At 46.6% G+C, this 115,343-nt stretch carries 107 protein-coding genes, 2 tRNA genes, 2 pseudogenes and 2 other annotated features (2 of these 113 cut by a window edge); of the genes and pseudogenes, 91 read left to right on the top strand and 20 right to left on the bottom strand.

What is annotated here, in order from left to right:
* A protein-coding gene (locus ACGTIC_RS10780) for an ESPR-type extended signal peptide-containing protein (protein ID WP_113855660.1) crosses the window boundary here: on the top strand, positions 1 to 1,086 show its 3' portion. It extends 885 nt beyond the left edge of the window; 1,086 of the gene's 1,971 nt are visible here — the last part of the coding sequence; its start codon lies off the left edge, out of view; it ends in the stop codon at positions 1,084 to 1,086.
* On the top strand, positions 1,037 to 9,580 hold the full coding sequence (locus ACGTIC_RS10775; RefSeq protein WP_257536487.1) for an S-layer homology domain-containing protein: 8,544 nt from the start codon (positions 1,037 to 1,039) through the stop codon (positions 9,578 to 9,580). Before ACGTIC_RS10780 ends, ACGTIC_RS10775 begins: the two co-directional genes overlap by 50 nt.
* 82 nt (positions 9,581 to 9,662) lie before the next feature.
* Here ACGTIC_RS10775 and ACGTIC_RS10770 read toward each other — a convergent pair whose 3' ends face one another.
* Positions 9,663 to 10,976 carry a metallophosphoesterase family protein gene (locus ACGTIC_RS10770; RefSeq protein WP_113855661.1) on the bottom strand — a complete coding sequence of 438 codons (1,314 nt, stop codon included), beginning with the start codon at positions 10,974 to 10,976 and terminating at the stop codon, positions 9,663 to 9,665.
* A 119-nt stretch (positions 10,977 to 11,095) separates the two neighbouring features.
* Positions 11,096 to 11,334 (top strand) — a binding site (T-box leader).
* A gap of 44 nt (positions 11,335 to 11,378) precedes the next feature.
* On the opposite strand from ACGTIC_RS10770, the gene trpS reads away from it, so the two are divergent.
* The 8 genes from trpS to ACGTIC_RS10730 all read left to right on the top strand — a co-directional run bounded on the left by trpS (position 11,379) and on the right by ACGTIC_RS10730 (position 17,974).
* Complete coding sequence (trpS, locus tag ACGTIC_RS10765) at positions 11,379 to 12,365, top strand: tryptophan--tRNA ligase (protein WP_075581265.1); 987 nt, start codon at positions 11,379 to 11,381, stop codon at positions 12,363 to 12,365.
* A 9-nt stretch (positions 12,366 to 12,374) separates the two neighbouring features.
* Positions 12,375 to 12,965 carry a 5'-deoxynucleotidase gene (yfbR, locus tag ACGTIC_RS10760; protein ID WP_059075322.1) on the top strand — a complete coding sequence of 197 codons (591 nt, stop codon included), beginning with the start codon at positions 12,375 to 12,377 and terminating at the stop codon, positions 12,963 to 12,965.
* 17 nt (positions 12,966 to 12,982) lie between these two features.
* Complete coding sequence (locus ACGTIC_RS10755; RefSeq protein WP_113855662.1) at positions 12,983 to 13,756, top strand: TatD family hydrolase; 774 nt, start codon at positions 12,983 to 12,985, stop codon at positions 13,754 to 13,756.
* 173 nt (positions 13,757 to 13,929) lie between these two features.
* Positions 13,930 to 14,331, top strand: a complete 402-nt coding sequence (locus tag ACGTIC_RS10750) for a hypothetical protein (protein WP_113855663.1) — start codon at positions 13,930 to 13,932, stop codon at positions 14,329 to 14,331.
* An 18-nt stretch (positions 14,332 to 14,349) separates the two neighbouring features.
* Positions 14,350 to 15,663: a nodulation protein NfeD gene (locus tag ACGTIC_RS10745; protein ID WP_113855664.1), complete on the top strand. Its 1,314-nt coding sequence runs from the start codon at positions 14,350 to 14,352 to the stop codon at positions 15,661 to 15,663.
* Positions 15,664 to 15,674: 11 nt separating this feature from the next.
* Positions 15,675 to 16,724: a flotillin-like protein FloA gene (gene floA, locus ACGTIC_RS10740; RefSeq protein WP_075582425.1), complete on the top strand. Its 1,050-nt coding sequence runs from the start codon at positions 15,675 to 15,677 to the stop codon at positions 16,722 to 16,724.
* Between the two features lie 8 nt (positions 16,725 to 16,732).
* Entirely contained in the window at positions 16,733 to 17,188 is a 456-nt protein-coding gene (locus ACGTIC_RS10735; protein WP_113855665.1) for a hypothetical protein, read from the top strand.
* A gap of 54 nt (positions 17,189 to 17,242) precedes the next feature.
* Positions 17,243 to 17,974 (top strand): alpha/beta fold hydrolase, encoded by a 732-nt coding sequence (locus ACGTIC_RS10730; RefSeq protein WP_113855666.1) that lies wholly within the window; start codon positions 17,243 to 17,245, stop codon positions 17,972 to 17,974.
* A 104-nt stretch (positions 17,975 to 18,078) separates the two neighbouring features.
* On the opposite strand, the gene ACGTIC_RS10725 is transcribed toward ACGTIC_RS10730, so the two are convergent.
* Together ACGTIC_RS10725 and ACGTIC_RS10720 are read right to left on the bottom strand one after the other, a co-directional pair.
* On the bottom strand, positions 18,079 to 19,047 hold the full coding sequence (locus ACGTIC_RS10725) for an exonuclease domain-containing protein (protein ID WP_236699606.1): 969 nt from the start codon (positions 19,045 to 19,047) through the stop codon (positions 18,079 to 18,081).
* 5 nt (positions 19,048 to 19,052) lie between these two features.
* On the bottom strand, positions 19,053 to 19,535 hold the full coding sequence (locus ACGTIC_RS10720; protein ID WP_059075315.1) for a hypothetical protein: 483 nt from the start codon (positions 19,533 to 19,535) through the stop codon (positions 19,053 to 19,055).
* Positions 19,536 to 19,689: 154 nt separating this feature from the next.
* Here ACGTIC_RS10720 and ACGTIC_RS10715 point away from each other — a divergent pair, with 154 nt between their 5' ends.
* Positions 19,690 to 20,298 carry a hypothetical protein gene (locus ACGTIC_RS10715; protein WP_113855667.1) on the top strand — a complete coding sequence of 203 codons (609 nt, stop codon included), beginning with the start codon at positions 19,690 to 19,692 and terminating at the stop codon, positions 20,296 to 20,298.
* A gap of 48 nt (positions 20,299 to 20,346) precedes the next feature.
* Positions 20,347 to 20,838, top strand: a complete 492-nt coding sequence (locus ACGTIC_RS10710; RefSeq protein WP_206084978.1) for a molybdenum cofactor biosynthesis protein B — start codon at positions 20,347 to 20,349, stop codon at positions 20,836 to 20,838.
* A gap of 133 nt (positions 20,839 to 20,971) precedes the next feature.
* On the opposite strand, the gene ACGTIC_RS10705 is transcribed toward ACGTIC_RS10710, so the two are convergent.
* The 3 genes from ACGTIC_RS10705 to rarD form a co-directional block, all read right to left on the bottom strand.
* Positions 20,972 to 21,046 (bottom strand) — tRNA-Ile (locus ACGTIC_RS10705).
* Positions 21,047 to 21,180: 134 nt separating this feature from the next.
* Positions 21,181 to 22,347 carry an iron-containing alcohol dehydrogenase gene (locus ACGTIC_RS10700; protein WP_257536488.1) on the bottom strand — a complete coding sequence of 389 codons (1,167 nt, stop codon included), beginning with the start codon at positions 22,345 to 22,347 and terminating at the stop codon, positions 21,181 to 21,183.
* A gap of 125 nt (positions 22,348 to 22,472) precedes the next feature.
* On the bottom strand, positions 22,473 to 23,405 hold the full coding sequence (gene rarD, locus ACGTIC_RS10695; protein WP_234995454.1) for an EamA family transporter RarD: 933 nt from the start codon (positions 23,403 to 23,405) through the stop codon (positions 22,473 to 22,475).
* 257 nt (positions 23,406 to 23,662) lie between these two features.
* Between rarD and ACGTIC_RS10690 the strand changes: the two genes are divergently transcribed.
* From ACGTIC_RS10690 to dprA, 3 genes are read left to right on the top strand one after another with little or no spacing between them, the layout of a single operon-like run.
* Complete coding sequence (locus tag ACGTIC_RS10690) at positions 23,663 to 24,037, top strand: YraN family protein (protein WP_059075312.1); 375 nt, start codon at positions 23,663 to 23,665, stop codon at positions 24,035 to 24,037.
* A gap of 10 nt (positions 24,038 to 24,047) precedes the next feature.
* Complete coding sequence (locus tag ACGTIC_RS10685; RefSeq protein ID WP_075581258.1) at positions 24,048 to 25,565, top strand: YifB family Mg chelatase-like AAA ATPase; 1,518 nt, start codon at positions 24,048 to 24,050, stop codon at positions 25,563 to 25,565.
* 5 nt (positions 25,566 to 25,570) lie between these two features.
* A complete protein-coding gene (gene dprA / locus ACGTIC_RS10680) occupies positions 25,571 to 26,677 on the top strand; it encodes a DNA-processing protein DprA (RefSeq protein ID WP_257536489.1) in 1,107 nt (368 codons plus the stop codon).
* A gap of 200 nt (positions 26,678 to 26,877) precedes the next feature.
* Here the strand turns inward: dprA and ACGTIC_RS10675 are convergent, their stop codons facing one another.
* Positions 26,878 to 27,960 (bottom strand): site-specific integrase, encoded by a 1,083-nt coding sequence (locus ACGTIC_RS10675; protein WP_113855668.1) that lies wholly within the window; start codon positions 27,958 to 27,960, stop codon positions 26,878 to 26,880.
* A gap of 703 nt (positions 27,961 to 28,663) precedes the next feature.
* On the opposite strand from ACGTIC_RS10675, the gene ACGTIC_RS10670 reads away from it, so the two are divergent.
* Positions 28,664 to 28,960 (top strand): hypothetical protein, encoded by a 297-nt coding sequence (locus ACGTIC_RS10670; RefSeq protein WP_113855669.1) that lies wholly within the window; start codon positions 28,664 to 28,666, stop codon positions 28,958 to 28,960.
* Positions 28,961 to 29,016: 56 nt separating this feature from the next.
* Here ACGTIC_RS10670 and ACGTIC_RS10665 read toward each other — a convergent pair whose 3' ends face one another.
* On the bottom strand, positions 29,017 to 29,166 hold the full coding sequence (locus ACGTIC_RS10665) for a hypothetical protein (protein ID WP_162816231.1): 150 nt from the start codon (positions 29,164 to 29,166) through the stop codon (positions 29,017 to 29,019).
* 278 nt (positions 29,167 to 29,444) lie between these two features.
* Here ACGTIC_RS10665 and ACGTIC_RS10660 point away from each other — a divergent pair, with 278 nt between their 5' ends.
* The 15 genes from ACGTIC_RS10660 (at position 29,445) to ACGTIC_RS10590 (ending at position 42,909) form a co-directional block, all read left to right on the top strand.
* On the top strand, positions 29,445 to 29,714 hold the full coding sequence (locus ACGTIC_RS10660; RefSeq protein ID WP_113855670.1) for a hypothetical protein: 270 nt from the start codon (positions 29,445 to 29,447) through the stop codon (positions 29,712 to 29,714).
* Positions 29,715 to 29,994: 280 nt separating this feature from the next.
* Positions 29,995 to 32,625: a DNA-directed RNA polymerase gene (locus tag ACGTIC_RS10655; protein WP_113855671.1), complete on the top strand. Its 2,631-nt coding sequence runs from the start codon at positions 29,995 to 29,997 to the stop codon at positions 32,623 to 32,625.
* A 278-nt stretch (positions 32,626 to 32,903) separates the two neighbouring features.
* Entirely contained in the window at positions 32,904 to 33,362 is a 459-nt protein-coding gene (dut, locus tag ACGTIC_RS10650; protein ID WP_113855672.1) for a dUTP diphosphatase, read from the top strand.
* Positions 33,340 to 34,002 (top strand): DUF3310 domain-containing protein, encoded by a 663-nt coding sequence (locus ACGTIC_RS10645; RefSeq protein WP_162816232.1) that lies wholly within the window; start codon positions 33,340 to 33,342, stop codon positions 34,000 to 34,002. Before dut ends, ACGTIC_RS10645 begins: the two co-directional genes overlap by 23 nt.
* Positions 34,003 to 34,048: 46 nt before the next feature.
* Positions 34,049 to 34,342: a hypothetical protein gene (locus ACGTIC_RS10640; RefSeq protein WP_162816233.1), complete on the top strand. Its 294-nt coding sequence runs from the start codon at positions 34,049 to 34,051 to the stop codon at positions 34,340 to 34,342.
* 17 nt (positions 34,343 to 34,359) lie between these two features.
* A complete protein-coding gene (locus tag ACGTIC_RS10635; protein WP_113855675.1) occupies positions 34,360 to 34,989 on the top strand; it encodes a DUF2815 family protein in 630 nt (209 codons plus the stop codon).
* A 43-nt stretch (positions 34,990 to 35,032) separates the two neighbouring features.
* Entirely contained in the window at positions 35,033 to 35,455 is a 423-nt protein-coding gene (locus tag ACGTIC_RS10630) for an endonuclease I (protein WP_113855676.1), read from the top strand.
* A 6-nt stretch (positions 35,456 to 35,461) separates the two neighbouring features.
* A complete protein-coding gene (locus tag ACGTIC_RS10625; protein WP_162816234.1) occupies positions 35,462 to 35,803 on the top strand; it encodes a hypothetical protein in 342 nt (113 codons plus the stop codon).
* Between the two features lie 133 nt (positions 35,804 to 35,936).
* Complete coding sequence (locus ACGTIC_RS10620; RefSeq protein WP_162816235.1) at positions 35,937 to 37,391, top strand: DnaB-like helicase C-terminal domain-containing protein; 1,455 nt, start codon at positions 35,937 to 35,939, stop codon at positions 37,389 to 37,391.
* On the top strand, positions 37,379 to 37,906 hold the full coding sequence (locus tag ACGTIC_RS10615; RefSeq protein ID WP_113855678.1) for a hypothetical protein: 528 nt from the start codon (positions 37,379 to 37,381) through the stop codon (positions 37,904 to 37,906). The genes ACGTIC_RS10620 and ACGTIC_RS10615 overlap by 13 nt, the downstream gene beginning before the upstream one ends.
* A gap of 9 nt (positions 37,907 to 37,915) precedes the next feature.
* Positions 37,916 to 39,706 (top strand): anaerobic ribonucleoside-triphosphate reductase, encoded by a 1,791-nt coding sequence (gene nrdD, locus ACGTIC_RS10610; protein WP_257536490.1) that lies wholly within the window; start codon positions 37,916 to 37,918, stop codon positions 39,704 to 39,706.
* 4 nt (positions 39,707 to 39,710) lie between these two features.
* Positions 39,711 to 39,911, top strand: coding sequence for a hypothetical protein (locus ACGTIC_RS10605; RefSeq protein WP_113855680.1), 201 nt, complete (start codon positions 39,711 to 39,713; stop codon positions 39,909 to 39,911).
* A gap of 16 nt (positions 39,912 to 39,927) precedes the next feature.
* Positions 39,928 to 41,844 (top strand): DNA polymerase, encoded by a 1,917-nt coding sequence (locus tag ACGTIC_RS10600; protein WP_113855681.1) that lies wholly within the window; start codon positions 39,928 to 39,930, stop codon positions 41,842 to 41,844.
* A 19-nt stretch (positions 41,845 to 41,863) separates the two neighbouring features.
* Positions 41,864 to 42,556, top strand: coding sequence for a hypothetical protein (locus tag ACGTIC_RS10595; protein WP_113855682.1), 693 nt, complete (start codon positions 41,864 to 41,866; stop codon positions 42,554 to 42,556).
* Positions 42,557 to 42,720: 164 nt separating this feature from the next.
* A complete protein-coding gene (locus ACGTIC_RS10590) occupies positions 42,721 to 42,909 on the top strand; it encodes a hypothetical protein (protein WP_113855683.1) in 189 nt (62 codons plus the stop codon).
* Between the two features lie 32 nt (positions 42,910 to 42,941).
* Here the strand turns inward: ACGTIC_RS10590 and ACGTIC_RS10585 are convergent, their stop codons facing one another.
* Positions 42,942 to 43,844, bottom strand: a complete 903-nt coding sequence (locus tag ACGTIC_RS10585; protein ID WP_394542149.1) for an IS3 family transposase — start codon at positions 43,842 to 43,844, stop codon at positions 42,942 to 42,944.
* An 8-nt stretch (positions 43,845 to 43,852) separates the two neighbouring features.
* Complete coding sequence (locus tag ACGTIC_RS10580; protein WP_113855176.1) at positions 43,853 to 44,134, bottom strand: transposase; 282 nt, start codon at positions 44,132 to 44,134, stop codon at positions 43,853 to 43,855.
* 500 nt (positions 44,135 to 44,634) lie between these two features.
* Between ACGTIC_RS10580 and ACGTIC_RS10575 the strand changes: the two genes are divergently transcribed.
* The 10 genes from ACGTIC_RS10575 to ACGTIC_RS10530 all read left to right on the top strand — a co-directional run bounded on the left by ACGTIC_RS10575 (position 44,635) and on the right by ACGTIC_RS10530 (position 52,783).
* Positions 44,635 to 44,874: a ferredoxin-thioredoxin reductase catalytic domain-containing protein gene (locus ACGTIC_RS10575; protein WP_113855684.1), complete on the top strand. Its 240-nt coding sequence runs from the start codon at positions 44,635 to 44,637 to the stop codon at positions 44,872 to 44,874.
* Positions 44,874 to 45,653 carry a hypothetical protein gene (locus ACGTIC_RS10570; protein WP_257536491.1) on the top strand — a complete coding sequence of 260 codons (780 nt, stop codon included), beginning with the start codon at positions 44,874 to 44,876 and terminating at the stop codon, positions 45,651 to 45,653. The genes ACGTIC_RS10575 and ACGTIC_RS10570 overlap by 1 nt, the downstream gene beginning before the upstream one ends.
* On the top strand, positions 45,626 to 46,096 hold the full coding sequence (locus tag ACGTIC_RS10565; protein ID WP_113855685.1) for a GNAT family N-acetyltransferase: 471 nt from the start codon (positions 45,626 to 45,628) through the stop codon (positions 46,094 to 46,096). Before ACGTIC_RS10570 ends, ACGTIC_RS10565 begins: the two co-directional genes overlap by 28 nt.
* Positions 46,097 to 46,099: 3 nt before the next feature.
* Positions 46,100 to 46,279, top strand: coding sequence for a hypothetical protein (locus tag ACGTIC_RS10560; RefSeq protein WP_113855686.1), 180 nt, complete (start codon positions 46,100 to 46,102; stop codon positions 46,277 to 46,279).
* 276 nt (positions 46,280 to 46,555) lie between these two features.
* The gene (locus ACGTIC_RS10555) at positions 46,556 to 46,846 is read left to right on the top strand and encodes a hypothetical protein (protein ID WP_113855688.1); all 291 of its coding nucleotides are present in this window, start codon (positions 46,556 to 46,558) and stop codon (positions 46,844 to 46,846) included.
* The gene (locus tag ACGTIC_RS10550) at positions 46,843 to 48,393 is read left to right on the top strand and encodes a portal protein (protein WP_113855689.1); all 1,551 of its coding nucleotides are present in this window, start codon (positions 46,843 to 46,845) and stop codon (positions 48,391 to 48,393) included. The genes ACGTIC_RS10555 and ACGTIC_RS10550 overlap by 4 nt, the downstream gene beginning before the upstream one ends.
* A gap of 6 nt (positions 48,394 to 48,399) precedes the next feature.
* A complete protein-coding gene (locus ACGTIC_RS10545; protein ID WP_113855690.1) occupies positions 48,400 to 49,179 on the top strand; it encodes a hypothetical protein in 780 nt (259 codons plus the stop codon).
* Positions 49,180 to 49,288: 109 nt separating this feature from the next.
* Entirely contained in the window at positions 49,289 to 50,290 is a 1,002-nt protein-coding gene (locus tag ACGTIC_RS10540) for a phage capsid protein (protein WP_113855691.1), read from the top strand.
* A 75-nt stretch (positions 50,291 to 50,365) separates the two neighbouring features.
* A complete protein-coding gene (locus ACGTIC_RS10535; RefSeq protein WP_113855692.1) occupies positions 50,366 to 50,932 on the top strand; it encodes a phage tail protein in 567 nt (188 codons plus the stop codon).
* A 6-nt stretch (positions 50,933 to 50,938) separates the two neighbouring features.
* Complete coding sequence (locus tag ACGTIC_RS10530; protein WP_113855693.1) at positions 50,939 to 52,783, top strand: hypothetical protein; 1,845 nt, start codon at positions 50,939 to 50,941, stop codon at positions 52,781 to 52,783.
* Positions 52,784 to 52,799: 16 nt separating this feature from the next.
* On the opposite strand, the gene ACGTIC_RS10525 is transcribed toward ACGTIC_RS10530, so the two are convergent.
* Together ACGTIC_RS10525 and ACGTIC_RS10520 are read right to left on the bottom strand one after the other, a co-directional pair.
* Complete coding sequence (locus ACGTIC_RS10525) at positions 52,800 to 53,702, bottom strand: IS3 family transposase (protein ID WP_394542149.1); 903 nt, start codon at positions 53,700 to 53,702, stop codon at positions 52,800 to 52,802.
* Positions 53,703 to 53,710: 8 nt separating this feature from the next.
* Positions 53,711 to 53,992: a transposase gene (locus tag ACGTIC_RS10520; protein ID WP_113855176.1), complete on the bottom strand. Its 282-nt coding sequence runs from the start codon at positions 53,990 to 53,992 to the stop codon at positions 53,711 to 53,713.
* Positions 53,993 to 54,045: 53 nt separating this feature from the next.
* On the opposite strand from ACGTIC_RS10520, the gene ACGTIC_RS10515 reads away from it, so the two are divergent.
* The 27 genes and pseudogenes from ACGTIC_RS10515 (at position 54,046) to coaBC (ending at position 84,127) form a co-directional block, all read left to right on the top strand.
* The gene (locus tag ACGTIC_RS10515) at positions 54,046 to 54,612 is read left to right on the top strand and encodes a hypothetical protein (protein WP_162816236.1); all 567 of its coding nucleotides are present in this window, start codon (positions 54,046 to 54,048) and stop codon (positions 54,610 to 54,612) included.
* A 7-nt stretch (positions 54,613 to 54,619) separates the two neighbouring features.
* The gene (locus ACGTIC_RS10510; RefSeq protein ID WP_113855695.1) at positions 54,620 to 55,426 is read left to right on the top strand and encodes a hypothetical protein; all 807 of its coding nucleotides are present in this window, start codon (positions 54,620 to 54,622) and stop codon (positions 55,424 to 55,426) included.
* Entirely contained in the window at positions 55,399 to 57,708 is a 2,310-nt protein-coding gene (locus tag ACGTIC_RS10505) for a hypothetical protein (RefSeq protein WP_113855696.1), read from the top strand. Before ACGTIC_RS10510 ends, ACGTIC_RS10505 begins: the two co-directional genes overlap by 28 nt.
* Before the next feature lie 14 nt (positions 57,709 to 57,722).
* Positions 57,723 to 62,819: a phage tail tip lysozyme gene (locus ACGTIC_RS10500; protein WP_113855697.1), complete on the top strand. Its 5,097-nt coding sequence runs from the start codon at positions 57,723 to 57,725 to the stop codon at positions 62,817 to 62,819.
* A gap of 20 nt (positions 62,820 to 62,839) precedes the next feature.
* The gene (locus tag ACGTIC_RS10495; RefSeq protein ID WP_162816237.1) at positions 62,840 to 64,540 is read left to right on the top strand and encodes a phage tail fiber protein; all 1,701 of its coding nucleotides are present in this window, start codon (positions 62,840 to 62,842) and stop codon (positions 64,538 to 64,540) included.
* An 18-nt stretch (positions 64,541 to 64,558) separates the two neighbouring features.
* On the top strand, positions 64,559 to 64,903 hold the full coding sequence (locus ACGTIC_RS10490) for a hypothetical protein (RefSeq protein ID WP_113855699.1): 345 nt from the start codon (positions 64,559 to 64,561) through the stop codon (positions 64,901 to 64,903).
* Entirely contained in the window at positions 64,896 to 65,057 is a 162-nt protein-coding gene (locus ACGTIC_RS10485; protein WP_162816238.1) for a hypothetical protein, read from the top strand. The genes ACGTIC_RS10490 and ACGTIC_RS10485 overlap by 8 nt, the downstream gene beginning before the upstream one ends.
* Positions 65,058 to 65,071: 14 nt before the next feature.
* Positions 65,072 to 65,539, top strand: a complete 468-nt coding sequence (locus ACGTIC_RS10480; RefSeq protein WP_113855700.1) for a holin family protein — start codon at positions 65,072 to 65,074, stop codon at positions 65,537 to 65,539.
* A gap of 169 nt (positions 65,540 to 65,708) precedes the next feature.
* Complete coding sequence (locus ACGTIC_RS10475) at positions 65,709 to 66,299, top strand: GH25 family lysozyme (protein WP_113855701.1); 591 nt, start codon at positions 65,709 to 65,711, stop codon at positions 66,297 to 66,299.
* Positions 66,299 to 66,727: a DNA adenine methylase gene (locus ACGTIC_RS10470; protein ID WP_113855702.1), complete on the top strand. Its 429-nt coding sequence runs from the start codon at positions 66,299 to 66,301 to the stop codon at positions 66,725 to 66,727. Before ACGTIC_RS10475 ends, ACGTIC_RS10470 begins: the two co-directional genes overlap by 1 nt.
* 276 nt (positions 66,728 to 67,003) lie before the next feature.
* A complete protein-coding gene (locus ACGTIC_RS10465; protein ID WP_162816239.1) occupies positions 67,004 to 67,432 on the top strand; it encodes a hypothetical protein in 429 nt (142 codons plus the stop codon).
* 338 nt (positions 67,433 to 67,770) lie between these two features.
* Positions 67,771 to 68,019 carry a hypothetical protein gene (locus tag ACGTIC_RS10460; protein ID WP_113855704.1) on the top strand — a complete coding sequence of 83 codons (249 nt, stop codon included), beginning with the start codon at positions 67,771 to 67,773 and terminating at the stop codon, positions 68,017 to 68,019.
* Positions 68,016 to 69,713: a phage terminase large subunit gene (gene terL / locus ACGTIC_RS10455; RefSeq protein ID WP_113855705.1), complete on the top strand. Its 1,698-nt coding sequence runs from the start codon at positions 68,016 to 68,018 to the stop codon at positions 69,711 to 69,713. The genes ACGTIC_RS10460 and terL overlap by 4 nt, the downstream gene beginning before the upstream one ends.
* A gap of 279 nt (positions 69,714 to 69,992) precedes the next feature.
* Positions 69,993 to 70,244 carry a helix-turn-helix domain-containing protein gene (locus ACGTIC_RS10450; RefSeq protein WP_113855706.1) on the top strand — a complete coding sequence of 84 codons (252 nt, stop codon included), beginning with the start codon at positions 69,993 to 69,995 and terminating at the stop codon, positions 70,242 to 70,244.
* Positions 70,245 to 70,363: 119 nt separating this feature from the next.
* Complete coding sequence (gene miaB / locus ACGTIC_RS10445; protein ID WP_113855707.1) at positions 70,364 to 71,701, top strand: tRNA (N6-isopentenyl adenosine(37)-C2)-methylthiotransferase MiaB; 1,338 nt, start codon at positions 70,364 to 70,366, stop codon at positions 71,699 to 71,701.
* 38 nt (positions 71,702 to 71,739) lie between these two features.
* Positions 71,740 to 74,316 (top strand): annotated as a pseudogene (gene mutS, locus ACGTIC_RS10440) (DNA mismatch repair protein MutS).
* Positions 74,313 to 76,337, top strand: coding sequence for a DNA mismatch repair endonuclease MutL (gene mutL, locus ACGTIC_RS10435; protein WP_113855709.1), 2,025 nt, complete (start codon positions 74,313 to 74,315; stop codon positions 76,335 to 76,337). Before mutS ends, mutL begins: the two are co-directional and overlap by 4 nt.
* Positions 76,334 to 77,125, top strand: a complete 792-nt coding sequence (locus ACGTIC_RS10430; RefSeq protein WP_113855710.1) for a class I SAM-dependent methyltransferase — start codon at positions 76,334 to 76,336, stop codon at positions 77,123 to 77,125. Before mutL ends, ACGTIC_RS10430 begins: the two co-directional genes overlap by 4 nt.
* Complete coding sequence (miaA, locus tag ACGTIC_RS10425; RefSeq protein ID WP_113855711.1) at positions 77,118 to 78,068, top strand: tRNA (adenosine(37)-N6)-dimethylallyltransferase MiaA; 951 nt, start codon at positions 77,118 to 77,120, stop codon at positions 78,066 to 78,068. The genes ACGTIC_RS10430 and miaA overlap by 8 nt, the downstream gene beginning before the upstream one ends.
* A gap of 75 nt (positions 78,069 to 78,143) precedes the next feature.
* Entirely contained in the window at positions 78,144 to 79,346 is a 1,203-nt protein-coding gene (locus tag ACGTIC_RS10420; protein ID WP_075582421.1) for a methionine gamma-lyase family protein, read from the top strand.
* Between the two features lie 11 nt (positions 79,347 to 79,357).
* The gene (gene rnmV, locus ACGTIC_RS10415; protein ID WP_113855712.1) at positions 79,358 to 79,918 is read left to right on the top strand and encodes a ribonuclease M5; all 561 of its coding nucleotides are present in this window, start codon (positions 79,358 to 79,360) and stop codon (positions 79,916 to 79,918) included.
* Positions 79,905 to 80,792, top strand: coding sequence for a 16S rRNA (adenine(1518)-N(6)/adenine(1519)-N(6))-dimethyltransferase RsmA (gene rsmA, locus ACGTIC_RS10410; RefSeq protein ID WP_113855713.1), 888 nt, complete (start codon positions 79,905 to 79,907; stop codon positions 80,790 to 80,792). The genes rnmV and rsmA overlap by 14 nt, the downstream gene beginning before the upstream one ends.
* Positions 80,793 to 80,870: 78 nt before the next feature.
* Positions 80,871 to 81,746 (top strand): YicC/YloC family endoribonuclease, encoded by an 876-nt coding sequence (locus ACGTIC_RS10405; RefSeq protein WP_257536670.1) that lies wholly within the window; start codon positions 80,871 to 80,873, stop codon positions 81,744 to 81,746.
* A 10-nt stretch (positions 81,747 to 81,756) separates the two neighbouring features.
* Entirely contained in the window at positions 81,757 to 82,035 is a 279-nt protein-coding gene (gene remA, locus ACGTIC_RS10400; RefSeq protein WP_059075302.1) for an extracellular matrix/biofilm regulator RemA, read from the top strand.
* A gap of 17 nt (positions 82,036 to 82,052) precedes the next feature.
* Positions 82,053 to 82,670, top strand: a complete 618-nt coding sequence (gene gmk, locus ACGTIC_RS10395; RefSeq protein WP_113855715.1) for a guanylate kinase — start codon at positions 82,053 to 82,055, stop codon at positions 82,668 to 82,670.
* Between the two features lie 12 nt (positions 82,671 to 82,682).
* Positions 82,683 to 82,892: a DNA-directed RNA polymerase subunit omega gene (rpoZ, locus tag ACGTIC_RS10390; RefSeq protein ID WP_059075300.1), complete on the top strand. Its 210-nt coding sequence runs from the start codon at positions 82,683 to 82,685 to the stop codon at positions 82,890 to 82,892.
* An 11-nt stretch (positions 82,893 to 82,903) separates the two neighbouring features.
* A complete protein-coding gene (gene coaBC, locus ACGTIC_RS10385) occupies positions 82,904 to 84,127 on the top strand; it encodes a bifunctional phosphopantothenoylcysteine decarboxylase/phosphopantothenate--cysteine ligase CoaBC (RefSeq protein ID WP_113855716.1) in 1,224 nt (407 codons plus the stop codon).
* A gap of 114 nt (positions 84,128 to 84,241) precedes the next feature.
* On the opposite strand, the gene ACGTIC_RS10380 is transcribed toward coaBC, so the two are convergent.
* From ACGTIC_RS10380 to ACGTIC_RS10365, 4 genes are all read right to left on the bottom strand, one after another.
* A complete protein-coding gene (locus ACGTIC_RS10380) occupies positions 84,242 to 85,180 on the bottom strand; it encodes a D-isomer specific 2-hydroxyacid dehydrogenase family protein (protein ID WP_113855717.1) in 939 nt (312 codons plus the stop codon).
* 226 nt (positions 85,181 to 85,406) lie between these two features.
* Positions 85,407 to 86,984, bottom strand: coding sequence for a BCCT family transporter (locus ACGTIC_RS10375; RefSeq protein ID WP_075581250.1), 1,578 nt, complete (start codon positions 86,982 to 86,984; stop codon positions 85,407 to 85,409).
* Positions 86,985 to 86,997: 13 nt separating this feature from the next.
* Complete coding sequence (locus tag ACGTIC_RS10370) at positions 86,998 to 88,188, bottom strand: PLP-dependent aspartate aminotransferase family protein (RefSeq protein WP_075581249.1); 1,191 nt, start codon at positions 88,186 to 88,188, stop codon at positions 86,998 to 87,000.
* 239 nt (positions 88,189 to 88,427) lie between these two features.
* The gene (locus ACGTIC_RS10365; protein ID WP_113855718.1) at positions 88,428 to 89,246 is read right to left on the bottom strand and encodes a MerR family transcriptional regulator; all 819 of its coding nucleotides are present in this window, start codon (positions 89,244 to 89,246) and stop codon (positions 88,428 to 88,430) included.
* Between the two features lie 363 nt (positions 89,247 to 89,609).
* Here ACGTIC_RS10365 and ACGTIC_RS10360 point away from each other — a divergent pair, with 363 nt between their 5' ends.
* A complete protein-coding gene (locus ACGTIC_RS10360) occupies positions 89,610 to 90,044 on the top strand; it encodes a MarR family winged helix-turn-helix transcriptional regulator (RefSeq protein WP_113855719.1) in 435 nt (144 codons plus the stop codon).
* Positions 90,045 to 90,101: 57 nt separating this feature from the next.
* Positions 90,102 to 91,016: an epoxyqueuosine reductase gene (locus ACGTIC_RS10355; RefSeq protein WP_113855720.1), complete on the top strand. Its 915-nt coding sequence runs from the start codon at positions 90,102 to 90,104 to the stop codon at positions 91,014 to 91,016.
* Between the two features lie 69 nt (positions 91,017 to 91,085).
* Here ACGTIC_RS10355 and ACGTIC_RS10350 read toward each other — a convergent pair whose 3' ends face one another.
* Both ACGTIC_RS10350 and ACGTIC_RS10345 read right to left on the bottom strand, forming a co-directional pair.
* Entirely contained in the window at positions 91,086 to 92,003 is a 918-nt protein-coding gene (locus ACGTIC_RS10350; RefSeq protein ID WP_113855721.1) for an alpha/beta hydrolase, read from the bottom strand.
* Between the two features lie 206 nt (positions 92,004 to 92,209).
* Positions 92,210 to 92,298 (bottom strand) — tRNA-Ser (locus tag ACGTIC_RS10345).
* 284 nt (positions 92,299 to 92,582) lie between these two features.
* Between ACGTIC_RS10345 and ACGTIC_RS10340 the strand changes: the two genes are divergently transcribed.
* A complete protein-coding gene (locus ACGTIC_RS10340; RefSeq protein ID WP_141700276.1) occupies positions 92,583 to 93,257 on the top strand; it encodes a hypothetical protein in 675 nt (224 codons plus the stop codon).
* 158 nt (positions 93,258 to 93,415) lie between these two features.
* Positions 93,416 to 94,288: a DMT family transporter gene (locus ACGTIC_RS10335; protein WP_234995386.1), complete on the top strand. Its 873-nt coding sequence runs from the start codon at positions 93,416 to 93,418 to the stop codon at positions 94,286 to 94,288.
* 99 nt (positions 94,289 to 94,387) lie between these two features.
* On the opposite strand, the gene ACGTIC_RS10330 is transcribed toward ACGTIC_RS10335, so the two are convergent.
* Positions 94,388 to 95,626, bottom strand: coding sequence for a hypothetical protein (locus ACGTIC_RS10330; RefSeq protein WP_113855723.1), 1,239 nt, complete (start codon positions 95,624 to 95,626; stop codon positions 94,388 to 94,390).
* Between the two features lie 73 nt (positions 95,627 to 95,699).
* Positions 95,700 to 95,950 (bottom strand) — a binding site (T-box leader).
* A gap of 379 nt (positions 95,951 to 96,329) precedes the next feature.
* Here ACGTIC_RS10330 and ACGTIC_RS10325 point away from each other — a divergent pair.
* From ACGTIC_RS10325 to ACGTIC_RS10310, 4 genes are all read left to right on the top strand, one after another.
* A complete protein-coding gene (locus ACGTIC_RS10325; protein ID WP_059075288.1) occupies positions 96,330 to 97,493 on the top strand; it encodes an alanine dehydrogenase in 1,164 nt (387 codons plus the stop codon).
* Between the two features lie 36 nt (positions 97,494 to 97,529).
* On the top strand, positions 97,530 to 98,933 hold the full coding sequence (locus ACGTIC_RS10320) for a sodium/glutamate symporter (protein WP_113855724.1): 1,404 nt from the start codon (positions 97,530 to 97,532) through the stop codon (positions 98,931 to 98,933).
* Positions 98,934 to 99,306: 373 nt separating this feature from the next.
* Positions 99,307 to 99,462 carry a hypothetical protein gene (locus ACGTIC_RS10315; RefSeq protein WP_154662683.1) on the top strand — a complete coding sequence of 52 codons (156 nt, stop codon included), beginning with the start codon at positions 99,307 to 99,309 and terminating at the stop codon, positions 99,460 to 99,462.
* A 135-nt stretch (positions 99,463 to 99,597) separates the two neighbouring features.
* Entirely contained in the window at positions 99,598 to 100,974 is a 1,377-nt protein-coding gene (locus tag ACGTIC_RS10310) for an MATE family efflux transporter (RefSeq protein ID WP_257536493.1), read from the top strand.
* Positions 100,975 to 101,097: 123 nt separating this feature from the next.
* On the opposite strand, the gene ACGTIC_RS10305 is transcribed toward ACGTIC_RS10310, so the two are convergent.
* A complete protein-coding gene (locus ACGTIC_RS10305) occupies positions 101,098 to 102,006 on the bottom strand; it encodes a hypothetical protein (protein WP_113855725.1) in 909 nt (302 codons plus the stop codon).
* Positions 102,007 to 102,205: 199 nt separating this feature from the next.
* Between ACGTIC_RS10305 and ACGTIC_RS10300 the strand changes: the two genes are divergently transcribed.
* The 15 genes and pseudogenes from ACGTIC_RS10300 to ACGTIC_RS10230 form a co-directional block, all read left to right on the top strand.
* Positions 102,206 to 102,907 (top strand): class I SAM-dependent methyltransferase, encoded by a 702-nt coding sequence (locus ACGTIC_RS10300; RefSeq protein WP_257536494.1) that lies wholly within the window; start codon positions 102,206 to 102,208, stop codon positions 102,905 to 102,907.
* The gene (locus ACGTIC_RS10295; RefSeq protein WP_113855726.1) at positions 102,883 to 104,001 is read left to right on the top strand and encodes a Nif3-like dinuclear metal center hexameric protein; all 1,119 of its coding nucleotides are present in this window, start codon (positions 102,883 to 102,885) and stop codon (positions 103,999 to 104,001) included. Before ACGTIC_RS10300 ends, ACGTIC_RS10295 begins: the two co-directional genes overlap by 25 nt.
* Before the next feature lie 18 nt (positions 104,002 to 104,019).
* Positions 104,020 to 104,682: a thiamine phosphate synthase gene (gene thiE, locus ACGTIC_RS10290; RefSeq protein WP_075581240.1), complete on the top strand. Its 663-nt coding sequence runs from the start codon at positions 104,020 to 104,022 to the stop codon at positions 104,680 to 104,682.
* A 211-nt stretch (positions 104,683 to 104,893) separates the two neighbouring features.
* On the top strand, positions 104,894 to 105,559 hold the full coding sequence (locus ACGTIC_RS10285) for an amino acid ABC transporter permease (RefSeq protein ID WP_059075283.1): 666 nt from the start codon (positions 104,894 to 104,896) through the stop codon (positions 105,557 to 105,559).
* Positions 105,546 to 106,264 (top strand): annotated as a pseudogene (locus ACGTIC_RS10280) (amino acid ABC transporter ATP-binding protein). The gene ACGTIC_RS10285 and the pseudogene ACGTIC_RS10280 overlap by 14 nt, the downstream one beginning before the upstream one ends.
* Positions 106,265 to 106,515: 251 nt before the next feature.
* Entirely contained in the window at positions 106,516 to 107,070 is a 555-nt protein-coding gene (gene purE / locus ACGTIC_RS10275; RefSeq protein ID WP_072235705.1) for a 5-(carboxyamino)imidazole ribonucleotide mutase, read from the top strand.
* A 51-nt stretch (positions 107,071 to 107,121) separates the two neighbouring features.
* Positions 107,122 to 108,543 carry an amidophosphoribosyltransferase gene (purF, locus tag ACGTIC_RS10270; RefSeq protein ID WP_075581238.1) on the top strand — a complete coding sequence of 474 codons (1,422 nt, stop codon included), beginning with the start codon at positions 107,122 to 107,124 and terminating at the stop codon, positions 108,541 to 108,543.
* Positions 108,530 to 109,591, top strand: coding sequence for a phosphoribosylformylglycinamidine cyclo-ligase (gene purM, locus ACGTIC_RS10265; protein WP_113855727.1), 1,062 nt, complete (start codon positions 108,530 to 108,532; stop codon positions 109,589 to 109,591). Before purF ends, purM begins: the two co-directional genes overlap by 14 nt.
* Positions 109,584 to 110,198, top strand: a complete 615-nt coding sequence (purN, locus tag ACGTIC_RS10260) for a phosphoribosylglycinamide formyltransferase (protein WP_059075279.1) — start codon at positions 109,584 to 109,586, stop codon at positions 110,196 to 110,198. Before purM ends, purN begins: the two co-directional genes overlap by 8 nt.
* A gap of 9 nt (positions 110,199 to 110,207) precedes the next feature.
* The gene (locus ACGTIC_RS10255) at positions 110,208 to 110,816 is read left to right on the top strand and encodes an IMP cyclohydrolase (protein ID WP_257536495.1); all 609 of its coding nucleotides are present in this window, start codon (positions 110,208 to 110,210) and stop codon (positions 110,814 to 110,816) included.
* A complete protein-coding gene (gene purD / locus ACGTIC_RS10250; protein ID WP_059075277.1) occupies positions 110,816 to 112,090 on the top strand; it encodes a phosphoribosylamine--glycine ligase in 1,275 nt (424 codons plus the stop codon). Before ACGTIC_RS10255 ends, purD begins: the two co-directional genes overlap by 1 nt.
* Before the next feature lie 76 nt (positions 112,091 to 112,166).
* Positions 112,167 to 113,552 (top strand): class II fumarate hydratase, encoded by a 1,386-nt coding sequence (gene fumC / locus ACGTIC_RS10245; protein WP_113855729.1) that lies wholly within the window; start codon positions 112,167 to 112,169, stop codon positions 113,550 to 113,552.
* Positions 113,553 to 113,661: 109 nt separating this feature from the next.
* Entirely contained in the window at positions 113,662 to 114,531 is an 870-nt protein-coding gene (locus ACGTIC_RS10240; RefSeq protein WP_059075275.1) for a phosphoribosylaminoimidazolesuccinocarboxamide synthase, read from the top strand.
* A 125-nt stretch (positions 114,532 to 114,656) separates the two neighbouring features.
* Positions 114,657 to 114,923, top strand: a complete 267-nt coding sequence (rpsO, locus tag ACGTIC_RS10235) for a 30S ribosomal protein S15 (RefSeq protein WP_059075274.1) — start codon at positions 114,657 to 114,659, stop codon at positions 114,921 to 114,923.
* A 165-nt stretch (positions 114,924 to 115,088) separates the two neighbouring features.
* Positions 115,089 to 115,343, top strand: the 5' end (the start) of a protein-coding gene (locus ACGTIC_RS10230) for a polyribonucleotide nucleotidyltransferase (protein WP_113855730.1). 1,902 nt of this gene lie beyond the right edge of the window; 255 of the gene's 2,157 nt are visible here — the first part of the coding sequence; its start codon is at positions 115,089 to 115,091; its stop codon lies off the right edge, out of view.

Below are 115,343 nucleotides of genomic sequence, written 5' to 3'. Positions count from 1 at the left end.
CAGGCTATGGCCGGCTACGATATTGCCATCGGGGCCAAGGCTAGTACAGCCAGCTCTAAGACAAGCAATAGTGGTGGTAGTGCTGTTGCTATCGGCTATAATGCTGTCGTTAATGATGGTGCACGGCGTAGTATAGCTATGGGGGCCAACGCTTCGGTTTTTTCGAATGTCCAGGATGCCGTGGCTCTGGGCAGCCAGTCTTATGTGGAACAGAATCAGGGTGCTAATCATCAAGGTGGCTATGACCCATCAGCAAAAGGAACTGCTCACGGGGATGCCAACAGTTCCACGAAAGATCCAGTCTGGAATTCGACTCTTGGTCCTATTTCCGTAGGTTCTTCTGACCATTATGTCTGGGATGGTTCGAAAAGTGTCCACTATGCTCAGCAGACCCGCCAAATCACCAATGTAGCCGCCGGGAAAGAAGACACGGATGCGGTCAATGTGGCCCAGTTAAAGAAAGTTGTCGACCTGATTGGAAATGGAGGCAGCAGTAGTACAGGTAGTAGTATTCATGATTACAGTGTAAAATCGGTCAAACCAGATACGGATACCAACTACGAAAATAAGGGTGCTACCGGCGATAATGCTTTGGCTGCGGGCGTCAGCGCCTCGGCAACGGGTGTCCGTTCGGTAGCTGTCGGTAACGGCGCCCAAGCACTCAAACCGGACTCCATTGCTCTCGGTACCAATGCCAAGGCCGATGGAATTGGGGCTACCGCTATTGGGCAGTACAATACGGCGTCGGGCCAAAATTCACTGGCCTTTGGCGGCGGATATAATAAAGACCAAAAAGGGAATACTGCCAGCGGCGTCGCTTCGGTAGCCTTTGGGGAAGGAACTCAGGCTATTGCCGAAGGGACCCTGGCCTTTGGGCAGAATACCCAGGCCGGTGTTATTACAACAGATGATAAAGGCAATATCCAGATAGGCGGACAAGATGCCGTAGCCTTCGGTCGTGGCACCAAGGCACTTGGTGGCCGCTCTCTGGCATTTGGCGAAGATACTGTAGCCGATTTCAATGATTCCGTAGCTTTTGGCGCCGGCACGAAAGCGCTTTCGACAGGTTCCCACGGCTTTTGGTAGCCGGACGCGTGCGCTGGCACAATATTCCACCGCTTTGGGCAACAGTACCGTTGCAGCTGGCACGTATTCCGTAGCTTTCGGTACCGATACTGTCGCAGGCGCCGTACTTGATGAACATGGTGCATTCCAGCTGAAGAACGGAACCAAAATGGATCAGCATGGCAATACGGCTTATACAGATAGCCAAGGAAAGACCTATAGCGTTACATATACTGTACCTGATGGTGAAAAACATTCCTACGTTGTCTTAAAAGGCCAGGGTGGCAAAACGTATATCCGTGATTATCGCGGAAATATTCGCACGGCTACGATTGGTAACGATGGGTCCGTAACGGTGGGTGGTATTGTCAAAGGAGCTACTGAAGACAAGACACTTATCAAAGCAAAACCTGGAAGCAATGGATACGATTTAATTAGCAACTCGAATGCTACGGCCTGGGGCGAAAGTAGCAGTGCTTCCGGCGAAGCCTCTACGGCCTTTGGTATTGGTTCCAAGGCAGAAGGCAAAAATTCCTTGGCAGCACTGGGCGGCTTAGCGGCTAATGATAATTCGATTGCCATTGGTGAAGGAACGAAAGCCAATAATGCGGACAAAGCCGTTTCTCTGGCTATCGGCCAGAATGCGGAAGCTTCTGGTGAACGTTCTCTGGCTATCGGCTTTGGCGTCAGTGAAAAAGTTAACGATAAAGATGATAAAACGCTGACCAGTACGAAGGCCTCTGGAGAAAGTGCGATTGCTATTGGTACTGATGTTGTAGCACAAGGACAGCATTCTGTCGCTATGGGTTCGCATACAGATGCGGCCAAAGATTCATCGGTAGCCATTGGCTTCGATACTCATACCGTTAGCGATTCCGCTGTTGCCATCGGTAGCGGTACGAGAGCGGAAGGCCGCTATTCTGTAGCTTTAGGTCTGAGTTCAGTTGCCGGGAAAGAAACCAATGACGCTAAGAATCCGCTCAATGGTGGCGGCAGCGTCGCTATCGGCTATGGCACATCAGCAGAAGCGTCCCGCAGTATTGCTATCGGTACCGGTGCAACAGCAGCAGATTCACAGTTCACGACTGCCGTCGGTGACTCCACGATAGCTCAGGCGGAAGGCAGTGTGGCCATCGGTGCCGGATCCATTGCAACAAGAGGCGCAGGTAATAAAGAAAGTACCGCCTCTACCGATGTTAATACGGGCAAGACGACCATAACCTATGGTGATGAAAAGAAAGCTTATCTGAAACCAGATGAGCTCTCCACGGACAAGACAAGTACCTGGGTATCGACAACAGGAGCTGTGTCTGTTGGCGGTCAGGCTACCTATAAAGAATACAACGACAATGGAAACCTTGTTGAGAAAACGAAGCTGCTTACCCGCCAGATCACCAACGTAGCAGCCGGTTCCGATGATACCGACGCCGTCAATGTCGCCCAGCTCAAAGCCGCTCAGCCGACCGTCACGTCGAATGACCACTCTGTAACCATCGATACGACTACCGATAAAACAGACTACCACAAGAATTACGACTTGAAGATTGCTACGGCCACCTTGTCGCAGGATAAGACTACAGGAGACAACCCTGTGGAAACCGGTAAGGTTACTGTTAGCAACCCGAAAATTTCTGTTACAGAAAATGGAGAAACGAAGCAGGTTGATAACCCTAATGCCTATGTAACAGGCAATAGCGTGGCAGATGCCATCAACAACTCCGGCTTCAAGCTGACCGCATCAGCGTCCGAAGGTGACGTGACCGGCAATGCAGAGACCTTGATTCATCCGGGCGATACCATGACAATCGATGCCGGCAAGAATATTTCCTTGACCCAGACCAATGGCAAGATTTCGATTGCCACGAAGGATAAACTTGTTTTGGGCAAGGATACCTCTGATGGCAAAGACGGCCAGGAAGGCACCATTGGCCTGACCGGCAAAGATGGTATTCCGGGCACTGATGGCAAGCAGGGATACAGCACCACCATCATCAAGACGGAAAAAGGCCAGCCTGGGTCCGATGGCAAGAATGGCAAACCCGGTGTGGACGGCAAGGACATCACCCGTATCGTCTATACCGATAAGGACGGCAGCACTCCTCAGACCGTGGCTACCCTGAGTGATGGCCTGAAGTTTGCCGGTGATGACATTTCTAAGACAGTTGAAAAGAAGCTCAACGAAACCCTGCAGATTCGCGGCGACGGTAGTTATGACAAGACTACGCAAAAGACAAAAGAAGATGGCAACATTCAGGTTTCTGCTGATACAGATACCGGAACGATTAAGGTCGCTCTGAATAAAGATATCAACCTGAAGCAGGATGGTTCCTTGACCGTCGGCGGCAACACGCAGGATGGTTCTAAAACGGTGGATGATCCGATTGTCATCAAGCACTTCGACGACAAGACGCTTGATATGATTACAGGTGTCGGTGAAGATGGCAAGCCGATTACGGCCAAAGAAGGCAAGGCTGGTGACTATGTCACGGGCCTTGATAATAAGGCTTGGGATGTAAGCAATCCGAACTATGTCAGCGGTCGCGCGGCTACAGAAGACCAGCTCAAGAAGGTCAGCGATGCGGTCAACAAGACGGCTGGCCAGCATACGGTCGTTACGGTCAACGATAACAAAAATGACCATGATACAAAGGCCAAAGCTGGCAAGGGCGCTTTTGGCGATTATGCTGGCACCGACAAAGACAATCTGCTCATTGCCGCTAAGGATGAGGATGGCAAGCTGACCTACAACATCAAGCTCAACGACCAGCTGGCCATCGGCAAGAATGGCACGGATGGTCAGGATGGCAAGGACGGCAAGTCCGGCGTTTCTATCACCGGCCCGGATGGTGTTGCTGGCAAAGACGGTGTCGATGGCAAAGTCGGCATCGCTGGCAAGGACGGCAAAGATGCTGTCTCCATCACCGGTAAGGACGGCGTCGGCCATATTGGCCTGACCGGCCCGAAGGGTGACGGTACGCCAGGCAGAGATGGCACATCTATTGATATTTTGACAGACTATGGCACGAAGACCCTCGACTCGAACAAAAATGTAACGGTTGACAACAAAGAACAGGCCAGCCGCATCATCTACAATGATGCCAAGGGTCCTCATGAAGTGGCTACCATGGATGACGGCCTGAAAATCGGTGCCAATGCCGCAGCTCAAGGGGAAACGGCTAATCCTGTCAGCAATAAACTGAACAGTACCATCAATATCAAAGGTTCAGAGGCTAAAGCTGACCACACTTATACTGACGACAACCTGACCACGACAGTGGAACAGGATGCTGATGGAAACACGACGGTCAAGGTCCTCATGGATCAGGACATCACTGGCAATAGTGTTACCGTCGGTAAAGATGGTAAGGCTGGCTATGATGGGCAGGAAGGTTCTATCGGCATCGCCGGTAAGGATGGTAAGGATGGCAAGCAAGGTATCACGACAACTATCATTAAGACTGAAAAAGGTCAGAATGGTAAAGACGGTGAAGTCGGCAAGCAGGGGGCTCCTGGTGTCGATGGTAAGGATATTACCCGTATTGTCTATCAGAATGGACAGGATGGGGAAAATGGCCAGGGCGGCAAGCACGTCGTCGCAACCCTTGATGACGGCCTGAAGTTTGCCGGTGATAATGCGTCTACGACAGTCGCAAAAAAACTCAATGAAACCCTACAGATTCGCGGCGATGGTACCTATGACAAGGATAAGAAGACGGTAGCTGATGATGGCAACATCAAGACGTCTGTCGAGGATGGAACAATCAAGGTTGCCTTGAATAAAGATATCAACTTGAAGCAGACGGGATCCTTGACCGTCGGCGGTGATACGCAGGATGGTTCTACCGATTCTAAGGACCCGATTGTTATCAAGCATTTTGACGATAAGACCCTCGATGTAATAGGTGTCGACAAGGATGGCAAGCCGACTACGTCCAAGGAAGGCAAGGCTGGCGACTACGTCACGGGCCTTGACAACAAGGACTGGAATGTCTCCAGTCCGGCCTATGTCAGCGGCCGTGCAGCCACCGAAGACCAGCTCAAGAAAGTCAGCGATGCTGTCAATAGTGCTGCGGCTACGGCTGGTAAGCATACAGTCGTTACGGTTAATGACAAGGATAGCAATGAGACAAAGGCTGAAGCTGGCACGGGTGCATTTGGCAACTATGCTAGTGCCGACAAGGGCAACCTGCTCATTGCCGCTAAGGATGACAATGGGCAGATGACCTACAACATCAAGCTCAACGACCAGTTGGCCATCGGCCAGAAAGGCGAGCCGGGTGTGGCTGGTAAAGACGGCAAGGACGGTAAAGTCACTGTCGAAACCAAGGGCGGCACCACCGTTGTCATCGGCCATGATGGCGAGCCGGGCAAAGATGGCAAAGACGGCCTCTTCGTCACCGGTAAGGATGGCGCAGACGGCGTTTCCATCACCGGCCCGGACGGCGCTGCCGGAACTGATGGCAAAGTCGGCATTGCCGGAACTGACGGCAAGGATGCAGTCTCCATCTCCGGCAAAGACGGCGTCGGCCATATCGGCCTCATCGGCCCGAAGGGGGCAGATGGAAAGAATGCCGACATCGACATTTCCACTGCCTTGGGCACGGCCACTCTGGATCCGACAAAGAATGAGCAGAGCAAGGCGCAGGACAAAGTGGATCCTGCCGACAAGGCAGCTCGCATCCAGTATGAGTCCACGGTCACTGCAGAGGATGGCACCACTAAGACCATTACCCACGAAGTGGCTACCATGGACGATGGCCTGAAATTCGTCGGCGATGATGGTACGGCTACGCCGGTCACCAAAAAGCTCAACGATACCTTGCAGATCCGCGGCGATAGCACGTATGATGCAACCACGCACAAGACCAACGATGATGGCAACATCAAGATTTCTTCTGATACCGTTAATGGAACAATCCAGGTCGCTTTGAGCGACAAGATTAACCTGCATCAGGCGGGAGCCTTGACCGTCGGCGGAAACAAGAATGGTGGTGCTGCGAACGGACAGGATCCGATTGTCATCAAGCATTTTGACGATAAGACCCTCGATGTAATAGGTGTCGACAAGGATGGCAAGCCGACTACGTCCAAGGAAGGCAAGGCTGGCGACTACGTCACGGGCCTTGACAACAAGGACTGGAATGTCTCCAGCCCGACCTATGTCAGCGGCCGTGCAGCCACCGAAGACCAGCTCAAGAAAGTCAGCGATGCTGTCAATAGTGCTGCGGCTACGGCTGGTAAGCATACAGTCGTTACGGTTAATGACAAGGATAGTAATAATGAGACAGCGGCTAAAGCTGGCACGGGTGCATTTGGCGACTATGCTGGTGCCGACAAGGGCAACCTGCTCATTGCCGCTAAGAATGACAATGGGCAGATGACCTACAACATCAAGCTCAACGACCAGCTGGCCATCGGCCAGAAGGGCGAGCCGGGTGTGGCCGGTAAAGACGGCAAGGATGGCAAAGTCACTGTCGAAACCAAGGGAGGCACCACTGTCGTCATCGGCCACGATGGCGAGGATGGCAAAGACGGTATTTCCGTCAAAGGCCAGGACGGCAAGGATGGCGTCACCATCAGCGCTGTGAATGGCAAGGACGGTAGCGAAGGCCATATCGGCCTCACCGGCCCGAAAGGCGCAGATGGCAAGAATGCCACGGCCGATATCCACGTCAAGAATGGCCAGGTTGGTGTCGATGGCACAGATGGTCATGGTGGCAAGGATGGTATGGACCGTGTGGTCTATGAAGACCACAATGGTGTTACCCATGAAGTTGCCACGATGGATGACGGCCAGAAGTATGCCGGTGATTTCGGTGATGGCGCTTCGGTTAAGCTGAACAAGACGGTTACCATCAAGGGGAAAGTCAAGGACGGCGCGAAGGAAGACGACTTTGTTGATGGCAATATCGCTATTGTAGCCAATAAGAAAGGCGAAGACGGTGAACTGCTGATCAAGCTGAACAAGGACCTGACAGGTCTCAACAGCGCTACCTATACGACATCTACTAAGAATGGTGATGTGACTACGACGTCGAAGACTGTAGTGGACGGCACGGGCCTCAAGATTGATAATGGTCCGAGCATCACCAATACGGGTATCGATGGCGGCAGTAAGAAAATCACGAATGTAGCCGACGGTGAAATCAGTGCTACGTCCAAGGATGCTGTCAATGGCAGCCAGCTGAATGCCGTCAAGACTCTGGCTGGTCAGCATACGACGGTAGAAGCTGGTTCGAAGAATATCACGGTCAAAGAAGGTACGAATTCGACTGGTGGCAAAAACTACACCGTCGATTTAGCCAAGGACGTCGCGTTTGGTGATTCCGCTAAGGGCGATAAGACGGTTGCCATCAGCGGTACTAATGGCACGGTTACGGCCGGCACAGGCGACAACAAGGTCACTGTCGACGGCTCGAAAGGCCAGATTATCGCTGGCGGTGACAATGGCGTCAAGATCGGCAATATCGCAGGAGGTGACAGCAGCCTGACCATCTACGATAAGGATGGCAAGGCTACGAACCAGACTGACCAGGCTGGCAAGTATGTCACCAACTTGGGCAACAAGACCTGGAACAAGGATGGTTCCTATGTCAGCGGCCGTGCTGCTACAGAGGATCAGCTCCATCAGGTCGAGTCGAATGTCAACAAGCAGATTGCTGATGTGAACACGAAGATCGATAAGGTCGACAAGCATCATACGGAAGTCACCGTCAATGGAGGCACGCCTGCGAAAGCGGACGGCGCCTACACGGATGGCAATCTCCAGCTGAAGCAGACGACTGGCGAGGATGGGCAGAAGGTCTATGACCTGAAGCTCAACGACCAGCTCAAGGTCGGCCAGAAGGGCGACGCTGGCAAGGCTGGTAAGGACGGCAACGTCACGGTCGAGACAAAGGGCGGCACGACGGTCGTCATCGGCCATGATGGCAAGGATGGAAAAGACGGCAGGGATGGCCTCTTCGTCACCGGTAAGGATGGCAAGGACGGCAAGTCCGGCGTTTCCATCACCGGTCCGAATGGTGCAGCCGGAACTGACGGTGTCGACGGCAAAGTCGGCATCGCTGGCAAGGACGGCAGAGATGCGGTCTCGATTGCTGGCAAGGACGGTGTTGGCCATATCGGCCTGACTGGACCGAAAGGTGCAGATGGCAAGGATGGTACCAATATTGACATTTCCACCGTCCTGGGCAAGGGTACCCTGGACCGCAATCAGAACGAAGTCAAGGGCGAAGATAAAGATGGTACAAAAGACCAGGCAGCCCGCATCCAGTATCAGACTACAGTCAAGGAAACTGATGGTACGACGAAGACCATTACTCATGAAGTCGCCACTATGGATGACGGTATGAAGTACGGCGATGATTTCGGCAATACAGCCAAAGTCAAACTGAACCATCAGCTGGATATTGTTGGTGACATCAATGCCGGCAAGAAAGATGGCGACAAGAAAGCTACGAAAGATGATCTCAGCGATGGGAACATCGGCATTGTGGCTACCGATACCGTCTACAATGACGACGGCACGGTGAAGGAAAATGGCAAGATGACTGTCAAACTGGCTAAGAACTTGAAAGGCTTGAACAGCATTGAATCCAACAGCGTCACCACGGGCAACACCACCATCAACAACAGCGGGCTGACCGTCAAGACCGGCGACAGCACTCATCAGGATATCACCATCCAGCAAGGCGATGTCAATATGGGCGGTAATAAGATAGAAGGCGTTGCACCGGGCAAAATCAGCAAGGACTCGACCGATGCCGTCAACGGCAGCCAGCTCTATGCGGCCGATCAGGCTATTTCCTATCTGGGCGGGACTGTGAATAAGCTGGGAACCCGCGTAGACCGCGTCGGTGCCGGCTCGGCGGCTTTGGCAGCCCTCCATCCGCTGGACTTCGATCCCGATGACAAGTGGGACTTTGCCGCAGGTTACGGCCATTACCGGGGAGCCAATGCGGCGGCTGTCGGAGCATACTATCGACCCAATGAAGACACCATGTTCAGCATCGGCGGATCCTTTGGCGGCGGGGAAAACATGTTCAATGCCGGCGTCAGCATCAAACTGGGCCAGGGGAATCACGTTTCCACGTCCCGCGTGGCCATGGCAAAAGAAATGGAAGCCATGCGCCGCCATATGGCCGAACAGGATGCCCTCATTGCCAAACTGGAAAGCATGCACGGCATGGCGGAAGGTCCGGAAAAGAGTGCCCTCTTCCCTGATGTGGCAGAAAACCACTGGGCGTACCAGTATGTGACGACACTGGCTAAAAAAGGGATTCTTGAAGGGTATCCCGATGGCGAATTCAAAGGGGACCGCATGATGACCCGCTACGAATTTGCAGCCATCGTATACCGCATCGTTGAAAGCGGTGTGGGAAGCACGGATCCGGAACTGAGTAAACTGGTCAGAGAATTTTCACCAGAACTCCAGTACATCCGGATAGATACGATTCATCGCGACCATAATGGACAGCCGACGGTACAGCGTGTCCGCGTCAAAGACAGAAAATAGAATGTACGCAAATAAACGGAGCAGTCTGACAGACTCATTTGTCTGCCGGATTGCTCCGTTTTACTTTTATCCGGTGTATGTGTTATTTTTCTACAGCCGTGCGTTCCAACAGTGTGCCGTCAGGCAGGAAACTCTGGAATGTCAGCTGATTTTCTGTAGATTCCATAGTCATATAATTATCTGTTTCCGGCTGAGGCGCTACATATTCATCCAGACTGTGCTGTTTCCAGAGGCCGGGATACTGGACGTTGCCAGCTACGCCGGTAATGATGTAGAGCGGTCCCGACGGATCGCGCTGGAAATTCCTGATGTGTCCCCGGTCACGGTAGGTGTGCAGGTGGGCGGAAAGGACGACGTCTACGCCCGTTTCATCAAAGAGGGGCATCCAGAATGTGCCTTCCTGGGAAAATCCTTCTTCCCGTGGCTGGGGCCGGCTGGCGAATCCGTATTGCAGTGGATCCTTATGCATGATGACGACTTTCCATTTCTTCGTCGTTTTTGCCATATCCTGGCGGAACCAGGCTGCCTGATCTTCGTTGAGCTGTGGCTGCCAGTCAGCCAGTTCCGATGCCTGCGTATTGAGGACGACGAAATGAACATCTCCATAATCGAAAGAATAGAACTGGTTTTGATACGATTTAGGGACGCCGCCGGGCAAAGAGAAGAGATGGAGATAGGCTTCGGGCATCCGTACCTTCCAGTCGCGGTTGTACGTTTCGTGGTTTCCCATGAGTGGGACTACGGGGATGCGGCGGATCATGGGGCCGACGACATCGAACCAGGCATTCCACTGATAGTGGTCCTGCCCGTTATCTACGAGGTCGCCCATATTGATGAAAAACTGGGCATCGTTGTTGCGCTGCCAGGCCGGTTGAGCCGTAGCCGCCCAGTAACTGTAATCACTCGATTGGGAATCAGGGAAGATGAGGGCTTTGAAATCATTTCCCCGGGCCGTCTGGAATTCCTGCCATTCCGTCCGTTTTTCTCCGTATCCGACGCGGTATTCGTACGTCGTTCCCGGTGTGAGGTCCTGCAGCAATGCGCTGTGGACGTAGGTCGTCGTATCATCGTCGTTAAAGGCTTCATTTGTCGCCTGCTGCTGGAACACGTCGCCATCAGATCCCTTGACGCGGTATTCGACCAGTGCCGGCTCTTCGGAAAAATCAGACTGCCACATGATGGTGCGGCTCGTCATGCTGTCACGGGTGATAATCTGGCGTACGTGAGAGGCATCGACATCGCTGGTCAGATCGTAGTGAGCGGCTGCTGCTTTGGTGACTTGTATGCCCTGACGGGCCACGGCTTTGGAACCGGGTATAAAGAAATAAGCTCCTATGAGAGCGGCTGCCACTAGGGGAAGGGCAGTCAATATAATTTTTTTTCGCGTTAATTTCATATACATTCCTCCTGTGATGGCTTATTTTAGCACATGGAGTAAGCTTTAAGTCAAGACTTTTTTTACAAAATGCTTCTTGACATGGTACGTATTCGGGACTACAATACCTGTATATATAAAGAAACTCGATGAGCGGGAGCAAGTAGCTCTTTCATACCCCTTTCAGCGAGCCGGTGAGGGTGGAAGTCCGGCAGGAGGAGAAAGAAGGAATGGGCCCGGGAGAGGCTGTCAGAAGTCAGTATGACAGGCCGGAACTTTCACCGTTACCAGGAAAGAGTGCATGATGATGTGCATGTAAGAGCCGGGCATTATGCCAACCAGGGTGGTACCGCGGAAATACTTTCCTTTCGTCCCTATATATAAGGGATGGAAGGTTTTTTTATTGACAGGAGGAAAACAATCATGTCTATTATCTTTTCAGGTATCCAGCCGAGTGGCAATCTTACATTAGGGAATTATCTGGGTGCACTGCGTAATTTTTCTAAATTACAGGATGCCAATGAATGTTATTACTGCATCGTCAATCAGCATGCTATCACCGTGCCGCAGGATCCGCAGCTTCTCCATGAACGGACCCGTCAGCTGGCGGCTATTTATATCGCTTCTGGTCTGGATCCGCAGAAAGCGACGCTGTTCGTACAGTCGGAAGTTCCGGAACACGTACAGCTCGGCTGGATCATGATTACATCTTCTTATGTAGGTGAACTGGAACGGATGACCCAGTATAAGGATAAGGCTTCCAAACGGGGCGATTCCATTCCGGCCGGTCTTCTGACCTATCCGCCCCTGATGGCGGCAGACATCCTGCTGTATCAGGCTGACTACGTTCCCGTTGGCGATGATCAGAAGCAGCATATGGAAATTACCCGAGACCTGGCACAGCGGTTCAACCGTCTGTACGGGGACGTATTTAAACTGCCCCAGATCCTGCTCGGCCACGATGGCACTCGTGTCATGAGCCTGCAGGAACCGACGAAGAAAATGAGCAAGTCCGATTCCAATACGACGGCTACTATTTATCTTCTCGACGATCCCAAAGATATTGAAAAGAAAATCAAACGGGCCCAGACGGACAGCCTGAATACCGTGCGTTATGACACGGACTGCCAGCCCGGTATTTCCAACCTGATTGAAATTCTCTCGGCCGTGACCGACCAGAGCCATGAAGATATTGAAAAAGCCTACGAAGGCAAAGGTTACGGAGCATTCAAGAAAGATGTAGCCGATGCTGTCATTTCCGTACTGGAACCGATCCAGCAGCGCTATCATCAGCTCGTAGGCGATCCCGAACTGGATGCCATCCTCGACGAAGGCGCCAAGAAAGCCCATGCCAAGGCCAATGTCACTTATGTGAAAGCCTGCCGGGCTATGGGTCTGTACCGTAAATAAGGAGTACATATGAGCCATTTCTTTGCCATTTTGGCGCGCATGAAATTTATCCGCCGCTGGAGCCTGATGCGTAACACCATCGAAGAGAATGTGCAGGAGCATACGCTGCAGACGGCGATGATTGCCTATCACCTCTGCCTGTTACACAATACATATTATGCTGATGGCGGCACTGTAGATGCCGGACGGGCCGTCCTGCTGGCGCTGTATCACGATGCCAGTGAAGTCTTTACTGGTGATATGCCGACGCCGGTCAAATACTTCAGCCCGGTCATGCGCAGGACCTATGGCGAAGTGGAACAGCTGGCACAGAAACGGCTTGTCGAAACGCTGCCAGAGGATTTGCAGCCTGATTATGAATGGCTGATCTGTCATGCTGAAGAAGATCCTGTATGGCCCTTTGTCAAGGCGGCTGATACATTGAGCGCGTACTTGAAATGCCTTCAGGAAAAACATGCCGGCAACAACGAATTTAATGAAGCATATGAAACCATCGGAGCCCGTCTGCGTGACCTGGGAATGCCGGAGGTAGAGCAGTTTCTCCGCGACTATGCGCCGAGTTTCCTGCTGTCTCTGGACGATATGAATGGCGGATCCTGATCGGCGTGAGGTGTGATATGGATATTACTTATTATGATATTGGTCTCAATCTGTTTACCCGGTCTTTTACTAAGCCGGAACGCATCCTGGCTGATGCGGCAGCCGATGGAATCTGCTGTATCCTAACCGGGTCCGAGGACCGGGAAAACCGTAAGGTCAATGACTTTGTCAAACGGCACGATGCCTATGGGACGGCCGGAATCCATCCGCATGCGGCAGATGAAGCGAAAGAGGCCGATATAGCAGAAATCCGGCGCATCGTAACGACAAATCCCAGAGTCGTCGCCGTAGGAGAAACGGGCCTTGATTACGATCGCATGTATTCGACAAAAGAGAACCAGCTCTATTTTTTCAAAGAGCTCATCGCCCTGGCGGAAGAACTGGATAAGCCCATGTTCCTCCATGAACGGGACGCTGCCCACGATTTCATTTCCTGCTTTTCCGGCCATGAAGCCATCTGCTCCCAGTCCGTCGTACATTGTTATACCGGCGACAGGAAGACATTAGAGACGCTGCTCGACATGGGATTTTATATAGGTATCACCGGTTGGATCTGTGACGAACGGCGGGCCGATGACCTGCGCGATGCCGTATCGATTCTTCCTCTGGACAGAGTGCTGCTGGAAACGGATGCACCCTATCTGACACCGCGGGGATTTCACCTGCCGCGGATCAATGTCCCCAATAATATTGTTTACGTGGCGCAGACACTTGCTTTGTATATGGATGTGCCGGTTGGGGATCTGATCGTACAGGCTAAGAAAAATACAGAAACGTTGTTCCGTTTATGACGGAAGCAGCGGAGAAGGCTGAACAGGACACGGGTTTCTGCTTCAGCCTTCTTTTTGTGGTATTTTTTCTGTAGTTGCAGGAATTTGGGAAAATGTATAGAATTGTATAAAGAAGTACTTGCGCAGGCAAGGACTTTTTCAACATAAAACATCCTTGTTAGGAGGTAATGGGAATGACAATTGGCTTATTCTGGTCCCGCTATGAATTAGAGCTTCATGAAAAGAATCTGCGCGAGATCGATGCCAAATATACGTTTTTAATTCATTATGAAATGTGGAACTGGCTGATCGCCAAGATTCCGGAAAAAGTGCAGATACAGATTCTGCGCGGACATAATCATGGTGAAGAATCGTGGTCCTGCCGGCAATGGGTGGAACATATGCTGGACTGGCTGAAAGAAAACAAGCCTGCCGATATATATAATGCCGTTCTCGATAAGATTGCCATTGTCCGTTCCCAGCCGGTAGAAGAAGCGGAGCGTCATGCGGCGCGTACGTTATCCGATGACGAGCTGGCAGAAATGCAGGCTGCCGGGTACTTTAAGTCTGTCCCGCCCAGAACAAGGAACGAATAAGTAAGCGGAGGTGAACTCATGAGGTTTGCTGTAGCCATACGTTTTTTCGTGTGTATCGTATGTTTTTGCCTGACCGCGGCCGTGACGGGGCCTGCTGCATGGGCACAGGAAGCAGAGTCTGCCCGGGTCATTTCCATTTCCGGTGAAATCGATGGCAGCCAGGCAGCACTGGTGCAGCGCGGTATCAGCCGGGCGGAAGAAAACGGAGATAAGGCCATCGTCGTTCGTATCAATACGCAGGGCGGCCGTGTAGACAGTGCGCTGCGCATCCGTGATCTTTTGCGGGAAACATCCATCCCGACAATTGCCCTCGTCACGTCACGGGCCTGGTCAGCCGGAGCGTTGATTGCCATCGCCTGCCGCCATATCGTCATGGCACCGGGAAGCAGCATAGGCGCGGCAGAACCCATACCGGCGACGGAAAAAAATATTGCCGCCCTGAAATCGGAATTCAGTACGACGGCCGCTGATAATGGCCATAATCCCCGCATTGCCGAAGCGATGGTCGATAAAAAAGACGGCCTGCCCGGATATGCCGATGCCGGCGAAATCCTTGCGCTCACGGACGTACAGGCCCGGGAGCTGAATTTGTCGGAAGGAACGGCGGATACGGCGGAAGAAGCACTGCATCTGTTCAGTCTGGACGATGCGACCGTGTATTATGAAGACCGGAACTGGAAGGATGAAACGCTGGGGATGCTTCAGAATGAATACGTCCGCATGCTGTTTGTCGGGCTTATCCTGGCGGCGGTCCTTATCGAAATCAAAACAGCCGGTATCGGTGTCGGACTGGTAACGGCCTGCCTGCTGGGAGGGGTTATGCTCATATCCGGCGATGGCACACTGGCCGATGATCTGAAGGTCATCGGGGCTTTTATCGGCGGTCTGGTCCTCATTGCTCTGGAACTGGTTACGCCGGGAATCGGCATCTTTGGTGTGGCTGGCATCCTGCTGCTCTTTGGCAGTCTGTTCTGGATGCTCGGGGCGACAGTGCAGGCACTGTATATCCTGGCTGGCGGCATCGTCATTGCCGTCATCCTGTTTTACATCCTGGGCAGACATCTGCCTAAAAGCCGGTTGTTTGCCAAAGTGGCCCTGACGACCCGGTCTACGAAAGAAAAAGGTTATACATCACAGGAAGATAAGAGCAAGTATCTGTTTCAGCGCGGTACGACGATTACTATCCTGCGTCCGGCCGGTACAATCCGCATTGGCAAAGAACGGGTCGATGCCGTTTCGAGCGGAGGCTTCATAGACCGGGATGTAGCCGTGCGCGTCATCAAAGTCGAAGGTGCCCGGGTCGTCGTCGAACCGGTGCCGCCTGGTCCATAAGGAGGTAGGTTATGTCTATGTTATCTCTTTTAGCAGCGCCGCTGTTTGTTATTGTCGCTGCTATCATCGTTATTTCATTATTTCTCCATTTTGTGCCACTGGGACTGTGGATTTCAGCGATGGCGGCCGGCGTTTCCGTAGGTATCGTCAATCTTATCGGCATGCGCCTGCGCCGCGTCGTTCCGTCTAAGATCATCCTTCCCCTGGTCAAAGCGAACAAGGCCGGTCTCGACGTCAATGTCAATCAGCTGGAAGCGCATTATCTGGCCGGCGGGGATGTAGACCGCGTGGTCGATGCCCTGATAGCCGCCCACCGGGCGACTATGTCCCTGACCTTTGAAAGGGCCTGCGCTATCGATCTGGCCGGCCGGGATGTCCTGGAAGCGGTACAGATGAGTGTCAACCCAAAAGTTATTGAAACGCCGTTTATTTCGGCCGTTGCCCAGAATGGCATCGAACTTAAAGTACGGGCCCGGGTCACGGTGCGGGCCAATATCGACCGCCTCGTCGGTGGTGCCGGGGAGGCGACGGTCATTGCCCGTGTCGGGGAAGGCATCGTTACCAGCGTCGGCTCGGCAGCGGACCATTCACAGGTCCTGGAAAATCCGGACGAAATCAGTAAGACCGTCCTCAGCAAGGGACTGGATGCAGGAACGGCCTTTGAAATCTTGTCCATTGATATTGCCGATGTCGACGTAGGCCGTAATATCGGCGCCCGTCTGCAGACCGATCAGGCTGAAGCCGATAAACAGATTGCCCAGGCCAAAGCCGAAGAACGGCGGGCCATGGCTGTGGCAAAGGAACAGGAAATGCAGGCCTATACGCAGGAAATGCAGGCCAAGGTCGTCGAAGCCCAGGCAGAAGTACCGCTGGCTATCGCCCAGGCGTTCCGTGAAGGAAATCTGGGCGTCATGGATTATTACACCATGCGCAACGTCATGGCCGATACCAAGATGCGCGATGCCGTAGCCAAGGCAGGCATACCGAAGGCCAAGGCGCAGCCGTCGGCTGTATCGGGCCATCCCGTGACGCCTGCCCCGGAAACACCGGCTGATAAGTAGGTGATGGTATGGAATATATTATTGCCATAATCCTTCTCATGCTCTTGTTTTCCCTGCCCGATGCCCTGCGCCGTAAAAGACGTTATCCGCACCGGGGAAAGCGCCGCAGCAGCCCTATAGATACGCCGCAGCGGCAAAAGCAGACGAGACCGGAGCCATCTCCGCAGAGAGCTTCACAAACCGGACAGGCCCCAGAACAGGGGAAAATGCGTACGGCCGGGCAGGGAACGCGGAATCCGGCGCCAGCCGATACGGGACGCCTGGAAGGCAATCACCGTCCGGCCGCTGCGGCTATCGGCACGACAGCGGAACCAGTCACCGTTCCCGGCGCTCCTGCCGTCGTATATTCCTATGTCCAGCCGCCGGCCTGGAGCGGGCTCTCCGGTGAAGCACGGGATATCTATGCAGGTCTTGTCTGGTCGGAACTACTGCAGAAACCTGTTTCCCTGCGGGATAGAAAATAAAGATACGGCCGCTGGCAGATTGCTGACGGCCGTGTTTTACTTGAGGTAAACGATATGATTACAGAAGAAAAAATATACATAGGGAACATTCCCTGCCTGAAAATAGCGTGTCATGAAGATGTAAAAGGCGTAGTCATTTTTTATCATGGCTGGACATCGACAAAAGAACTGCAGTCCCTGCGCGGCCATATTCTGGCAGCATACGGGTATGATGTGCTGATTCCCGAGGCCATCCATCACGGGGAGCGGGGCATCATCGATTACGAAGAAAATCCGGCAGCGTATGGGAAATTCTGGCAGACCATATTCCAGAATCTCCGTGAAGCGCCGCAGGTCATCGCCTATGCCCAAACCTGGCATGATGATGTGCCGCTGGCCGTCATGGGACATTCCATGGGCGGATTTACGGCTCTGGGGGTTATGACGTGGAACCGGGATATACAGGCGGCAGTCGCCATGAATGGCTCCGGCTGGTGGGATGAATCAGACCGCCGTTTCCGGGCAGGACTGCCGCTGGAACCGATGGATTTTCTTCCGCAACTGCGCCGTGAAATCAGCCGGTGGGATCCGTACACTCATACGGAAAACCTGGAAGGCCGTTCGGTGCTGGGGTTGACTGCCGGCAATGACGATACGGTTGACCCCATGGCCCAATCCTACTATATGGATAAGCTGTATACCCTGGCAGGCGTACGGAGCCGGTTCATCACTTATCCGGGGTTGAAGCATTTTGTCACGACGAATATGATGGGCGATGCCGTAAACTGGCTTACCGACGTATTATAAGAAAACGACCTGTCCCATGATGGTTTTCTCCTATCATGTGGCAGGCCGTTCCTTTATCTACGGCAAACTAAAAGCGAAATACGATGAAGTTTTATGCGTGATCATCAGGGAAGGCTTTCGGAAAAATCGAGGCCTTCATCCGTTGCGTAATACGTACCTTCTTCTTTTCCCGGTTCGAGATATTTTTTATCCACCAGCCCTTTCAGGAGCACTTCGTCTACCGGGCGGGGATCGAACATGTCTTCCGGACGGGCTTCTTCCCGTTCGACGACGGCAATGACACTGGCTTCCAGCTCTTCTTTTGAAGGGGTTCCATTGGCGTAGTAAATACGCGGGATATACATGGGAAATTCCTTGCAGGATTTATAGAAAAACTGGCCGATAGCCCGGGCTTCACTCAGGCTGTTGTGCATATCCAGATCAATACCCATTTCTTCACAAATGGCATCCAGTTTATGGGAATCAAAGGTGTACAGTTTTTTTGCTATTTCCAGAGTATCGATAAAACGAAATTCCGGCGGCTTGATGCCAAATACGGTAAGGGCGTGGGTGATACAGCCGATGACGTAAGGCGCATTGTGGCAGACCAGCGTGTGGCCGATAAAATAGTCTTTCATGCCGGCATTCCAGTATTCGCCAAATTCGTCGGCTTTGCTCAGGAGTTCCCAAGTTACATCGGGATTTTTTAAGTCACGCAAATCTTTTTCCGGAGGCTGGATATAAAAATAATGCTGATCCTTTAGTTCACCGCCGGCAAATTCAGCAAAGCCTATGAGACAGATGGAGTAGGGCTGCCGGGAAGCCAGTTCAATAGAGACAGCAGTAAACCGCTGAGGCTTGCGCCGCGTGTATTCAACGGGGCCGATGGGATACTTGTAATATCCGTCAGACGGCTTGATATCGAACTGGTGAAGATTCTGGATTTTGATATGAGTGCGTTTTTCTACGGCTTCCTTCGCTTTCTGCTTACGGCTGCGCCGCCGGATGGCCATAATCATAGAGTAGAGGACGGCAGCGACAAACAGAAAGGAGACAATCATACCGCCGTAATGAAGTAAAGTGTTCATATCCATGGCTATCAGTTCCTTTCGCTGTTTTTGGCATCTTTCTTTTTATCGAAGGTATGATAGAATGTCATATTATAGCAATTGAAAAAGGCATTGTCTGCTGCTTTGCCGTTGACGGAATAGCGATCTGTCGTCGCAACTTCCGGGTCGGGATTGATGGTTTGTGCCGATGGGGTGCCTTTCAGCGTATCGTAAGTCATCGTAGACAATGTCTGCGTCCGGACCGTCTGGGCGTTAAAGTTATAGAAAAAATTGTTCTGATAACCTGTCGCCGTATTTGTAGAGTAGTCATAAGTCAGTACGGTGGCCTGGATGACATAATAGGGAGGGTCGTAACGGATGGAATTGATGGAATTCATATCAATGTAGGATTCGGTCATTTCATCGTGGCCCACCTGGATGTAACGGGGGTTGTCATCAAAAAACATGGCTGAGGCCAGTGTGCAGCCAAAAGCAGCCGCTACCATAAGGGCAGATGCTATTTTTTTAAACATGTCGATCTTCTCCTTTGAATGTGTAATTCAGATACCATATATTATAGCAGATATTGGAGCAGATTAAACATAAATATCCGTAATAGGTAGCAAACAGGAGTTTGCCGATTGAAGTCGAATTATATATAGAGAAAGATGAATTGGGAGTGATATAGTGTCTGTTTTATATATTGGTCTGCCTTTTTCCCGGTGGGAAGCAGATGAAGCGTTGAAGAGAGACGAGGAGAAACGGATTGCCTCCTTTCAGCGGGCCGGCCTGTCTCTGGTACCCGTCAACGGAGGTGCGGGAAGCAGCCGAATATGCCGTCATTACGGATGGGATGATTCGTTTGTTTGTGAAAATGAATTGCCCGGTGAAGAATTCCTGACGGATCATGTCTTTTGGGAAGATTATATGCTATTGTATATTTCTCCGGGAGCGGCCCGTTCTGATGCATCGTATCAGCAGTTTGCAGGGCAGGCGGCACGGATCGGGGCAGATAATGGAATGTTTGTAGCAGCTGATTTATGCGGCGTGACGGAACCGGTCCCCTGGCAGCACCAGGCGCATATTATCTGGCGCAGAGGCGCAGAACCGTTTCCCTGTGAGGGAAACTGCCGCCTGAGTCTGGCCTTTGATGGACAGCAGATTCATGTTGCCGGAATGAAAGAAAAAGTATATCATGGTACTATAGCCACAAGGGAAACAATGCCGGCCTTTCTCCAGTCGTTGTTGCACGGTGCAACACTGGAAGAGGCGTTACAGGCAGAAACGGAAATATAGTGCAGAAATATGGGATAACGAAGCGCAATTTACAGAGGAGGTATTATTTTGACCAAAACATTAACCGAAGAACATCCTTTACGGGCTGCCATACTGACGATCAGCAGCAGCCGGACATTTTCCAATGATACGAATGGATTAATGATACAATCCGCTCTTACCCAGGGCGGTCATCAGGTGGTCGATTACCAGATTGTCCGCGACGACCGGGATGAAATACTGAATCATCTTCACGAATGGGTCTGCAGTGTCGATGTCGTCATTACCAGCGGGGGTACGGGACTGGCAAAACGGGACGTGACGCTGGAGACGATAGAACCTCTTTTTGACAAGCCGGTTCCGGGATTTGCCGGTCTCATGACGGCCATGGCGTACCGTAATGATTGTGGTGTACAGTCCCTGGCATATCGTTCCAGTGCCGGAATCTGCCGCCAGTGTCTGATATTCTGCCTGCCCGGGCTGCCGAGACTGATTAAACTGGGCATGGAAAAAATCATTTTACCAGAAGTGTTCCACCTGTATGAAGAACTGCAAAAATAAAGGGAACGGATGAGGGAAAAAACCGTCCCCATAATCTGCCTGCAGACGGCCGGACTATGGGGACGGTTTCATTTGTCTTATACAAGTAAAACCCCTGTAATCGTATGATTACAGGGGTTTTACCTACATGAGCTGGTGGGCCTACTTGGATTCGAACCAAGGACCAACCGGTTATGAGCCGGGGGCTCTACCGCTGAGCTATAGGCCCATGTAATGAGATTTCACGGGGAAACCTACCAAGACATTATAATACGACTAGCCACTGTACGTCAAGGAGAAGTTTGGGAGGTATCAGTGAAAAAAGAGGAACGCCGGGACGTTCCTCTTTTCCGTACCAGTAGATTATTTGTAGGCTTTCTGATAGATTTCCACGACATCGGCTTCGGACAGGTCGATGCGGTCGCTCTTGAACAGGAAGGCCATAGCCGATTTGGCAATGCGGGCCATCTGAGGAAATTCATCGGGAGTAATGCCGTAATCGGACATCTTCAGATCAGCTACGCCACAGTCTTTCTGCAGCCGCAGCAGGGCTGTAATGAAATCCTTCGGTTCTGTTGCTTCGGTCATACCCAGAGCCTGAGCCAGGCGGATGAAACGGCCGTCACAGACGTGATGTTCAATAAAATAGGTGAAATAAGCTTCGCTGAGCATGATCAGGCCGGCGCCATGGGGAAGTTCCTGATGGAAGGCACTGAGGGAATGTTCCATGGAATGTTCGCTTACGGTGGAGCATACGACCATTTCCAGGCCACCCAGATAGCTGCCGAATGCCACTTTTTCGCGGGCTGTCAGATTTTTTCCATCCGCAACGGCAATGGGAAGATACTGGCTGATGGCCTCAATCGCCGTAAGGGCGATCATTTCACTCATAAGGCTGGATTTATTGGCAATGTATCCTTCGATATTGTGGAACAGGGCATCGAATCCCTGATAGGCGGTGAAACGGGGAGGTACGGATGCCATGAGTTCCGGATCGATAATGGCGAGCTGCGGGAAGAGCTGGGGCCCTTTAATCGGCGTTTTTTCTTTTGTTTCCTGATTGGTAATGACGCCACCCATGTCGGTTTCTGATCCCGTGCCTGCCGTAGTTGTAATGGCAATGATGGGAAGCAGAGTTTTTTTGATAGGCATTCCCTTGCCGGTACCGTTGGTAATGTAATCCCAGACGTCACCGCCATTCGTTGCCACGACGGCAATGCCCTTGGAGGCGTCGATGACACTGCCGCCACCGAGGGCGACGAGAAAGTCAGCACCGGAAGCAGCTGCCATTTGTCCGCCTGCCGTTACGGTCTGGCGCAATGGATTGGCTTCAATCTTATCATAGAGGACCGTTTCTACGCCGGCCTGACGGAGTTGTTCTTCCGTGCGGGCCAGATAGCCATTGACCTTTACGGATTTGCCATTGGATACGATAATCATGGCTTTTTTGCCGGGCATAGGTTGTGCATGGAGCTCATTGAGCTGGCCACAGCCAAAGAGAACGCGCGTAGGTACATGCAGATTAAACATAGAATCACCCTCGATAGATAATGTAGTATTTTTTTGTCCCTCTCCAGGGAGAATTGCTTACCATTCTAGTATTTAGTATACCATAAAACAGGCGCTCCGTTATGTGAAAATCAGCCGGATCTGTATTATTTATGTATTTCCTGTGTATGGGAACGGATAGCCTGCACCCCCTCCCGGCTGTGTATCTGTTTCATCGTGCGGTAAATCCCGGTGATATAGATGGCGACGGCTATCCAGGCGAATATAAAGGCGACCAGCATCGGCCGTGTCATGACTTCACCGCTCAGCAGGCCGATTACCAGAGTGATGCTGGGTGAGCAGTACATGAGGATGCCAGAGACGGTGATAGGAACGCCTTTGACGCCGGCTGTAAAGAGCATCATGGGAATGGCCGTGACAATGCCCGTTGCCGGAAGCAGAAGCCACTGTAGGCCGTGAAATGTCCCGATAGCCCCTGTACCGTGCATTTCACTGAAACAGATGAATAACAGGGACAGCGGTACCATGGAGAACGATTCAATAAAAACGGAAACCTGACTGTCGAGGACGATTTTTTTCTTCAGGAGACTGTACGATGCCCAGGACAGGCAGATGATGAATGACAAATAGGGGACCTGGCCGTATAAGCAGAATGCCAGCACCAGGCCGGAAGCCGCCAGGAACATGGATAATTTCTGCATCAGACTGATGGTTTCATGAAAAATCAGGCCGCCAAAAAAGATGACCACAATGGGATTGATGAAATAAGCCAGACTTGCCTGGAGGATGAAGCCACGGGTCATGGCGTAGATAAACGCCCCCCAGTTGATGGTAACGAGCAGGCAGGCACCGGCTATATACGGCCATTGCTTCCGCTGATGGCAAAGCCCTGTCAGATTGGACAGGAGATGCTTGTGCATGATCAGGATAAAGCAAAGGACGGAGGACCAGACGATGCGTGATGCCAGTGTATACAGGGGAGATAGATCGCGCAGCAGAATCCAGAATGCCGGCAGGACTCCCCAGATGACCTGACTGAGCATGAAGTATATGTAGTAGACGTTGATGCCTTTTATCATGGGACAGGGCTCCTTTTTTTGAGATATGTGACGATATGTGACGATATGTGACATTGTATCATAAATAGAAGTATAAATATACTCATCCGCAGGGGAAATCATAAATCATGAAAAAAAGCAAGGGAAATGCGGGAATTCTAATTTACTTTTAATAAAACCGTTTTTTTCTAATGTAGAGCTCATCGTATTTTCAGGTAACGTTAATCTTCCGTTGGTATCATATATGGGAAAGGAATGGATAAAGGAGACAGGTTATTATGAGTGATCCGGAAAAAGAACTGGGGAAGGCGGGAGAAGAGCGGGCTGCCCTTTACCTGAAGCGCCAGTGCGGATATCGTATCCTGCAACGCAATTACCGGACCCGGCTGGGAGAAATCGATATTATTGCCCGCGATTGCGATACGATTGTGTTCGTTGAAGTGAAGACGAGGCGTTCCTTGTGTTACGGATATCCGGCAGAGGCCGTAGCACAGCATAAACAGTTTAAATTAAAAATAACGGCCCAGTCCTATATGGCACGGTACCGGTTATGGGATGTGCCGTGCCGGTTTGATGTCATCGAAGTCATGCCGGGTCCGGGAGGGGCGCTGCGGCTTCATCATATCCGGCATGCGTTCTGGCCGGGGATGTGAGGGTATTCCTATGTTTGCAAGTGTATATGGAGCGACGACGCTGGGACTCATGGGCAACATTATTACCGTAGAAACGGATATCGCCAACGGACTTCCCGGATTTGAAATCGTCGGAATGGCAGCGACATCTGTCAAAGAATCGAAAGAGCGGGTCCGTTCGGCTATGAAAAACAGCGGGTATGAATTCCCTATGCGGCGGATTACCATGAATCTGGCGCCGGCTGAGCTCAAAAAAGACAGTACCGGACTGGATATAGCCATTGCTGTCGGCATCATGGTGTCCAGCGGGCAGATACAGGCAGAAAAAACGGCAGGCTGCCTGTTTATCGGGGAATTATCTCTGGATGGACATATCCGGCCCGTAAAGGGACTTCTTTCGATGATTCTGAAAGGAGCTTCTGCCGGGTTTCATACGGTTTTTATCAGTGAAGAAAATGCGGCGGAAGCTTTGTTGTGCCGTAAAATGACGGTCTATGCAGTCCGCACATTGCGCGATGTCATACAGCATCTGAACGATATAGAACGGCTGGAAGCGGCCGTACCGTCCGATGACCAGCAGGAAATAAGGCCGGAATATACCATCGACTTTTCCGAGGTACAGGGACAATTCCTGGCCAAACGGGCGTTAGAAATTGCTGCCGCCGGCGGGCATAACGTACTCATGATCGGACCTCCGGGGGCCGGCAAGACCATGCTGGCCAAACGTCTGCCGACCATACTGCCGCCTATGAATACGGAAGAATCACTGGAAGTGACGAAAATTTACTCCGTGGCGGGATTGTTCCATCAGAACCGCATGATTACAGAGCGGCCATTCCGCAGTCCTCATCATACGATTTCTGTCAACGGCCTCATTGGTGGCGGCACGATTCCGCGGCCGGGAGAGGTTACACTGGCCCATAATGGCGTCCTATTTCTGGATGAACTGCCGGAGTTTCCCCGCTCCGTACTGGAAGTTATGCGTCAGCCCCTGGAAGATGGCGTCGTGCACATCGCCCGCGTCCACGCTTCCCTGACCTATCCGGCCCAATATATGCTCATAGCCGCCATGAATCCCTGTCCCTGCGGCAATTACGGGTCTGACCAGCTTTGTACCTGTACGCCTGGGGAAATCCGCCGTTATGTGCGGAAAATTTCCGGGCCGCTGCTGGACCGGATTGATCTGCATGTCCGCGTCGAGCGGCCCTTATACCGTGAACTCGTGTCCGATGAGGCACAGGAAGGGTCCGGTGTAATCCGGGAGCGCGTCCTGGCGGCCAGGGAACGGCAGGTAGAGCGACTGCGGCCATTTGGTATGTTCTGCAACGCCCACATGGGACACCGGGCAATCCGGGAAACGTGCTGTGTGACGGAACAGGCCAGAAGGCTTCTGCAGGAGGTATTTGATAAATTTAAACTCAGTGCGCGCAGTTACGACCGGATCATCAAGGTATCCCGCACGATAGCTGACTTGGGAGAAAGCGATGAAATAGGGCAGGAGCATGTAGCCGAAGCGCTGAGTTATAGAAATAAACTGCAAAGGATGTGACGCCAGTGGAAACGGCGAACCTCATGGAAGAACGCCGGTATATGGCAGCATGGCAATCGATAAAAGGCCTGGGAGCAAGGCGCATACGGAATGTTATTTCTCACTTTGGCAGTGCGCAGAAAGCCTGGCAGGCCGATGGAGAAGCCGTGGCGGCAGCTGCCGGTCTGGGCGCGCAGAAAGCCGGCCACATCAACACTTCCCGCAACCACTTTGACTGGGATGAGCAGGAACGGCTTCTCCAGTCACGACAGGTACATCTGGTGACCTTTCAGGAGAAAGCATATCCGGAACTGCTCAGGCAGACATACAATGCGCCAGCCGTCCTGTTTTACCAGGGGATACTGCCACAGAATAATAAAACAGCAGCTCTCGTCGGAGCCCGCAAGGCTACTCCATATGGCCTGAATGCTGCCCATACCCTGTCGGAGCAATTAGCCCGGCAGGGCGTTTTTGTTATCAGCGGGGGAGCCAGAGGCATTGATACGCGGGCCCATACAGGTGCACTCCGAGGTGGAGGCAGGACAATTGCCGTCGTTGCCAATGGCCTGGACCGGACGTATCCTCCGGAAAACCGGCGCTTGTTCCAGAAAATCTGCGATGCCGGCGGTGCCGTTGTCAGTGAGTTTTCCTTCGGCGTGGAGCCGCTGGCACGTAATTTTCCAGCCCGCAACCGGATCATTGCCGGGATGGCCCGCTGTGTCATCGTCGTCGAAGCGGCAGCGCGGAGCGGAGCATTAATTACGGCCGATTTCGCTCTGGAAGAAGGACGGGACGTCTTTGCTGTGCCGGGCAGTATTTTTTCTACCATGAGTCAGGGAACTCATGCGCTTTTGCGGAACGGAGCCATTATCCTGACCTGTGCAGCCGATGTACTGGAGGAATACGGCTGGCAGTATGTGGAACCAGAGGAAGGCAAACCGGTCTGTGCCTTGTCTGATGCGGAGCGGAAAGTCTATGAGGCACTTCAGGAATCGCAGGCCCTGCCTGTGGAGCAGCTGGTCATACAGACCGGTCTTGCTGCGTCAGATATCAGCTGTATATTGCTTAACCTGATGCTGCACAACCTGGTGGAAGAAATCCTGCCGGGACTGTATGTTCGCTGCCCGGCCTGATACGTTTTACTGTGATTGCGGAATGCCGGGGCCAGTAATTTCTTTCAGCCCTGTTCAGAGTCTCAGATATGTGGTACTATAGAGTGTAAAAATGACAATACCTATAAACAGCTATAAATGCCTATTTTATCCCTTGTTTGTCTTCCGACTACTCGGATTTATTCCCTATATAAGCACTCATTAAGCACCTGTACAGCTCCTTAAAAATCATCATCTAATACCTTACTTGCTTCCTCGTCCATGCTGGGCAGGTAGTTAAAATATATGTTCAATGTCGTTACAATAGATGTGTGTCCTAAACGCCTACTAACAACTTTAGCGTTCACACCATGCCTTAAAAGTTGTGTTGCATGATAGTGTCTGATGTCATGGAATGTGAATCCTTTAGGAAGTTTAGCGACCTTCCAGAGCTTCTTAATGGCCTTATCAAACTCGTAGCGACTCAAAGGAAAGACATACTCATTGCCATGTGTGTCTAAGCCTGATAGGTACGCTAGGGCCTTGTCAGATACGTGTATGGTTCTATATGACGCTTGTGTCTTTAGTGGCACATCTGCACCGAATCGGTCTTTCTGATTATTGATGGTGATTGTCTTTGTGTCCGCATCAACCATAGACCATTTAAGACCTAATAGTTCTCCTTTACGCAATCCTGTAACAGAATCAAAATAGATCATTACAAATAATAGATGAGATATTTTGTCTGCTTCTATCAGGAGTCTTTTAAATTCTTCTGGTGTTGGTAGAGTTAATAGGGACGCTTTAGGTGGTGTCTTCTTTATCGGTATCACAGCTTCCTTTACAGGGTTGATAGACATATACCTTTTCTTAACAGCGTATTTGAACATCATAGACACAATAGTTTTCTTGCGTAGCACAGAACTGGCTTTTTGTGTCTTCAGTACCTTTCGGAAATATTGCTCCATCATGTCTGGTGATATGTCCTTTATATATATGTCTCCAAACACATTTAGCAGGTCTGTCATATGAGACCTATAGTTCATATAAGACGTTTCTGTTATTTCCTGTTCCTTGAAAGACATAAATTCCTGTATGACCTCTTTTAACCTCTTATCTGGTTGGATGTCTGTATTACCTATCCCATACTCTACTCTTAGCTTCGTTATGGCTTCTAATACTTCTGTTCGTGTCTTTCTGGTAATGCTCTTTCTTTTTTGTCTCCCATCAATGCCCTTACCAATGGTGATTGTTGCCTTGTAGTTCCCATTTGGTAATTTGATTATAGACCCTTCTCCTTTTGGTCTTCTCTTTTGTGTCTTCATCGTTTCTCATCGCTCCTTATTGGACTTTAAAAATTGTAAAAAATCTGTCTGTCCTTACCGTACGTCTTGCCACTTACATTGTCCCCCATAGGCCCTTTTTGCGCCTGATTTGATACTTTTCACATCATAACGACAATTTTTATATCACATCGTACTCGGTATGATCCATGCAAGTCGCAAGGAACACAACGAAATTGTAACGGCCATTACAACACCTGCTATTACATATAATAAGATTCAGAAAAGCACTATCAAGCCATCATTGAACCGCATCAGTGCTTATCAAGTACTTATATTGTATCATAGATATTGTCTAGTTTGTATTATATTTTTTAGATAGTTGACCCAGTCTACTATTTTTTCGATATATGAATAGTTGTTCATATGTTATGGTTCGTATGGGTTCGCATAGCACTGTATAGAGTATAATTGATTCTATGCAGTGCTTTTTTTGTACATATGAATAGATGTTCATATATCGTTGTGATATACGTGATTTGTCATCTGTTTATATCTCGTACAACACCTCTTAAGCCCGCATCAACTCGCATACATCGCATAGTATCTCATAGACTCTCATAGTATCTCATAACATCGCATACTGCTTGTTATCGCCCTTATCGCACGATAAAGAAGACACAAGTGCAGAGGTGTAGTATAATAATTGTAATGGCCGTTACAATTTTAAAAGGAGTGAAAGAGTATGAGTAATTATATCATGTATGGAATTATTATCTTTTTAATTATCATCATAGGACTACTGTACTATAAAATAAAAGTACTAGAAAGACAAATAATAGCACTTGTTATAGCGGGAACACTAGGACTTATAATAATGGAAAGAACCTTATCATATGATACGGTTAAAGAAATTGTAAAATATATGCTACATCTTTCAAATATAGATTCATCAGACAGAACTTTAAAAGGGGTAGTAGATAGTTATAATAACTTGAAAGAGACAGCAGTTAATATAAAACATGTATTCAAAATAAATTAATAGAAAAGCACTATATATACTCCTCCTGGAAAATATATAGTGCTTTTTTATGTCTATTATTCATTGTCTTGTATGTATCTTTCTATTAGCTGTCTTATAACTTTCGCTTGTGTTTGCGCTTTACGCTCTACAATAGATTTAAACTTATCTCTAATTTCTTTCGGTACTCTAACTTGTATCATAACGTCCTTATGCATATCCTCCATACTTGTCACCTCTTTTGTCTATCTTATGATATACATAAATTGTAGCATAAAATATGAATATTGTCTATGAACATGCTATTTTGTGTCTTTTCAAAAATTATTTTATAAAAAGTGTTGACTTTTTGTATATCCAGTGATATACTCTAAACATCAAAAGGAACACGAAAACAAAAGATGTTCCGATATATTTTTTAATTATTATGTATATCCAGTGATATACAGAAAAAAGAAAATTGTAATGGCCATTACAAAAAATGGTCGGAAAGGTAGGTACATGTATGGATCAGATGAAGCACACTATGACAGACAAAACATTAGCTTACAAACTCTTTAATCAGGGGCGCTTGTTGACAACAACAGGCAACTGGCACTTTGAAGTAGACGAATTAGACGGACGGACTCTAGAAGAAGCAAGAGTCATTTTGCTTGACGAATACGGTTATTGGATTGCCGACATAGAAATAGAAAATGGAGACCTTGACATTATGTTTTATTTGAAGGTATGCCCATATGCAGAGCAGGAAGAGGATGATAATGATGATGATTAAATGGGAAGATATCAATGGCTATGTGTACTTTTTATTGTTATGTCTCCTATGTAGCTTATGCGGCTACATTGACACGATAAAATTCTGATACAATAGAAAAGCGAACACATGTTCGGTAACTAGGCGGCAGGTGTTGAATATGGATTGTCTAGCACCTGCAAAATTTTTAGGCAAAATAGCGAACGTATGTTTGGCAATAGGAGAGCTAAAAGTTTGTAAGGTAACCTAACAAATTAATTGTGGCACGGATTGAATAAAATAGGAAAGGTGGCAGGTATATATGACTAAACTAAGAGGGACATTAAAAGAGCAATTAAAGTTAGAAGCTGAATATAAGACAATAGCAGAGACAATGTTAAAAAGTGCATATGAGAAAGCTAGAACAAATACAAGAGGGAGTGAAACAGCGATAGGAAGTAAACTATTACAGAATGCGTATGAAACATGTGCAAATAACATTCATGCTCTTCTGTTTCCTAATCAACAAAAAAGAGGTGTTGTACCTGTCTATAGCAAGGCAATAGCACAGTTAAAACAAATATATGAAGATGAACAATTTCTAACAAAAACATGTACGATTATAACAATTAGCAATATGATTAATTTTGCTTTATATAGTACTAAAGAAGCCTCTTTAACGACGCTAACTGAAAATATCGTATTAGTGTTGTGTACAGAAGCGCAAGCATATGCATATACAAAACAGGCAGACAAGCATAATAAAGCCTATTTTGATATAGGTCTTAATAAACGTGTAGGAGAGTATTATAAAGAGCAATTTGCAAATAAAGCATATAAGATACAACACTACACACCGCCTAAATTCGATATAGACGCTATGTATAAATTAAGTACAAAAATGATTGAAATGTGTATAGTAGGCTCAGGCTATTTTGAAATAGAATACAAAGATTATGTAAACAAAAAAGGGCAAACAAGCCGAATAAAGACATTAAAGGCTAATACGTGGCTTATTGAAACATGGACTAAAAATATAGAATTGTTAGCATTGAATAAATCACGATTTTGTCCTTGCGTCATTCCACCGAAAAGGTGGACGAGTATAAAAGAGGGGGCATACTATGGCGATAATGCTAAGTATGTTCAGCTAGTCCGCGTTCGTATCAATCAAACAAACATATTTGTACAAAATTATATGAAACGATTAGAGCAAATAGATTTGTCTTATTTGTTCGCTGTTCTAAATTCATTACAAGAAACACCATTTGTCATAAATGAAAACATACTTAATGTTTGTCTTGATATTATGTCTAATCATGGTTCCCTCGGCGGATTACCTAGCACAGACGATTTACCAGAATTACCTAGACTAATTAATCCGACCCCAGAAGAACTGAAGAAGCATAAAGTTAAATTGACAGCAATGTACAAAAAAGATAGAGCTAGACAATCAAAACTTTTGAGGACTAACTGCACGCTAGCAGTCGCAAAAAAATACAGTCAGTACGAAAAAGTCTATTTTCCGTGGAACATGGATTACAGGGGACGCCTGTATCCTATGCCGACTGAAATCAATCCTCAGGGTGATGATTTACAAAAAGCTCTGTTACTATTTGCAGAGCCAGAACCACTTACAGACAATGAGTGTCTAAAATGGTTCTACATAGCTGGTGCAGGATTTGCAGGACTTGACAAAAAACCATTTCAGGAGCGTATAAACTGGATTTTAGAACATGAAAATCAGATTATATCAAGTGCGAAATCGCCCCTAGAATTTACGTGGTGGAATGAAGTTGCAGGAGATGAAAGCCCGCTCTGCTTTTTGTCTTTCTGCTTTGAATTTAAGCGACTCAGAGAGTATCAAGCGGATCATGAAGGGTCTGCTATCGGTTTTAAAACGGGATTGCATATTTCTTTTGATGGCACTTGCTCAGGTCTCCAGCATTTTTCGATGCTCTTAGCGGATGAAATAGGAGGTAGGGCAGTCAATCTTGTACCCGATGAAACAGTACATGACATTTATCAAGTTGTTGCCGATAAAGTCAATGTTGTCTTGAAAAAAGATGTTGTCTCAGGGACAGAAGATACGTATAAGCTGGATAAAAAGACAGGAGAAGTATTGACAGATTCAGAAGGGAACAAAAAGATACAGTATGGTACAAAAGAATTAGCGACTCAATGGATGATGTACGGGAAAGAAAAGTTTGGGTCGGATGGGATAAAGAGAAAAGTTTGCAAGCGGTCTGTCATGACTCTTGCATATGGCAGTGGGCGATATGGTTTTGCAGAAAATCTAAAGAGCGACATAATCAAGCCTTGGCAGGATGAACACGAAGACAATCCAATTTTCCTAGACAAGGCACAGGCCGCAACATACATGGCAGGTCTTATATGGGATGCAGTATCTACTACGGTTGTAAAGGCCGTAGAGGGCATGAAATGGCTACAAAGCATAGCGCAACAGATAGGAAAGAATGGAGAAGCTGTTGCATGGGTGACACCAAACGGATTGCCCATCCAACAAAATAAATTTGTTATGAAAACAGAAATATTTAAATTACGTTTTTTAGGAAGCATAATGAGGTTTTACAGACAAACAGAAACAGGTGATATTGATGTCAGAGCGCAGGCACAGGCCATAGCACCTAATTTTATCCATAGTTTGGATGCATGCCATATGCAGAAAGTCATTATGAATCAGCATAACAAAGGCAACAAAAACTTTTTTATGATTCATGATTCCTTTGGCACTGATTTATACCATGCAAACGATTTGTTTACCAGCATAAGAAGTGAACTTGTCAATATGTATGAAGGAAAAAATTTACTCGAAGAGTGGTTAAAAGATATAGAATATCTATTACCAGAAAAGACAAAAATAAAGCCAATACCAACAAAAGGGATGCTAGATATCAAACAAATAAGGGAAAGTAAGTACTGCTTTGCATAACTAACATTTTATTAGGTATCCTAACAAATTAATTGTGGCACGGATTGAAGAAAGAAAAGAACTTATAAGATACTAAAAGTAACTATAAAATCTTATAAGTTCTTTTTAATTATTATTTATGATTATCTATAATCTATCATTTATAGAATAATAACTAATTTTTTGTCTTTCAATATAACTAACATTTTATTAGGTGTCCTAACAAATTAATTGTGGCACGGATTGAAGAAAGAAAACGTTTTCTTCACTATATTTATTTATCAAAGGGAGAGATAACAATGAGACAAAAACTATGTCTTAAATACAAACGTTTAACACCTATAGCAAAAGCACCTTATAAGGCTTCTGATGGGGCCGCTTGTATTGATTTGTTTGTGTCTAAAACAGAAACAATCTATCCGCAACGAGGACAGGAAAAGGCGTATCTGATCCATACAGGTATTGCTTTAGATATTCCTAAAGGATACCATGCAGAAATTTATTTAAGGTCTTCAACAGGGAGAGACACAAAATTCAGATTGGCTAATGGTACTGGTATTGTAGATAATGATTACACAGGTGAAATTATGCTTCTTGTAGAAAACATTGGCCCTTACGTTGTACGAATAAATGAAGGAGACCGCATTGCACAATTAATGCTTGTAAAGGATGTTGTCTTTGATTTGGAAGAAGTTGAAGAAATTACAAAAGAGACAAAACGAGGAGGCAATGGGTTTGGAAGCACTGGAAGGAACTAAGAAGCAGAATAAAAACAAACAGTTTATCGAAGTAACTAAAGGATATCTAAATTTTATTGTGTCTGAAGCCATACACAGGAAGGAAAATAAAATGCAAAAAGAACAGATTGAAAACAAAGAGATTATCGAATTAACTAAAGGCTACTCGGCTATTATTGATGCTGAAGATTACGATAAAGTTAAAAATTACCACTATTTTGCGGTAGATTCACAAGGTGGACGATGGGTATATGCGTGCAGGAAAGAAAAGGGTAAGCGTGTATGGTTAGCTTATGATGTACTCGGTTTGTCTCGTGATGAAGTCACAAAAGCTGGATTGGCCATCACATACAAAGATGGAAATAGTTTAAATTGTTCAAAAGAAAATCTTAAAGTATCCACCAGAAGTGAAATTACAACAGCCGCTTTCAATAAGTGTTCTTATCACGATGCTCATTATAAAGAGTGTATCCTAGAACCTATCTTAGTCATGCAGGATATGTTTACAAAGGAAGAACTCATTGGATTCCTAAAAGGTAACATTTTGAAATATAGATTACGTATGGGACACAAAGATACCGTGCAGAAAGAGATGGACAAAATTAAACGGTATGAAGACTGGTTGTCTATGGTACAGGCTGGTAAACGGATAGAATTGTAATGGCCATTACAATTTGAGAATAACTGAGAATTAATTGTGGCACGGATTGAAGAAAGAAAACGCAAAAAGGGAGATGGTATCTATTAGTAAGACTGACAAAAAGCAGAATCACATGCGTAGGTCTTCTTTAGACTACGCAAAGAAGCTTGTTAATTTTTTACGGTTCAGAGAGTATGACAAAGATGTATGTGTCTTGCTGGGTGTGATTGCAAAAACATCTATGAAGAAACACTCATATCTTGATGATGAAATTAGAGTCGCTATTACCTCTTTGACACTGAATGAACCATATGCGGCTGTATTGATCGCTGAAGCCGATGGATTTATTAACGAATTTTAAAAGGGAGAGATTACACAATGACAAAACACAGTGATGGAAAAATTAAAGGACAGGCATTATGGTGCCATGTCGTAGAACCAGAAACATTTAAGGGGAAGAGTACAAATAAATTGACAGTAACGCTGATGCCATCGGTGGAAGACCTGAAGACAATCATGGAAGAAGCCCGCACTGTCTTTGAAGAATTTAAAGAAAAGAATCAGAAACGAATGGTTGGTGAACCTAATTTTGGTTCATACCGTGAAGATGATAATGGTGATGCCACGATTAAATTCGTCACGAATGCAGTAATTACAACAAAAGCAGGTAAGACACTAGAAAAGGAAGTACCCGTGTTTGATGGTCATGGAAAACCTGTATCTACTAAAATTAAAACTACCATCGGGAATGGTAGCGAAGTGATTGTAGCGTATCAGTTATTCCCCTATTGGAACACATCGAAGAATTTTGGTGTGTCTTTCCGATTAGATGCCCTTCAGTTGTTAAAGTACATCCCATATGGCGCAGGAGCAGATGCAAGTGCTTTTGGATTTACGGAGCATGAAGGCACTTTTGATAGTGCTACAGTTGCGGATGAAGATGAAGAAGGGACAGAACAGACAGCATGCGATGCGGATGTACCCTTCCCCGACGATGAAGATTTTTAAAGTGTGGTGATGAGACCTGAACAGGAGCTATTTTAATGGGGGTGTGTTTACATATAAACGACCACAGAAAAGAAGCAAATTTGAAGACAGCATAAGTGTACAGTTGAGAGAGTTCAAGCAGAAAGAATCATACGAGGACTTCTATATTGAATATACAAAACCAGCAACAAAGCATAAGTACACACCGGATTTTGTCTTGCCAAATGGCATTATCATTGAGGCAAAGGGGATTTTTGAGCGAGAGGATAGACAAAAACATCTGCTGATTAAAGAGCAGTATCCAGAACTAGATATTCGTTTTGTCTTTCAGAATCCGAAGATGAAGCTCTATAAGGGAAGTAAAACTACCTATGAAGACTGGGCGAACAAATATGGATTTAAGTTCTCCAGACGAGTCATTCCTGCCTCGTGGTTCAGCGAATCTAAAAAGAGCATGAAAGGTCTCATCCCGAAAAAGAAGAGGTGAGATTGTATGAATTTAAAATACAAAGAAAGAGAGGACACGAACATGATTAGAGTACTATTTGAACCAAAGAATATGTCTATTAAAGACATTTACAAGAAGCAACGGAGAGAGGGATTGTTTAATATCGGATACCATTTCATTATTTTACCCAATGGCGAGGTTGCAGAGGGTGTCCCTTTTTATGCGTATGCTGATTACCGCCTTAGTCATGTTCGTGATTCTGTCTATTGTCTGCTGGTAGGTGTGGACAATAAAGACCATATCACAGATGGTCAGCGAAAAGCACTTCAGCAAGTACATGTATTGCATAAGCTACCTGTATTTTTCGGGGATAATGATAATGTCTGAGGTTGTGCAGGCCCATATCCCATGTCCATATTGTGGCAGTCATGATGCCGCTACTCTCTATGATGATGGTCATACATATTGTTTTAGCTGTCATCATACAGAATTTCCAGACAAAAAGGAGAACAGCGTGGTCATGAAGCAAAAAATAATAGAGCAAAATGATATAGAAATACGAGACTTGAAAGCACGAGGCATTACAGCAGAGACATGCAAACGCTATAAATATGGTGTGTCTCACACAGGCAATAATACCGTTCAGGTAGCACAGTATCTAACAGATGATGGCGTAGTCCAGTTTCAGAAGCTACGCACAAAAGACAAAAAATTTTATGTCTTGGGTAAAGCGACGGATATCTTTTTTGGGCAACACCTCTTTAATCATGGTAAGAAGCTGGTCATTACAGAAGGAGAAATTGATTGTCTTACTGTATCCCAGATGGGGGGCAATAAATGGCCTGTTGTTTCACTGCCTTTTGGTTGTGGTAGTGCTAAGAAAGTGTTCACTAAAAACCTTGAATGGCTTGAAGGGTTTGAAGAAGTCATTGTTATGTTTGATATGGACACTCAGGGCAGAAAGGCAGTAGAAGACGTACAGGGCATGTTGACCCCTCACAAAATGAAGATAGCAGACCTACCAGAAAAGGATGCGAATGCCTGTCTATTGGCTGGCAAAGGTGATGCTATCATTAATGCTATTTTTTCAGCTAAAGAGTATAGGCCGGATGGAATTATCAATGCCGCTGATATTGAAGATGCTTTTTTTGAGGATGATATAGAATCAAAATGTTATGATTATCCTTGGTGCAAGGGGTTGAACAACATGACACATGGCATCCGAAAAGGTGAACTTGTCATGCTTACAGCTGGTACTGGTATCGGGAAGTCAACAGCGGCTCGTGAGATTGCGTATAAACTCAAAGTACAGGATGGTCTGAAAATCGGCCTTGTATTCCTTGAAGAAAATCCTAAAAAGACAGTTCGTGAACTGTTGTCTATACATGTATCAAAGCCATTGTCATTGATGTGGGCTAAAATAGACAAAAAAGAGCTACGAAAAGCATATGAAGAATTATTTAGCGATAAGAATTTTGTCTTGTATGATCACTTTGGTTCTATCGAGAGTGGTAATTTGTTGTCCAGAATCCGCTATTTAGCGGTTGCAGAGCAGTGTGATTTTATCATCTTTGACCATATATCTATAGCCGTATCAGGTATGGATGAGGGCGGGGATGAGCGCAAGACCATAGACAAACTCATGACACAGTTAAGGTCTCTTGTGGAAGAAACAGGGGTTGGAATGATTGTCATTAGTCATCTGAAAAAGACCATGAATAAAGAAAACAGCTTTGAAGAAGGTGGCATTATATCCCTTGATGACTTGAGGGGGAGTGGGACGCTGAAGCAGTTACCAGATGAAGTATTAGCACTGGAGAGAAACCAACAAGCAACAGATGAAGAAGAACGCAATATGATAAAGATACGTGTGCTGAAAAATCGGTTTGCGGGTACGACAGGGTTAGCTGGATACCTGTATTGGAATAAAGACAAACATAGATTGATGGGAGATGAAGAAGCATGTCAGTTTTAGTCCCTCTTGTACGCAAGGGCATAACATTTAATGAAGTACCTGATAAGATGGCTGTATATTTTGAGCTGGGTGGGTGTGATGCTGGTTGTATTGGTTGTCACTCTCCAGAACTCAGTGAGGATGTACAGACCTTAACAAATAGTGATGATTTGATACGATGGGCTGTTGACCAAATAGACGCAGGAGCAAATGCCATTGTTGTCTTAGGTGGTACAACGTCCCGGCAAATCAGTGAAAAAGACCTGATAGAGCTTCTTCTCGATTTATCATGGATTGCTCCTGTTTGTCTTTATTCAGGTAGAGATACAGTAAAAAATGATATAGATGTTGCTGTAAAAGGTGGTTGTACATGGCTAAAGACAGGTTCGTATCAAGCAGATAAGGGTGGTCTACAAAGTAAGACTACAAATCAAAAATTTTATAAGATTGAAACAAGATTCTTTGTGGATAAATTTGATATAGTTCATTCATCTACAAATCACCTTGTTGATATGACAAATAAATTTTGGAAGTAGGTGTATGTAGTGTTTCCTAAGAATGTGGAAGAAAAAATTCGTTACATTCATGATTATGCTAAAGCATCTAACGCCGCTACTGCCTCTAAGGTAGATGCAAACTCGAATGTAACGCAGAAGACAATAGCAGGTCTTGAAGCAGAGCTTTTCAAACCAGATACGATTATGATTAATCGTCAACTAGTTAAAAACAAATTGAAATGCATGTATAACGACGAATTGGCTGGAAAGTATGAAGAAGACCTTGCAAATCATTATATTTACACGCATGATGAGACTTCTTTAAAGCCTTATTGTGCCAGTATTACACTGTATCCTTTCTTATTGGAAGGTACAAAATGTTTAGGTGGTGTGTCTAAAGCACCAAAGAACATACGGAGCTTTTGTGGTTCCTTTGTTAATCTTGTCTATCAAATTGCAAGTAATTTCAGTGGGGCCATAGCTACTGTTGAGTTCTTGCATATGTTTGATTATTTTGCAAGAAAAACCTATGGTTCTGATTATTTGACAACACATAAATTAGACATAAAACAGGAGTTACAGGGTGTTGTCTATGCTCTTAATCAACCAGCAAGTGCAAGAGGAGACCAAAGTGTTTTTTGGAATATCAGTGTCTTTGACCATGATTATCTCAAAGAAATGTTTGGTGGTTTTTACTATCCTGACGGCTCTAAAGTGGACATTGACAGTGTATATAAGCTCCAGTTGTTTTTTCTTGATTGGTTTAGAGAAGAACGAAAGAAAGAGCTTTTGACATTCCCGGTTGTGACAGCCGCACTGTTATACGATAAAGATAAAAAATTCAAAGACACAGATTTTAAAGATTATTTGGCACAGATGAACTCACTTGGTTTGTCTTTCTTTGTTTATATGTCTGATCGTGTTGATAGTTTAGCTTCTTGTTGTCGCTTGCGTAATGAGCTGGTAGATAACACTTTTAGTTACACGCTCGGTGCTGGTGGTGTCGTAACTGGTTCTGCTCGTGTCATCACAATCAATATCAATCGTGTCCTACAGAAGCACGAAAAACTAACTGAGCTGGTACAGCGAGTTCATAAGTATTTGACGGCTCATAAAGCAGTATTGAAAGATTATATTGATGCTGGATTGTTACCAGCATACACACAAGGTTTTATGGATTTAGACAAACAGTTCTTGACTGTTGGTGTCAATGGAGTACTCGAAGGCTATGAGTTCTTACAGGGTAAAGGCCAAATAGCTTCTGATATGTATGACTATGAAGAGTATCTTGTAGATATTCTGCACTTAATCAAAGATTTGAATGCTACAGACAGCAAAAAGTACGGAGTACGCTTCAATACTGAATTTGTCCCAGCAGAAAATCTAGGTGTAAAAAATGCTAAATGGGATAAAGAAGACGGGTTATACGTCCCTAGAGCATGTTACAACAGTTATTTCTACCCAGTGGAAGATGAATATATATCGGTACTGGATAAGCTCAAATTGTATTCAAAAGATATCACAGATAATCTTGATGGTGGTTCCGCTCTTCATCTGAACTTAGAGCAGTTGTTGAGCTTTACACAGTTTTCACATTTGTATGACTTATGTGCTAAGTATGGTGTACAGTACTGGACAACAAATGTCTTGTGTACAATTTGTAATGATTGTGGCTTTATCAATCCAGAGACAACATTGTATTGTACACATTGCAATAGCACGAATGTTGATTATGGAACCAGAGTTATCGGGTATTTGAAACGCATTAGTAACTTTTCAGAAGCTAGACAGAAAGAAGCAGGTAAACGCTACTATCACAAGTTGAATGTAAAGAGGTGATGATGTGAAATTATTGAATATTTATATGAAGCTTATCTCTTTCTATGAATCTCAGTTATTGAAGATGAAAGAAAAGGCCCTGAAACGAGTGCTGAAAGTAATTGCTATCAAACAGCAGATTATTACAGCGTTAGAAGCACAGAAAGAGCAGGAGCAGTTACAGATTGATTACTTAAATGAAATGTGTGAAAAGCTGAAGGAGTAAAAGGAAAGGTGGTTCTATGCTTGTCTTTGATATTGAAACAGATGGGTTGTATGAAGATGTGTCTCAACTCTTTTGTCTAAGTGTTTATGATACAGACAAACAGGAGATGAAACAGTTTGATGATGCACACGCCAAACAGGGTGCCAGATGGATGTATGACAGATGGACAAAAGGTGAAACATTGTGTGGTCATAACATTATCAATTATGATTTACCGACACTTGCAAAACTCTTTGACTGGTTTGTCTTATCTCCAAAATTAAAACATAATGTATTAGACACGCTTGTTCTTTCCCGCCTCATCTTCACACATATAGAAGACTGGGATAGTTCATTGATGAAAAAGAAAGTTCTTCCGTCAAAACTATTTAAATCTCATAGTCTGAAAGCGTGGGGATATCGGTTAGGAGAACTAAAGGGGACTTACGGAGAAGAAGATGATGCATGGGCCTGTTACAATCCTGAGATGCTTGCATATAACAAGCAGGACGTTGTTGTAACGGTAAAACTCTTAGAGAAATTACAATCCTACGACTACTCAAAACAGGCTATAGAACTGGAACATGATGTAGCATGGCTTATGTCTAAACAAGAAAAGAATGGGTTTCCATTCGACACAGAAAAGGCGTTGAAGCTGGAAGCTACATTAAGAGCTAGAGCGGGAGTACTGACAGCTAAATTGGTGCAGGCAGTGCCTCGTATCCCTGATAAAGTGTTTATCCCTAAAAGAGACAATAAGAGACTCGGTTATAAAGCTGGTGTACCTTTTCAAAAGTATAAGGACTTCAATCCAAATAGCAGACAGCAGATAGAATGGTTGTTACGGACACACTACGGTTATTCTCCTACTAATATAGATTGTTACGATGTGGATGATCCAGACAGTATACTTGATTTGAGTAAATGTCGTTTGAAGATTGATGAAGAAACATTCAAGTATATGAAGGAAGATACACAGGCACCAGCGGAAGTCAGGGAGATTGTAGGATACCTAGAAGAGTCACTACTCCTGAAAAAGCGTTTAGGACAATTAGCAGATGGAAAGAATGCATGGTTGTCTATGATTGGAAAGGATGGGAAAATCCATGGAAGTGTTATTCCGAATGGTGCTATTAGCGGTCGTGCTACTCATTCTCGGCCAAACGTGGCACAGGTTCCGCATGTAGGCTCTCCATATGGTAAAGAGTGTAGGGAGTTGTTTAAAGTTCCTGATGGATGGTATCAGGCCGGTATAGATGCTTGCGGTCTTGAACTCAGGTGTCTTGCACATTTTATGTACAAATATGATGGTGGTCAGTATGCTCATACTATTTTGAATGGAGACATACACACCATGAATCAAGAAGCCGCTGGGTTGCCTACACGCAATCAAGCGAAGACGTTTATCTATGCATATTTGTATGGCGCAGGTGATGCCAAAATCGGAAAAATAATAGGTGGGACAGCTGGACAGGGTAAGCAGATAAAGAAGAAATTCAATAAAGCTATTCCTGCCATAGCAATGCTAAGACAAGCGGTTGAAAATGCTCTTGTGTACCCTATTGATTTTAAAAGTGGTCATGGGAAACCTAAAATCACATGGAAACGTCATTTCCTTTATGGTCTTGACAGACGCAAATTACATGTACGAAGCGTTCACAGTGCATTAAATCTACTCTTACAATCAGCTGGCGCATTGATATGTAAGAAGTGGATTGTCACTACAGAACGTAGATTGTTGGCGAGAGGTTTAAGACATGGATGGGATGGCGACTTTTGTCTGATGGCGTGGGTGCATGACGAACAGCAAATAGCGTGCCGAACAGAAGATATAGCAAAGATTGTATGTGAAGAAGCACAGCAGGCAATGAGAGACACACAAGAATACTTTCATTTTAATGTTCAGCTGGATACAGAAGGTATTATTGGGCATAACTGGTATGAATGTCATTAGAAAAGGAGATAGAATTATTATGAAATTTGAAGAAGCAAAGATTGGTATGGAAGTAATTTGGAATGGAAGTACTAAAATGAAAGGGACAATTACCATTATTGACACGCCGGATAAAAGTGTACTGGTTGTATCGGATGACGGATTTTTTAAATTGTGGTTTTTTGATGCCAGTGAGAATCCAAAGTTTGATTTAAAAACTTTAAAACCCTATAATAGCATTCAGTTTACCAAAAAGCCACCTAAGTTTGACATAGATTTAATAGATAGTAAAGAGTTTCAATCTTATGTTGAGGCTGTTATTGCTAAGTATGAGAAAGAGTTTTTACCTGAGGGGACATGCCTTACACATGTGTCTATCCGCAAAGATGGGAAAATTGTAATGAAAGACAACAAAGGTAATAAAGGGATTTCAAAATGTCATCCTGATGATGCTTTTAATCTTGAAATAGGTGTAAAGTTAGCTATACAGCGATTAGCAGACAAGATTCCTTTTGTACCTAAGGAGGGTGAGGTTTACTATTACATATTGTTGTCCACAAGTAACACTTATAAAAGTACATTTTATGAATGTGTTTTTAGCGATAAATTGGATAGAGCTATTGGAAATTGCTTTCGTACAGAAGAAGAAGCGGAAAAGAACAAAGACAAAATTATATCTCGATATAAAACACTTTTGAAATATGCCGAACGGATTGCTAAGGGGGATAACTAGTATGTATGCTAAACGTCTTAAATGCTCTAAATGCGGTCGTACTCTCTTGACAGGATTCACTAAAAACGTTGAATCTGTACAATGCTCTTGCGGACATATAACGTATCCGAATGACGAAAAAGTACAACGAGAACTTTCAAAAGCTGAAAGGAGACATTCAAAGTATGAAAGAAGTTGATTACCGCATCATAGACAATACATGTGTTTATGGTCTGGAAGAATCAGTTGTTGCTTCTGGATATCCGATGGCAACACACATCAATCCTCAGATGCATAAGGTAACGGAAAAGGATGCTAAAAGGGCGCTGAAACTAGGGAGTGCTTTAGCTGGCTTGGTCCTATGTCAAGTTTGAGTACAAGTTAAATTGAGGTTTTTATCAATCAGTTATCCAGCAATCAAAGCTGCCTTTTTCTTGTAGTTTGCATATAATTTCTCATAGTCATTTGGTGACATATAGTTACAGTGACTGTGAATTCGAACGGTATTATAAAACGTGTTAATGTATTCAAACACCAGCATATAGGCTTGTTGATAATTTTCAATCTTAAATCGATTCAGCCATTCTCGCTTAATCAAGGCGTGGAATGATTCTATGCAGGCATTATCCCATGGATAGCCTTTCTTCGAATAGCTGCGGCACATCTGTGCGGTTTCCTTGATATAGGATTGCGAAAGATATTGACAACCGCGGTCAGTGTGAATTACTACCAGACGGCCTGGATTCCTGGTTTGCTTTGCCGTTTGAAGCATCCTAATAATGCCAGATGCATCCAACTTCCGGGATAAATTCCAGGCAATGATTTTTCGAGAAAATAAATCCATGATACTGGCCAAATACACAAATCCTTCAGTGGTCCAAATATAAGTAATATCGCTGCACCAGATCGTATCTGGTCTTGGCGGATTAAATTGTTCTTGCAGAATATTAACTAATATGGCATCAAAACAACTGCTCTGGGTCGTAACGGTATAATGCTTGACCCAACAAGCACGAATCCCCATCTGCCGCATGTAAAGGCCCACTGTCCTTTCGGAAATACATTCACCTTTCTGTTGAAGCAATTTAGTAATTTTGGGTGCTCCATAGATTTGCTTTGAATCTTCGTAAATGGTTTGAATCTGTTTTTTTACCTCCTTACGGTGCGTAGCTTGTTTGGATAATTTGCGATGACTCCATCCATAGTAACCTGATGTAGAAACGCCCAATTCTGCCAGCACTCCAGATACCGAAAAATGGCGTTTCCCCTGATGGGCTTTTTCGGCTTCCTGTTTGACGCTATGGTAAATGGCGGGGATTATTTGTCTAGAATGCTGATAGCTTTTTTTAAGACATTGATGGCATCCTTGGCATCTCGTAATTCACGTTTCAAACGAGCGATTTCCTTGGCTTTATCAGATGCATAGTTTCCGGATCCGCGATATGGCATTTCCCCATTATCCCGTAATTGCTTTTGCCATCGTGACAGTGTCTGTTGGGAAATTCCTAAATTATGGGCACACCCAATCAGTCCTAAGTCACGATGATCATGGTAATATTGGACAGCATCCATTTTAAATTGTTTGTCGAACTTCGTCATACTAAGGCCCCCTATATATACTTTTATTGTATCACTTTATGGAAAACCTCAGTTTGACTTGTCCTATTTATATGCTAGCATCAGCTCTGGTCATGATTGTTTTCTTAAAGGTATTATTGCACAATTTGATTTGACATTCACGGAAAAGATATGGCCGGAAGCAGAGCGGTATCATTTCTTTGATTTTGTGTCTTCTATGTCTACTATGCACATGCTATCAAAAATGGATGTCCGTTATATCTCCTACACGGATAAAAAGATAGCAGACTTGTTTTTGCAGATTGTGAAAGATTATGTAAAGAATCCTACGGAAGATAATTGGCTAAGAATGATATATAGCTATCCTAGTGGTCTTTTATTAACAGCACGTATCACTACGAACTATTTACAGTTAAAGAATATCTACGCACAGAGAAAGACACATAGACTTCCTGAGTGGAGGCAATTCTGTACGTGGGTAGAAGGACTTCCGTTAGTAAAAGAATTGGGGGTAGTACCAAATGACAGCAGTGTATAAAGTGTATGGAGACAACAGTGACTTCCTGAAAAAGAGACATATGGCAGTGACAAAACAATCAAAGGTGTATGACACCATAACGGCTCGTTTAGAAATGAATGATGGCTATTGTCCTTGCCAGCCCTCTAAGACGCATGATACCTTATGTCCTTGTAAGTACATGCGTAAATACAATACATGTCGTTGCGGTCTCTATGTGAAAGCAGAGGGGAAGGACGAATAATGTACAATCCTTTTAGAGACCCTATAACCATTTTGGTAGATGCTGATATGGTTGTCTTTCGGGCTTGCTCATCTTGTGAACATGAAATTGACTGGGGGGATGGCCTTTGGACATTACACTCTGATTTCTCAGAAACCAAAGCGTATCTCATGGATCATATGGACGAATGGATAGGAAGAGCATTAGAACTGGATGAGTACACAGGGGATGTAAAAGTTATTTATGCATTCTCAGATGATTCATCCAATTTTAGAAAGAAGCTCCTGCCTACATATAAGATGAATCGTGTAGGCAAGAGAAAACCAGTCGCATACTATGCACTGAAACAATGGGTAAAAGACGAATGTGATAGTGTTCAGCTACAACATCTGGAAGCAGATGATGTCATAGGTATTCTTGCCACTGGAGAGAAGAAAGACAATAACATTATTCTCTCTGGTGATAAAGATATGAACACAATTCCCACAAAGATATATAACATATTGTCAGACACATTGATTAGTGTATCAGAGAAAGAAGCAAATTACCATTTGTTGTATCAGACTCTTGTAGGGGACACAGCAGACAACTATACAGGTTGTCCAAAGGTGGGAAAAGTCAGAGCAGAGCGCATTTTACAAGAAAATCCCACATGGGAAGCGGTTGTGGATAGTTTTAAGCGTGCCGGACAAACAGAACAGGACGCATTGTTACAGGCTCGTGTAGCACACATTTTGCAGGCTGGAGATTATGAGAAAGGGAAGATAAAATTATGGACACCAAACGATTTGAAGAAGTAACACGGATGACACCTAGTGATTTTGATAAACTTGTGTCTATCATAGCAGAGATTGCGGACAAACAAGCAACACCATTATTCAAACATCGCAAGAGTAATGAAGAACTATCTAAAATTTTGTGGCAGATGTGGTGGCATGAAGAATTACATGTATTTGCTGATGCAGACACTAAAGAATGGGTTGGTGTGGTCGCATTCGATGTGGTTGCCCTTTGGTGGATTGAAGGTATTGTGTTGGTAGAAGACATGCTTGTGTCTTTGTCAAAACGTCCAACAGGTTTTGGTTCTTTTGCTGTCTCCTATCTGGAAAAGGAAGCAAAAAACAGAGGATGCTCTTTAATTTTATCTGGTAGCAGTATGGTTCAGGATTCACAGATTGTACAAAACATGTATAAGAAACATGGGTTTGTTGTCTATGGTGAGTCCTATTTAAAGGAGTTGTAAATTATGATGCATGATGAATTACCTTATGTGCCTTTAGATGTCGTAGCATACCTTGAGGCAATTTATACACCTGATTTTTTTCTAGAAGCAGACAGTGAAAACAATGACGAACGAATGGGTTATATGAAAGGTGCTACAGAAGTCATTGACGTTTTACGATCTTTAGCAGAAAGGAACGATTGATATGGCTAGTGGTGGTTGGATTGGAAACCTCGTCAGCGGTATATTGGGCTGGGGTTCAAAAAGGTATTCTGTCTCACCGACTGTACAGCCCTCTGTTACAGCGGCAGAGTTAGTCCCTAGCACAGAAGCACAGACAGCTGATGCTCCTGTTATGGGTAGTGAGACAGATACAGCAGTAGACAAAAAGAAAAAGCGTGGCTTGTCCAGCTTGTATGTAAAGCCTACAAATAGCGGTACAGGCTCGTCAAGTGACTATACAGGAAGGAGTGGTCTTTAATGGCTAGTGGCGGATGGGTAGGACATACCCTATCTAAAGCGTGGCATGGTGTCACGAAAACAGTTAAAAGTGTTGTAGGGGGTGTAACAGGAGCCAGTTATTCAAATAACGCACAGGCTTCACAGCCACAGCAGATTGTGGTCTCTCAGGCCGCACCTGCACCAACAGCGGCAGAACAGGCCGAATATGATGCAACAGTCACTAATGTGAAGAAGAAACGTGGCAAGAACTCTTTGTATGTGTCTTCTTCCTCTGGAGCCGGTAGTGGTGGTACTGGCATTAATGTATGAGTAATAAACTCTTATCATTCTATACAGACGATTCTGTTAAATCTCGTTATGATAAATTATCATCTGAACGCAAAATGTATGTTGACAGAGCTGTAAGGAACGCTAAGGTTACAATACCGATGCTATTCCCCGAAGAAACAGACAACTATACTACAACATACAAGACTCCATTTCAGAGCATTGGTGCAAGAGGTGTAAATAATCTTGCATCAAAAATTATGCTGGCTCTCTTTCCACCAAATGAGCCATTCTTCAGATTGGAGTTAGGAGATTTAGCAAAACAGCAGGTAAATGCAACAGGTGATACGTCAGCAATGACAAAGATTGACCAGCTAATGAGCAGTATTGAACGTCAGCTTATGGACTACATGGAAGCGAATAGATGTCGCATAACAATTAGTGAAGGTGTCTTACAGCTGATTGTGGCTGGTAACTGCTTGTTATATTTACCACCTAAAGAAGGTGGCATTAAGTTATATAAATTAAATAACTATGTTGTTGTTCGTGATGGGACTGGGGCGTGGATAGAGCTAATAGCAAAAGACAGTATTAGTTATGCCGCTCTCCCGCAAGAAGCTAAAGTACATGTATCTGAAGACATCAATCCAGACAAAAATATAGATGTCTATACGCATGTGTACCTAGGGGATGATGATACATACTACATGTATCAAGAAATTGAAGGGGAAGTTGTATCAGGCAGTGATCAACAGTTTCCAAAAGATAAAGTCCCTTGGATTCCTTTAAGACTTAGAAAAATGGATGGTGAATCTTATGGACGTTCCTATGTAGATGAATACTATGGAGATTTAAAATCTCTCGATACAATCAGTGAAGCTATTGCAGAAATGGCGACACTCTCAGCATTCGCTTTATTCCTTGTGTCTCCATCCGGCACGCTACGTGTTGATAAACTCAAAAATGCCCAGACAGGGGACTTTGTGAAGGGTAAGGAAGGTGATGTTGTTGCTTTCCAGCTGAATAAGGTCAATGATTTACAGGTGGCATATCAGCACAAGCAGGAATTACAGAGTAATCTTTCATTTGCTTTTCTGCTTAACAGCTCTGTACAGCGCAATGCGGAACGAGTCACAGCAGAAGAAATTCGATATGTAGCAAATGAACTTGAAGACAGTGTAGGAAATATTTATTCCTTGTTGTCTCTCGAATTACAATTACCATTAGTTCGTTGCATCATGGCTCAGTTAATGGCGCAAGGTTCTCTCCCAGACATTCCAGAGGGGGCCAATGGCGTTCAGACACATATCATAACTGGTATGGAAGCATTAGGCAGAGGGCATGATTTAACGAAGATTGAACAGTTCTTGCAGATTGGTGCTACCATTCCAGATTTCCAGAATAGACTCAAAGTGGGAAATGTCTTATTGCAATTAGGTACTGCTTTAGGTGTCGATGCATCTACCTTGGTTATGAGTGATGAAGAATATCAAGCAGTACAGCAACAGATGCTCCAGCAACAGATGGCGCAACAGATGGCGTCGCCTTTGGCACAAGGAGCAGTACAGGAAGCTACACAGAAAGGGTGAACATAATTGGAAGAAACTACGAATAACGTAAATGTACCAGCAACAGAGGAAAAGGCAGAAGATACTGTTATTGTCTCTCAGACTCCCTCTAATACGCAGGTGGCTGTAAAAGATACAGCAGAAAGCGTGGATGGTATTATTGACGAAGTTGCTGGTGAAGACAATCAGCCAGCAGAAGAAACACAGACAACAGAAGGTGAAGACACAACACCTAAGGCAGAGGAAGGAACAAATCAGCAGTTAGATACAGCACATAAAGCTCTTGAAGATGCTGAAAAAGACCTTGTGTCCAAAGGTGTTGACTTCAATGCACTTGAAGCAGAGTACATGAATAATGGTTCTCTGTCTTCTGAATCGTATGCAAAACTCGAACAGGCCGGATATCCTAAAGCGGTTGTTGATGGTGTCATTAACGGCTGGGAAGCGGCTTCACAGCGCTTTGTCAATGATGTGTTCAATCTGGCGGGTGGACAGGAAGAGTATGCTCGTATCCAGCAGTTTGTGTCTGCCCAGCCTCAGGCTGTCCGTGATGCATTCAATGCTACGCTCGACAGTGAAAATCTGATGCAGATTAAATTGACACTGGATGGCATTAAAGGCCAGATGGTAAAGCAGTATGGTACACAGAAAGCCTCTATCATTGGTCGTTCTGCTCCTGCTATTGATATGGCTGGTTATGAAACCACAGCAGACATGATTAAAGATATGTCTGACCCTCGATATCAGACAGACCCTAAGTTTACGAAAGAAGTATATCGTAAAGTTAAGAACTCTAAATTGTTTTAATATGAAATTGTAACGGCCATTACAATTTTGGTAGTAAAGACACTCAAGAACTGGGTGTCTTTTTCTATATATATAATTTTTCTATTTTGAAAGGTGGATGATATTAATTATGACAAATATTACTATTGCATCTCCAATGGCTATTGGTACTCAGACAGCAACGGACGCTCAGAAACTTGCACTTGCCCTTAAAGTCTTTAGTGGTGAAACTCTCACAGCGTTTGCTCGTGCATCCGTAACAAATGGTAAATTCGTAAAGCGTTCTATCCAGTCTGGTAAATCCGCACAGTTCCCTGTATTCGGTCGGACAAAAGCGCATTACCTGAAGAGTGGGCAGAGCCTTGATGATAAGCGTGAAAACATCCAGCAGGGTGAACGCACGATTGTTATTGATGGGCTGTTGACTACGGACTGCCTTGTGTCTGATATTGATGAATTTATCGCACATTATGATTTCCGTTCCCCGTATGCGACACAGCTGGGTGAAGCACTGGCTATTTCTATGGATGCTTCTGTCCTTGCTGAAGTCGCTAAGGAAGCGCTGAATACGTCTGAAAACGTAGCTGGTCTCGGTAAAGGTGGCGTTGTTACGGAAACACTGGCAACGGGTAATACGCTGGGTATCAATAAGGAAACTGGTGTAGCTGTACGTAAGATTCTGCTTCAGGTAAAAGCTAAGATGGCTAGTAATTATGTACCTGCTACAGACCGTTATTGCTTTGTAACTCCTGAAATTCATGCGGCACTTGCATCTAACCTTGACTTCTTGAATAGCCAGTACGGTGCATCCGCTACCCTGAGCAATTCTAATGTCATCAACATGGATGGCTTCCAAATTATTGAATGCCCTCATCTGACCGCTGGTGGTGATGATCCGACCAATACGATTCAGGGGGATGGACATGCATTTCCATCTACATATGCTACAAAGTCTCCTCTGCTGATTTGTCATAAAACTTCTGTTGGTATTCTGTCCCTGAAAGATATTGCCTTTGAACAGGCTCGGCGTCCGGAATATCAGGCAGACCAGCTGATTGCTAAGTATGCTATTGGTATTGGTGGTTTACGTCCTGAATCTACGTTTATGGGTATTATCAATAACCCGGGTTAATCTAGTATTATTTTTGGGGAAAAGGGAGTGGAGTGTCTGCTCCCTTTACTCCCTCTTTGAAAGGAGTTGAACTAAGTGTTATTTATTTCTAGTGAACTAGACGCAATTAATTTAATTCTAGCCTCTATTGGTGAAGCTCCTGTAAACAGTATCTCTAATGCAGAATCAGTGGATGTTGATAATGCTATTCGGGCTTTAGAAACTGTTTCTCGCTCTGTACAACGTAAAGGATGGCTATTCAATACCTACATTGATATGGTCTTTCCGCCAGATACTTTATCTAAGCGTATCCGTTATAACCCCTCATGGATAGACATAATAGCCACTGATGGCAAGACATATGTCAAGCGGGGTGATTATGTCTATAATTTAACAGACAAAACATATGAATTTTCAGAGGACTTAACATTGACAATAATTGAAGCATTGGCCTTTGATGACTTGCCGGATGTCTTCAAAACATATATTACAGCAAAAGCCGCTATTCAGTTTCAGGCACGTTACCTTGGTGATGAAAATATATCACAGGAACTATATCAGGAAGCGGCAGAGTCATACGCAGACCTTGTGCAGTACAGTATTGATACAGGGACAAACATGTATCAAATAACGGGTATGCAGTCATTGTTGCAGAGGAGTTGATTAAGAATGGCACTGTATTCACAAAGTATTAAAAACTTTGTGCAAGGTATTTCACAACAGCCAGCACTTTTAAGATTCCCCGAACAGTTAGAAGAACAAATAAATGGCTTCTCGACAGAAGTATCAGGACTCCAGAAACGGGTTCCCACAATTCATCTGAAAACATTGACAGGATTAAATCTTACTAAAGGAAGCAAACCTCTTGTCCATTTTATTGATAGAGACAAACAGCAGAAATATATGGTTGTCTTTGCAAATAACACTTTGAAGGTCTATGACATGAATGGTGTCGAAAAGACAGTAAACATAGAAGATGCTGATTATCTGAAAACAGCCACTCCCAGAGATGATTTACGAGGGATGACTGTTGCGGACTATACGTTCATCTTGAACACAAAAAAGGTTGTAAAGATGACCTCTAAAAAATCTCCTGACTACTTTTCCTCTCAAGGTAGTATGTTGTATGTCAAACAGGGCCAGTATGGACGTACCTATCAGGTATGGATTGATGGTGTCTCTAAATGTACGCATACAACACCAAACGGAGATGCCGCAGAGCAGACAAAACAGATAGACACAAACTACATAGCAGACCAGATTAATACACAGCTAAACAAGAATGGTGTATCAACAGATCATGAAGACAACTGGATACGTATAAAATCTAATGGTCTTGTACAGACTGCCGATGGCTTCAATCATCAGGCTCTTATTAATTTTAAGAAGTCTATCCAGCGTTTCAGTCTTTTACCTGCAACAGCTCCAGATAATTATTGTGTCAAAGTAAAGGGAGACCCTAATGGAGCTTCGGAGGGGAGTTATTATGTAAAGTATTCTAAAGCCAATAATGTATGGGAAGAATGCGTTTGCCCAAATATCAATATTGAAATAGATGCAACAACAATGCCGCACGCACTTGTACATAACGCAGATGATACTTTTACATTTAAAAAACTGACATGGAAAGAACGTAAGGTGGGTGATGATGACAGTAACCCATATCCGTCGTTTATCGACAAGACACTATCTAGTATTTTCTTCTACAGAAACAGGCTGGGTGTCTCATCTGATGAAAATATTATCATGTCTGAATCGGGAGAGTATTTTAACTGGTGGATGACAACAGCAAACGACTTGTTAGATACAGATGGTATTGATGTGCCTATTACGTCTACGAAAGCCAATTTGATTAACTATATTGTGGTCTTTTCAGAAGACCTTTATGCATTCTCTAATGACACTCAGTTCATCATACGTGCTGATTCTACCTTGACACCTAAAACAGCTTCACCAACAGAAATTACACAATTTAACAGCTCTCCTGATTGTCAACCAAAGGTAGCGGGGAAGAACATGTATTTTCCCTCAGAGCATGGAGATTTTACAACTATTCGAGAATATTATACAGTGCAGGATATTTCACAGATGAAAAATGCTCAAGACATAACTTCTCATATTCCGAACTACATTGAAGCGGGTGTTTATGAGATTGTGTCTTCTACATCTGAAAATGTATTGTTCTGCCTAACAAATGGTGCTACAGACACTATCTATATTTACAAGTATCTCTTTGCTAATGAAGAACGTATTCAATCCTCTTGGTCTAAATGGGTATTTGATGGAGAAATTTATGGTGCTGGATTCATCGGCAGTCGCTTGTTTCTTTTGATACGGAGAGGGACACAAATCAACATGGAAATGATGGACTTTTCTGTTAACATAAAGGACTTTGAAGACGATGAATTATATCGGGTGTTCTTAGACCAGAAGAAGGTATTGAGTAATGGTGTGTACAATTCAACAACGGAAAAGACCTGGTCCTATGTCAAGTTTGAGTACAAGTTAAATTGAGGTTTTTATCAATCAGTTATCCAGCAATCAAAGCTGCCTTTTTCTTGTAGTTTGCATATAATTTCTCATAGTCATTTGGTGACATATAGTTACAGTGACTGTGAATTCGAACGGTATTATAAAACGTGTTAATGTATTCAAACACCAGCATATAGGCTTGTTGATAATTTTCAATCTTAAATCGATTCAGCCATTCTCGCTTAATCAAGGCGTGGAATGATTCTATGCAGGCATTATCCCATGGATAGCCTTTCTTCGAATAGCTGCGGCACATCTGTGCGGTTTCCTTGATATAGGATTGCGAAAGATATTGACAACCGCGGTCAGTGTGAATTACTACCAGACGGCCTGGATTCCTGGTTTGCTTTGCCGTTTGAAGCATCCTAATAATGCCAGATGCATCCAACTTCCGGGATAAATTCCAGGCAATGATTTTTCGAGAAAATAAATCCATGATACTGGCCAAATACACAAATCCTTCAGTGGTCCAAATATAAGTAATATCGCTGCACCAGATCGTATCTGGTCTTGGCGGATTAAATTGTTCTTGCAGAATATTAACTAATATGGCATCAAAACAACTGCTCTGGGTCGTAACGGTATAATGCTTGACCCAACAAGCACGAATCCCCATCTGCCGCATGTAAAGGCCCACTGTCCTTTCGGAAATACATTCACCTTTCTGTTGAAGCAATTTAGTAATTTTGGGTGCTCCATAGATTTGCTTTGAATCTTCGTAAATGGTTTGAATCTGTTTTTTTACCTCCTTACGGTGCGTAGCTTGTTTGGATAATTTGCGATGACTCCATCCATAGTAACCTGATGTAGAAACGCCCAATTCTGCCAGCACTCCAGATACCGAAAAATGGCGTTTCCCCTGATGGGCTTTTTCGGCTTCCTGTTTGACGCTATGGTAAATGGCGGGGATTATTTGTCTAGAATGCTGATAGCTTTTTTTAAGACATTGATGGCATCCTTGGCATCTCGTAATTCACGTTTCAAACGAGCGATTTCCTTGGCTTTATCAGATGCATAGTTTCCGGATCCGCGATATGGCATTTCCCCATTATCCCGTAATTGCTTTTGCCATCGTGACAGTGTCTGTTGGGAAATTCCTAAATTATGGGCACACCCAATCAGTCCTAAGTCACGATGATCATGGTAATATTGGACAGCATCCATTTTAAATTGTTTGTCGAACTTCGTCATACTAAGGCCCCCTATATATACTTTTATTGTATCACTTTATGGAAAACCTCAGTTTGACTTGTCCTATTTATATGCTAGCATCAACCTGCTTTGACCTGAGAAGTGCATATTCTTTTACAGATGACACACCTTTACATAATATGTGTCTCATCACTCCTGAAGGATTTTTGCATAAGGACATACAAATAGAAAACGGTTGTGCTTATCTTGATGGTGATTATTCTAAGAAGCATGTTATTGTTGGAGAAGCGTATTTGTTTAAAATCATCTTTTCTACTTTTTATTTAAAGAAGAATGATTCTGGGAATATTCAATCATACGCAACAGGAAGGACACAAATAAAGAATTTACATATTAATTATATAAATACAGGATATATGCAGGTGTGTGTAGCTTATGTGGGTGGATCTTCTTATATTTATCGTATGACCAGCAAGATACTCGGAGAAAGTTCAGCTCGTTTAGGGAGAGTGTTAGGGTATAATGGGAAGTTTGATATACCAGTACATAAAAAGAATGATACAGTAACTATTTCTGTTGAATCAGATATGCCTGTTCCTTTATCTATTATTGGTATGGACTGGGATTGTATGTATACTTCGAGAGTAAAGGAGATGTGATGACAATATGTGTACTACGGCACTTACTATTGGTGTGTCTGCAATGAATGCTATTTCAAAACAAAATGCAACACATAAGGCATTGCAGTCTCAAATTGATGCAAATAACAAAACAGCTCAAGGCTACATTCAGTCCATGAACTACTCTTTTCAGAACTACGAGACACAACGGAGAGCTTTGTTTGCATCACAAATAGAAGCAATGACTAAAATGCGCTTGCAGTCTAAGAGACAGGAATCATCCGTAAAAGCCGCTGTAAATGAAGAATTAGCTGGAGGCGGTCGGACAGCTTCCTTGATTAATCGCTCTATTCGTGCAGATGAATCTCGTGTAGCTTCGCAGGCTCAAGCAAACTATGAAAGACAAAATAATGAAATAGATTTAAATAAAGAGACAACACTCATCAACACCAAAAATGCTATCAATAGTATAGCTCCTGTTGAGACACCTTCATACTTTACGTCACTTATGAATATAGCAAGTGATTTCTTCAATACCTATAATACCTTGCAGAACATAGGGAGCATGAGAAAGAAAGCTGGTGTCTCAGGGAGTACATATAAGGGAGCGTCTACAACAACTTATTCATCTCCAGATGGTGCATACAAATACACAGTAGACAATGTACGTGGTGTAGATTTAGACAAATATATAGCAAAAGAGAATATGTTTAATAGTACAGGTATCTTTGCTATGAGTCCTGTCAGCTCCTATTTTGGGACAGACCTAACTAGTGGTCTGAAATATAATTATTCTGAAAATGGTTTATCAAGAAGGGGTGCAACATGGCGAAACGGATTGCTAGTGCTATAGGCACTGAAATGCAGTTCATGCCACAGCCAGAAAAAGGATATCAGGAGAATATAGGGGGCGTTCAAGGTGTACGAGGAACAACACCTGCATCTTCTTCTGCTTCTATGCTGGCTTCGGCAACATCTGATTTCAATAATGCATGGTTGTCTTTTCTGACAGACCGTGAAAAAAGAATGAATGATGCTGGTCTTACAGAAGCGAACAGAATGATTAGTTCCACTTCTGCTGAAGACCGTGAACGCTTATCAACGATTGATTTAGCTATGACATATGGATTTGGTTCTAATGTAGACAATCCATACTTCATAGCATATAGTGATAAATTACGAGGGCAGGCGTTAGGTGATGCCGCTCGCATAGCATACAATGAACAGTATGGGGATTCTCCAGCGAAAACACCACAGGAAGAAGTCGCCAGATATGATAACTTTGCAAGCTCTTATAAACAGCGATACCTTGATGATGGAATTGTGTCTAATGATGTAGCTTTTAATCAAGGCTTTAATGACAAACACATAGAGAATCAGACACAACTGGCAAGTAATCATGTAGAACGTGATATCTCAGATAGAATCGCTGAGACCTTTAACAACATGAAGTCCCAGATAGGTTCCCTCATCTATGATGCTCCCTCTATGTCAATGGAGACTATTCAGCAGAAAGCACAAGAGATTTTCAATCAGGGTAAATTGATGGCCCTGAATCCAGAACAGAGACAGGCTCTTGTAGATACATTCACAAAAGAGATGTTGTCTACAGGCACTATAAAGGACTTTCCAGCCTTTAAGAAAATGATGGATAATATCTCAGTGGAAACACGCCTTGATGGTACGTCTGTTTCTATGAGTGAACTTGTAGATCCGATGGCTCTAGATACTATTAATTTAGAGTATCGCAAGGCTCATGTGTCCAGTCTGAAGATGGCTAATCGCAAGAAGTATGGGAAAGATAATAACTTAGATAGAGTTATGGGAGATGTCATTAAAGGTCTGCAATCTAATAGTCGTTCGGCTCGTGATGATGCAGAAGAATTAATGGGGCAATTACCAGAAATACATGGCCTGCAACAGGAACATAAGGCCGCTCAAGCTCGTGCGGCTAAAGCTCAGGCCAAAAAGGTAGGTGGAGCCTTAAAGACACAAGCAGGACTAGAAGCGGCCACAGAGAACATTAATGCATATCTGAATGGTGATGGCGGTGTCACATTTGATGGCTACCATAATAAAATAGGGGAACCTATGGTTGGTGGGAAAGCTGTTGATGCAGATACACGTAAAATGGCCTTCCTAAAAGCACAACAGGATATCTTGTCTTCTGACGATGACGAAGACACAAAAGGTCAGCGTCTCATGAAACTTTATAGTTATCCGGGAGTCAATGATATACGCACTCAGCTGTCTAATAGTATCCTCATGGAAATTAATAGTAACACAGCACAGAATGTAGAGTCTAATGGTGTCCCTAACTCTATTATTTATATGGTGAAAGCCAGACAGAGTAATAAGGGGCAGTTTGCTGGTGTCTTTGGTTCAAAGGTTGATACAGCGATTGGAGCAATTCAACGCTTTGCAGACGCTTCAGGGGAAGCAGATGCCGACAATGCTTTGATACGTGGCTTTGCTAACTATTGCAGAATCAAAGATATGGATGAGACCACAAAGGATGCTTATAAATCACAATTCAGGGGGATGATATCAAAAGGATGGAGTATAGATGATATGGAAGACTGGGGTGATTCTAGTTCTTATGCTCCCTCTATCCAGTTGTCTGATGCTCGTATTCTTGACACAGCTCAGGACAAATTTATGCTTTATGGCCCAGCTTTGAATGATACATCCAGAGCTGTTTTAGAAACAGCTAGTGACATAGCAGAAAGTTATGCCTACTTTCATGGCGCAGTCTTTCCTAAGAACTGCTTCAACAGTGAGGTGGCCGCTGAAAGCACATGGGCAAAACAAGCACTTGAAACATACTTATATGATTTTGCAGACAAAACAAACACAGACGTGGATGATGTGTCTGTAAACTATGATGACAATACAGGCTCTTGGTCTTTCTACTCAAAGACAACAGGAGCTTCTAAAATCTATTCGGCGTCTGATATGCGTAATGAAATTCGGTGGGTTGCAACGAAACCAGATGATACAGATGATGGTGGAAGTGGTGACAATACATCCTATTCAGTGACACCAGCTTCTACTAGTACGCAGGAAGAAATAGATGAAACAACAGGTTCTTCTTGGACAGATTGGTTCCAGAGAGGATTGCAGAATTTGATGTAAAGGAGTGAACATAATTGGCAATTTCAGATAATATGTCACTTGTTTATAATTGGTACTTACAACAGGGTTATTCTCCTACATTCTCGGCAGGTATGGCAGGTAACTTTGCAATAGAAACAGGTGGCGGAGAAGACATAGACCCCACAAAATGGTCGGATGATGGTACATCATTTGGGATAGGTCAGTGGAAAGATGAACGATTAAAACAACTACAGAAATTTGCAGATGATGGTGGTTATGATATCAATGATATCTACACACAGCTGGCTTTTTCAGACTGGGAATTACACAATACAGAACAGGAAGCATTGAAGAATATTGAATCTTCTGATTTGTCTAGTGCAAGTGGGGCGGCTAAGGCCATAGCGTCTTACTACGAACGTTGCGCTCCTCAATATGAAGATATACGGATGGCTCCTGCTGAAGATGTCTTTACATCTCTGTATGATGGTAGTGATTTTGACCCTTATGCTGTTGGTGGTGCTTCTGCATCACCTGCAACAGGGACAGACACAACAGACTACACAGCAGAATTACCAGATGACATGATGGGAATAGACCCTAGCTATTATCAAAGATTAGGGATGCTCTTCAAAAAAGCTAGAGAACTAGGCGTAGAACCTCTGCTTACAGCAGGTGCAAACGATGATTCTCATGTAGAAGGGAGCTATCATTATAAAGGACAGGGGGCTGATATAGCATGGGAAGGTCTCCAGTGGGGGGATGATGTATTATCTCAGCTGGCAGATTATGCACGCTCACTAGGATTTCAAGAAGTTATTAGTGACCCACATGGCACTGGCCCTCATCTGCATGTAGCTAATCTTGATTTGTCTCAGCAGGTGCAACAGCTTCTTGGAGAAAAAGGAGACTCGTATACTTTTGGTGAAGGTGCATTTCAGCCAAAGATGCAGAATACAATTTCTCCAGAACTCTATGCGCTCTCTAAGGTTAACGCAGATATCCTGAATCAGAATGAAGAAGCGTTAAAGGATAAACCATCTTTGTTAGATGGTATATGGCATGATTTTAAAAAGAGTGGTAACTTTCTGTATGAATTAGGTGATGCCTTATATACAGACCTGTTCCATAGTGATTTTGATGCCTTTGGTAAATCAAAGATTACAGAGGAAGACAAACAATATATCATGTCTGCTATGGGAAAAGGAAATGAAGCAGAAGCACAATGGATAATTGATAATGCAAAAGACCAGACACAATTATATTATCTCTTACAGCGAAAAATGGATGACATGCAGGAAGATATGAGATATGCGGCCTATTACAATTCGTTAGGAGCGCATAGTATCGGCACTGTCCTTGGTGCTGTCTTAGACCCTCTGAATTTATTACCGGAACTAAAGGCAGTACAGGCTATGAAGATTATTAAGGCCACAGGTGGTGTCATTAAGAATGTAAAGGCTATTGATTCAGCCGCAGGAGCCGCTGTCAAACAATTAGGTACAAAAGGTAAGATAGCTAATACTGCTTTGAACATGGGCATGTATGGAGCTATACAGCAACATGCCGCAAATAAAGCTAATACAGAGGATGAAAGCATTGCTGGAGCGGCTTTGATTGCTGGTGTGTCTGGTGGTGTTCTTAGAGCCTTGGGAATGGCTGGTGGTAAGGTATTATCTAAGAAGGATGCCTCTGTACGAAATATTGGACACACAGCAGAGAAGATAGAAGATGCCACTGCTCGTGATGCTGTTGGGCTGGAAAATGCGTATACCATTATGAAAGATTCAAAACCTATAGCGGCTAAGATGCATGATACATCCTTCTTGTCTTCTAAAGGGGGCAGTGTGGCACAGAAAGCAGAAGAAGCTGGTAATGTGTATGCCCTCTCTCTGGAGGATGCTAAAAAGCTAGGGCAGAGAATAGGTGTCTCCATTACAGACAATACAAAAGGATTTTATGTTCCTCATGGTGATTATACTGTTGTTGTTAAAGATAACGTAAAAAGTGCCAGACAATTAGAAGGTGTCCTTTTACATGAAGTGGGGGTACATAATTCGTTAAAAGAGACACTGGGGGATAATAGTTACAATACACTCATGAACTATGTGTCTGAACAGGCAAAAGACACAACGACACCTTTTGCACAGGCGGCACGTATGGCTAACTCTACAGATCCAGAGGAAATACTAGGATATGCTATCGAAAATGACCTGCTAGGCAAGAAATCTGCTAACAGAATTGTCCGTAGGTTTAAAGAGGGCCTGAAAGATTTAGGCGTTCTGGATAAGACAAAATTTAGTAATGCTGATATTATGGGTATCCTGAAAGAGTCTGTACAGTACAATAGGCTCAAGAATATGGGCATTATTGTGCATAGTGATGGTTCTATCACAAAAGGAGATGTACATTTCTCGAAGGATAACATGATGGCTCCTGAAAGTCTTCTAGACTATGAAAATATGGCAGAGACTCAGAATAAACTGGATAGACCAAAAAGTGCCAGAGGAAGAGTACTAGATTATTTATCTAAGCATATGGACTATGGTGCATTTACTAAAACTCCTTATGGTGTCGCTTCTCGCTCTCCTTCTCCTACACTAGCTCGTAAGGCTTCTTCTTTGCTCGAAGATGCTCAGAGACGAGGGAAAGAACGAACATCAAATATGTTGTCTGCTGAACGCCAGTCCCAGTATTTACGAAGTCAATTGATGAAATATGAAGGTGCTGTACTCGATGCTAGACAGCAATGGATAAAAGACCATTATGGTGTACTGGGTGCTATCAATCCATTCAGGGGTGGTGATGCCCATAGACAGGAATTTAATAAACTAGTTATAGACACATTCAATCATGAGTCAAAACAAGGGACACTGATAGATATTGATGACTCCTTGATAGATGATAGTGTCCATAAGGCTGTTAAGGCTTTACAAGATATGTATGACGCACGTATAGAACTAGGTAAAAATTCGGCTTCTATGTTTGGTGGAGACCGAAAGTTAAATTTGATTGAAAAAGACTGGTATGCAGTGGATGATGAATTTCACAGATTGATTGATCCAGATGCTTACCGTTCCTTTGTGTCTAACTTCACTACCACAGGTGATAAAGGTGCTAAAGAGTTTCTGGAACAATATGCCCTTGTAGCTTCAAATACACCGACATCCAGACAGCTTATCTCTGATATGATTTATAGAGAAAAAGAACTGGCGTGGAAACGGCAGATAAATGAATGTAAAGAGTATCTAGAAAAGGATGGCCGTAAATCTGCTCGTAAGGTTGAAGAAGTCAAAGAGAAATTGAAAGAACTGGAAGGAAAGAAACCAGCAGAGACAACAGAGAAAGAGGTAGACGAATACAGAACAGTCAAGTCTAAAGAATGGGCAGAACATGCTATGTTGCCTCTGGAAGACAAACTGGATGGTCTGGATGCAAAGGGTGCTTCTCCTACATTAGGTGACTTGAATTTCTTTAAAGGTCGTTTACCAATGGATACAGGCACAGTTATACCTATCAGAGATGCGGAAGGAAATATTGTGTCTGAGTTTTCCTTTGATAAGGACTTGAGATACTATGACTTAGACCATATACTTTCCCGGACAAATAATAGATTTTCCGGGGAAGCGGCTGTCCGTACTGTACTCGGAAAGGATTCAGATTATCAGAAGTTTGTGTCTCAAGTACTCAAGGATTTTAAAATGGCTAGTATGGGTTCTGATGGCAGGATAAGTACAGCAGAAGCAGAGAACAGAAAGACATGGTTTTTAGATACCCTGTCACGCTTGCGTGGAATGAGAGACCACTATGATAGAAATGTTTTCGGAGAAGCCGCCGCATCTTCTAAGATTCTGAACAACTTAGCGTACTTTAAGCGTGGTGGCTCGATGGGTTGGAACCAGTTAGGAGACCTTGGTGGTGCTATTGCTTATGGTGGTCTTAAACAGATTTTTGGTGTCTTCAATCCTCTTAGAAAGTTTGTGCAGGAGTGCAGACTGGGAACAGCTAACAATAAGTTTGTAGAAGATTTATCATGGCATGTGTTTGGTGAACCTTTGGAAAGACATATATTTAGAGGAAGCTGGGGGGATATGCAGGTTAGACAGGCATTATCAAAGAGGGGAACTAATTTCTCTAATATGCTGGTTGGGGCCGCTGACTTCACACACAACCTGAGTAAGTTTACATCCCAGATAAACTTATTAGGTCATATGACAGATACTATGGTTCGCTCTATGCGTAGTGGAGCTATCACAGACTCTATCAGATGGGCGCATGGGGAACAGTTTAATGCATTGCGTAACCCATTTAGCAAAGCGAACATTAAAGCTCTTGGGAGACAGGTAGACCTTGAACAGCTCAAAAAAGACTTGCGTACCTATATAAATTGGGATGGTCGTAAAGGAACCATAGCGAACGGAGCGAACATAGAGAAATGGCAGAGGGAACATCCTGATACATTCTGGGCTTGGTATGACCTTATCCAGAATCAGGTAGAGAAGGGTGTCCTGCTCAGTACCTCGGAGGGGAATAGGAACCTCTTGAAAGATCACAATGCTTTAGTACGTCTTGTTATGATGTTTAAGGACTTTAACTTTAGGTCTAATAATGCACAATTTATGCGTGCTTTACAACAACATGAATTACAGGATGCTGTTGCTTTTGGTCTTTCCATGGCTACAAACGTGGGTGCTTTTGCCGCACGAAATGCCGCTCGTATGGGAGCATTGTATGCCATGGGAAATACAGAAGCCGCAGAGTACGTAAAGGAAAACTATCTGAATGATAAGGCTTTGGCAAAAGCCGCTTTCTTGCGTACTGGGTTTTTGTCTCCTGCATCTATGATTAATGATGTGTATGAATCCGGGACAGGTTCTCCAACAATCAGGACAACAGTAACACAGTACAGAAACAATCCGCCTAAAGATGTAGGGGACTTTATCGGAAATACGGTACAGCAGTTACCAGCAGTAGATACAGCATATGATCTTACATGGAAACCTATTGTGTCTGCTTGGAAATTAGCAAACGATAAAGGTTCCCAGCGGGACTTGAAGTCTCTGTTGAATCTGGCTCCTATCCCTGATTTTATTCCCTACACACAGGCCATAGAGACACTATCTAAATTAAGTGGTCTACCTAATAAATAGATGAAAGGATGTGTATAAACGTGAGTATATTTAAAGCAAGAGTGGAATATGAAGTTACAGATGCCTCTGTAAAGACATACTCCTTCCCTTTTCCATATTTACGAAAAGAATTTATTAAGGTATCTATCCTACACACGGACAGCTCAATAACAGCATTAACGTATGGTGTTGATTATTCTGTTGATGATTTAACAATTACATTAGTAACATCTCCTAGTGTGTCTGAACATTTGATTATTTATCGGGAGACAACTACTGATAAAATTATTACATGGAATGATGGCTCCATTTTGCTTGCTAAAGACATGAATACAGAAGATGCCCAGATGTTACACCTTCAGGAAGAACAGAAAGATTATCTAATTGCGAATGCTTTAGCTACTTCTGTAACAGATGCAAAAGAAACAATATGGTCTGCACAAAATCATAGAATCACAGATGTATCAGACCCGAAAGAACCACAAGATACCGTAACGAAACATTACATGGAGAGTGTGCAGGACGGTTTTGTATCTCGTAACACTTCCTTACTGGAACAGGCTACTACACAAGCGACCAATGCCAAAAATAGTGCATCCAGTTCAGCTACATCAGCTTCCCAGAGTGCTTCTAGTGCTAGTGCTTCTTTCACATCTAATCAGTCTGCTAAGAAGTGGGCTGAGTCTACAGCGTCTCCAGATAATCAGGCAGATACAGATAGTACGACAGGAAAGACACAGAGTAGTCGTTCGTGGGCGTTGTATAGCAAGTCGAAAGCACAGGAAGCGGCAACGTCTGCAACGAACGCTAAGACTTCTGAAACAAAATCTCTTGCATCTGAACAGAACGCAAAGGATTCCGAAACCAATGCGAAAACCTCGGAAATAAAAGCGGCTACGTCAGAAGTAAACGCAAAGACTTCTGAAACTAATGCTAAGTCCTCAGAAACTAAATCTAAGGATTCTGAAAATGCCGCGCGTGTGTCTGAACAGAACGCCGCTGAGAGTGCAAGGGTGGCAACGGAAAATGCTATGGATTTCAATATGTTGAAGCGAAATAAAGCGTACTCCATTGGTGATATTGCATATTCTTTTTATATACCCTCATGGGCAAGGTTGGAATGTGTTAAAGCAGGAACAACAGGTACCACTGTACCACCTGCCTTAGGTGCTACATATATTGCAGGTCAATATATTACAGATGGTACAGCTATTTTTATTCTTGATGATGTGAGAGACGGTAATCGTGTGGGTGATATTGTTCTTAAGCCTACATTGAATGATGGTTACATCAAGGCCAACGGAGCAACGGTGAAAGCCAGTGAATATCCACGCTTACTTAAATTTGCTCAGGACAACAGCCTTTGTGTCTCTGATAGCGAATGGATGGATAATAGTGCTACAAAGTACGTTTATGATGCAAGCGCAGATACTTTAAAGGTTCCTAATGCAATGGGTAGGGTGTTACAGGGAGAAGACACACTTATTACGAAAAATGCAGGTCTACCAAATCTTAGGGGTAGCTTTAATGCTAAACAAACAAATCCGGAGAGTGAGGGTGGATGGGTAGATGGCAGACTCTTTTCTAAAGGGTGGCATATGGGCTATCCAGCGGGGAGTGGCACTCAGACACACGCAGGGGGAGAAATAATCTTTAATGCCTCTGGTTACAGTGCCATTTATGGTTCCTCAGATACCGTACAGCCACCTGCTTGTTGTCTTATTGCACAGATTAAATACTAATAAGGAGTTGTTAAAACAATGGAAGATACCAAAATAGTCTATGCGTTTAATATTTTAACTAAAGAATATGAAGGGCCTAAAGTTCTTGATAAAACTGACCAGAGTCCGATTAGTGGTGCATGGCAGATTCCTTGTAATATGGTAGAAATAATTCCACCTGTAATTTCAGAAGACCACAAATGTATCTGGGATGGGGCACACTGGGTATTAAAGGAAATTGAAAAAGAGAAAGAGCCAGAAAGACCAGATACACCACAGGTTTCAAAAGACACAACACTGTTACCTTCTTTATCTGAACGTATTATAGTGCTTGAGGATGCTGTCAACGCCTTAATGGAAGGGGTGACTACTACAAATGGCTAAATATTTGGCGTATCAGATTATTTTACAGAAATTAAAATACAACAACGTTATCAAAAGATTTCCAAAGTATAAAGGGGATATTGATAAGGTACTTGATGATATGGGATGGATGATTGATGAAAATGGTGATTGTGTGGGGAAGCAGACTAATTAAAAGGATGATGAAAAATGAAACGAGGTTCGCTAACAAATATGATTAATACTATATGGAACTTATGGACAGCCACAGAAATTAAGATAGGCTGTCTTTTTTCTATCCTCTGGTTAGCGTTCAATACACTTGTAGGGGGAGTGGATGACCAGATACAGGCCCTTGTCATTCTTGTGTCTTTAGACATACTGACTGGCATGATTGCATCTTGTAAATCACACTCCTTTGCAAGTTCCGTTGCTACGAGAGGACTATGTAAAAAAGCTGTTATGTTCTTGATTATTGGTCTTGGTGTTCTACTAGATGGAGCCATGCATACACATATGGTACGGACAATGTTTATTGGAGCCTATGCCATTGTAGAAGCCATGAGTATCTTAGAGAACATAGACAAACTAGGGTATGGACACTATATCCCTAATTTCATACGTAATGCTTTAGCACAGATTGCTAGAGAAAAGAAGGTGGATAAAATAGATGATTGACATTTCTGTTATACTTAACATTTGCTTTCTTTGTTTTGTTGTAGCTACTGTCATTCACACACGAGTAGATAACAAAGACACCTGTACAGCTATTCTTTGTTTTATTTGGCTAGAATGTATTATCCTTAGTTTATTTTATACTGTTATTAAACAAGGGGGTGTTATTTAAATGACCAGTAAAGTTATTGATGTGTCCTATTGGCAGAAAGACATAGCTTATGATGCGGTAGTTGATGCAGATATCAAAGGTGTCATTATCAAGATATCTGAAGGATGTACTGAAGAAGAAACATGGAGACACCATGTAGACCAGTGCATCGAACGTGGCTTGAAGTGGGGTGTCTATGTCTATTCTCATGCTACGACACCTGAAAGGGCCAGAGATGAAGCAGAGACAGCTATAATGCTATTGTCTGGTCTTCCTACGCCACCTATGGGCATTTGGTTTGATTGTGAAGATCCTGATTGCTTTGAGGAAGGTGTAGACACAACAGCGATATGCTCTGCTTTTATCGTAGAATGCAACGAAGCTGGATTTACGGCAGGCATTTACTCGTCTTCCTTGAAATTTACAGACTACATGGAAAACTCCATACAGCCTAACTTGCTTGCTGATTATGTACCCTATTGGATTGCAGATTACCGTGGATATAATGGGTTTGCTCAGACATATCCTGATAAGCATGTAGCAGGTTGGCAGTGGAGTGATAAGGAATATATCGGGGACACAAATGTTGATATGAATGAGTGGTATGTATAATGCGCTATTTCGGTGGTAAATATAAAATCAGTAAAGATTTGGCTAGTGTGCTGAATCCAATTACAAAGGGAAAACCATTCGTTGACCTGTTCTGCGGTGCCTGTAACGTAGTAGAGAAAATCACTACAGCATCGTCTAGGACTGCTAACGACAATAACCCGTACCTGATTGCATTATTAAAAGCTATTCAAGACGGCTATGAACCGCCAGCTGTGGTGTCGGAAGAAGAATACCAGTATACGATGAGCCACTTAGATGAAAATCCTGCTTTGAGTGGGTTTGTAGGAATTGCATGTTCCTTTGGTGGTGGATGGAAGAACGGTTATGCAAGGAGTGATAAATACCATACAAACTACGCAAAATATGGATATAATTCCTTACTTAAGCAGAAATCCAAACTAGGGGGGGGTAACGTTTACTTCCTGTGACTATAACAAAGCTTCCATTCCCGTTGGTGCTGTAGTTTATTGTGACCCACCATATAAAGGTGTAGGCAATAAATATTATGCGCGTAAATTTGATTATGACGCCTTTATAGAATGGGTAGAAGCTAACAAAGAAAAATATGATATTTATATTAGTGAATATAAAGAAAACATATCAGCTTGGCCGTCTAACTATGAAGTCGTATGGGAAAAGGAATCACGACAAGTAATGGTTAATAGTACAAAGACTACAGAAGTATTAATTCATGCGAGGTAGCGATGGATGAAAAGAAAAAGTATATTCTTATTGCTGTTTCTATTGTCACTATTTTGCTTTCCGTCTGCTTTCTGTTATGCAGACACTACAGAGCCGTTGAGCAATCAACAGGTAGTGATGTCGATACAACAATACAACAGATTGAAACAAATAACGACAGAGCAAGAGCAACGATTATTCAATCTACAGAACTTAATCAATCTGCTCAAGCAGAACTCATCAACGGACAAACAGACGTTAGTAGAGCTACAGAATCAGTTGACATATTGCAACAATCGTCTGATAAACGCTCAGAACTTATTGAATCAGCAGAATCAGAAATTGCAGGAAGCCAACAGCTTATTAGAGAAGAACGAGAAATCTTTGAAAACATTGACAGAGCAAATGGACTCCCTGAAACACCAGTTGAAAGTAAAGGAACGACAAAATAGATTAGCATGGTCAGTGGCAGGTGGTCTGCTGATAGGATTGGTGGTTAAATAATGAAGATGGAAGATATCAATAGAAAAGAATGTCTTTGGAGTGCTATTAGAAAAAAGTGTTTAGAATGTTCTGGAGATTATATAAAGGGAGTGGAGAAGTGTCCTATCAAAAAGTGTCCTCTCTATCCTTATCGCTTCGGAAAATCTGAGAAACAATGGCTCCAGAGTCGTCAAAAATGTAAAAAGTAAGCCAAACATAGGCATTTAAATTTCATAAGGCTCCTGTTAGGTGTAATTACCTATGGGAGCCTTTTATTATTTTTAAATTCGCAAAGGGGTGAGGATATATGGCTAATTTTAATATCCCGCAAGAATTGATTGACCGATTAGCTACAGAAGAAGTACAAGCACTGCTGGAAGGACTGGAAGATGAAGAACAGCGCAAGAATCCGGCATTCCTTGCAAAGGTTCGGCAATTTCTTAAAGACAACGATTTCAATACAACAGTTGAGATTGAAGGGGTCAAAGAGGTAACTCAGGAAGCCTCTAGGATACCTGAATTTATGGAGCTGGTTAAAGGAGATAATGTAGGATGATATGGAGTGAAGATGATATTGAAAAAGCAAGGGAACATTTTTGGGCTTTTGTCTATATTGTCTGGAAGTCTATTGATCTCCCTCAGCCCACACCAATTCAGATAGATATTGCTAACTACCTACAGAAACCACCAGCAGACCGTATCATTATCGAGGGGTTCCGTGGTGTCGCTAAATCCTTTTTGACATGTGCTTATGTTGTCTGGAGACTCTGGAAAGACAGGCAGTTAAAGACCTTGATTGTGTCTGCATCCGGTGACAGAGCGGACGCTAATGCCAGATTCATTAAGCGTATTATACATACACTTCCTTTTTTATCGGACATGATAGCGGCTAAAGACCAGTTAGACACACAAAATATATTTGATGTTGGTGGTACTGTACCTGATATTTCTCCCTCTGTTAAGTCTATTGGTATCACTGGACAGATAACAGGGACTCGTGCTGATTTACTGATTGCAGATGATGTGGAAGTCCCTAAGAACTCAGCGACACAACAACAGCGTGATAAGCTCTCTGAAGCCGTAAAGGAATTTGATGCTATCTTGAAACCTAAGGGACAAATTATTTATCTGGGGACACCACAAACAGAATCAAGTCTATATAACGTTCTGAAAGACCGTGGCTATATTGTTCGTGTTTGGCCTGTCTTGTATCCGCAGATATCAAAGATTGAAGACCATTATGGCAATACACTGGCTCCCTCTATCTATGATAAATTAATGGCTAATCCTGAACTGGAAGGGAAACCAACAGATCCTAAACGATTCAGTGAGGATGAAATTGCTAAACGTTCCCTGTCTTATGGTAAAGCTGGCTTTGCTCTCCAGTTTATGCTTAATACTCGGTTGTCTGATGCGGAAAAGTACCCATTGAAGGTATCAGACCTTATTATTACCTCTCTGGACATGAAAGAATCCAGCTTGAAATGGTCATGGGCCAAAGGCAGAGAACAGTTGTTGAAAGACATACCGTGTACAGCGATGGCAGGAGACTATTACTATAGTGAGTTGTCTCGGAGTGACGAGACAATGCCATATCAGACAACTATTATGGCAGTAGACCCTAGCGGTAGAGGTACAGACGAAACAGTCTATGCAATCATTAAGTACCTGAATGGTTATTTGTTCCTTATGGATATGGGAGGATTTAAAGAAGGTTATTCAGACATGACATTAACACAGCTGGCCACTCGTGCTAAGTTCTGGGATGTGGATGTTGTTGTCCCGGAAGATAACTTTGGGGACGGTATGTTCACTAAATTAATGACACCTATCTTTAACCGTATACATCCTTGTGGTATTGAGCCAGTTGTAAATAGGGGACAAAAGGAAGCACGAATGATAGACACACTGGAGCCTGTCATGATGAGACATAAACTGATTGTGAATCAGCCAGTCGTTGAACAGGACTATAAAGTGTTCATGCAAGATTATCATTACTCTTTGATATATCAGATGACCCATCTCTGCCGGGAAAAGAATGCACTGAGTCATGACGATAGATTAGATGCTCTAACTATTGGTGTGGCTTATTTTCTGGAGAATATGGATGTTGATGAAGATAGGCAGTTGACAGAACTTACAGCAGAACAGCTGGAAGACTGGCTTTGTGAGTCTGTTCTGCCTAATCATACAGATAATGTGAATAATAATAAATGTATTAAGGCTATAAGGAAACTTAGAGAAAATTAATTGTGGCACGTATATAGAGAAAATTAATTGTGGCACGGATTGAAGGTGGGGACGAAAAGTATATAGTAGTACTATTCGTATCTCGACGTAGCCTTCGAGAATCTAATCTTTATACTCTATTCATAAGTCTACTAAGATTTCAAAGAGAGATTTAAGGGATAATGATTAATGATTATTGATTATCTCCTAAAATCTCTCTTTATATATTCTTATAGATTCTATAAGGTTCTCTAGTCTACTAAAATTTCCTTTACTGCACTAAAGGAGCTGAAACGACCATTGAAGACCCAAACATTCTTAAAACTTGATGTTGATGATTTTTTATCTACTCCCTCTAATGAATGGGATAGACAAATAGCCTTTACACCGAAAGAAGTCTCTCAAATGCTGAGTGTTCCTCTTTCAACCATTTATGACCTATGCTATAATGGAAGACTGAAAGCATTTAAAATAGGGACACATTGGCGTATTCATCGCAAGGGACTCTATGAGTTTCTTAAGCACTCGATAGACACCAGTATTGTTCTATAAGCACTAATAAGCACTCGATATCATCACAAATGGCTTAACTATGCATGTTGTTGACTAATAGAGTGTAAAAATGAAAATCCAGGATAACCTATCCAATATAAAGAACTGAGGAATATAGTATGATACAGAATGAGAAATTTTATTTTATCCAGACCTATGGATGCCAGATGAATCAGAGTGATTCCGAGCATTATGCAGGACAGCTGGAAGAGCTGGGGTATCGCCAGACGGACGAACTCACTATGGCGGACGTGATTTTATTGAATACCTGTTGTGTCCGGGAAACGGCAGAGGACAAGACGCTGGGAAAAATCGGCGAACTGAAGCACTTAAAAGATGAGAATCCGGACCTGATCATCGCGGTGACGGGATGCATGGCACAGGAATGGCAGGACAGGCTTTTCAAGCGGGCTCCTCATATCGATCTGGTCATTGGCACGCATAATATCCATACCCTGATCGATCTCATTAAGGAACGGCAGCAGAAAAAAGAACATTATCTGGCATCGGATATGCATGTACCGGCATTTCATGAACTGCCGGCCAAGCGATTCCAGAAATTTTTTGCCTGGATTCCCATCATGAACGGGTGTAACAATTTTTGCACCTATTGTATCGTTCCCTACGTGCGGGGGCGGGAAGTCAGCCGTCCGGTCCAGTCTGTCGTGGAAGAAGTCCGGCGCGTTGCCGATGCGGGATATAAGGAAATTACTCTTTTAGGACAGAACGTCAATTCCTATGGGAAGGATTTGTCCAGCCACGATGATTTTGCCAGCCTGCTCCGGGCTGTCGATGAAATAGATGGCATCGAACGGATCCGCTATATGACAAGCCATCCCAAGGATATGAATTACGATGCCATCGACGCCATTGCCGAATGCCATAAAGTCGTCAATCACATGCACCTTCCCATCCAGTGCGGGAACGATGCCCTGCTCAAAAAAATGAACCGCGGCTATACGGTAGAACATTATATGGATCTGGTGGACTATGCCCGCAAACGCATTCCGGACCTGGTGCTGACGACGGATATTATCGTCGGTTTCCCCGGTGAAACGGAAGACATGTTTATGGATACCCTCCAGTTCCTGAAACGCTGCCAGTATGATATGGCGTATACCTTCATGTATTCGCCGCGGACGGGTACGCCGGCGGCCACTATGGAAGACCAGATTCCCCAGGAAGTCAAGAGCAGCCGTCTGCAGCGCCTGATGGATGTACAGAATGTATACAGCCTGAAGAAAAATCAGGCCATGGAACGCCATATCTATGATGTCATCGTGGAAGGACCGACTAAAAATGACAAAAATCACTGGTTCGGCCGTACGACGGGCAATAAGATGATTATCTGGGAAAATGATGGTTCAGCAGCCATCGGCGACACCGTACCAGTCATGGTCGATAAAGGACAAACATGGGTACTTAAGGGACATATAGTGCATAAATCCAATATGTAGGGAGGTATATTTTGCCTGACACGCCAAAACTGACTCCGATGATGAAACAGTATCTCGAAGTCAAAGAACAATGCAAAGATAAAATACTATTTTTCCGCCTTGGCGATTTTTATGAAATGTTTTTTGACGATGCCCTGACGGCATCACGGGAACTGGATCTGACTCTGACAGGTCGGGCTGGCGGTAATAAAGAACGGGTTCCCATGTGTGGTGTTCCGTTCCATTCGGCTGATACCTATATTGAACGGCTGGTCCATAAGGGATACAAGGTAGCCATTTGCGAACAGATGGAAGACCCTAAGCTGGCCAAAGGCATCGTCAAGCGGAAAATCATTAAAGTCATTACGCCGGGAACGATTACGCTGGAACATGCCGTCGCTTCCAAAAAAAACAATTATATCGCCTGCCTGACGGAAAAAAATGATATCCTGTCCATCGCTCTTATGGATGTGACGACAGGGGAATGCCTCTGGTCGGTATGCGCCGTGACTGCTATGGAAGATAGCTTGTTTGATATTCTGTCTGTCTATGAACCGAGCGAGCTGATCTATTACCGTCTGGGTAAGCAGATCGATACGGTGCTGCAGTATCTGAGAAGCCACATGTCCCAGTGCACGATCACCCCTTTTGAAGCAGATGATGACTGCGATTATGGGGAAAAAGCTGCGGCGTATTTCAAAAAGGAAGACCTTGATGCCGCCCATGATGCAGCTATCTGCATCGGTATGCTCTTATCCTACGTCAGTGAGGTCATGCAGTCCGATATCTCTCATATCAATCATCTGGAACGCATCGATAATGAACGGCGTCTGGTCATTGATGCGGCGAGCATCCGCCATCTGGAAATTACCCAGAATGTACGCGATGGCGGCCGGAAAGGGACGCTTCTCGATGTTCTTGATAAGACCCACACTGCCATGGGCGGCAGACTGTTGCGGAAATGGCTGGAAGCGCCACTCCTGCGCATTTCTGATATTGTGCTCCGCCAGGATGCGGTAGAAGAACTGGTGCGTCATGAAATCATGCGTCAGGATTTGTCCGACACACTGGACCGGATTTATGATTTTGAACGGATACTGACCCGTGTCGAAACGGGAACGGCCAGCCCAAAAGATATGGTAGCCCTGAGGGAGTCCCTGTCGGTGATACCGCAGCTGAAGCAGATTTTGGATGGAGCCGGCAGTGACTTATTGAAACGGCTGAACAACCAGGTGGCAGAGCATCAGGAAGTGTATGATCTATTGTGCCGGGGCATTAAAGACGATCCCGGCGTGGTCATACGCAATGGCGGCGTTATCCGCGATGGATTTTCTAAAGAACTGGATGAAATCCGGTCCATTGCCGCCAACAGTCACGCCTTTTTACAGGAACTAGAAGAAAAAGAAAAAGAAAAAACTGGCATAAAAATGAAAATCGGCTATACGAAGGTGTTTGGCTACTATTTTGAAATTTCTCATGCCAACACGAAACCCGTACCGGATTATTACGTGCGTAAGCAGACTCTGGTCAATGCCGAACGATATATTACGCCGGAATTAAAAGAGTTTGAAGTCAAAGTCCTGACCAGTCAGGAACGTATGCTGACACTGGAATATCAGTTGTTTGGCCAGATCCGCCAGCAGATCGGGGTCTATATCCCGGCTATGCAGCAGACAGCCCGGGCTATTGCCCAGATTGACTGCCTGTACAGCTTGGCCAGGGCGGCTCATGAAAACCACTATATCCGTCCCGGCCTGAACCGGGATCAGTCGGTGACCATCCGCGATGGTCGCCATCCCATCATCGAAAAATATCTGAAGGATGAATTGTTTGTCCCTAATGATGTGACGCTCAACCATAAAGATCACGAAGTCTTGATCATTACCGGCCCCAATATGGCGGGAAAATCGACCTATATGCGCCAGGTGGCTGTTCTCGTGCTCATGGCCCAGGCCGGCTCCTTCATACCGGCCCGGGAAGCCTCCATCTGCCCCGTAGACCGGATTTTCACGCGCATTGGCGCCAGTGATGATATCCTGACAGGGCAGAGTACATTCATGGTGGAAATGAAGGAAGTATCGTATATTTTGAAACATGCCACGTCCCGCAGCCTGCTGATCCTCGATGAAATCGGCCGCGGTACGAGCACCTTTGACGGGATGTCCATTGCCCAGGCCGTCATTGAATACTGACTGCAGCAGATTCATGCCCTGACGCTGTTTGCTACACATTACCACGAACTCATCGCTATGGCTGATGAATCAGATAAAATAAAAAATTACACCGTTGCGGTAAAGGAACGGGGACGCAGTATCAAATTCCTGCGCCGTATCGTGCCAGGTGGAGCCGATAAGAGTTATGGCCTCCATGTTGCGCGTCTGGCAGGACTGCCGGAGAAATTATTGAAACGGGCCGATGTCATCCTGACGGGACTGGAAGCCGGAGGAGCAGCCCAGCCGGCTGTACCGGTACATTCTGCACAGGCACTGCCGGCTCCTATGGAAGACAGTCTGTTTACCAATCCGGTCATCGACCACCTGTTATCTGTCGATGTGACGAGCATGACACCTATTGAAGCAATTTCCTTTTTGTATACGCTGCAGAAAGAAGCTAAGGAAGGAAGTGGCAGGAGTTGAATTCAATCATCAATATTCTCGACGAAGCGACACGCAATAAAATCGCGGCCGGGGAAGTAGTAGAACGGCCTTCTTCGTGCGTGAAGGAACTGGTAGAAAACGCTATTGATGCTGGTGCCAGCGCCATTGAGGTGGAAATAGCGGAAGGCGGGGCATCGTATATCCGGGTTACGGATAACGGCTGCGGCATGAGCCGGGAAGATGCGCGTAAGTGCATTATCCGCCATGCTACGAGCAAAATCAGTTCCGTCGAAGATATATTTGCCATCACCTCTCTGGGGTTTCGCGGCGAAGCTGTCCCCAGTATCGCCGCCGTCTCGCATATGCAGATTACGACGCGGCGGCCGGAAGATGAATTTGCCGTGCACCTCGTCCTGGACGGGGGCGTCATTACCTCAGAAGATCAGGCCGGAGCGGCTGCCGGCACGACGATGGAGGTCAGTGACCTCTTTTACAATACGCCGGCACGAAAAAAGTTTTTAAAAAGTGAACGGACGGAAAGCTCAAAAATCAGTGAAATGATTACGAAACTGGCTCTGGCCCAGCCGGGAATCGAATTTACGTTTATCAATAACGGGCGGACCACACTCCATACAGGCGGTCTCGGCGATTTAAAGGAAACGATTGCCAATATTTACGGTGCCGGTGTAGCACGGGAAATCTTCCCTGTTACTTATGACCACGACAACGTGCAGATCGAAGGATACGTAGGCAAACCATCGGTTCTTAAAAGTTCCCGTTCCTGGCAGACGTGCATCGTCAATCAGCGCATTGTCCACAATCCCCTCATGTTCAAAGCGATTGACAATGCATATCATGCGATGCTGCCCAAATCGGGATATCCTTTTGCTATGCTGCATCTCCACGTCGATCCGGCCAGTATCGATGTCAATGTCCATCCGGCAAAAACGGAAATCAAGTTTTCTGACGAACAGCAGATTTACCGGGCCCTGTATCATAGTATCATTACGGCGCTCATCGATCAGGAAAAACCGGAACAGATTGCAGCCCCGGCTGCGGTAGCAAAGAAATCTGCCGTTATCCAGGAAACACCTTTTTCCGATGCGACACTATTTGCTCCCAAGGAAGGGGCTGTTCCTTCCCAGCCGGCAGAAGAGAAGACATCACCAGTCTCCATGACAGAATCTGCCTCTATATCAGCACCCTCATCGGGAGAGAATCAACCTTTCCGGGAGGGACCAGATGGTCCCGTATGGGCAGCACCGGCTTCAGGCGGGCCTGACATCCGCCCTGCTTCCGGTCAGAAAATAACGGCACCAGCTGCGACGGGGATTCTCCATGAACATACAACTGCCATTTCTGATGGCTGGAAACCGCGCGTGTCTGATACTAGTGAAAAACAGCGGTTCTCCCGGGCACTGAACGAAGGCGGGCAGGCTGGTGCTGAAGGAGACCAGCCGGAGCAGCCACGGATTACCTTTGAGGGAGATGACGATGTATTCATTCCTCTGGGAGAAGTAGCGGACTGCTTCATTATAGCCAAGAAGGGGCAGGATTTATATATTATCGACCAGCATGCTGCCCATGAACGGATCCGCTATGATACATTCTGCCATCGTGTGGAACATATGCCAAGTCAGCAGCTGCTTACGGCGGAATTTGTAGAGGTGGATCCGGAAGACATGATTCTCCTTACAGAACGACAGGATGTATTCAACGATCTGGGATATACCTATTCTGTCGCCGGGCCATCGACACTCCGCGTCGAAGAAGTCCCCTGCGATTTGAAGACCAGTGACATTGCTGATTCACTGCAGGATATCTGCCGTCTTCTCCATGAAAATGATGTGGCTGATAAGGCGGTACTCCGCCATCGCTCTCTGGCATATTTATCCTGCCACGGGGCGGTCAAGGCGGGAGACCGGCTCAATATCCGGCAGATGAAGCAGCTCATCGAAGATTTATTCCATACGGAAAAACCCTATGTATGCCCCCACGGGCGGCCCATCATCGTGCGGTTTACGCCCGATGATCTGGCTAAATTGTTTAAGCGGACATGATGGCGGAATTGTATGTAGTGCCCTCCCTGAAGGCAAAAGGTACACTCAGCCAGGAAGCGGAGTCATGGGCTGAGTCTATAGGAGCTGTTTTTGTACCACGGCGAGGTCGGGCGGTTGAACAGCTGCGCCGGCGTTACGGGACGGAGCACCTGCTTATCTATACCAGCCGGGGACCGGTCATCGAACGGGATGAAGGGAAACATTTTTTTAGTCTGAACATGGCCGAATTGCGGATCCAGCAGCTGCGCAAGGGAAAGGCGGATCATCTGCTGGAAGCTTTTGGCGTGAAACGGCCTGTTTCCGTGCTGGATGCAACTTGTGGCTTCGGAGCGGATTCTATCGTAGCTTCTTTTGGCCTGCCCGCAGGGTCCGCCATCACGGCACTGGAAGCAGTACCCCAGATGGCCGCTGTGACCGGATGGGGATTTTCCCATTACGTGCATGACAAGTGCGACGTAACAGAAGCGCTGCGCCGGATCAGGTTATACAATGAAAATTATCGTACCTATCTGGCGAATTGCCGGGAAACATATGATATCATTTATTTTGATCCCATGTTCAGCCAGCCTGTACAGGCAAGTTGTCAGTTCCAGCCGGTCCGGGCTATCATGGACCATGAAGAACTGACAAGAGCGTCACTGGAACGGGCGATGCACCTATCGAAGCGGGTCGTGGTCAAAGGCCGGTTCCTGCAGCCACTGCTGCAGGCATTTCCAGCGGCCCGGATTATGGGCGGCCGTTACAGCCGCGTCCGTTATGCTGTCTTAGAAGGGAACATTCATGGATAAGGTTATTGCAATTGCTGGTCCGACGGCAGTAGGAAAAACGGCTCTTAGTTTCTACTTGGCGGACCATTACCATACAGAACTCATTTCAGGGGATGCCTATCAGATATACAGGGGAATGGATATCGGCACGGCAAAACCGACACAGGATGAATTATCCCGGTTCCGCCATCATCTCATTGATATTGCCAGTCCCGATGAGCCGTATTCGGCGGCCCGTTTTTGTGACATGGCCGCTGAGACAGTCCATACACTCAATAAAACACATAAAGTCCCTATCCTGGTGGGAGGGACGGGCCTTTATGTGCAGGCATTTCTCGAAGGCTTTGACTTTGAAGGGTCGGCCGTTACGGAACAAGAACGGGAATGCGCCAGAAAACATATTCAGGCGATGACAGAACAGGAACTGCGGACGTATATTATGGAACAGACGCAGTGGCAGCCGGCTGACTGGCATGAACTGCTGGCCAATACGCACCGTCTGGTGCGGCTGATGGTGGCTGTGGATAAAGGAGAAGGAGCTGCTTTCGTGCGGGCTGGTCATGGACATAAGGTGAGATACGATGCCTATGTCATCGGCCTCAGCCTTCCCAGAGAAGTATTATATGATCGCATTGAAAAGCGGGTCGATATGATGCTCGATGCGGGCTGGCCTGATGAAGTCGCCGGATTGCTTCAGAAAGGAATTTCCCCGGCATCGCAGGCTATGAAAGCTATTGGATACGAAGAGCTGGCATTGTACGTCCGGGGAAAAATCAGCCTGGCAGACGCGGCTGAGGAAATCAAAAAACGCACACGCCGCTTTGCCAAACGGCAGATTACCTGGTTTAAACGCATGCCGTACATACACTGGTATGCCAAACAGGACTATGCTTCGGAAAAAGAACTGGCAGCAGCCGTCATGAGAGACACGGATGGCTGGATAGCAGAACATCCTATCGGTTAATCTCTTTATTTTTTGAATTGCAGGAAAGGATCTGACATATTGTCTTTCGATTTGGAAACGATACGTAAAGAAGCGATGGCCGCTTGTGCCATCCAGTTTGAACGCATTGATACGATTGCTCTTCACAATACACAGAAGGTTCTCGATGCCTATAAAAAAGCACAGATTTCCTCTTACCAGTTTTCGGGTACATCGGGGTACGGATATAGCGATATGGGCCGGGAAAAACTGGATGAAGTTTTTGCGACGGTCTTCAAAGCAGAAAAAGCACTGGTACGGCCACATTTTGTTTCGGGTACGCATACACTGGCTACGGTCCTTTGTGCGCTGCTCCAGAAGGGCGATTGCATGATGTCCCTGATCGGGGCCCCTTATGACACGATGCAGGGAGTCATCGGTTACGCCCGTTACACCCCGCATTCTCTCAAAGAAAAGGGCGTATTGTATGAAGAAGTGCCGCTGAAACAGAATGCCTATGATCTGGATGGTATCCGGACAGCCTGTCAGGAAAAACAGCCGCGGCTGGTCCTCATCCAGCGTTCGCGGGGCTACAGCTCACGGGCTACCCTGACGATTCCCGATATCCGGGCGATTATCGGAGTGGTCAAAGAAGTCAGCCCCGACACCATCTGTTTCGTCGATAACTGCTACGGCGAATTTGCCGCTGAAGAAGAACCCATCGAAGCAGGTGCCGATATCATGGCCGGTTCGCTTATCAAGAACCCGGGCGGCGGTATAGCCCCGACGGGCGGATATATTGCCGGCCGGGCAGACCTGGTCGATGCGGCAGCCGATTACCTGACCGCCCCTGGTCTGGGAGGAGAACTCGGCTCCTATGCCTATGGATACCGTTTATTTTTCCAGGGCTTCTTTATGGCTCCCCATGTGACGGCCCAGGCTATCAAAGGCGCTGTCTTTGCGGCAGCTGTCTTTGACCGTATCGGTTTTCACGTATCACCGGCTTTTGATGAACCCCGGTCCGACCTGATCCAGACGATTTATCTGGAAAACGAAAAAAACATGTGCCTTTTTGCCCAGGGTATCCAGACGTTTTCACCGGTCGATGCCCACGTCACCCCGATTCCGGACGATATGCCCGGATATGCGGACAAAATCATCATGGCAGCAGGCGATTTCGTACAAGGTTCGTCTATCGAACTGTCTGCAGACGGCCCCATCCGCGAACCTTACATGATTTACCTGCAGGGGGGAATCGTATTTGAACACAATGTGCTGGCTGTCCTGAGCGCTGCCCGGTACATTCTGGAAAATAAATGAGGAGCAGGACTATGATAAAAGAAGTTCTCATCGTCGAAGGACGCAGTGATGTCGCGCGCATCCGCACCAGTCATATTGATGCCGACATGATTACCACCGATGGATTTTCCCTGCGCCCCGATACGCTGCGGCAGATAGCCTGTGCGTACAAAAAGCGGGGCATCATCATCCTGACCGATCCGGACCAGGCGGGCGAACGGATCCGCCGGTTCCTGAGCAAGCGGTTCCCCAAGGCCAAACATGCGTTTATACCGCGGAAGGATGCCATTGCCAATGATGACCTGGGAGTGGAACAGGCCTCTCCCGAAGCCATCCGGCTGGCCCTTTCCAAGACACGGTGTGCCACCTTTACTCCGGAGGATATCTTCAGCATGGCCGATATCATGGCAGCCGGCCTTAATGGGAGACCCGATGCAGCGGAACGCCGGGCGGCCGTCGGAGCTGTCCTGGGAATCGGATACGGCAATGCCAAGCAGTTTTTACGTCGTCTGAATCACTATGGCGTCAGCCGGGAAGAATGGCTCGATGCCCTGCAGCAGATAGAAGAGGAGACAGAACATGAAAGATGTTGATTTAGCTAAACCGGAAGTCGTCCATTATATTGTCAAGCGGTTCGGCCTCCACATGAGTAAAAAACTGGGGCAGAATTTTCTCATCCGTCACAGTGTCGTCGCCGATATTGCTGATGCAGCCCGATTAGAACCGGGCAGTCCGGTATTGGAAATCGGTCCCGGCATCGGTACGCTGACTCAGGCTCTGGCCGAAACGGGAGCGGCTGTCACGGCTGTTGAACTCGACACGCGCCTTCTGCCGGTTCTGGATAAAACGCTGGAGCATTATCCCAATGTCCGCATTATCCATGGGGATATCATGAAAATCGATATAGAAGAAACGATGGGTCATCAGCCCTTTACAGTCTGCGCTAATCTGCCATACTATATTACGACACCGATTATCATGAAATTATTGGAACAGAAACTGCCTATTGAACGGATTGTCGTCATGGTACAAAAAGAAGTAGCCGAACGGATGACAGCCCGGCCGGGAAGCAAAATCTACGGCGCTCTTTCCGTATCTGTCCAGTATTATACAGAACCGGAAATCCTCTTTGAAATCCCGCCCAGGGCGTTTATGCCGGCACCGGAAGTCACGTCGGCTGTCGTTGCCATGGACGTGCGCAAACAGCCACCAGTGGCAGTGTTGGAAGAAAAACGTTTTTTCCAGGTCGTCAAAGCCGCTTTTTCCCAGCGCCGCAAGACCTTTTCCAATACGCTTAAGAGTGCGGGCATACGCAAGGAGGATATACAGCAGATTCTTGCAGACAGCGGAATCGATGGCAGCCGCCGGGGAGAAACATTTTCACTGGATGAATTTGCAGCCATTTCTGATGCCTGGAGCAGGCTGATACAAAAACAGGACGTATCCGGCAACGGAGTCCTGTTGTAATCTGGAAAAATGATGAAAAATAGATTATAATGAAGCTTTGAACAGGATATTTGAAGGAGGTCGTGAATATTGCGTAGTATGACCGGATTTGGCACTGGTACGGCCAGTGATGGGCGGATATCCGTTACGATTGAAATGAGGTCAGTGAATCAACGGTTCCTGGAGTTGAATATACGGATGCCCCATGCGTATCTGGCATTGGAAGACACGATTCGCAACGGGATCAAGGAACAACTGCACCGTGGCAAGGTGGACGTTTTTGTAACCGTCCAGGATCTGGCACCGGAAACGCCGCGGATACAAATTGATTATGCGTCACTGACAGCCTGCCGGGATGCCCTGGCCGCTGCCAAGAACAAACTCTTTGACGGAGTGCCTGTCACGCTTTCCGATATCATATCTCTCAATACGGACTGGTTCAGCCAGGAACCTCCTGTGATTGATGCCGATGCCTGCCGCCCCGTATTCCAGCAGAGCCTGGCCCGGTCCCTGCAGGGGATGATGACCATGCGGGAACGGGAAGGAGCCAACATACAGGCCGATCTTCTCCGACGGGCCGATACGATGTCAGATATCATCGAATCCATTGCAGAACGCAGGCCTCTGATTATTCAGCAGTATGAAGAACGGCTGCAGAAAAAGATGACGGCTATCCTGGAAAAGCTGCAGGCACAGCCGGAACAGGACCGACTGCTGCAGGAAGTGGCTGTGTATGCGGATAAAGTGGATTTTACAGAAGAAGTTGTCCGTTTCCGCAGTCATGTGTTACAATTAAGAGGACTTCTCGAGGCCCATGGTGATACGGGACGAAAGCTCGATTTCCTGATTCAGGAAATGAACAGGGAAACCAATACCATCGGTTCCAAGGCGCAGGATCTTCAGGTAACGGAACAGGTACTGCGTTTGAAAAATGAAATTGAAAAGATACGAGAACAAGTACAGAATATTGAATGATGGAGACGAGATGAACTTCAATTTACTGAATATAGGCTTTGGCAACATGGTGATGGGAAATAAGGTCGTGGCAATTATCAGCCCCGAATCGGCGCCGATAAAACGGCTGGTGCAGGAAGCGAGGGAAGGAAATTCCCTGATTGACGCTACCTTTGGCCGTAAGACCCGGTCTGTCCTGATGATGGACAATGGACAGGTCATACTGTCGGCATTGCAGCCGGAAACGATTTCCCACCGCATACTCCACGTTGGCGAAGACGAGGCTGATGACACAGAGCCTGAAGAATGAGAAAGGAAGTAATGAACATGAAAGATCCGGGCTTGCTCGTTGTCGTTTCGGGCCCTTCTGGTGCCGGTAAAGGCACCATCTGTGATGCCCTGCGCAAACGGTTCCCGAATATTAATTATTCTATTTCTATGACGACCCGCAGTCCCCGGCCGGGCGAGCAGGACGGCATCAATTATTTCTTTTCCGATAACGCCCATTTTGAAGAACTGCTGGCACAGGATGCGTTCTTGGAACATGCCAAAGTGTATGACCATTATTATGGTACGCCGAAAGACTATGTATTCCGCATGTTGAACGAAGGAAAGCATGTCATGCTGGAAATCGATATCCAGGGGGCTATGCAAGTCAAACAGAAGTATCCCCAGGGGGTATTCATTTATATCGTGCCGCCGAGTATGGATGTACTGGCCCGCCGTCTGCGCGACCGGAAGACCGATACAGAAGAAGTCATTGCCGGGAGACTTTCCAAGGCAAGTGACGAATTGCAATGGATAGAGCAGTATGACTATCTGATTGTCAATGACGATCTGGATTCGTCCATAGATGAAGCGGCAGCCATCCTTACGGCAGAAGAAATGAAGACATCACGCAATACCTGTAAAATTGCTGCTATTAGAGATTTATACAAGAAATAGGAGAGATGCATCATGTTAATTAAACCGACACTGGAATCTTTGATGAAACGGGTAGACAGCAAGTACACGCTGGTTACACTGGCAGCCAAACGGGCCCGTCAGCTTACCGATGGCGATAAGCCGCTCGTCGATGTAGATACGACCAAAGTAGTATCTATCGCCATGGAAGAAATCGATCAGGGCAAGATTACATATGAAGCTCCCAAGGCCGGCATCAAATAAGGAGGCATCCTATGCTGTTGGAAAATAAACGCGTCGTACTGGGCATCTGTGGCGGTATTGCAGCCTTCAAGGCAGCCCATATCGCCAGCCTCCTGCGTCAGCGCGGTGCTGAAGTGAAATGCATTATGACGGAACATGCCACGAAGCTGATTACTCCGCTGACCATGCGGGAAATCAGTGGCAATCCGGTTGCCGTGTCCATGTTTAACGATACGCCGGAATTCAATGTGGAACATATTGCCTTAGCCCGCTGGGCCGACATCTTTGTCATTGCTCCGGCGACGGCCAATATCCTTGGCAAGGTGGCTTGCGGCATAGCTGATGACATGTTATCGACAACCATCATGGCGACTAAGGCTCCCGTACTCTTTGTGCCGGCCATGAACAGTAACATGTACCTGAACCCGGTCGTACAGGATAATATGGCCCGGCTGAAACGTTTCGGATATGAAATCATGGAACCGGCCAGCGGGCATCTCGCCTGTGGAATCATCGGCATTGGCCGTCTGCCCGAACCGGAAGAAATTGTGGACCGCATTGAACTGACTGTCTGCCGCACGAATACCCTGGCAGGGAAAAAAGTCATCGTCACGGCTGGCGGGACACGGGAACCCATTGATCCGGTACGGTTTATTGGAAATCACTCCAGCGGCCGCATGGGTTTTGCCCTGGCAAAAGCAGCCGTGCTGGCTGGTGCCGATGTGACTCTTATCGCAGGGTCCAATGACCATCTGGAAACACCACCCGGTGTCAGCCGCCGCATCGATGTAGGCAGTACACGGGATATGAAGGCGGCCGTCGATGCCTATTATGATGATTGTGACCTGGTCATCAAGGCTGCGGCTGTTGCCGATTACCGGTCGGCAGCTCCGGCTAAGAACAAAATCAAGAAAAATGATGACGTGCTCAATCTGAAGCTGGAAAAGAACCCCGATATCCTTTATGGACTGGGACAGCGCAAAACACACCAGGTACTCATTGGCTTTGCGGCGGAAACGACCAATGTCATCGAATATGGAACAGCGAAACTGAAGAAGAAAAATCTCGATATGCTCGTCGCCAACGATGTCAGTGCCAAAGGTGCCGGATTCCAGGGGACGACCAATATCGGCACGCTGCTCTATGCAGACGGCCGTGTCGAAAAGCTGGAAAAGATGAGCAAATTTGCTCTGGCTGAAATTATTGTGGACCGGGCAGCCAAAATCATTGCCGCCAAACAGGAAGGTAAAGACTAAGACTTTATAAATAAGGACGAAAACAGGGCCATCACATGAGTCATAATAACTATCATGCGATGGCCCTGTTTAAGTTGGAGCTACGGATTTCCGGTCTACATCTGCTATTCTTGATTATTTTGTCTTATTTAGCTGACACGATGGCTGGTTGCCTTGTTCCAGAGCCATCATATTCTGTACGAAAAAGTCGTACCGGCGCTTATGGTACTTGACCCCATCTGGCAGGCCAGCCGTATGGGGCGTCAAAATGACATGAGAACAATTTCGCAATGGGCTTTGCATAGGCAAAGGTTCTGTTTCAAATACATCGAGACAGGCCCCGGAAATGGTCTCCTGTGTCAGGGCCTCGATTAACGCTTCTTCATCGACAAGGCCACCACGTGATGTATTGATGAAGAGCGGTTCTCGTTTCATTTGGGAAAAGGCCTGTTTGTTAAACATATGGCGCGTTGCTGGACGTAAGGCTGTGTGAACGGAGATGATATCACTTTCCCTGTAGAGACGGCTGAGCCCGGCCTGGATTATACCGGAATCTGTCACCGGGTGATGGCTGAATACCAGGACCTGCAGGGAAAATGCCTGAGCAAGATGCGCCAGCTTCCTGCCGACATGCCCGTAACCAATGATTCCGAGTGTTTTTCCTGCCAGTTCTGCCCCTTGGTAGGAAAGAGCCGTCATAGCCTGCTTATGTTTCATGAAACCATCCAGTAAAATAAGGTTCTTATACCAACATAAAATCATGGCCAGCGTATGCTCAGCTACTGCCTCTGCATTGATACCAGCCGCATTGCAGACAAGAACGCCATGTCTGGTGCAGGCCGCCAGATCTACATTGTCATAGCCTGCTCCCGTTTGTATGAGCTTTAAATTAGGGGCCCGGGCGAGAAAATCTTCGTCAATTACGATGTGTTCCGGAATTACAACCTCTGCCAAAGGAAGGTATTCTTTGGCCTGATCGGCCCCTACAATATGTACTGTCCAGTCAACTGGGAAATGCGTGAGTATTCTTTCCTTTGCTTCCTGTGGGAACGTCCCGATGATTACGACTTGCATCCAGATTCCTCCTTTCTACGGAGTGACAATGTATTCACTATATTGGTTATCTTACCCTTATATAGTGAATACATTGTCATGGATTGTCAAGGTATTACCTGATGGGTAATGATTTATAAGATTAAGTATATAGAAAGCTGTCACACGAATGGAACATCCATTTCATGTGGCAGCTTTCACCTCTCTTTGTACTATTAAATTGTCTGTCTGATGGAATGCGATTTATTTATACAGCATTCCACTTATCTTTATTGACGTCATCGACATATAATTCTTTTTTTCGGATGTCTTTTCGCAGGGTTTTGTAAAATGTGACCAGGAGAAGAACGATGACGGCAGAAAGGGGTATAGCCATAATGGTCGTAACAGACTGGATGGTCGTGAGGACGTTGAGTCCTGGCACCATGTGTTCCAGAAACAGGATGCCGACAGGCAGGAGCAGTACGAGAAATGCCCAGAAAACTTTGTACCAGCTGGCCGGTTCTTCATCATTTTTCAAGTTTTTAGAAGTCAGTGTCGCAACGACCGTAGAAGCGGCAGTGGCTCCACAGGCCAGGGTGATAAAGACGACTGCCATGTAGACGACGATTGCCAGTGATGAAAGCGGCAGCGTCTTAAGGACGGCCAGAACAGCGGCATTATTACCGCTATCGATGACTAACTGTGATAATGACAGAACGCCTGTCAATTCCTGATGCATGCCGTAATTACCTAATATGGCGAAGGCCAGCCAGCAGGCCAGTGTTGTCCAGATGCAGCGGACGATGGCGATTTCCCGGAACGTACGGCCATAGGAAACACGGGCCAGCCACAAACCGTCAGAAATCGTACAGCCCAGATACCAGGCCCAGTAGAATACGGTCCATTGCTGGACAAATCCTGTCTGGGCAATGGCGTCGGTATTGAAACTCATGTGCACGAATTCCCGGATATTGGTTCCCACAGCCATGGTGAAGTTATTGAGAATAAACGACGTAGGACCGACGATAAGGATGAAGATAAAAAATCCCAGTGCCAGTTTGACATTGAAGTCGCTGATGATACTGATGCCCTTGGCAATACTCTTGGAGGTGGAAAGAATAAAGAAAAGGCAGAAGATGAGTATTACGGCGATGCGCAGCGTAAAGGTTACTTCAAAGCCCAGCAGGTAGCCAGCCAGTTCTGCCAGAATGGATGTACCCAGTCCGACAGTGCAGACCAGACCGCCGATATAGCCAAAGGCGACGAGACCGTCGATTATTTTACGGATAATGCGGACCGGAAGACTTTCGCCTTTTAGCACGGATTTGCATAAATCAGACAGATTCAGCGAGTCTACTTTCTTATTCCAGAACATATATCCCAGTGCCAGGGAGACGGGAAGATAAATGGCCCATGCGGAAAATCCCCAGTGGAACATGCCGTATGCTGACGCATATTCATAGGCCTGTACTGAATCGGGAATGACTCCGAACGGCGGTGTTTTGACATAATACATCCATTCGACCATGCCAAAGATGAAAATACCGGCTCCGGCAGCAGAGCACATGTTCATAGCTGCCCAGGAGAACGTCTTATAGTGAGGCTTGGCACCATTCCCGCCGAGGCGGATATCCCCGTATTTGGAAAACATGATAAAGATGGCAAAGACGGCACTGAGAAACGCGATGAGCATGAGAGCCCAGGGAAAATCAATCGTCATTATATTATAGAAAATACTGATGACGTACGCCGTTCCTTCCGGTGCCAGCACCATGGGGACGACCAGGGCGAACAGCAGGCCGACGGCTAACAGGGCGATTGGCAGATTGATATTTTTCAACATAGGAATCACCGCCTTACTTTACTGTATCAAATACAGATAACGCCTGTTTGAAATCAGCTATCAGGTCTTCTGTCGATTCGATGCCCGATGAAATGCGGATCAGCCCTTCTTCCATTCCCATGTCGCGAAGCTGCTGTGGGGTGAAATCAAAGCGGAACGCCGTAGCGGGGTGGGCGATGGTCGTACGATAACCTCCCAGTGTTCCCAGATATTTGACTACCTTCAACCGGTGCATGAATTCATTGACTTTCTGCCGGTCGTCTTCTACGCGGAAACTGAGCATGGCACCGCAGCCATGGGGCAGTAATGTTTCAGCCAGTTTATGCTGGGGATGATTGGAAAGAGTCGGATAATTGACATAGCGGACATGCGGATCGGCCTGCAGGGCTTCGGCCAGGGCACGTGCGTTGGCGAACTGGCGGGTGACGCGCATTTCCATGGTGCGGATGCTGCGCAGGAGAAGCCAGGAACTCTGGGGATCAAGGCAGCCGCCGAAAAGAAGATAGTCGGAATAGATTTTTTTCATCAGCTCTTTAGGACCGGTAATGCAGCCGGCTGTAATATCACTGTGGCCACCGAAGTATTTTGTCATGCTGTGTACGACGATATCGGCACCGTGATCGAGCGGGCAGATAGCAAAGGGGGTCGTGAATGTGCTGTCCACGACGACGAGAGCGCCTGCTTTATGGGCGATACGGGTGATGGCGTCGATATCGATGATGCGGATCAGCGGGTTGGTAATGATTTCCGTATAGATGAGACGGGTATTTTTCTGGACGGCCTGTTCTACGGCATCGGGATCGGTCAGATCAACATAGGTTACTTCAACGCCAAATTTTTTTACAATGCGGTCGAATAATTCAATCGTTTCCCCGTAAATGGCATTGCTGGTGATGATATGGTCGCCGGCTTTTACCAGGGACAGAATGGTTGTAGAAATAGCCGCCATGCCGGAAGAGCAGACCAGAGACTGCTCACCATGTTCAAGATAAGATACTGCCTGGGCTACGCCATCGCGGTTTGGATTAGCTGTACGGCAGTAGTAATATTTCTCTCCTTTATTAGCACGATCATAGTCATCCATATCACTGATAATATTGGCAGTGGAAGGATAAATCGGCGGTGTTTCCGGCCGTTCTACCGGTAATTGCGGTTCGCTCCCGACATACAGGATTTCAGTTTCTCTCGATACAGTCGTGTTCATTATAGTTTCCTCCTAAAAGCAATTTGTAAGAACTATGCAAAACGATGTTTTGCTATGAATAGAGCATAAACCTTTTTGTAAGAAACGAGTCAATTCTTTTTTGTGTGCAAAAAAAGAATAGGCTGACGAATTTCACAGCCTATTCTTGCGATATAGTCATTAATAATATGCTTTTCAACTCATTTACAGGCAGGCTACGTCTCTTTGTGGAACCGATTCGGAGTACAACCTTATTCCTGCTATAAGGTTTGCGTTTGTTCAGGAGAATACATCTGTATTTCGTACTGGGCATCCTGATATTCAACGAGGTTATCTTCGAATTCCAGGGCCAGGGCAAGCTCCGGCCGGTTCATATCAGAGAAAAAGTTATGCAGCAGCGTCGTATCCCAATGTTCTTTTAAAACCTGGGTGCGAAAACAGATGTATTCGCCGGCAGGCAGCTTTTTATATTCTGGAAGATACTGATCCGGACGGTGTTTCAGATAAATAAAATACTGTGTAGGATGAAAACGGCTGGCGAACAAATCAGAAATAGAAAGAATATATCCATATTGTCTCCGGTAAGGTAAGTGATGGAGACGGGAAGAGCCTTTGGCTTTCGCCAGGCGGATTTCCATATCGGCCAGGGCGTCTGTATCATAGCAGGGAACCTGGATGATATGGCGTTCCGGCAGATGGAGATGATACAAAATGCTGGAATCATCTATTTTACTCAGATAGGTAAAATATTCGATGTACCATTCGATATCTTTGATGCGGTTCTGAATCTGTTCCAGTTCCTGATAGGATTTCTGCCATTCTTTTTCCAGGGCCGGCAGAAGACCGGCAACAGTCCCTTTTTTGATGATTTGGCCGATATCGGTCAGATGCAGGCCTAATCCCTGAAGATATTTTACCCGGTCAATGATATGGAACTGATCAAATGAGTAATAGCGGTATCCCGTATGTGAATCTATTTTACGGGGTTGTAAAATACCTATTTTTTCATAGTGCCGCAGGGTCTGTGTCGTCACGCCCAGTAATTTTGCCGTTTCACCAATGGTATAATACGATTTCATAAGGAATGCCTCGATGATTTACTGCACCATGCAGAATTTTTTATGCATTTATTATATCACATTCTGGAAGCTATCCTGATGAATAGATAAGAGGAAGATGCGTTTTGCCCACATGATTTTCATCACGGTATACAGCAAGGACGATATCCGGGTGACCTTCAAGGACGGAACGGAAATCAGAGCATAAACAGGAAAAAAGGATTACGGCAGAGAATCCAAGCGGAAAAGCAGGGGCCTCTGCCGTATTTTTTTCTGATACATGGTAAAAGGCGAAATGAAAGTTAGCAAAAAGGGCCGGCTGTTTCTTGACGAAATCGGTGGCTGATGATAATATAGTGCATATACACGATAAGGAGATAGAGTATGAATCAAGAATGTGGTGCCAACAAGAAAGTTCATTTACGGCAATGTCATTGCTTCAATTTACGGCAAGTTACCTTGGCCGTCACGGCCTTATACGACAAGTATTTGCAAAAAGCAGGGATTACGGTGCAACAGTATTCTATCCTCTGGCATAGCAAGGAATTAGGCCCTTTATCAATTACAGAATTAGCCTCAGTCATGAATTTGGACCGGACGACTCTTTCCCGGAATATTACGCTACTTACGAAACGAGGATTGCTGGAAACGCTCCCTTCTACAGGGCGGCGAAGACTCGTTCAACTGACAGCGCAGGGACAAGCCGTGTTTGCGCAGGCCTATGGATATTGGCAACAAGCGCAGCAGCAATTGGAATCCCGCTTGGGAAAAAAGAAATTGAGCCAGTTAGAAGATTTGTTAGCCCAGCTAATGGAATAGATATATTTTTTATTTTTCGTGTATATACACGATACAAGAAGAGAAGGAGAGATAAACATGGACACGGATAAATTAGGGCAGGTCATTTACGATAAGGCATTGGCCTGTGGTTTTGATGATTGTGGAATCATTCCGATAGATGATATGGATGGATTTCAACAGCGGTTACAAGAACGGGAAGAGAAAGTTCCGTCCAGCGCCTTTTTTTATCAGAAAATGGGAGATTTTGCGAATATTAAGAAACGGTTCCCTTGGGCTAAATCGGTAATCATTGGTACGTATTGGTTAGGCAAGTACCGCTTTCCCGCTTCGCTGCGGGGAAAATATGGTAAAGCTTTTTTCCTGTCACCCAGTAATGGTGTCTGTAAAGAGAGTCTCGCTGCGCGTAGAGACTTTGAAACGTGGTTTAAGGAGCAGGGAATCCGCTGTGAAGGAGGTAGTCAATTTGGACATCGCAGCATTGGTCCCTTGCGGTATGCGGCCATGATGGCGGGCCTGGGGATTATTCGTAAAAATAATTTTTTCTATACGAAAAAAGGCTCTTTTGTGGAGCTGGTGGGGTATGTGACAGACCAGAAGGCCTGGTGTCATCATGTACCGGATATACGGCCATGTGCCGAAAGCTGTCACCTATGTCAAGCGCATTGTCCCAGCGGAGCCCTGAAAGGACCATTTACCATGAGCCCGCTGGAATGCGTTTCTTTTATTACGACCTTTGCAAAAGGGAAACTTACACCCGGATTGGATGATAAGAGCTGCGGTACCTGGATCTGCGGGTGTGACAGCTGTCAGGACGCCTGTCCCTATAATCGGCAGCATGATTGGAATCAGGGCGACGCCTATCCCGGGCTGGAAGAGCTGGCTCCACAGCTGCAGCCAGAAAAATTACTGGCGCAATCAGACACATTTATTCAAGAGAAGGTTATACCCTATACGGACTATCATATCGCTGCGGACGAAGCAAAACACTAAAACGATGCGCCGCCCGCTCCCTGGACAATCAGACGTGACAGGGTGAAGATTACTTTTTTGGCGTTAGTGTCAGTTATTCTCTGTATAACGATGGACAAAGTCTCTGATTTCGTACTCCGATTGTACCGATTCTTCTAATTCGGGTAAACAGATACCGAAATTATGTGGCATCCCGGGATATATGCTTAGTGTAATGCGTACGCCGGCACGGGCGGCTTTATGGGCAAACTCTTCATCTTCGCTAAGAAATATTTCATTGCCTCCGGTCTGGATGAGCATGGGTGGCAGACCGGCCAGATTGCCGTTGATGGGGGAAAGACGCGGGTCATCAACAGAAAGGCTTCCGGCATAGGAGGGGTTCAGAATTTCTGGATACAGTGGAGCGGTACTGCCTAAAATCTGATCTTTTTCTCTGTTACTGACTAGCGATTCCTGGCTGGTGCCTAAATCTACCCAGGGAGATTGGAGAAGTAAAACGCGCGGAAGGCTTATACCGTGATCCCGTAGAAACATAGCGGTTTCAATGGCCAGGTTGGCACCGGCGGAGTCTCCGATAAGGATGATGTCCCCGCCATTCGTTCCCTGTTCCAAAATATAGCTGTAAACAGCAAGAGCATCTTCCAGTGCCGACGGATATACATGGGTGGGTGCCAGCCGGTAATTGACACAATACGCAGCTTTGGCGTTCACAAGGGATGCCTGCAGAATCGCACTGACACGCCATTTATCGTGCATGGCACCGGTATAACCCCCGCCGTGGAACTGGAGCAGGACGAGGTCGGACCGGGATGTTGTACGGAATTCTTCAACCGTGATGTCGTGAATCGTACATTCTGATTTTTGCCATCCGGCAGGGAGCTTCAGATGGTAATCCTTTTTACCGGCCCGCATCCGTTTTACTTCAGCGGTGATATAATTTTGTAATTCCCGGCCCTTTAGTTTCAACCCATGTCTGGGAATTAATGGGGTTGCAATGTCAGTATTCATATTAATCCCTCCTAACAGTATCTATGGATATCGTACTATAAAATATAATGAAATAAAAGAGGGGGAGTCCAAAATGAAGAAGGATGGGATAGCAGAATCTGGGGTAGATTTTGGGATAGATTTCACCCATAAAATTCACTATTCCGGACATAGAAAAAAGCGCACAGACAAGTTCCATAAATGGCTTATCTGCGCGCTTTTTTATCTGGCGGAGCGGGTGGGATTCGAACCCACGAGACCTTTCGGCCTAACTGATTTCGAGTCAGCCCCGTTATGACCACTTCGATACCGCTCCATGAAATACTTGAATAGTATAACATGAATCGCTTATATCGTCAAGCTTATTTTGTAGTCTGCATATTTCCATTATGCCTGTGACATGGTATAATAAATCTATAACACGCATCTTTTAGAGGAACATCCATGCATATGACTGAGAACATACCTGAAAACACATCTCATACTTCACGCAATCGGAATATACGTTTTATTGCACAATGTTTGCTCCTGTATGCGTCCTGTTTCCTTTTATACTATGGTACATCGACGGGACAGGACGTAAGCGACGTGAGTCTGGCCATGAGACAGTTGATTCCACCGACGCTGCTGTTTTATGTCGTACAGCAGATTAGTGGAAAAACACTCCTTTCACGGCTTTGGCTGACGCAATTTCTTACGGGCATGAGCTGGGCACTGACTACCCCGCTGCTTATGTATTTCCAGCATGAGGGAACTCCCAAACTGGATCCCATGGCAGACATATTGTTTGGCTGTTATGCTGCGCTGTTTCTGATGTCGGCACAGCAGCTGACTGCCGGACGCAGGCATTGCCGCCTCTTTCAGTCCTGCACGACCATATTATCACAACTCCTGATGCTTATTCCGTTATGTCAGGTGATACATTTTTTCTTGTATGGGACCTGCATAACAGAGCAGACGATCTTTACATTTCGTACGGAACCATTGGGAATGTACGTACAGCAGGTATGCACCAGTTTAGGATGGCCCATGGTTATGGGGATAGTCGTCTTTTACTATTTCCTGGGATACTTTATTTTTAAGTTTAATGCCAGAATTTTTATTTCTCTGCCGACACTCAAACGGAATGCCAGCGTTTTGATTTTCTTCCTTACCTTTGTCATATTGGCGGTTTATCTGCCAAAGAATCTGATTCATCAGACCTATTTTTTCCGCGCCTGGCATCAGACGACCAAGGTGATGGAGCAGCAGATGCCGGCAGGTGAAAACAGGTGATGATACATGCCGGCGGACCGTAAGAGCGTGCAGGATAGGATAGGTAGTGTTGCCCTTCCGACAGATAAGATAGATCATACCTGTATCTGTCAGAAGGGCATTATTAGTACTATGAGTGGAAATCCGCAGGGATTTTGGCTTACGAAGGGGTGGGAAAGGTGTATTCATTGGAATCACATGCCAGAGGGTATTTAATTTTTTCTATGTTTGTTTTTGGGACGGTGGGATTATTTATTCATTATATTCCCCTGCCATCCAGTATCATCGCTCTCAGCCGGGCGTCACTGGGGGCGGCGTTCCTGTTCTTTCTGGTCCGCTTCCGCCATATGCCTATGTCGGGGCAGCAGATCCGTGATAATCTGAAGTTGTTGATTATTTCGGGTATCTGTATCGGCATTAACTGGATTTTACTATTTGAGGCGTTCCGCCATACGACGATGGCCATTGCTTCGATTTGCTATTACATGGCACCGGTATTTGTCATTCTCGTATCGCCGGTCCTGCTTCATGAAACCCTTACGGTACGAAAAGTCGTGTGTGTATTGCTGGCACTTCTGGGCATGATGTTTGTCGGAGGCGTTTTTGAACATGGGTTATCGGGCGTTACTGACTTGTCCGGTATTTTCTTTGCCCTCGGAGCAGCCGTATTTTATGCTTCCGTTATTGTGTGCAATAAGAAATTTTCTCCGATTTCGGCGTATGATAAAACCATTATCCAGTTGGCAGCGGCTGCCGTAGTTTTATTGCCATATACCCTTATCACGGAAAACTGGTCTTCCTTGTCCTGTACGCCATTTCAGTTTTTCCTGCTTCTCGTACTCAGCCTGTTTGTTACGGGATTTGCCTATGCGTTATTTTTTGGCTCCATGAGATACTTAAAAGCGCAGACGGTGGCCATTCTGACCTATATTGATCCGATTGTTTCGGTATTTCTGTCGGCCTTATTTTTACAGGAACCGCTGGCTGTCAGCACGATCATCGGGGCTGTCCTCATTCTGGGCTCGACTCTCGTCAGTGAGCTCAAAGCCTGAAGCAGGGCATAGAAAGAGAGGCCGTCACATCAATTGCTCAATGTGACGGCCTCTCTTTTGCGTTTACTGTAGATGTTTTTTATTTAAGGAATCTGAAAATTATGCGTTTTCCTTGGCCGTGCTCATGACCGGAGATTCTTCGAAAGAATCAGGATCTGCATTCATGGCGTCGATGCGGGCACGGTATGCTTTATCTTTGGCATAACGGATGTTTTTGTAACGGCCTACAGTCAGGAAGGGAACGATGATGATAGCAATAGCCAGGTATCCGCAGTAGCCATAGCCGTATTTGATGATATTGGTCAGACCGACGATAGAAACGGTCATGGACAGGGCAATGATGAAGAACGTGACAATGGCAGAACGGATAACGGCACTCTTGCTGACTTTTTTCAGCATATGGATTTCAGAGAAACGGGCCGTGAAGCCAAAGACGGTCGTAACGCCCGTAGAAATCAGGCATAACATCAAGAAGATGCTGTAGGCAACGGTCAGCCAAGTCATGCCCATGGATTTCAAGCTGGTCAGTGTCGGTAATGGAGATTTACCATAGATGCCGGTCCAGCCCAAGAGCATGCAGACGGCCAGGGTCAGGGCGATGGCATTCATAGCGAAAGAGAACCACATGGATGTAGCACAATTTTTACGGGTGACCAACGGCATGCCGACGACGATCATGGTCGGGATGACGACGCACTGGAAACCGGAGTAGGTGAATGCATGCAGAATAGCTGTCGGCAATTTGGAGAAGCCGTTTACGGCGAAATCCTGAGCCATGGCCTGTGTAAAGAACATGGTGCCTTCTACCGAACCGCCCATATAGACGCCGACGGAGAAGATGGCAATGACCATAGCCAGGATGGCAATGCCCATATAGGTCGTAGCGCGGCGGACGAGGCCGGCACCAAAAATGGTCAGGAAGAAAATAATCGTGCCGACGATGCCGATACCGGCATAATAGTTGATGCCCGTCTGTGCGGCCAGGGCAGAAGCAGCGCCGGAAACCGTGGCGGAAACGGCCATGATGACCATGATATAAAAGAATGCTTCAAACAATACTTCGATACCTTTAAACGGGCTGTACAAATTCTGGAACAGTTGTTTATAACTGCGCAGATGACGGGAATTGTACATATTCATAGCTTCTTTGATGGTCAGTGTAAACAGCAGCATCGTAATGATGGCTGTAACCGGTCCGAGCCAGCCCAGGCTGACGAAATAGACGTTTTCCTGATTGCCTGTAGCAAAACCGCCGCCGGCATGAGAACTGAATAATACGGCACCGACCGAAAAGCACAGGCTCAGCGATGCGGTTTTAAATGTGGATGGTGTTTGCATGATAATTCCCCCTAGTATAACAAATATCCCTCGTGAGAGAAACGAAAACGCCTTTCGTCTCTCTGCGTGTTTGCTAAGAGACGAAAGGCGTATATATCCTTCCGCGGTACCACTCTGCTTCGCCTGAAATCAGGCGCCCTCTCGGATACGGCATTTTCGCGATATCCATGCTCTGTAACGGGAGTTCCCGTAGCGGCCTACTAACCTTCTTTCAGCCTTTCCGCTCGGCAATGAGTTCGACTCCCCGTTCGCACTGCCTTGCACCGGCCGGCAGCTCTCTGTAGCTGATTGGGTAAGTTTACTAGTTTGCTTCATCGCGTTTGTGTGACGTTTGATGGTGCAATCATAGCACGCACATGGGGGAGTGTCAAGAAAATTCACGAAAAAAATATTAAAAATTTTCAGGTAAACGTTTAAGTTTACAAGAAAAACGTTTTACGTATCGACGTTTTTTTTGCCTGATATTATAATTTTAAACTATGCAGGTGTAGTTTTTTTTTTAAATGCACCCAGTCCGGCGGAAATCACAGGGAAACATATTTCGACAATCCACCTAGAAGGAACAAATGTACACAAAAAATAATGTATACAAAAAATGTAAGCTCTTATATATTGACAGCCCTCAAATATATAAAATATAATTGAAGTGTTGTCATTATACCAACATTGCTTATACATATATAATTTTGAGGAGGAATTATTCATGAAATTTGGCGTATTGAAAGATATTAAAGCTGATGAATACCGCGTCATAGCTACTCCGGCAGAAGTCGCCATGATCGCCCGCACAGGTGCGGAAGTATGGGTCCAGAAAGATGCCGGCAAGGGGGCTGGCTTTTCTGATGAAGCTTATGCGGCAGAAGGTGCTAAAATTGTCGATACGATGGAAGAAATTTATGCCAACTGTGATTTTGTGGCAAAAGTAAAGGAACTGGAAGAACGGGAATTTGATCTCATCCGGGAAAACCAGATTATCTTCACCTGCATCCATCCGGCAGCCCATCCGGCAGAAGTCGATGCCCTGCTGGCTCATAAAGCCGTATCCTTTGCAGCGGAAGACTCGCACCGCTATGGTTCGCCAAACTGTGAAGCAGCTGGTAAAATCGGCGCTATGATGGGTCTGAACAGCCTCCTTTCCTGCAACGGAGGAAAAGGCAAGTTCGTCAATGGCTTTGGCGGTGCTCCCGGTGTCCATGCCCTGGTCATCGGCGCCGGTACGGTTGGCCGTGCCTGTGTCGGCGTCCTGCAGCAGCTCGGTGCCCGGGTTACGGTCATGGATGTCAACATCGGCGTATTGCGCATGATCGGCCAGCAGTTCCATGAAAGCGTGGATACGATGATTTCCAATCACTATAACCTGACGAAGATCCTGCCGACGGTCGATGTCGTTTACAATTGTGTCCGCTGGCCGAAAGATGCCAAAGAATTCATGATCGACCGCAAGATGGTGGCATCCATGGAAAAAGGTTCTGTCATCGTCGATATCAGCAACGATTATGGCGCCATTGAAACGTTCCATGAAACGACTCATTCCCATCCGACCTATGTGGAAGAAGGTGTGGTTCATTACTGCGTCAGCAATATCCCGGCAGCCTGCGGCCAGTCTACTTCCATTGCCTACGCCGCTTCCGTCCTGCCTCATTTCCTGAGCATCATCAAAAACGGAGTCGCTGCTGCCTGTGCAAAAGATGGCTTCCTGCGCCGTTCCATGGTAACGTACAAGGGCTATCTGACACACGAAGAAACGAGTGCTATTCAGGATAAGCCTTGGATTCAGCCAGAAGTCATCCTCGGCATTAAAGATCAGGAACTGGATCCGGCTCCGGCTGCAACGGTTTCTAAATCCACTAATTTCGTTAAATTATAATTATACAATCACACGTCAGGACAGGGGGATACGTTTGTGACCGTTACTAATTTTCTGATCGACTTTTTTATAGCCTCAGTGTTCATTCTCATCGGGCAGCTGCTGCGCTCTAAAGTGGGATTCATCCAGAGATTTTTTATGCCGTCGGCGATGGTGGCAGGCCTTTTGGCACTGGCTGTCCGCTATACGGGGATCCTGCCGTTTTCCAAGGGGATTGGCAGTTATCCCGGCACGTTGATCATCCTGATTTTTGCGGCTATCGGCCTTCAGGGATTCACCATCCGTAAGAACGATATGAAAAAGGAAGTAGCCCGCCTTGGCTCTTACTTTTGCTACAAGACGCTGGCTCAGGCGATTCAGTTCAGCCTGCCTGTTATTTTTTCTATTCTGGTCATTTCGCAGCTGTTTCCCGATATTAACTATGCCTTTGGCCTCCTTCTGGCATCGGGCTTTTCCGGCGGTCATGGTACGGCCGCTGCCGTCGGGTCGGCTCTGGCGCAGATGGGGTTTGAAGATGCCAAGGATATTGGCATGACCTGTGCTACGGTAGGTCTGCTGGCGGGCATCTTCGGCGGACTTATCTATACGAAAATGGCAGCCCGCAGAGGCTATACGGCGTACATCAAGGATTTCTCCTATATTTCCGGCGACTTGAAGACCGGGCTGATTTCCAAGGAAAACCGTCAGTCCATGGGGGATGAAACCATTTCTTCGACGACACTGGATACGCTGGCTTTCCATCTGTCTCTGCTTCTGACCTGCTCCGGTGCCGGATGGTTCATCATGGATTTCATCTATAAGAGTACCGGTCTGGACCTGCCGAGTTACCTGTTTGCCTTCCTGCTCGGCGTGGGCTTCTTCCTCATCCTGAAACGGACGCCGGCTTACGATTACATTGACAACCGGGTCATCAGCCGCATTTCCTGCACGGCGACGGACTATCTTGTCTTCTTCGGCATTGCCTCTATCAAGATTCCCGTCGTCATCGAGTACGCTGTTCCCCTCCTTATGCTGCTCATCGTGGGCATGATCATCGTTACGTATATGCTCTGGGTTGTCGGTCCTCAGATGAATAACGAAAGCTGGTTTGAACGGTCTCTCTTCGTGTACGGCTATTCGACAGGCGTCTTTGCCATCGGGTTCGTCCTGCTGCGTATTGTCGATCCCGACAACAAGTCCAAAACGCTGAATGATACGGCTATTGTCGGTTCTCTCAATACGCCGTTTGAAATGTTTGCCTGGTCCTTTGGTCCTATCATGCTCATGCAGGGTCAGCACTGGCTTTTTGCCGGCCTCTATCTGGCTCTGACGATTGCCTGCTTTGTCGTCTGCAAAGCCTGTGGCTGGTGGTGGGGCGGCACGGACAAGCATCGCCCCGGCCTCGGTACAGGGGAAACGGAACAGGCCGTTGCCCTGGAAGCCCCGGGCACTGATAAATAATAACTGATCAATCATCGACAGGGGATGAAGAAAAGGACGGTCACACAAGAAATTTACTGTTGTGTGACCGTCCTTTTTATGCGTTTTGGGCATGAAAATCGTGTTACATAACCTTGGCTTTGTAATAAAAATGGTTTTGTTTTTTAAGTGACAGGCGTTACTTTTAAGCGGTTTAAAATTTTAATATCATTCCGAAAAATTTAATATCATCTGCGGAGAAAAGCTATGCGTAAGGGATATTGGTCTTTTCAGTTGTTTTGTTTTATAATGCATAGCGGATAGGGAAAGAGCCCTGAAAAGCGCATGGAATACGCTGTTATCAGCAATTTTCCATGTCGTTTTACTCGCTTGTAGAGAATAGGAGAATCCGCGTATGTATATCATGGGAATGGAAAAAATTTTAAGCCGTAATTACGCAATCTGGAAAAAATCCGAAAAAGATAAAGACGATGATAAAACAAATCACCGCGGTCCCCGCAAAGGACTGCCTGTGGGACTGATGATGGATTGTCTGCCGGCGATGGGGTAAAAATATGTCAGTCATAAATAAGAAAGCACAGCAGAAAAGAGAAATTCCGCCTTTCTGCCGTGCTTTCTTTTTGCTATAATGAAATAACAATAGTATCGTTTCAGGATAGGTGGGCCCAATGGAAAAGGAGACCTTATGGATCACGTACAACGCATAAAACGGCATGAACACAAAAAAAGACAGATTGATATGCTGCACGGTCCTCTTTGGAACAAATTGATTATATTTGCACTTCCTCTGGCCCTGACCGGCGTGCTTCAGCAATTATTCAATGCAGCCGATGTGGCTGTGCTGGGGCAGTTTGTAGGAACCCATGCCATGGCGGCCGTAGGCAATAACACACCTGTCATTTCGTTATTTGTCACCCTGTTTCTGGGCTTGTCCCTGGGGGCCAATGTCGTCATCGCCCGGTATCTGGGAGCACGCTGTCCGGAACAGGCCGGTGAAGCCGTTCATACTACGTTTATGCTGGCTCTGCTGGTCGGTATACTGCTCATGATCCTGGGAGAGGCAACGGCCGGTATCATTCTGTCTCATCTCGGCGTTCCCGACGTGGTTATGCCGGCAGCCGAGTTGTATTTGCGGATTTATATGCTGGGACTTCCGTTCATCAGCTTTTATAATTTCCAGTCCGCTATTTTCCGCAGTCGGGGAGACACGCGGACGCCACTGGTGGCCCTTGCTGTGGCCAGTGGTCTGAATATCGTGCTCAACCTGCTATTTACGGGACTCTTTTCCGGGGGAGTCGCCGGTGTAGCGATTGCCACCGTCCTTTCCTATGGCGTAGGAGCGGCGATTTTGTTCGTCGCCTTGTTGCACAGCGACGATGTCCTGGAATTACATTTGCATGACTTGTGCCTGAAACGGGTCTATCTGGCGCCTGTTTTACGGATCGGACTGCCGGCAGGCCTGCAGGGCATGGTGTTTTGTATTTCCAATATCATCATCCAGTCGGCCATTAACAGCCTGGGTGCCGATGCCATGGCCGCATCGGCGGCAGCTTTTACCATCGAAATCAACGTGTACTGTATCATCAATTCATTTGGCCAGGCTGCGACAACCTTTGTCAGTCAGAACTACGGTGCCCGCAATATCCGGCGCTGCCGGAGCGTCATGTGGTGGTGTCTGGGCCTCAATGCCTTTTTCATGGGACTGATGGCCTTGTTCATTTACTGGAAGGCGATTCCCATGCTGGGATTTTTCAGCAGCGATCCCCTGGTCATCGAATTGGGGAATACGCGCATCATTTATGTCGTGTATACCCAGTTTATCAATATCCTCATAGAAATTTTGTCGGGAGCCATGAGGGGATATGGCTTTTCTCTCCCGCCGGCTGTCCTCACTCTCATTGGTATCTGCGGTGTGCGCATTGCCTGGGTGTATGCCGTTTTTCCTTCATCCCATACATTTGCAACGCTCATGGCAAGTTATCCCATCAGCTGGATTGTGACGGCCGTACTGCTGGGCCTGTTATACTACCGGTACGTACATCGCCTGCCCCATACATCATAGAAAATAAAGAAAGAAAAGCGGATTTGTCACCATGGCAAAAGCCTTGTGGGAACAAATCCGCTTTGCGTTTTAGTATATATCCTGCCATTTTCAGTACCGTTGCGTCAGATGACGCAGGCCGTCTTACCGGCGTGGCGGCGGGGAAGGACGATGGCCCCGTGGCGGTGGGGGCGGGCCGGGATGATGATGGTGGTGATGCCCGTAATATCCCCATCCGTATGGCCATGGATCATAGGCCCACATCGCATCGAGGTAGATTTCATTCAGATACGCGGCATAGGCCATGCGTTCCAGATCCTCTTTGGTTACGACGCGGATTTCCCGCACTACCGTGCCTTTCTGATCGCCAACCGTATAGTCTGCCATGATATCGGCTTTACCCGTAGAGACCGGCTCGATGACGCCGGACCCGGTTACTTTGGCAATCGTGTCATTCAGGCTGCGGGCACTAAGCGTATAGGGGACATTTCCGGGAATCTGCATCCGGATGACGCCCTTGCTGCCCAGTGCCAGATAACGCGGATATACGACGAGGCGGCTCTTTTTCAGCAGTTTTTCCGCACTGCCATAAATCATGCCCGGCTGGTCCCCGTCTACCCGCCAGACAGACGACTGGTCTTTGGCGACCAGATACTCACCGGCCAGTTCCTGTGTATCCGTGTGGTATGCCCGGACATGACGGAAATACTTATCCGTCAGTTCTTTATCGATGCGCAGGTAGTATGGTTTTTCCTTGTTATCCAGTCCGGTCAGAGCCGGATTCAGACTGTTGATCAGAGTCGTCGTCTGGTCATAGGCCTTGCCGCTGGTAAGATAGAATTTTTTTATGAGTTCCGTGCTCCGTCCTGCCAGCGGATCGACGGGCTTACGGGTATTTGATACGGCATCAGCTGTTCCGTTTTCTGTAACAGCTGATGCCGTGGCAGGCGCTGCCGGGACGGTTGCCGTCGGTGATGCCAGGGCGACTCCGCTGCATCCTGCCAGCAGAGATAACCAGAGTGCCGTACGATAAATGAGTTTTTTCGCTTTCATGGAGAAGATACCTCCTTGGTAAAGGACTTTTTCATACATCTATTATAAGAGGACATTCCTGTTTTGTCACATCCATCGGACAAACTGTCATGGAACTGAAACAATTTTTCCTCCCCTTTATAGCAGACTGATACAGAAAAATGTCTATGAATGTGGTAAAATATAAATAATGTGCATAGTATAAAAGGAGTGTTATCCAGTGATACATCTCACGAAACGCCTGCAGGCAGCGGCCGGACTCGTTCCGGAAGGGGCCTGCATAGCCGATATCGGCACCGATCATGCCTATCTGCCCGTTGCCCTTTGTACCAGCGGGCGGTGTCCCTCTGCCATTGCAGCCGATATTGCCGAAGGTCCGCTCAGCGCGGCCCGTTCCCATGTACAGGGGGCAGGGCTGGCATCGTCCATTGAATGCCGTCAGAGTGACGGGCTGCAGCATATCCGGCCCGGAGAAGTGGACGGCGCCGTTTTCTGCGGTATGGGCGGCCCCCTTATCGAACATCTGCTGGAGCAGTCGCCGGACGTCGTCCGTTCCCTTTCCTTCCTGATCCTGCAGCCCCAGAGCCACGCATCCCGCCTGCGGCGGTATGTATACAGCCAGGGATGGCATATTACAGCGGAACGGCTCGTAGAGGAAGAGGGCCGGCTGTATGAAATGATGAAAGCAGAACCGGGCTGCGGGGAAATCCCTGATGACTGGCTCTACGATGTCGGCCCCTGCAACTGGCAGACCAGGAATCCGCTCCTTCCCCGGCTGATCCGTCAGCTCATCGAAAAAGACAGGATGATTTGTCAGGGCCTGGAGAAAAGCCAGCAGGACCAGGGGGGAAGACAGGAACAACTCAGGACACACATTCAGACCATGGAGGCTCTCTTATGTCGATACAACTCAGTAAAATAATCAACATCATGGAATCCTTTGCGCCGCCCTGCCTGGCGGAAAAATGGGATAATCCGGGCCTGCTTGTCGGCAGTCCCCGGGAAGAAATCCAGAGTGCGGTGGTAACATTGGATGTGACCATGGATACGGTGGAATACGCGATAAAGAATAAAATCAATCTGATTATCAGCCATCATCCGGTTATTTTCCAGAAATTATCGTCCCTGCGCACGGACACCTATGACGGGCTCATGTATGAGAAATTGCTGAGCCATCACATTTCCGTCTACAGCGCCCATACGAACTGGGACAGTGCCGAACACGGCATCAATGATATCCTGGCACGGAAAATCGGACTGACGGACATACAGGGCCTGGTTCCCGTTCATACGGATCCACTGTACAAATTCGCCGTATATGTCCCGGAAAGCCACGCTGAAGCCGTGCGGATGGCACTGGGAGAGGCCGGTGCCGGGTTTATCGGGAATTACAGCCATTGCATGTTTAGTGCAGACGGAGAAGGGCAGTTCAAGCCTCTGGCCGGGACGCATCCCTTCATTGGCGATATAGGGAAACTGGAACGGACGAAAGAAGTCCGGATTGAAACGATTATTCCTGCCAGCCGGCTGAATCTGCTTTTATCGGCCGTACGGATGGCTCATCCATACGAAGAACCGGCCTTTGATATCTATCCCCTGGTCAATAAGGGGAAATCCTGTTATATCGGGCGGATTGGAAAGCTGGCACAACCGGAACCGGCACGGATGGTCCTGCGGAAAATCAAGCGGGCCCTGGGCATCCAGATCCTCACCTATGCCGGGCCGGAAGATATCATCGTAGAAAAGGTAGCCCTTTGTGGAGGGGCCGGCGCGTCTTTCATTGGCGAAGCCGCCGCTGCCGGTGCCCAGTTGTACCTGACGGGCGATGTGAAATACCACGAAGCACAGGACGCGGTAAAGCGCGGACTGGTCATTGCCGATGGCGGCCATTATGGTACGGAAGTCATTTCTGTCCCGGTCCTGGCCCGGCGCCTGCAGAATGCCGCAAAAGAACGGGGCTGGCAGGTTGTTTTCCAGACAGACCCGACGATGAAAGATATGTTTGGCCATTGTTAAGAAAGGAGTAATGAAAGAATGAAACGAGAAGAAAGTCTGCATCAATTTTTAACGGAACCCATTTATTGCATCCTCGGTGAAGCCCTGTGCCTGGGCAGAGGAAATATAGAAACGGCCCGGCAGGTCATCGACGCCGGCGTCAAAGTGATCCAGTACCGGGAAAAGCATAAATCCTGGCGGGAAAAGTATGCAGAAGCCAGCCAGATTGCGGCCATGTGCCATAAAGCCGGCGTCACCTTCATCATGAACGACTCGGTCGATCTGGCCATCGCCTGTGGTGCTGACGGCATCCACGTCGGCCAGGACGATGCACCCTATTCCTTCGTGCGCAGACTGGCCGGCCCGGATGTCCTCATCGGCGTTTCCACGAATACCATCGATGAAATAAAAGGTGCCATTGCCGACGGGGCCGACTATGTCGGATTTGGGCCCATGTATCCGACCCAGTCGAAAAAGGATGCCAACGATGTAGTCAGTGATGAAGCCATCCGTTACGCCCTGACCCAGAACGACATGCCCCTTACCTGCATCGGCGGCGTCGGCCCGGAAAACATGGCACATCTGTACAAAGAAGGATTCCGCTCCTTTGCCATGATCAGTTCCATTATTTCGCAGCCCGATATCGGTGCGGCTGTCCGTCACATGAGAGATATCCTTTCTAAAGCAGCGCAGGAAGGATAAGGACGATTAATACATATTTATATGCCATAGGCAGCGGGGCGTCATCCTCAGGGGTGGCGCCTTTTTTCCATTTGGACGGGACCGATGTCTATTTGCTGGAAATTGTCAGGAAGAGGAATAAAAAGAGATTGACAACGTATAATAATGCAATTATAATAGGAGAAGTGTTTATTTTTACTTTCCTATTGACTCTTTTGAAGGAGTGTTTGGCATGAATTTTGACTTTCAGTTAATTCTGAACTCCATCCCACTGCTGCTGCAGGGCGCGGCTGTTACGATTGAAATTACGGCTATGGCAGTCGGTATCGGCCTGGTATTAGGGCTTATCACCAGTATCTGCCGCCTGTCCCATATGAAAGCCTTGAATATCCTCGCTGTATGCTATGTCAATGTCATCCGGGGCACGCCTATGCTGGTACAGATTTTCCTCATTTATTTTGCCCTGCCTATGGTCATCGGCGAACGGATCAACCCCTTTGTCGCGGCAGTAGCGGCCTGCTCGATTAACAGTGGTGCCTATGTATCGGAAATCTTCCGTGCCGGCATCCAGTCCGTAGACCGGGGACAGATGGAAGCCGGTCGTTCCCTCGGCCTTTCCTGGGGGCAGACGATGCGCTATGTCATCCTGCCACAGGCGTTCAAGCACGTCATTCCGCCACTGGGCAACGAATTTATTTCTATGACCAAAGAAACGTCGCTGGTCTCCGTTATCGGCTTTGAAGAACTGACACGGCGCGGCCAGCTGATCATCGCCAAGACCTATGGCTCTTTTGAAATCTGGATGACCGTCGCTGCTATTTACCTGATTATGACCCTGGGCATCGCACGCCTGGTCAGCTACTTGGAAAAGAGGTTTGCTACAGATGATAGAAATTAAAGGCCTGAAAAAAGCTTCGGGACCCATGAAGTCCTGAAAGGCATTGATCTGACAATCAAGGATAAGGAAGTCGTCGTCATCATCGGGCCGTCGGGATCCGGCAAGAGCACCATCCTGCGCTGCATCAATTATCTGGAACAGCCGACGGCAGGCGAAATCATCGTCGATGGCATCAGCATGAGCGATGCCAAGAGTATCAACGACATCCGCAAGGAAGTCGGCATGGTGTTCCAGCGGTTCAACCTGTTCCCGCATATGACGGTGTTGCAGAATATCATGCTTTCTCCTATGAAAACCCGTCATGTCTCTAAAAAGGAAGCACAGGATACGGCCATCAACCTGCTCCGCAAGGTAGGGCTGGAAGACAAGAAAGATGCCTATCCGGAAACGTTGTCCGGCGGACAGCAGCAGCGTGTGGCCATTGCCCGGGCCCTTGCTATGAAACCGAAATTCATGCTCTTTGACGAACCGACATCGGCCCTGGATCCGGAAATGGTCCGCGAAGTTCTGGACGTCATCAAGGATCTGGCCCGCGACGGGATGGCCATGGCCATCGTTACCCATGAAATGGGCTTTGCCCGCGAAGTAGCCGACCGCGTCCTCTTCGTCGATGGCGGGTATATCCTGGAAGAAGGGAAACCCGATGACCTGTTCTTCCATCCCAAAGAAGAACGGACGAAAGAATTTTTATCCAAGATTTTGTAAATGCCCGGGCGGTATGCCCGATTATTCACAAGTTATAGCATTTTCATTGACACGCTACGCCCTTTTTGTTAGAATGAAACTGTATTTGATGTGCAATCAATAGTAATAAGGAGATGTAGCATGTATACAGGTTTATGGGCTGGTTTTAAACGGTTTGTACATGTATCATGCTACCCGTATGTCTAGGTGAACAACCCAAAGGTGGTATTATGTCCCCTTTGGGTTTTGTGTTTTCTGAGGAGGGGTTAGTAATGAAAGTCGGTTTGGTTCTGGGAAGCGATTCCGATATTCCCGTAATGAAAAAGGCTTTTGATTTGTTTAATGAATTTGGTGTGGAATGTGAAGTCCTTCTGGCTTCAGCCCATCGCACACCAGCCGAAGTACGGGAGTTTGCATCTACAGCACAGGACAGGGGCCTGAGCTGTATCATTGCCGGCGCCGGTATGGCTGCCCACCTTCCCGGCGTGATTGCCAGTTATACGACCCTCCCGGTTATCGGGGTACCGCTGGAAAGCGGCAGCCTGAAAGGGATGGACGCACTCCTGGCTATCGTGCAGATGCCGTCGGGAATGCCCGTCGCCACCATGGCCATCAACGGCGCAAAGAATGCCGCCCTTTTTGCCATCCAGATCGGTGCTGTCAGTGATCCCGAACTGGCTGCCAAGTATAAGGCTTACCGGGAAAAAATGACCCGTCAGGTCATGGAAAAAAATGACAAGCTGCAACAGATGCTGAAGACCAGTGACGCCGTTAAGACGAAACTGAACAATGCGGCCGGCCAGGTACTGCAGGCATTTAAAAAATAGTGAACGACCTTTATTACCATAGATAGATTTTCATACACAGGAGGTTCCCTCATAATGTACGATTCGATTTGGGACAAACAGCACGAAGAGTGCGGTGTTATCGGTATTTTTGACAAAACACTGGATATACCGCGATATCTGTACTGGGGCTTATTCGCCCTGCAGCACCGCGGCCAGGAAAGCGGCGGTATTGCCCTGACCGATGGACATGATATTCATACGTATCGTGGCATGGGCCTGATCAGCACGGTATTTGAAAAAGGTGTCCCCGAAGATCTGGGCGGCCACATCGGTATCGGTCACGTCCGGTATTCGACGACGGGTTCCAACAACCCCCGCAATATCCAGCCTCTGGCCGTATATTCTTCCTTCGGCCAGATTGCGCTGGCCCATAACGGCAATCTGACCAACACGCGGGAACTGCGGGAAGAACTCGATGCCAGCGGCGTGACGTTCCAGACGACGATGGATACGGAACTGATCGTCAACCTCATCAGCCGCAGCCGTCAGAATACTATCGTGGAACGCATCAAAGAAAGCATGAACCGCATCCAGGGGGCTTTCTCCATCGTCGCCATGACCAAAGACCGTCTCTATGGCATCCGCGATGCCTATGGATTCCGTCCCCTTTGCATCGGCAGGACGACGACCGGCGGCTGGGTCATCGCCTCGGAAACGTGCGGCCTCGATGCCCTGGGAGCCACGTTCGTCCGCGACGTACAGCCCGGCGAAGTCGTGGAAATCAGCGAAGATGGCGTCAAATCCTATTTCTATGGCAAGGCGGACCGCAAACAGGTATGTTCCTTCGAATATATCTATTTTGCCCGTCCGGACAGCGTCATCGACGGACAGGATATTTATCAGGCACGGCTCAATATGGGCAAGGAAATGTGGAATGAAACCCAGTATGATGCGGACCTGGTCATTTCCGTCCCCGACAGCGGTAATACGGCGGCTATAGGCTATTCCATGGCATCGGGTATCCCCTTCAACCACGGCCTCATCAAGAACCGTTACATGGGCCGTACCTTCATCAAGCCGAATCAGAAAGAACGGGAACTGGCCGTGCGGATGAAGCTCAACGTAGTCAAATCGGTCGTACAGGGCAAGCGCATCGTCATGGTAGACGATTCCATTGTCCGCGGCACGACCAGCGGCATCATCTGCAAGATGCTCCGCGAAGCCGGCGCTAGGGAAGTCTATATGTGCGTTTCGGCACCGCCCATCATGTATTCCTGCTTCTACGGCATCGATACATCCGTGCGCAAGGAACTCATCGCATCCGCTCTGAGCGTAGAAGAAATCCGCAAGTATATCGGCGTCGATAAGCTGCATTTCATTTCTATCGACGGCCTGTGCCGGGCAATCCCGGGGATCCCCAAAGAAGACCTCTGTCTTGCCTGCTTCAATAATGACTATCCGACTGACATCCCTGTGACCAATGAGGAAGGAGAAAAATATGCTCTCGAATAAAAAAGGTTTAACATACGCCGATGCTGGCGTAGATATCGATGCCGGCAATAAAGCCGTAGAACTCATGAAAGACTCTGTAAAGGCGACATACCGTCCGGAAGTACTGGGTGACCTCGGCGGATTTGGCGGGCTCTTTTCCCTTATGGACAGCAAGATAAAAAAACCGATTCTGGTCAGCGGTACCGATGGGGTAGGGACAAAGCTGCGCCTGGCCATCATGATGAACAAACATGATACGGTCGGCCAGGACTGCGTTGCCATGTCCATCAACGACGTCCTCGTACAGGGGGCCGAACCGCTGTTTTTCCTCGATTACATCGCTGTCGGCAAACTGGACCCCGTCCAGGTCGCTACCATCGTCAAAGGCGTCGCCCATGCCTGTGAAGAATCGGGCTGTGCCCTCCTCGGTGGGGAAACGGCCGAAATGGCCGGCTTTTATGCCAAAGACGACTATGATCTGGCCGGATTTGGCGTCGGCATCGTAGACCGCGACAAGGTGATTACCGGGGAAACCATACAGGCTGGCGATGTACTCATCGGCCTTCCGTCTACAGGCGTTCATTCCAATGGCTTTTCACTGGTGCGCAAAATCGTACTGGAACGGCAGAACATGAAACTGGATCAGTACGTCGACGAACTGGGCATGACCATCGGTGAATGCCTGCTTACGCCGACCCGTCTCTATCCCCGTCCGTGCCTGCCGATCATCCGCAACTTTAACGTCAAAGGCATGGTACATATCACCGGCGGCGGTTTTTATGAAAATATCCCCCGCGTCCTTCCCAAGGGAATCGGCGTAGAAATCGACGTGACATCGTGGCCTCAGCTCCCGATTTTCAGCCTGCTGCAGAAATGGGGCGGCGTGGCCAGGGAAGAAATGTACCGTACCTTCAACATGGGTATCGGCATGATCATGATTGTTTCTCCTGAAGAAGCCGATGCCGTACTGGAAAATCTATCCAGCCGCGGCGAAAAGGCCTATGTCATCGGCAGGGCCGTTCAGAGCGATATCCGCGTAACTCTCAAGGGAGGCGCTTTCGATGACTAAAAAACGGATGGTCATTTTTGCTTCCGGACGCGGTTCCAATGCAGAAGCGCTTCATGAAGCCGTAGAAAATGGCACGATCAATGCCGAAATCAAGGCTCTCGTAACGGATATTCCCGGAGCAGCCTGCATCGACAAGGCAAAATCCTGGGGTGTTCCCGTCATCGTCGCCGACCGCAAATCCTTTGACAGCAAACAGGCATTCGAACAGTATATCCTCGATGCCATTGCACCGTATGCGGCTGATGTCATCTGCCTGGCAGGATTCATGCGCCTGCTGAGCAGTGATTTCATTTCTCATTATGAACATAAGATTATCAATATCCATCCGGCACTGCTGCCCAGCTTCCGTGGCCTTCACGCCCAGGGACAGGCTGTGGCAGCCGGCGTCAAGATTGCCGGGTGTACGGTCCATTTCGTCGTTCCCGACATGGATGCCGGGCCGATTATCCTGCAGTCGGCCGTTCCCGTACTGGAAGATGACACGGAAGATACACTGGCAGCCCGGATACTGACAAAGGAACATCCGACCTACGTCCGGGCCGTACAGCTTTTCTGTGATGATAAATTGACAATCGATGGTAACGTCGTTCGTGGCACTCAGGGTTAAGGAGGAATCATGATGAAGGTAAAACGCGCGCTTCTCAGTGTATCTGATAAAACGGGGATTGTTGAACTGGGCAAAGCCCTGGCAGATCTGGGTATTGAAATTATTTCGACAGGCGGTACCATGCGGACATTAAAAGAAGCAGGTGTGCCTGTCATGGCAGTACAGGACGTAACGGGTTTCCCCGAAATGATGGATGGCCGTGTCAAGACGCTTCATCCGAAGATTCACGGTGCCATTCTGGCCGTCCGCGATAATCCGTCCCACGTCCAGGATATGAAAGATCATGGCATTACCCCCATCGATCTGGTCGTAGTCAACCTGTATCCCTTCCAGCAGACGATTGCCAAACCGGGCGTTACCCTGGCGGAAGCTATTGAAAACATCGATATCGGCGGTCCCTGCATGGTCCGGGCATCGGCTAAAAACAACAAATACGTCGCCATCGTCACCAATCCGGCCAAGTATGGTGCAATCATCGATATACTGAAAAAAGACGGGGAATTTACCGACGCCTACCGCCTGGAACTGGCACGGGAAGCCTTCCAGCATACGGCACAGTATGATACCGCGATTGCGGCCTACCTGTCGGAACAGGTCGAAAAGGGGGCGGCTGACTGATGAACGTAGCCGTTATTGGCGGCGGTGGCCGTGAACATACCCTGGCTTGGAAACTGGCCCAGAGTCCGAGCGTAGACAAATTGTATGCCCTGCCTGGCAGCGATGCCATGGCTTCTATAGCAGAATGTGTGCCCATCGGGGTGGAAGAACTGGACCGCATTGCCGATTTTGCCGTAGAAAAAGGCATAGACATGATCGTTGTAGGTCCCGAAGTACCGCTGACAGAAGGCATTGCCGATGTATGCCAGAAAAAAGGCATTGCCGTTTTTGGCCCCAATAAGGCGGCGGCCCAGATGGAAGGGTCCAAGGTATTTGCCAAGAATCTCATGAAGAAGTATCATGTGCCGACGGCGGCCTATGCATCTTTCACCGATGGCAATGCGGCAAAAGACTATATCCATAAAATGGGGGCTCCTATCGTCGTCAAGGCCGACGGACTGGCTGCCGGCAAGGGCGTCGTCGTGGCACAGACCGTGGAAGAAGCCGTCGATGCCGTCAATGCCATGATGGAAGACCATATTTTTGGCGCTTCCGGCGGCCGCATCGTCATTGAAGAATGTATGGTCGGCGAAGAAGCCAGCCTCCTGGCCTTTGTCGATGGCAAAACGATTGTACCCATGATTTCTGCCCAGGACCACAAGCGTATCTTCGATAACGACGAAGGACCCAATACGGGCGGCATGGGCGCCTATGCCCCGGCTCCGGTAATGACGCCGGAACTGGTCCAGACCGTGTATGATACGATACTGGTCCCCGTCGTCCAGGGTCTTGCAAACGAAGGCATCACCTATCAGGGCTGCCTGTACGCCGGGCTGATGATTACAGCCGGTGGCCCGAAAGTTGTAGAATTCAACTGCCGTTTCGGCGATCCGGAAACGCAGGCCGTCCTGCCGCTCCTCGACGGTGACCTGGCACAGATCATGTATGCCTGCACCCAGGGGACGCTGCGCCGCGACATGGTTCACTGGAAACAGGGCGCTGCCTGCTGCGTCATTATGGCCAGCAAGGGGTATCCGGCTTCCAGCCATAAAGGCGATGTCATTTCCGGCCTCGACGCCGTGGATGACGATATCGTCGTGTTCCATTCGGGAACGAAAAAAGCAGATGGCCTGTACCAGACCAACGGTGGCCGCGTCCTCGGCGTGACTGCTGTCGGAGACAGCCTGCAGGAAGCCATCGATAAAGCCTATGCCAATGTCCGCAGGATTTCCTTTGACGGACAGCAGGTACGCTCCGATATCGGCGCCAAGGGATTGCGCCATTTAAAAAAATAATTGACACCAGGCAATGAGGCCCGGGATCCACGAGGGTCCTGGGCTTTTTCTGTCTGGATGACAGGGGAGATACTGTATGGAATATCGTATAGAAAAAGATTCAATGGGAGAAATCAGGGTTCCCGCCGATAAATTATGGGGCGCCCAGACACAGCGCAGTTTTGAAAATTTCCGTATCGGGACAGAAAAAATCCCGCCGGAAATGGTGACGGTCTTTGCCTATTTAAAAAAAGCCGCAGCCCTGACCAACAAGGAACTGGGCGTCGTCACGCCTGAACGGGCCGATGCCATCGTACAGGCCTGCGATGACATCCTCGCCGGAAAACTCGATGGCAATTTCCCGCTGTCCGTCTGGATGACTGGCAGTGGCACCCAGTTCAATATGAACATCAATGAAGTCGTGGCCCACCGTGCCGTTCAGATCCTGAAAGAACGGGGCATGGAAGAAACGGTCCATCCCAATGACCACGTCAACCATTCCCAGAGTTCCAATGATACTTTCCCGACGGGACTGCACATGGCAGGAGTGCTGCTCATCGAACAGCAGCTGTTCCCTGCCATGGACCGGCTCTATGAAGCCCTTCACGAAAAAGAAGTGGCATTTAAGGATATCGTCAAGATCGGCCGTACCCATCTTCAGGATGCCACCCCGCTGACACTGGGGCAGGAATTCAGCGGCTGGGCCCGCATGATCCAGCGCGATAAAGAAATGCTGACCCGCGGCGTCGATTTCCTCCGCGACCTGGCCATGGGCGGGACCGCTGTCGGAACGGGCATCAACTGCCCCGAAGGCTATGACGTGCGCTTTGCGGAAATCGTCAGCCAGCTGACCGGCACGGCCTTCCACACGGCACCCAATAAGTTCCAGTCCCTCACGAGCAAGGATGAACTGGTCGTCGTCCACGGCATGCTGAAGGCCCTGGCCTGCGACCTCATGAAAATCGCCAACGATGTCCGCTGGCTGTCTTCGGGCCCGCGCTGCGGCATCGGGGAACTCTTCATACCGGAAAACGAACCGGGCAGCTCCATCATGCCCAGCAAGGTCAATCCGACCCAGTGCGAAGCCGTTACCATGGTGGCCGTCCAGGTCATGGGCAATGATGCGGCCATGGGATTTGCCGCCAGCCAGGGGAACTTTGAACTGAACGTTTTCATGCCGGTCATCGCCTATAACCTCATTCAGTCCATCCGCCTTCTCAGCGATGTCATGGATTCCTTCCGCAGCCACTGCGTGACAGGCATCCGTCCGAATCTGGCCAGAATCGACTATAATCTTCACCAGTCCCTGATCCTCGTAACCGGTCTGGTTCCCGTCGTAGGCTATGACAAAGCCTGTCTCATTGCCAAAAAAGCGGCCAAAGAAGGACTGACCCTGCGGGAAGCGGCCCTTCAAAGTGGGTGGGTTACGGCGCAACAATTCGATGCCCATATGGATCCGGCGAAACTGGCAGGCGTGAAGTAGAAATCCTGCTTAAAAGTAAAAACTGATACTGGCAGGATAAAATGCTTTATGGTATCATAAGTGTGTTCTCGTGTACATGTTAATTACTATTTGGTGATGGAGGCGCAGCATGAAAGAATATAAACCGTTTAAATCGGGCAAGGTCCGCGAAGTATACGATATCGGTGACAGCATCGTCATGGTAGCAACCGATCGTATTTCTGCTTTTGACCATATCCTCAAGAACAAGATTACCCAGAAAGGCGCTGTTCTGACACAGATGTCCCGCTTCTGGTTTGATTTTACGAAAGACATCATCCCCAATCACATGATTTCTGTCGATGTCAAAGATATGCCGGAATTTTTCCAGCAGCCCCAGTTCGATGGCAACAGCATGAAATGCCAGAAGCTGACCATGATTCCTATGGAATGCATCGTCCGCGGCTATATCACTGGCAGCGGCTGGGAAAGCTACAAAGAAAACGGTACCGTCTGCGGCATTAAGCTGCCGGCTGGTCTCAAGGAATCGGAAAAACTGCCGGAACCGATTTTTACACCATCTACGAAAGCCGAACTGGGAGAACACGATATGAATGTTTCTCTCGAAGAAGGAGCGGCATTCCTCGACAAAACATTCCCGGGAAAAGGCAGAGAATATGCCGAAGCCATCCGCGACTATACCATCGCCCTCTATAAGAAATGCGCTGATTATGCACTCTCCCGGGGCATCATCATTGCCGACACGAAATTTGAATTCGGCCTAGATGACAAGGGAAATATCGTCCTCGGCGATGAAATGCTGACGCCGGACAGCTCCCGCTTCTGGCCGCTCAAAGGCTATGAAGCAGGCAAATCCCAGCCGTCCTATGACAAACAGTTCGTCCGCGACTGGCTGAAAGCCAATCCTGACAGCGATTACCTCCTGCCCCAGGACGTCATCGACAAGACAATCGAAAAGTACAAGGAAGCCTATGAACTCCTGACAGGTAAGGCATTCTAAGCCTTTACAGTATGGCAGGGATATAGTATAATATGTGATGTCGTACGGGTGCCGGGTGTCTCGAATCTCCGACGATCACGTAGCACTTTGCGAATAGATTATTTTTACAAATGGAGGAACGAACTATGTTAAGTGTAGAAGAAAAGAAAGCCATCGTCGCCAAATACGGCGCAAATGAAAACGACACAGGATCTCCGGAAGTACAGATTGCGCTTCTTACGGCCCGCATCGTCTATCTGACGGAACATCTCCGCAGCAACAAAAAAGACCATGCATCCCGCCGCGGCCTGCTCAAACTGGTTGGCCAGCGCCGTAACCTGCTTGCTTATCTCCAGAAACATGACCTTGGCCGTTATCGTGCTATTCTCGAAAAACTGAACCTGCGTAAATAATCGCGTTGTGTGAGGCTGATGTGTACGCATCAGCCTCTTTTTTCAGAACATAGTGTATGTTACAGGTTGGTAGGTTATAGGTCAGTACCGCTTCCCGGCGATACTGACCTATGACCTACAGCCTGTCTGAATTTCTTGTATGACTCTTCATAAGGAGGAAAACGAATGGAAAAACAGGTATTCCAGATGGATTTTGCCGGTCGTCCCCTGGTCATCGAAGTAGGACAGCTTGCCAAACAGGCGAGCGGTGCTGCTCTGGTCCGCTATGGCGATACGGCTGTATTTGTTACCGCTACGGGATCGAAAGAAGCACGGGAAGATGCCGATTTCTTTCCGCTCACGGTAGATTATGAAGAAAAAATGTACTCCGTAGGGAAGATTCCCGGCGGCTTCATCAAACGGGAAGGTAAACCGCCTGAA

The sequence above is a fragment of the Megasphaera hexanoica genome (assembly GCF_043520715.1).
Taxonomy (GTDB): Bacteria; Bacillota; Negativicutes; order Veillonellales; family Megasphaeraceae; genus Megasphaera; species Megasphaera hexanoica.
This window is presented reverse-complemented; position numbering and strand designations above follow the sequence as displayed.

Coding starts and splice junctions, on each gene's coding strand:
- ACGTIC_RS10700 (WP_257536488.1), bottom strand. CDS start 22,347: ATGTTTAATCTGCATGTACCTACGCGCGTTCTCTTTGGCTGTGGCCAG.
- ACGTIC_RS10485 (WP_162816238.1), top strand. CDS start 64,896: ATGGCTAAATATTTGGCGTATCAGATTATTTTACAGAAATTAAAATAC.
- ACGTIC_RS10620 (WP_162816235.1), top strand. CDS start 35,937: ATGAAGCAAAAAATAATAGAGCAAAATGATATAGAAATACGAGACTTG.
- ACGTIC_RS10540 (WP_113855691.1), top strand. CDS start 49,289: ATGACAAATATTACTATTGCATCTCCAATGGCTATTGGTACTCAGACA.
- ACGTIC_RS10470 (WP_113855702.1), top strand. CDS start 66,299: ATGCGCTATTTCGGTGGTAAATATAAAATCAGTAAAGATTTGGCTAGT.
- ACGTIC_RS10580 (WP_113855176.1), bottom strand. CDS start 44,134: ATGACGAAGTTCGACAAACAATTTAAAATGGATGCTGTCCAATATTAC.
- floA (WP_075582425.1), top strand. CDS start 15,675: ATGTCTATGTTATCTCTTTTAGCAGCGCCGCTGTTTGTTATTGTCGCT.
- ACGTIC_RS10770 (WP_113855661.1), bottom strand. CDS start 10,976: ATGAAATTAACGCGAAAAAAAATTATATTGACTGCCCTTCCCCTAGTG.
- ACGTIC_RS10745 (WP_113855664.1), top strand. CDS start 14,350: ATGAGGTTTGCTGTAGCCATACGTTTTTTCGTGTGTATCGTATGTTTT.
- ACGTIC_RS10550 (WP_113855689.1), top strand. CDS start 46,843: ATGAGTAATAAACTCTTATCATTCTATACAGACGATTCTGTTAAATCT.
- ACGTIC_RS10460 (WP_113855704.1), top strand. CDS start 67,771: ATGGCTAATTTTAATATCCCGCAAGAATTGATTGACCGATTAGCTACA.
- ACGTIC_RS10625 (WP_162816234.1), top strand. CDS start 35,462: ATGAATTTAAAATACAAAGAAAGAGAGGACACGAACATGATTAGAGTA.
- ACGTIC_RS10305 (WP_113855725.1), bottom strand. CDS start 102,006: ATGAAAGCGAAAAAACTCATTTATCGTACGGCACTCTGGTTATCTCTG.
- purE (WP_072235705.1), top strand. CDS start 106,516: ATGAAAGTCGGTTTGGTTCTGGGAAGCGATTCCGATATTCCCGTAATG.
- ACGTIC_RS10665 (WP_162816231.1), bottom strand. CDS start 29,166: ATGGAGGATATGCATAAGGACGTTATGATACAAGTTAGAGTACCGAAA.
- ACGTIC_RS10375 (WP_075581250.1), bottom strand. CDS start 86,984: ATGTTGAAAAATATCAATCTGCCAATCGCCCTGTTAGCCGTCGGCCTG.
- ACGTIC_RS10595 (WP_113855682.1), top strand. CDS start 41,864: ATGAAATTTGAAGAAGCAAAGATTGGTATGGAAGTAATTTGGAATGGA.
- ACGTIC_RS10590 (WP_113855683.1), top strand. CDS start 42,721: ATGAAAGAAGTTGATTACCGCATCATAGACAATACATGTGTTTATGGT.
- ACGTIC_RS10570 (WP_257536491.1), top strand. CDS start 44,874: ATGTACAATCCTTTTAGAGACCCTATAACCATTTTGGTAGATGCTGAT.
- rnmV (WP_113855712.1), top strand. CDS start 79,358: ATGATAAAAGAAGTTCTCATCGTCGAAGGACGCAGTGATGTCGCGCGC.
- ACGTIC_RS10735 (WP_113855665.1), top strand. CDS start 16,733: ATGGAATATATTATTGCCATAATCCTTCTCATGCTCTTGTTTTCCCTG.
- terL (WP_113855705.1), top strand. CDS start 68,016: ATGATATGGAGTGAAGATGATATTGAAAAAGCAAGGGAACATTTTTGG.
- ACGTIC_RS10565 (WP_113855685.1), top strand. CDS start 45,626: ATGGACACCAAACGATTTGAAGAAGTAACACGGATGACACCTAGTGAT.
- ACGTIC_RS10730 (WP_113855666.1), top strand. CDS start 17,243: ATGATTACAGAAGAAAAAATATACATAGGGAACATTCCCTGCCTGAAA.
- ACGTIC_RS10255 (WP_257536495.1), top strand. CDS start 110,208: ATGATGAAGGTAAAACGCGCGCTTCTCAGTGTATCTGATAAAACGGGG.
- ACGTIC_RS10530 (WP_113855693.1), top strand. CDS start 50,939: ATGGCACTGTATTCACAAAGTATTAAAAACTTTGTGCAAGGTATTTCA.
- thiE (WP_075581240.1), top strand. CDS start 104,020: ATGAAACGAGAAGAAAGTCTGCATCAATTTTTAACGGAACCCATTTAT.
- rsmA (WP_113855713.1), top strand. CDS start 79,905: ATGAAAGATGTTGATTTAGCTAAACCGGAAGTCGTCCATTATATTGTC.
- purM (WP_113855727.1), top strand. CDS start 108,530: ATGCTCTCGAATAAAAAAGGTTTAACATACGCCGATGCTGGCGTAGAT.
- ACGTIC_RS10295 (WP_113855726.1), top strand. CDS start 102,883: ATGTCGATACAACTCAGTAAAATAATCAACATCATGGAATCCTTTGCG.
- ACGTIC_RS10430 (WP_113855710.1), top strand. CDS start 76,334: ATGATGGCGGAATTGTATGTAGTGCCCTCCCTGAAGGCAAAAGGTACA.
- ACGTIC_RS10685 (WP_075581258.1), top strand. CDS start 24,048: ATGTTTGCAAGTGTATATGGAGCGACGACGCTGGGACTCATGGGCAAC.
- ACGTIC_RS10480 (WP_113855700.1), top strand. CDS start 65,072: ATGAAACGAGGTTCGCTAACAAATATGATTAATACTATATGGAACTTA.
- fumC (WP_113855729.1), top strand. CDS start 112,167: ATGGAATATCGTATAGAAAAAGATTCAATGGGAGAAATCAGGGTTCCC.
- ACGTIC_RS10635 (WP_113855675.1), top strand. CDS start 34,360: ATGACAAAACACAGTGATGGAAAAATTAAAGGACAGGCATTATGGTGC.
- ACGTIC_RS10420 (WP_075582421.1), top strand. CDS start 78,144: ATGGCCGCTTGTGCCATCCAGTTTGAACGCATTGATACGATTGCTCTT.
- ACGTIC_RS10340 (WP_141700276.1), top strand. CDS start 92,583: ATGAGACAGTTGATTCCACCGACGCTGCTGTTTTATGTCGTACAGCAG.
- miaB (WP_113855707.1), top strand. CDS start 70,364: ATGATACAGAATGAGAAATTTTATTTTATCCAGACCTATGGATGCCAG.
- ACGTIC_RS10575 (WP_113855684.1), top strand. CDS start 44,635: ATGACAGCAGTGTATAAAGTGTATGGAGACAACAGTGACTTCCTGAAA.
- ACGTIC_RS10355 (WP_113855720.1), top strand. CDS start 90,102: ATGGACACGGATAAATTAGGGCAGGTCATTTACGATAAGGCATTGGCC.
- rpoZ (WP_059075300.1), top strand. CDS start 82,683: ATGTTAATTAAACCGACACTGGAATCTTTGATGAAACGGGTAGACAGC.
- ACGTIC_RS10285 (WP_059075283.1), top strand. CDS start 104,894: ATGAATTTTGACTTTCAGTTAATTCTGAACTCCATCCCACTGCTGCTG.
- ACGTIC_RS10365 (WP_113855718.1), bottom strand. CDS start 89,246: ATGAAATCGTATTATACCATTGGTGAAACGGCAAAATTACTGGGCGTG.
- ACGTIC_RS10600 (WP_113855681.1), top strand. CDS start 39,928: ATGCTTGTCTTTGATATTGAAACAGATGGGTTGTATGAAGATGTGTCT.
- ACGTIC_RS10370 (WP_075581249.1), bottom strand. CDS start 88,188: ATGAACACGACTGTATCGAGAGAAACTGAAATCCTGTATGTCGGGAGC.
- ACGTIC_RS10240 (WP_059075275.1), top strand. CDS start 113,662: ATGAAAGAATATAAACCGTTTAAATCGGGCAAGGTCCGCGAAGTATAC.
- gmk (WP_113855715.1), top strand. CDS start 82,053: ATGAAAGATCCGGGCTTGCTCGTTGTCGTTTCGGGCCCTTCTGGTGCC.
- ACGTIC_RS10465 (WP_162816239.1), top strand. CDS start 67,004: ATGGATGAAAAGAAAAAGTATATTCTTATTGCTGTTTCTATTGTCACT.
- ACGTIC_RS10475 (WP_113855701.1), top strand. CDS start 65,709: ATGACCAGTAAAGTTATTGATGTGTCCTATTGGCAGAAAGACATAGCT.
- purN (WP_059075279.1), top strand. CDS start 109,584: ATGACTAAAAAACGGATGGTCATTTTTGCTTCCGGACGCGGTTCCAAT.
- miaA (WP_113855711.1), top strand. CDS start 77,118: ATGGATAAGGTTATTGCAATTGCTGGTCCGACGGCAGTAGGAAAAACG.
- ACGTIC_RS10405 (WP_257536670.1), top strand. CDS start 80,871: ATGACCGGATTTGGCACTGGTACGGCCAGTGATGGGCGGATATCCGTT.
- ACGTIC_RS10520 (WP_113855176.1), bottom strand. CDS start 53,992: ATGACGAAGTTCGACAAACAATTTAAAATGGATGCTGTCCAATATTAC.
- ACGTIC_RS10755 (WP_113855662.1), top strand. CDS start 12,983: ATGGATATTACTTATTATGATATTGGTCTCAATCTGTTTACCCGGTCT.
- rpsO (WP_059075274.1), top strand. CDS start 114,657: ATGTTAAGTGTAGAAGAAAAGAAAGCCATCGTCGCCAAATACGGCGCA.
- ACGTIC_RS10655 (WP_113855671.1), top strand. CDS start 29,995: ATGACTAAACTAAGAGGGACATTAAAAGAGCAATTAAAGTTAGAAGCT.
- ACGTIC_RS10555 (WP_113855688.1), top strand. CDS start 46,556: ATGGCTAGTGGCGGATGGGTAGGACATACCCTATCTAAAGCGTGGCAT.
- coaBC (WP_113855716.1), top strand. CDS start 82,904: ATGCTGTTGGAAAATAAACGCGTCGTACTGGGCATCTGTGGCGGTATT.
- rarD (WP_234995454.1), bottom strand. CDS start 23,405: ATGATAAAAGGCATCAACGTCTACTACATATACTTCATGCTCAGTCAG.
- ACGTIC_RS10380 (WP_113855717.1), bottom strand. CDS start 85,180: ATGCAAGTCGTAATCATCGGGACGTTCCCACAGGAAGCAAAGGAAAGA.
- remA (WP_059075302.1), top strand. CDS start 81,757: ATGAACTTCAATTTACTGAATATAGGCTTTGGCAACATGGTGATGGGA.
- ACGTIC_RS10690 (WP_059075312.1), top strand. CDS start 23,663: ATGAGTGATCCGGAAAAAGAACTGGGGAAGGCGGGAGAAGAGCGGGCT.
- ACGTIC_RS10615 (WP_113855678.1), top strand. CDS start 37,379: ATGTCAGTTTTAGTCCCTCTTGTACGCAAGGGCATAACATTTAATGAA.
- ACGTIC_RS10510 (WP_113855695.1), top strand. CDS start 54,620: ATGTGTACTACGGCACTTACTATTGGTGTGTCTGCAATGAATGCTATT.
- ACGTIC_RS10725 (WP_236699606.1), bottom strand. CDS start 19,047: ATGGATATGAACACTTTACTTCATTACGGCGGTATGATTGTCTCCTTT.
- ACGTIC_RS10505 (WP_113855696.1), top strand. CDS start 55,399: ATGGCGAAACGGATTGCTAGTGCTATAGGCACTGAAATGCAGTTCATG.
- ACGTIC_RS10325 (WP_059075288.1), top strand. CDS start 96,330: ATGAAATTTGGCGTATTGAAAGATATTAAAGCTGATGAATACCGCGTC.
- ACGTIC_RS10675 (WP_113855668.1), bottom strand. CDS start 27,960: ATGAAGACACAAAAGAGAAGACCAAAAGGAGAAGGGTCTATAATCAAA.
- yfbR (WP_059075322.1), top strand. CDS start 12,375: ATGAGCCATTTCTTTGCCATTTTGGCGCGCATGAAATTTATCCGCCGC.
- purD (WP_059075277.1), top strand. CDS start 110,816: ATGAACGTAGCCGTTATTGGCGGCGGTGGCCGTGAACATACCCTGGCT.
- ACGTIC_RS10660 (WP_113855670.1), top strand. CDS start 29,445: ATGGATCAGATGAAGCACACTATGACAGACAAAACATTAGCTTACAAA.
- ACGTIC_RS10315 (WP_154662683.1), top strand. CDS start 99,307: ATGTATATCATGGGAATGGAAAAAATTTTAAGCCGTAATTACGCAATC.
- ACGTIC_RS10490 (WP_113855699.1), top strand. CDS start 64,559: ATGGAAGATACCAAAATAGTCTATGCGTTTAATATTTTAACTAAAGAA.
- ACGTIC_RS10350 (WP_113855721.1), bottom strand. CDS start 92,003: ATGAATACTGACATTGCAACCCCATTAATTCCCAGACATGGGTTGAAA.
- ACGTIC_RS10310 (WP_257536493.1), top strand. CDS start 99,598: ATGGATCACGTACAACGCATAAAACGGCATGAACACAAAAAAAGACAG.
- ACGTIC_RS10720 (WP_059075315.1), bottom strand. CDS start 19,535: ATGTTTAAAAAAATAGCATCTGCCCTTATGGTAGCGGCTGCTTTTGGC.
- ACGTIC_RS10750 (WP_113855663.1), top strand. CDS start 13,930: ATGACAATTGGCTTATTCTGGTCCCGCTATGAATTAGAGCTTCATGAA.
- ACGTIC_RS10560 (WP_113855686.1), top strand. CDS start 46,100: ATGATGCATGATGAATTACCTTATGTGCCTTTAGATGTCGTAGCATAC.
- ACGTIC_RS10330 (WP_113855723.1), bottom strand. CDS start 95,626: ATGCAAACACCATCCACATTTAAAACCGCATCGCTGAGCCTGTGCTTT.
- ACGTIC_RS10670 (WP_113855669.1), top strand. CDS start 28,664: ATGAGTAATTATATCATGTATGGAATTATTATCTTTTTAATTATCATC.
- dut (WP_113855672.1), top strand. CDS start 32,904: ATGAGACAAAAACTATGTCTTAAATACAAACGTTTAACACCTATAGCA.
- trpS (WP_075581265.1), top strand. CDS start 11,379: ATGTCTATTATCTTTTCAGGTATCCAGCCGAGTGGCAATCTTACATTA.
- ACGTIC_RS10360 (WP_113855719.1), top strand. CDS start 89,610: ATGAATCAAGAATGTGGTGCCAACAAGAAAGTTCATTTACGGCAATGT.